Raw genomic sequence first — 113,851 nt, forward strand, 5'->3', positions numbered from 1 at the left:
GCAGCGCAAGCTCCCATGATGGCTTGTGTGTCAGATCGATGGTGACAAGAATGGTCTTGTACATGTCAGTTCTCCTGGTTCGGACTAGGCAGCCGCAGTGGAAACAAAGGCCGGAGCCCGGCGCCGCTGCATCATCACCACCAGAGCCAGAATCAGGAGTGCGGGGATGAACATCCAGTATTTGCTGGGCACTTCGACAGGCTTGAGCACGCGCAGAACCTCTTGATCCCAGTCAAGACCGGCGGACGACGCCGCGGACCCGAAAGCGACATCATCGATCAGCATCTTGTCGCCATCCTGGCGGAAGGTCAGCCCGGCACTGCTGAGCTTCTCCTCCCCGGTTGCGCCTTCGCCGATGGGAAGCAGGGCCACGAACTCGATCGGATCGCCGAGATCATTGACGCCGGCAACCCGCACCCGCAGCGACTCTCCGCTCGGCGTTTCCGCAGCGGCTTCGGTGATTTCAGCCGGGTCCTTTTCCAGATAGGGCGGAAAGATCATGTCCATGAAGAATCCGGGCCTGAACAAGGTGAAGGCAACCAGAAGCAGGATCACGGATTCATACATGCGGTTGCGCACCAGGAACCACCCTTGCGTGGCGGCGGCGAAGAGCAACATCGCCACCGTCGCCACAATGAACACGAATATGCCCTGCAGCCAGGTCACATCGATCAGCAGAAGTTCAGTGTTGAAGATGAACAGGAACGGCAGGGCGGCGGTGCGCAGGCTGTAAAAAAACGCGATCACCCCGGTCTTGATCGGATCGCCGCCCGACACCGCGGCTGCGGCGAAACTCGCCAGACCAACCGGCGGCGTCACGTCAGCCATGATGCCGAAATAGAACACGAACAGATGCACCGCGATCAGCGGAACCAGCAGGCCGTTCTGCTGCCCGAGCGTGACGATCACCGGCGCCAGCAGCGCCGACACGACGATGTAGTTGGCCGTTGTCGGCAGGCCCATGCCCAGGATCAGCGACAGGATCGCGGTCAGAAGCAGGATGGCCATGATGTTGCCGCCGGAGAGGACCTCGACCACATCGGCAAGCGAGGATCCGACGCCGGTCTGGCTGACGGTGCCGACAATGATGCCGGCGGTCGCGGTGGCGATGCCGATGCCGATCATGTTGCGGGCACCGATCACCAATCCGCTGATCAGCTCGTTCCAGCCCTGACGCATGGCGGTTCCGATTTCGCTGCTCTTGCGGAACATGGCCATCAGCGGCCGCTGTGTCAGCAGAATGAAGACCATGTAGGCGGTGGCCCAGAAGGCCGAGAGACCCGGCGAAAGCCGGTCGACCATCAGGGCCCAGACCAGAACCACCACCGGCAGGATGTAGTGCAGGCCAGAGCGGACCGTGGGGCCCGGCAGTGGCAGCCGGGTGACGGCTTCATTCGGATCGTCAAGCTTGAGCGGCTCTTCACGCGCCGCAATGCGCACCAGGCCGACATAGGCGGCCGTGATCAGTACGAAGACGATATAGGGTGCCGCCACCGGGAATGCCGGACGCAGCCAGCCCATGCCGTAATAGACGGCAAAGGAGACGGCACAGATTGCGGCGATGGTGAAGGCAATGCCGATGAGCCGCTGCACGATGGGCTTCGGGGTATAGGCGCGGGGCAGCCCCTCCATGCCGGCCTTCATGGCCTCGAGATGCACGATATAGACCAGAGCGATGTAGGAAATCACGGCCGGCAGAAAGGCGTGCTTGACCACGTCGAAATAGGGAATGCCGACATATTCGACCATCAGGAAGGCGGCAGCCCCCATGACCGGAGGCATGATCTGGCCATTGACGGAGGATGCGACTTCAACCGCACCGGCCTTTTCCGCCGAAAACCCGACCTTCTTCATCAATGGGATGGTGAAGGTGCCGGTGGTCACCACATTGGCGATGGACGAGCCGGAAATCAGGCCGGTCATGGCCGAGGAGACGACGGCGGCCTTGGCCGGTCCGCCACGCATGTGGCCCATCAGGCTGAAGGCCACCTGGATGAAATAATTGCCCGCGCCCGCGCGATCGAGCAGGGAGCCGAACAGCACGAACAGAAACACGAACGATGTCGACACACCCAGCGCGATGCCGAAGACGCCTTCCGTGGTGATCCACTGGTGATTGACGATTTCGGAAAGGTTGTTGCCCTTGTGGGCAATGATGTCAGGCATATAGGGCCCGAGCACCGTGTAGGCGAGGAACACCGAGGCGACGATCATCAGGGCGGCGCCCAGGGCGCGGCGCGTTGCCTCCAGCAACAGCAGGATGCCGATGACGGCGACCACGAAATCCTGGGTGATCGGCGCGCCGACACGGCTCGAGATGTCCCGGTAGAAGAAATACAGATAGAGCGCGGCCATCGCGCTGATGGCGGCCATGGCCCATTCCCAGGGCTGGATCCGGTCATTGGCCGATCCGAGAAAGACCGCGCCGGACACGGCAATCGCCACGATCGGAATCCACCAGACCGGCGAACCGTCCTTGGCCGACATCATGAACAGGGCCGCAAGGATGAGCGGCACCGCCATCCCGAGCACGAGCTGGAATTTTGTCCGGTCGGCAGGAAATGCCGCGAATGCGAGAAACAGGGCGAAAGCCAGATGGATTGAGCGTGCTTCGGTATCATTGAAGACGCCAAAGCCCAGGACGAAGGGGATCGGAGATGCAAACCAGAGCTGGAACAGTGACCAGGTCAGCGCGACGAGCATGATGAATTTGCCCACCGAGCCCTGGGTACCGCGCGCACCGGTGTCGGAGGACGCGACCAGGGCATCAAGTTCCGCCTGAGACAGGCCGTGCTGTGCGGAGTCCGCGGATGCCTGTGCCTTGTTGTTGTCTGTCATGAAGTCCCCCTCCGCCGCCCGATTCCGGGTCGATCATCTGTCCACTGTGGAACATCGTCTTGTCGGCAAGGGCGCGAGAACAGCGCCCTTGCCAATTCAGCCCGCTGACCCTTTCAGGTCGGCAGCGCCGGTCACATCCAGCCGCGTTCCTTGTAGTATTTCTCGGCACCGGGATGCAGCGGTGCGGACAGACCACCGGAGATCATGTCCTCTTCCTTGAGATTGGCAAACGCCGGATGCAGGCCCTTGAAGCGGTCGAAATTGTCGAACACTGCCTTGACCACCTGATAGACGACATCGTCGTCGACATCGGCGGATGTGACGAATGTCGCCTTCACACCGAAGGTTTCAACATCGTCGGGCGTACCGGGATACATCCCGCCGGGAATTGTCGCCTTGGCATAAAAGGCGTTGTCCGCAACGAGCTTGTCGATGGCTTCTCCGGTGACCGGCACCAGTTTCGCTTCGACGGTCGACGTGGCTTCCTGGATCGAGCCATTGGGATGGCCGACCGTGTAGATGATCGCATCCACCTTGTTGTCGCCAAGGGCTGCGGCCTGTTCTGCGGGCTTGAGTTCCGAAGCGAGCGAAAAGTCACTCATCGACCAGCCCTTGGCGCCGAGCACGACTTCCATGGTCGCAAGCTGTCCGGAACCGGGGTTGCCGACATTGACGCGCTTGCCCTTGAGGTCGTCGAAGCTGGAGATTCCTGCATCGGACCGGGCAATCACGGTGAAGGGCTCGCCGTGAACCGAGAACACGGCTCGGAGCTTGTCGACCTTGCTGCCTTCAAACTGGGAGGTGCCGTTATAGGCGTGATACTGCCAGTCGGACTGGGCCACGCCCATGTCCATGTCGCCGGCGGCAATGGCGTTGATATTGGCGATCGAGCCACCGGTCGACGGGGCGGTGCATTTGAGGCCGTGATCGGCAGCACCGCGGTTGACCAGACGGCAAATCGACTGACCGACCACGTAATACACGCCGGTCTGGCCGCCTGTGCCGATCGTTATGAACTTCTCCTGGGCCACGGCAGGCGAAATCGCCATCGCCATCGCTCCTGCCAAGATCAGGTTTTTCACATGTTTCATTCATCTTCTCCCTTGTGAACTATGTGCAGATGCTGCCTGCAGCTTCCGACGGTACAGACAGTATTCATGCTTTGGGCATTCAGAGCTACCTCTAATATGACCGGCCGCTCTCGAACCGGACCAGCAACAGCTTGCTTGAGGATGGATGCATTGTCGGACATTGCAAGCCTCACCTTCAGAACCGTTTCAAATCGGCTTGTTCTCCCCGCATTCAATGGCCAACTGGGACATCATTTCCCGCTTGCCTGTCGGCTGGAAGCCCCAATTTATTACTGGTAATCCTAGGCATGTTTAATATATTATGCAAGTGCGTTGAATAAACCGAACTTGTTTGAGATGATGGACAACGCACATGCGCAGCCACAGGAGACCATCCATGACAGTCACACCGGAGCCGGAGCTGAACATCGGGCAGCGTTTGAAAGCGGTCCGGCTCGCGCAGCACCTGTCACAGCGTGAACTGGCCCGCAAATCCGGTGTAACCAATGGAATGATTTCGCAAATCGAGGGCAACAGCACCAGTCCGAGCGTCTCCTCGCTGAAGCGGATCCTCGATGCAATTCCGATGAGCATGTCCGAGTTCTTCTCCAATGAGACACACAATGCCAGGCAGGTCTTCTTCCGCGCCGGTGAATTGCGCGAACTCAATCCCAATGCCATCATTGCCAGGAACAGCGGCGACGTGAACCGCCTGTCCCTGCGCCAGGTCGGCAACAACCGGAATGCGTCGATACAAATGCTGTACGAGCGCTACGCCCCGGGAAGCCATACCGGCGCCGAGCTTTACACTCACAATGGCGAAGAGGCGGGAATCGTCATTTCCGGCGCCATAGAGGTGACGGTCGGCGATCAGACTGCCACGCTCGGACCAGGCGATGCCTATCTGTTCGAAAGCCGGACACCGCATCGCTTTCACAACAGCGGCGAGGATGAATGCGTCATTGTCAGTGCCTGCACGCCACCGTCGTTCTGACACATCTTCTTCCGCTTGAATTGGCCCTATGACATGACATCAAACCCGAAACACACACTCCGGCCGCTGCCGTCGGTCATGGTCGCCCCCAACGGCGCCCGGCTGAACAAGGCGGACCATCCGGCCCTGCCCGAGACTGTCGCAGAGATCACCGCCACCGCCCTGGCCTGTGCCCGCGCCGGGGCCGACGGGATCCACGCCCATGTCCGCGATCAGGACGGCAACCACACCCTGGATGCGGGGCTGTACCGCGAACTGCTTGCCGAACTGGCCCTGACCGTTCCAGCCATGCAGCACCAGATCACGACCGAAGCTGTCGGCCGCTACAGCCCCGACCAGCAGATCGATCTTGTCAGAAGCGTCCAGCCCGCGCTGGTCTCGGTGTCGCTCGCGGAGATGACATCCGATGGCTGGACCAGCCAGGTCGAGGATTTCTATCGCTGGTGCGACGACAGCGGCATCGCGGTCCAGCATATCCTCTACTCTCCGGATGATCTCGGCGAGCTCGTCAGGCTGTGTTCGCAAGGACGCATCCCCGCCACCCGGTTGCAGATGCTCTTTGTGCTTGGCCGCTACGGACAGGGTGTTCCCAGCACGCCGGAAACCATCTGCGGCTTCCTGCAGCTGCTGCCGCAACTGGCATCAGAGCCGGATTGGGCGGTCTGCGCATTCGGGCACAGCGAGACCGCCTGCCTTCGCGCCGCCGAACGGCTCGGCGGAAAGATCCGCATCGGATTTGAGAACAACACCGTCAACGAGAACGGTAGCGTGGCCCGCGACAATGCCGAGCGCGTCGGACAATTCATCTCCGGCCGCAGCAGTTCATAACGGCGCAGGACAATCGGGATTGCCGCTCTTGTTGCCTCTAAGGACCATGGGCCGCAGCGTTTCAGCCCATGACAGCCGGACTTGCCGCAGCAGTCGCCTCCACTGCCGGGCGAAGCGCTGACCGGCTCCAGTCCAGAACGATTTCCGGACTGGGCGGCAGGGAAACGGCGCAATTGCCGGAAAAATCCTCCCAGGCATGCAAATAGGTCCGCTTGACCGAGGTGAGCACCGGAATGCCGAGCAGGAAGGCCTTTTCCAGAACGCTGCGGAACCCCTGCCCCTCGGATTCGCCCTTGCCGAACCGGTTGAGCACCAGCAGGTCAGGCCTGGTGTCGAGCGACGCCACGAACGGCCCGGCAATCTCGGCAATGGCCCGGGGATCGAGCCGGCATCCACGCGACTCCCTGCCCAGCGGTTGCGAGATGCAAAAGCGGCGGCCACCGACAATTTCCTCGAGCAGCATTTCTGCATGGCCGGAGAGATCCCGGCAGCCCTGCCGCTGAATGAATCCGGCGACACTGCGGCCCTCCTTCTGCAGGGTCCGCACCACGCTTTCAAGCAGGTCGTCGGTGGCCGTATCATCGGCAATCCGGATGGCGGCGAGCCGCGGGAGGATGGGCGGGCTCATGTCATTCATCCTTCTGCTCCACTGCCGCTGCCCGGATCTCGTCGCAGCCGAAACCGGCATCGCCGGTGCCGCAACCGCAATCAAGATCGCGGAGCAGCCCATCCTTCAGGCCGTAGACCCAGCCGTGGATCGCCAGCGCTTTGCCCCGCTTCCAGGCCGAACGCAGGATCGGCGTGCGCGACAGGCTCTCGACCTGTGCCTTGATGGAGAGTTCGCACAGCAGATTGTGCCGCATCTCCGGGTCTGCGATCGCAGCCAGTTCGCCGGCATGCAGGTCAGCCACGTCGCGCACCGGCTGAAGCCAGTGATCGATGATGCCGTGACGATCGCCATCCACAGCCGCCCTGATGCCGCCGCAGCCATAATGGCCGCAGACAATGATGTGCTTTATCTCCAGGGTCTCGACCGCAAATTCGAGAACCGACAAGAGGTTGAGATCGCCCCGATGCACCAGATTGGCGACATTGCGATGCACGAAGACCTCGCCCGGCTCAAGCCCGGTGATGACATTTGCCGGAACCCGGCTGTCCGAACAGCCGATCCAGAGATATTCGGGACTTTGCAGGGCGGAAAGCCGGTTGAAATAGTCCGGATCCTCCTGCCGTTTTGCCGTTGCCCAGCGGACATTGTGATCAAACAGGTCGGACAGCATTCACATCTCCCTGCGGCAGCCGTTCCCATGCGCGTCCGTGCCGGGCTCTGCCTGCCCGCTATTCACCTAACGGCAGATCCGGGCCGGCGCCTTTGATCTGGGTCAATCATGATGGCGCCAATCCGCGATACAAGGCTGGTGTCGTTAATCCGTGACTGGAACCTGTCCGATATCAAGGCGGTCTGCTGCGAGCTGATCGCCGGTTGCCGGTCCGGTCAAATCCACGCACGAAAGAGATCAAGGGACTCATGCGCCCCTCCGATTTACCCCAGGTCCGCGCCTTGCGCCTTTTTGAAAGCATGAGCGACCCGAGCTTTGCGGCGTTGATGCAGGCCTCCTATCTGCAGACATTTCCCGCCCAGCTGGATCTCATCCATGAAGGCGAATCCGCCGACTTCCTCTATGTCGTCATCGAAGGCTGCGTGGAGCTTTATGCGAGGTCCAACGGCCGCGAGGCGACGATGGCGATGGCGCATCCTGTCACCACCTTCATCCTTGCCGCTGTGCTCAGGGATGCCGTCTATCTGATGTCGGCGCGCACCTGCACCCGGTCCAAACTGTTGCTGATTCCGGCCCAGAATGTCCGCGAGGCGTTGGAAGGCGATGACGGATTTGCCCGCGCAATCATCCAGGAACTTGCCGGCTGCTATCGTGGCGTGGTCAAGGAATACAAGAGTCTGAAGCTCAGAACATCGGTCGAGCAACTGGCCAACCGCCTGTTGCGCTACCGCAAGGAGCGCGGCGATGCCGACGGCGCCTTCGAACTCCCCTATGACAAGAAGACGCTGGCCTCGCTGCTCGGCATGACGCCGGAAAACCTGTCGCGCTCCTTCAACACGCTCAAACCCTATGGTGTCGAGGTCAACGGCTCGCAGGTCAGGCTGACCGACGTCAAGGCGCTCGAAATCCTGGCAAAGCCGAACACGCTGATCGATGAACGGGCAAATTGATATCTGCTCGGCCTAGCGATGGCGCAAGGCGCCCCAGGCCAGCACGGAGATGATGAGCCAGACGCCCGTCCGCAACACCATGGCGCCGACGGTTCGCATTTCGTATGGACCTCCGCGCTGCACATGCAGGGCGAATGCCGCGAACACCAGCACCGTCGCAATCACGATGGCGAGCGACAGCCACAGTGCCCAGCGGTGCCGGAACAGAAGGCCTCCCCCCGCAGCGACATAGGCAAAGCCGGCAGCAAAATTGAACCACAGCACGAAAGGAACCGCATTACCAACAGCCGCGCGCGCCGCGGCATCTCCGAAAAGGGCGTTTCCACCCGACACGATGGTCAGCAGGCCAAATACCATGCCGACCACAGCAGCCGCCTTGAGGCTCCATCCGGAGTGATGTGTCATGCTCCTCGCCCACCCCTGCCCGTACGCGCAATTCAGGACATCACCACTCAGGCGGCGATCAGATTGATTCCGGTAACTTCGGCGTCGCGCGCCAGCCTGGCGACAAAATCACGGCCTGCCTTCGCCCAGGCTGCTTTTTCAAGCATCTCGGCAATGCGCGGCGCCACGGCCTCGAACGGCAGCACCGCGCCCTGCGCGCGGGCGTCGAGCCGGATGATATGCAGCCCATAGCGGGTCCCGACCGGTTCCGGGGTCAGGCTGCCTTCGTCAAGCGCATCCAGCGCGGCCTCGAATTCCGGCACGGTGTCGCCGCTGATCAACTGGCCGAGCCGTCCGCCATTGTCGCGGGAGGAGCAGGCGCTGTGCTCGCGCGCCAGATTGTCAAAACCGCGCGGATCCCGTTGCAGTTCGGTCAGCACGGCACTTGCACCGGCCTTTGCCTTGGCCAATGCAACGACATCGCCCGGCTTGACCGGAAACAGGATATGGGCGGCTTCATAAAGGGTCGGCGCCCGCCAGCGGTCCGGGGCTGCGTCATAGGCGGAGCGGATGCTGGCCGGATCCGGTTCGACCGGGTCGAGGGCGGCATCGAGCACCTGCCGGACCAGCGCCTCCTCGTCGGTCTCGACCTGGCCTTCGGCCACTTCTTGCGGATCGGGAACCAGTCCCAGGCGTTTGGCCTCCTGCAGCACAAGCGTACGGATGGCCAGCGCGCGGGCCGCTGCCATCCAGGCTGCTCCCGGCTTGGATCTGGGGGCCGGATGGTTCTGCGCCTCCGAAGCGATCAGCGCTGCCGAAATCGTCTCACCATTGACGGCAATATCAGACATAAGAGAAGGTTTCATGGCTTTCACTCCGCCGGTTGTTTCGCAATGCGCTTTCTAGTGCGCACGATCTGGTATCCGGGCCGCCAGAGATAGCGCACCGGGGCCGAGAACATGTGCACAAGCCGTGTGAACGGGAAGAGCAGGAAGATGGTCAGCCCCAGCGTGATGTGCAGCTTGAAGATCAGGCTGGTGTCGGCGATCAGCTCTGCCGCCCCGCCCCGGAAGGTCAGGATGCGCTGGGCCCAGCCCATGAACTTGGTCATCTCGTGGCCGTCGAGATGCTGCAGCGACACGAAGATCGTGCCGAGCCCCAGCACCAGTTGCAGCATCAAAAGCACCAATATGCCGGTATCGGCAAAGGTCGAACTGGCGGCAACCCGCGGATCGTTGAGCCGCCGCAGCAGAAGGATGGTACCACCAACCAGCGCCATCACACCGGCAACGCCACCGGCGGCAACAGCGAGAATCTGCTTGGCGCCATGGCTGATGCCAAGCGCATCGAAGATGGCAATCGGCGTCAGCAGGCCGACGATATGCCCGCCCAGGATGATCAGAACACCGACATGGAAAAGAACCGATCCGATGATGAAATGCTTTCGCCGCAACAGTTGCGACGAGCCGGATTTCCAGGTGAACGGATCACGCTCATAGCGGGCGATCGAGCCGATGATCAACACCGTGATCGCGATATAGGGATAAATGCCGAACAGGAAAGTGTTCATACCGGCCTCCGTCAGTTGGCCGCCCCGGCGCGAGCCGGTGACGTGATCGGTTTTTGGGGAGCTTCCATCTTGGCGAGGATGTCACGCGAGATCGGACAGCCCGCATTGGGATCGGGCGCGAATGTTACCTGCGCCTCCTCCCAGACCGCATCAAGGGCTGACAGATCCTCCGGATCGTCGTCGTTTTCCGCGAGCAGCGCCGCAGCCACCTCGGAATCATTGGCCGCCTGGCCAAGATCGGCAAGTGCCGCCAGAACCGCCGCATAGGGCGTCTCGCGCCGGGTCAGCCGCTCGGCCAGAACGGCGAGGATCGGTCCCGCATCGGCCAGAAGGCCAAGCGCATCCGCCAGTGATCGTGTCGAAAGAAACTCCAGCAGCACAGGCAGATGGTCGGGCAGTTCCGGCCCGACCAGATCGAAACCGCCGGCGCGATAGGTTTCCAGAAGATCCACCATCGCCCCTCCCCGGTCGCGGCTTTCGCCGTGAATGTGCTCGAACAGGTTCAGCGACAAGGTTCGCGAGCGGTCGAAAAGCAGGACATAGCCTTCCTGAAGGTCGAAAATGTCGGCAGTTTCCATGCGGTCGAGCAAGGGCTGCAGTGCACCGATCTGCGTCGCGGTCAGCACGGCCTCGTCAGCCAGAACCACCCGGATCTCGGGAATGGCGGCCTGCAGATCATCCGACGGATAACACAGTAGCGCCGACAGCGCGTTGAACGAGCGGCTCATGACCAGCCCTCCGCAGGTGTGATGTGCTTGCGGCTGCCAAACAGCTTGCCGCTCGATACGCCCGATGAACAGCCATTGCCGTCGGTAAAGCCGCAGCCCGATCTGAGATCATAGGCGTCCTCGACCATCTCGCGGTGGGTTGTCGGAATGACGAAACGATCCTCGTAATTGGCGATCGCCATGATCTGGTACATCTCGTCGATCTGCTGATGCGTCAGGCCGACGCGCTTGGCGACGCCGAGATTGATGACGCCATCGACGGTTTTCGAGCGCATGTAGGAGCGCATCGCCAGCATGCGTTCGAGCGCAGACACTACCGGTGCCTCGTCGCCGGCCGTCAGCATGTTGGCGAGGTATTTGACCGGAATCCTGAGCGATTTGACATCCGGCATGTCGCCATCGATGCCGAGATGACCGGCTTCAGCAGCGTTCTTGATCGGGCTCAAGGGCGGAATGTACCAGACCATCGGCAGGGTGCGGAATTCGGGGTGCAGCGGGAAGGCAACCTTCCACTCCATCGCCATCTTCCAGATCGGCGAGTTGCGGGCGGATTCGATCCAGTCTTCGGGCACGCCTTCGGCGCGGGCCGCGGCGATCACCTCCGGATCGCTGGGATCGAGAAACACCCCAAGCTGGGCGTCATAGAGATCCTGATCGCTCTCGACCGAAGCGGCCTCGGCAATCTTGTCGGCATCATAGAGCATGACGCCGATATAGCGGATGCGGCCGACGCAGGTTTCCGAGCAGACGGTGGGCAGGCCTGATTCCAGGCGCGGATAGCACAATGTGCATTTTTCCGATTTCCCGGTCGACCAGTTGTAATAGATCTTCTTGTAGGGGCACGCCGACACGCACATCCGCCAGCCGCGGCATTTCTCCTGATCGATCAGGACCACGCCGTCGTCCTCGCGCTTGTATATCGCGCCTGACGGACAGGCCGAGGCACAGGACGGGTTGAGGCAGTGCTCGCACAAGCGCGGCAGATACATCATGAAGGTGTTTTCGTACTGACCGTAGATTTCCTTCTGGATGCCTTCGAAATTGGAATCCTTCGACCGCTTGGAAAATTCACCGCCGAGAATTTCCTCCCAGTTCGGCCCCCACTCGATCTTTTCCATCCGCTCGCCTGTCAGCTTCGAGCGCGGCCGCGCGGTCGGAAACGCCTCCATCTCCGGCGCCGATTTCAAGTGGTCGTAATCGAAGTCGAACGGCTCGTAATAGTCGTCGATTTCCGGCAGATCCGGGTTGGCGAAGATGTTGGCAAGAATGCGCCACTTGGCGCCCTGCTTCGGCCGCAGCTTACCCGCCTTTGAGCGTTCCCAGCCGCCGTTCCAGCGTTTCTGGTTTTCCCAGTCCTTCGGATAGCCGATGCCTGGTTTGGTTTCGACATTGTTGAACCAGGCATATTCGACACCGTCGCGGCTGGTCCAGACGTTCTTGCAGGTGACCGAGCAGGTGTGACAGCCGATGCACTTGTCGAGATTGAGCACCATGCCTATTTGCGCACGAACTTTCATTCTGCTGCCTCCTTGGTTGTGGCCGGAGTGTCGAGCCAGTCGACCTTGTCCATCTTGCGCACGATCACGAACTCGTCCCGGTTCGAGCCGACGGTGCCGTAATAGTTGAAGCCGTAGCTCAACTGGGCATAGCCGCCGATCATGTGGGTTGGTTTGAGAACCGTGCGGGTGACCGAGTTGTGAATGCCGCCGCGCTTGCCGGTAATCTGGCTGCCCGGTGTGTTCACGATCTTTTCCTGGGCGTGATACATGAACAGCGTGCCCTCCTTGATCCGCTGGCTGACCACGACGCGCGCCGTCAGAACCCCGTTGGAGTTGAAGACCTCGACCCAGTCATTGTCCTCGAGCCCGGCCTTTCGTGCATCGACTTCCGACATCCACACCACCGGGCCGCCGCGATTGAGCGTCAGCATCAAGAGGTTGTCGGAATAGGTCGAGTGGATGCCCCATTTCTGGTGCGGGGTGATGAAGTTGAGCACCACGTGCTTGCCGCCATCCGTCCGGCCGATTGCCGGCGCTATGGTCTTCAGGTCGACCGGCGGCCGCCAGGTGACGAAGCCCTCGCCAAAGGCCCGCATCCATTCATGGTCCTGGTAGAGCTGCTGTCGGCCCGACAGGGTGCGCCAGGGGATCAGCTCATGCACATTGGTGTAACCGGCATTGTAGCAGACCTCCTCGCTTTCGATCCCCGACCAGGTCGGGGAGGAGATGATCTTGCGCGGCTGTGCGGCGATATCGCGGAAGCGGATCTTCTCGTCCTGCTTGGCCGCGGCCAGATGTGCATGCTCGCGACCGGTGATCTTTTCGAGCGCATTCCATGCCTTGACCGCGACCTCGCCATTGGTCTCGGGCGCCAGCATCAAAATGACCTCGCAGGCATCGATCGCGGTATCGATCTTTGCCATGCCCTTGGTCACGCCTTCATCGGTGACGCGGCCATTGAGATCCTGAAGGTGATGCACTTCCGCTTTGGTGTCCCAGGCAATTCCCTTGCCGCCATTGCCGATCTTTTCCATCAGCGGCCCGACCGCGGTGAAGCGCTTGTAGAGATTGGGATAGTCCCGCTCGACGCCGATATAGTTCGGTGCGGTCTGTCCCGGGATCAGCTCGCAGGCGCCGCTCTTCCAGTCTGCCACGAAGGGCTGCGCCAGTTCGCCGGGACTGTCATGCTGCATCGGCAGCGACACGACATCGTTTTCGACGCCGAGCACTTCAGGTGCGACCTCGGAGAACTTCTTGGCGATCGCCTTGAAGATCTCCCAGTCCGACTTGCTCTCATAGGCAGGATCCACCGCCGCCTGCAGCGGGTGAATGAACGGATGCATGTCGGATGTGTTGAGATCGTCCTTCTCGTACCAGCTCGCCGTCGGCAGCACGATGTCGGAATAGACGCAGGTGGTCGACATGCGGAAATCCAGCGTCACCAACAGGTCAAGCTTGCCCTCCGGCGCGGTCTCATGCCATTTGGCCTCGACCGGTTTGACGCGTCCTTCCTCGCCCAGATCCTTGCCCAGAACGCCGTGATCGGTGCCCAGCAAATGGCGCAGGAAATATTCGTGGCCCTTGCCGGAGGACCCAAGCAGGTTGGAGCGCCAGACGAAGAGGTTGCGCGGCCAGTTTTCCGGAGCATCTGGATCTTCGCAGGACATTTCCAGCGTTCCCGCCTTCAAGCCTTCCGCCACATATTCGGCCGGCGACTTGCCGGCGGCCTTGGCCGCACGCCCGACCTCCAGCGGATTGGTCTTGAGCTGCGGTGCCGAAGGCAGCCAGCCCATGCGTTCGGCCTGGATGTTGTAATCGATCAGGCTGCGCTCGGACCAGTTGCCGGCCGGCGCCGTTGGCGACACGATCTCGCCCGCGGTGACGGTTTCATAGCGCCACTGGTCGGTATGCGCATACCAGGCCGAGGTGGAGTTCATGTGCCGTGGCGGACGTGCCCAGTCGAGCGCGAAGGCCAGCGCCGTCCAGCCGGTCTGCGGGCGCAGCTTTTCCTGGCCGACATAATGCGACCAGCCACCCCCGATTGCCCGACGCAGCCGCACATCACCAGCATGTTGATGATGCCGCGATAGGCCATGTCCATGTGGTACCAGTGGTTGAGACCGGCGCCCAGAATGACCATCGACTTGCCGTTGGTCTTCTCCGCATTGCTGGCAAATTCCCGCGCCACGGCAATGATACGGTCGGCCTTGACCCCGGTGATCTTCTCGGCCCAGGCCGGCGTGAACGGCACATCGGCATCATACGACGTGGCCACATGGTCGCCGCCAAGACCGCGGTCGAGGCTGTAATTGGCGCAGAACAGATCAAACACCGTCGTCACCAGCGCCTCGCCATCCTTGAGCTTCAGCCGGCGGACGGGAATGTTGCGCGTCAGCACCTCCGGGTGATCGCATTTGGTGAACTGTTCGGTCGCGGCGCCTCCGAAATAGGGGAAATCGACGCCGACAACATCATCATGATCCTCGTCGAGGATCAGCGTCGAGATCAGGTCGATCGGCTGCTCGCCAGCCCGTTCCTCCAGGTTCCAGTGCCCGTTTTCGCCCCAGCGGAAACCGATGGAGCCATTTGGCGCCACGACATCCCCGGTCTTGCTGTCGATGCCGACCGTCTTCCAGTCCGGATTGTTGGATTCGCCGAGACTGTCGGTGAAGTCGGCGGCGCGCAGCATCCGGCCCGGAACATGGCGGCCGTTCTTTTCATCGAGCCGCACCAGCATCGGGAAATCGGAATATTTGCGGGTATAATCCTCGAAATAGGGCACCTGCCGGTCGAGATGATATTCGCGCAGAATGACGTGACCGAAGGCCAGCGCCAGCGCCGCATCGGTGCCGGCCTGCGGATTGAGCCAGATGTCGCCGAATTTGGCGGCTTCGGAATAATCCGGGCTGACAACGGCGGATTTGGCGCCGCGATAGCGGGCTTCGGTGTAAAAATGAGCGTCCGGCGTGCGGGTCTGCGGCACGTTTGAGCCCCACAGGATCATGAAGCTCGAATTGTACCAGTCGGCACTTTCGGGCACATCGGTCTGCTCGCCCCAGGTCTGCGGGCTGGCCGGCGGCAGGTCGCAATACCAGTCGTAAAATGACATGCAGGTGCCGCCCATCAGGCTCAGATAGCGCGAGCCGGCGGCATAGCTGACCATCGACATTGCCGGGATCGGCGAAAAGCCGAACACCCGGTCAGGGCCGTATGTCTTTGTCGTGTGGACGTTCGCCGCCGCGATGATCTCGGTCACCTCGTCCCAGTCGGCGCGGACGAAGCCGCCCTTGCCGCGGGTCTTGGTGTAGCTGTCACGCTTGACCGGATCGGCCTGGATAGCCTTCCACGCTTCCACCGGGGTCATGGTCTTGCGCATCTCGCGCCACAGCCGCATCAGCCGGCCACGCACCAGTGGTGTCTTCACCCGGTTTGCCGAGTAGAGATACCAGCTGTAGCTGGCGCCGCGGGCGCAGCCGCGCGGCTCGTGATTGGGCATGTCGGGCCGGGTGCGCGGATAGTCGGTCTGCTGGGTCTCCCAGGTGACGATGCCGGATTTGACATAGATCTTCCAGGAGCAGGAGCCGGTGCAGTTCACCCCGTGGGTCGAGCGCACGATCTTGTCATGGCGCCAGCGGTTTCGGTAGACCTCCTCCCAGTCGCGGCTTTCGATGGTGGTTTGCCCGTGCCCGCCGGCAAAGGTGTCCTGGCGGGTGGATTTGAGGAAGTTTAGGCGGTCGAGAAGATGGCTCATCTTGCTCTCCTTTCAGGTCAGGCTGCGGGGACGGCGGACGCGGAACGACCGGCCCGTTCGGTGGCGGCCAAAAGGCCCTCCGGTCGGGTGTAGTAGAACCAGGTCAGCGCGACGCAGATCACGTAGAAGCCGAGGAACCCCCAAAGGGCTGCCACCGGACCGCCGGTCATGGCGATCGAGGTGCCGTAGGCCTTGGGGATGAAGAAGGCGCCGTAGGCGGCAATGGCGGAGGTGAAGGCGATGATCGCCGCACTCTCGCGTTCCGCCTGCTTGCGCAACACGTCGCCCTTGAGTTCCGGCATCAGCCGCGGGATTTCCCGCGCCATGATCGCCGGGATCATCTGGAAGGTCGAGGCATTGCCGACACCGGTGAGGAAGAACAGCGCCATGAACGAGGCGAAGAAGCCCCAGAATGCGCCCGGCTGTTCCTTGATGCCGAGGAAGAAGATCACCCCGAACACCGCAATGATCATCCCGAGGAAGGTCCAGAAGGTGACCCGTCCGCCGCCGAACCTGTCGGAAACCCAGCCAGTGCCGGCGCGCGACAGGGCGCCGACGAGCGGACCAAGGAAAACGAACTGCAGCGCGTTGACTTCCGGGAACTGCAGCTTGGTCAGCAGCGGGAAGCCCGCGGAATAACCGATGAAGCTGCCGAATGTGCCGGTGTAGAGCACGCACATGATCCAGTTGTGCTTGCGGCTGAAGATGATCGCCTGCTCCTTGAAGCTGGATTTGGCGTCGGCGATGTCATTCATCCCGAGCCATGCAGCAACTGTCGCGGCGATGATGAAGGGAACCCAGATGAAGCCGGCATTCTGCATCCACAGCTGGCCGCCATCCGACATGGTCTGAGGCTGGCCGCCGAGCGCGCCGAACACGCCTGCGGTGATCACCAGCGGCACCAGGAACTGCATCACCGAGACGCCGAGATTGCCAAGTCCGGCATTCAGCGCCAGCGCATTTCCCTTTTCCGCCTTCGGATAGAAGAAGGCGATATTGGCCATCGAGGAGGCGAAGTTGCCGCCGCCGAAACCGCACAGCAGCGCCAGCACCAGGAAGATCAGATAGGGCGTATCCGGGTTCTGCACCGCATAGCCGATGCCCATGGCCGGCAGCAGCAGCGAAACCGTCGACAGCGTCGTCCACAGCCGGCCGCCGAAGATCGGCACCATGAAGGAGTAGAAGATCCGCAGCGTCGCGCCCGACAGGCCGGGAAGAGCCGCAAGCCAGAACAATTGTCCCGGGGTGAAGCTGAAGCCGATCGCCGGCAGGCGCGCGACAACGACCGACCAGACCATCCAGACCGAGAATGCCAGCAGCAGCGCCGGGATCGAGACCCAGAGATTGCGGGTGGCAATGCGCCGGCCCTTCTCGGCCCAGAACACCGGATCTTCCGGGGTCCAGGTCTCGAGCGTGTGGGTCTGCGCAACATGCTCGGGAAGGTGAATGCTCTGCATTTCCGGCAGGCTGGGCAACTGGTCCAGCGCCTCGCCATGGGCTTCGCGTTCCATGGCGCGCACCGAAAGGTGCATCCAGGCAAGCGAGATCGCAACGATGATGAACAGCAGCGCGAAGCAGCTTGTGTAGATGCCGGTCAGATCGAGCAAGGCGCCAAAGGTGATCGGCAGGACGAATCCGCCAAGGCCGCCGATCATGCCGACAAGACCGCCGACAGAACCGACATGGTTGGGATAGTAGACCGGGATGTGCTTGTAGACCGCGGCCTTGCCCAGGCTCATGAAAAAGCCGAGCATGAACAGCGTGATGACGAAAGGCCAGCGGCCCATCTCGGTGGAAAAGGCAATCGGCCCGCCCTTGCCCTGGATCACATAGTCGGTGGCCGGATAGGACAGCATGAACAGCAAGAGCATCGAGAAGCCGAAGCACCAGTACATCACCGTGCGGGCGCCGAAACGGTCCGACAGATGCCCGCCATAGGCGCGGAACAGCGAGGCAGACAGCGAAAAGGCAGCAGCCGACATGCCGGCGGTGCGGATGTCGAGCCCATAGACGTCGACCAGATAATGCGGCATCCACAGGGCCAGGGCCACAAAAGCCCCGAAGACGTAGAAATAGTAAAGCGAGAAGCGCCAGACCTGCAGGTTCTTCAGCGGCGCGAATTGCTGGGCCAGGCTGGGCGGCCTTTGACCGGATTCGCGACGGGCGACCAGCTCGGGGTCGTCCTTGGCAAAGACGTAGAAAAGGATGGCAACCAGTGCCAGCCCGGCCGCCCAGACATGGGCAACACCATGCCAGCCATAAGCCACCATGACGAAAGGCGCGATGAACTTGGTCACCGCGGCTCCCACATTGCCGGCGCCGAAAATGCCGAGCGCCGTGCCCTGCTTGCCCTGGCCGTACCAGCGCGAAACATAGGCGACACCGATGATGAACGAGCCGCCGGCAAGACCGATGCCGAGAGCGGCGACCAGATACATCGCGTAGGACGAGGCCCAGGTCAGCATCCAGGTGGCCGCTGCCGTCAGCAGCATCTGAATGGTGAAGACATTGCGTCCGCCATATTTCTCGGTCCAGACCCCGAGGATCAGCCGCGTCACCGATCCGGTGAGGATCGGGGTGGCTACCAGCAGTCCGAACTGGAATTCGCTGAGCCCCAGTTCGGTCTTTATCTCGACGCCGATGATGGCGAATATCGTCCAGACCGCGAAGCAGGCGGTGAACGCGATCGTGCTCAGTGAAAGCGCTCGCGTGCGCTCGGCATCTGTGACCTGTGCTCTGTCCAGCATGGTTTTTCTCCGTTTGCAGCACGAGGCGACCCCGCGCGTTCCACCGGAATTTGCCCAAGCTTCACACCGCCGACTTGATGCAGATCAAGATTGCGCCCCTCGACGCCCGCAAACCGCCCGATCGCGGAAGAAACAAATCAGCATCCGGAATTTGCCGGGTCATCGTGATCGCCGCGTCGCAAGCCGCTAGACGCGGATCAATACTCGGCTTGATTTTGGTCAAGTGTGCTTTCACTCCTGCCGGCGCGGCGCAGTCCACCCGCGCTCTGCCCTGGCAGCGCAACGCGCCATGGGCGGAAAGAACGCGGCATGTCTGTCGTCAATGGGGGTGATTGTTCCCGCCGCAGGGAAAATCCGGATCCCTGCGCAAACGCTAGGCTTTCGGCTTCTGCTCCGGCGAGGGACCTGGTATTTTCTTCTTCTTCAGCGCCTCGAAGCCGATGATGACATCGAGAAGCTCGGTGGTGATCTCGGACTGGCGCAGCGTGCGCGTATCGGATTTGAGCTCTTCCAGCCTGTCGTCGACCGATTGTTCGGCCTGTTGCATCAGTGCGAGCCGCGCGGCGTTCTCGGTGACCATGGCATCCGCCGCGGCTCGGAACAGGCTGGCAAACAGATGGCTGCGGACCAGCGCCCTGAACAGGTCGCCAGCCGGCATGGAATAGGACGGCAGGCTTCGCGAGTTCCAGGGCTTCGAGCGTAGATCACGCAGCAAAGCCTGATCCAGCGGCAGCAGGGCCACGATCTTGAGTACCGGCACATCCCCCTCTCCGCGGGCGGAATAGGCAAGGGACACGGCAATCTCGCGGGGGTGGCTTGACCGCCGGATCTCGTCAAGCCGTTCGGTCAGGAGGTTTGCCAGCCGTTCCAGCCCGTCCACAGATGCAGCCGGAAGGAAGGTTTTCTCCACTTCAAACCCTTGATCCTGCAAAGCATCGGCCATTTGCGCGCCGATGCACAACATGGTTGCCGCACCGTCAGCCTCGCCGTCGACATGGTGCCGCACATGCGCGGCAATCGCCTCATTGTAGTTTCCGCACAGACCATGATCGCTGCCAAACACCACCAGGACCCGCCGGGCGATACGCGACGTGTCCACGCCCAGCGGGCCCGCGCCGACCAGGAAGGCATGCAGCCCCTCGAGAACCGTTTGATGATAGGCTTCAATGGCCAGCGCGGCGTGCTCGTAAGGTGCCGCATTGATCACCGACAGGGTTTTCATCGTGTGCACGACGCTGCGAATGCCCTGTATGCTGGCGGTGCGGCGCACCAGGGTGTCAAGCGTTTGCGCCATCTGGCTCCTCCAGTGCCTGGCGCGCACGCTGACCCAGCATGGTCATCCGTTTGCGGTCCTCGTCATCCAGCGCTGCGTTCGCAGAGATCCGCCGTGCAAGATCATCCAGGTCACGGGCCGCGACCGTCCGGATCGCCGCCATCAGCCGGAAGCTGTCAGCCTCGCTCAGACCGTCAAACCCGCCGTCCATGGCCGTGACCAGAACAACAAGCTGTTCGACCGCCGAAATAGGATCGCGTTCGGCCTGCCGCAACGAGGCCCGCACCGCAGCACCGCGTGTCAGCCGCGCACGCGTCGCTTCGTCCAGACGCGTGCCGAAACGGGCAAAATCCTCCAGTTCCTCGAATTGCGACAGGGTCACGCGCAGATTGCCGGCCACGGAGCGGAAGGCCTTGCTTTGCGCCTTGCCGCCCACGCGCGAGACCGACACGCCCAGATCGACAGCCGGGAACTGGTTCTTGCGCACCAGACGCGGGGACAGATAGATCTGCCCGTCGGTAATCGAAATCAGGTTGGTCGGGATATAGGCGGACAGGTTCTCGGCCTGGGTCTCGACCACCGGAAGCACGGTGATCGAACCGCCGCCGGCTTTTTGCGTGAACTGGCCCGCGCGCTCCAGCAGCCGGGCATGGATATAGAAGATATCGCCGGGAAAGGCCTCCCGCCCCGGAGGCCGGCGCAACAGCAGCGACAGCTCCCGGTAGGAGCGGGCGTGGTGGGTCAGGTCGTCCAGCACCACCAGAACATCGCGCCCTTCATCGGAAAAATGCTCCGCCATCGTCAGCGCGGCATAGGGCGCGACATAGGCCAGGCCCGCGGCATCCTCGTCGCCCGCGGACATGACAATGGTCCGTCCGCTCATGCCGCCTTCGCGGATCGCACCCACCACCTTGGCGACCGCATCGCCACGTTGCCCGATCGCGCAATAGATGCAGATCAGGTCGCTGGACTTCTGGTTGAGGATTGCATCCACGGCCAGCGCCGTCTTGCCGGTCTGCCGGTCGCCGATCACCAGCTGACGCTGCCCGAGACCGACGGGAACGGCCGCATCGATCACCTTGATGCCCGTCGCCAGCGGCCGCGTGATGGCCTGCCGGTCGAGGATCTTCGGCGCGTCCATCTCCACCGGGCGCGTGGCCTGCGACTTGATCAGGCCCCTGCCGTCCTGCGGATTGCCGAGCGCATCCACAACCCGGCCCAGCAGCGCATGACCGACCTTTGCGCTGACCACCTTGTGCGTGCGCAGCACGCTCTCCCCCACCGTCACGCGGTCGGACGGCCCCAGCAGCACGACGCCCAGCCGTCCCGGTTCGAGATCGAGAACAATGCCCTGCACGCCGCTGGCAAATTGCAGCAGTTCGTCGGACAAGGCGCGCTCCAGCCCGGCAACAATCGCAATCCCGTCGCCGACCTCGGCAACCGAACCGATCTCGCTCAGCCGCGGGCCGGGCGACGGACTGTCCAGCAGCGCCTTGACGACCGCGTCGGGGCTGGTTCGGGTTCGGCGCTGTTCAGCGGTCATGGCGGCGCACTTCGGCTTCGGATGCCTTGCTCAACTGCTCCCCGATCACGGCATCCAGCCCATCGACATAGGACTCCACGGTCCAGGCAAGTTCCGCACCGCCAATGCGCAGGATCAGGCCCGGAGATTGCTGTTCATCGGTTTCGAAGCGCACTGTGATCCCGGGGAACACCTTGCGCAATTCCGCGCTCATATCCTCCTGTGCAGCTGGCGGCAACGTGTCGTGGCTGGTGACCACGGCGCTGACCGGGTGCCCGGCGGTGTGGTGCAGATCGGCAACCGTCGAGCTGAGCTGCTGCGCCAGACGGTGCGCCATCTGCCCTTCAAGCTCCTGATCCGCCAGGTCGGTCAGTGCCTTGCGCAGGACGGCCAGAAGCGCCCTTGCGCCGGCCTGATGCATGCCGGTGGTGAATTTGCGCGCCTCCTCGTCAAGATGCGCAGTCCACGACTGGTACTCCCGGTCCATCCGCTCGCGCGCCTCGGCGAGAAGGGCATCGCGCTGCTCCTCGGCTTTCTTCCGGATCGTTTCCGCCATTTCCGATTGGGCGACGTTCAGGGCCCGGATTTTCTCATGATACTCCGCCTCGCCGGCCTCGGCCTTCTGTTTGGCAACAACGGCGGCCTGCATCCGGTCCGCGATTTCGGCCTCGCGCGCATCGATGCCATCAAGAATCGGACGGTAGAAGAACCGTTTCAGAAGCCAGACCAGCACCAGGAAATTGCCGATCTGGGCCGCGACGGTGATCCAGTCGATGGACATGGGTCAGTTGCCTGCGGCTTGTGCCGCTTCCACTGCGGCGGTCCAGAAGGGATTGGCAAAGATCAGGATCATGGCAACCACGAAACAATAGATCGCCGTCGACTCGATCATCGCCAGGCTGACAAACAGGGTCCGCGAAATCGTCGAGGCCGCATCCGGCTGCTGCGCGATTGCGGTGAGCGCCGTAGCAGCGGCACGTCCTTCGCCCAGCGCCGGGCCGATGGCGCCGAAGGAGACGGTGAGCCCCGCGGTGAAGATCGAAACTGCGGCAATGATTCCAAGGTCTGTCATGGAGTATCCCTTTCAGGCTGCACGGATTTGCGAGGGGTGGTGGCGGCGGAGATGTAGACCGTCGCCAGAATGGCAAAGATGTAGGCCTGGATCATCCCGGTCAGCAGGCCGAGCAGATCCATCACCACGGGAAAGAAGAACGGCGCCACGCTGAGCAGGATGACCCCGATGACGGCGCCGCTCATGATGTTGCCGTAAAGGCGCATCGCCAGCGAGATCGCGCGCGTGAATTCCGAGATGATGTTGAACGGGAGCATTATGAAGGACGGCTCCAGATAGGTCTTCAGATAGCCGCGCAGCCCCCGGCTGATGATGCCGAAAAGCGGTACGGCGATCACCACGGAAAGCGCCAGCGCCGTGGTCGTCGACAGCGAGGATGTCGGCGGTTCGAACCCCGGAACTACCAGCATCAGGTTCGATGTTGCGACAAACAGGAACAGCGTTCCCGAGAAATAGAGCAGGTGCCGCGAAGGTCCCGGGGCGATCTCCTGGATCTGCCCCTGGATGCCCTGCAGGATGACTTCGAGCATGGTCCGCCAGCGATTGGGCGGCACGTCCGGCCGCAGGTTTCGCGTGATCAGCATCGACACGCCCGTCAGCACCGCCATCACCACCCAGGTGTAGAAGATGGTCGCATTGATCGGGATACCCCCGATCTCGAACATGATGGTCTGGTCGGGTGACAGGTTCATGGCGCGTCTCCCGTGGCGGCTTCACGGCGCGCGAGCGTGGTGGCGACAAACCGCACGACCAGGAACGCGATGCCGTAACCCAGACAGGCCCAAGGCCCGCTCTGACTGACAACGATCCAGCCGATGCCGAGAAAGCCCGCAAGCCGTATCGCGGCGCTCAGGGACAAGACAATGACCGGCGATCCCGTCCGCAAGGCACGCCGGATGCCGACCGCCAGACCCAGGAAGAAGATTGCCCCTGTCACCGTGCCGATGCCGAATCCCAGCATCGCGGCAGTCCAGTCGATCTCGATCATTTCCGGCCTCCTTCCTTGTTCATCCAGACCCCGGCGATGAACGCACCGAGGACCACGCCGCCCAGGATCAGGCTGATCGTCCATGAAAAGCCCTGCGGCGCCACACGATCGAGCCAGAGCCCCAAAAGTGCGCCGCCGACCGTGGGGACTGCGATCGACCATCCGATCATCCCGAAGGCACTGATGCCCGTGAGCGGGCTCGGCCCCGGATGTTCGCGCGTCGATTTCATCCGCCTGGCGTGACGGCCGATCTCCTCGGTGGGCTTGTCGGGCGTCTGCGTCATTTCAGCGGCCTCTGCAGTTCTGCAAAACGCCGGACCATATCCGCCTCGAGCCGCGACAGCGCCGAACGCGCCTGGCGCTCGTCCTCATCCATCTGGACGAAGCTCGCCTCGACCGTGGCCTGCAAACTGTCAAGGTCATCGCCATGCACACCGCGCAGCGCGGCAACCGAAACCGTATGCCCTTTCTTCACCAGCAGCCCCTCATCAAGGCCGAAGATTTCCTCGGCCCCGTCGACAAGACGCAATGTCAGCACCGACGGCACCAGCGCGGTGACAAAGTCGACATGGTTGGGCCAGATGCCGAAGGCACCGTTCGGGGCCACCGCGGTGACCGATGTCGCCCGGCCCTGAAACAGCATGCGGTCGGGCAGGCGCAGGATCACATGCATCTCGGATGCCATGCTCATGACTTGCCCTCCAGGTCTTCCAGGCCACCGATCATGTAATAGGCGCTTTCGGGAAGGTCGAACTGGGTTTGGCTGAGAATCGTCTCGCAGCCGCTCAGCGTATCGGCGATCGGCACCATCTTGCCTTCCATGCCGCTGAACGAGCCGGTGGTGAAAAAGGGTTGCGTCAGGAACCGCTCCAGCCGCCGGGCACGCGCCACGGTGGCCCGGTCGGCCGACGACAGTTCCTCAAGTCCGAGCATGGCGATGATATCGCGCAGCTCCTCATATTCGGCCAGGGTCCGGCGCACTGCGCGGGCAATGTCATAATGCCGCTGGCCGACCACCGAAGGCGTCAGCATCACCGAAGCCGAAGCCAGCGGATCGACCGCCGGGTAAAGCCCCTCGCTCGCCCGTTTGCGCGACAGCACCACAGAGGCCGAAAGATGCGAAAAGATGTGGGCTGCCGCCGGATCCGTGAAATCGTCGGCCGGCACATAGACAGCCTGGATCGAGGTGATCGCGCCGCGCCTGGTCGAGGTGATGCGCTCTTCCAGCCCGGCAAGTTCGGTGGCCAGCGTCGGCTGGTACCCCACCCGCGACGGCATCCGCCCCATCAGGCCCGACACCTCGGAGCCTGCCTGGACAAAGCGGAAGATATTGTCGATCAGCAGCAGGACGTCCTGTCCCTTGTCCTCCCGGAAATACTCGGCCATCGTCAGCGCGGTGTTGCCGACCAGAAACCGCACGCCGGGGGCTTCGTTCATCTGGCCAAACAGCATCACGGTCTTGTCACGCACGCCCGCCTCGCCCATCTCGCGATAGAGCTCTTCCGCCTCGCGCGACCGTTCCCCGATCCCGCAGAACAGGCTCACCCCCTTGTGGTGCTGCACGGTGTTGTTGATGAGCTCCGTGATCAGCACCGTCTTGCCGACGCCAGCGCCGCCGAACAGCCCGGTCTTGCCGCCGCGTTCGATCGGCGACAGCAGATCGATGGCCTTGATCCCGGTCTCGAGGATTTGCGAATGCAGCACGCGGTCGCTCAGCCTTGGCGGCGGCTGGTGGATGGAGCGGTGTTCGCTGACCACCGGCTCGGGACGGCCATCGATCGGCGCGCCGAAGACATTGAGCATGCGGCCCAGAACGGCATCGCCCACCGGCACCATGATCGGTCCGCCGGTCGCCCGGACGGCCATGCCGAGGCCGAGCCCGCGCACCGGCGCCAGGGCAATGGCGCGCACCAGGCCGCAACCGATCAGCCCGGCCACTTCCAGCGCAACCTCGCCGGCAAAAAGCAGATCGTGAATATGGGGAACCGCCCCCTCGAACGCCACATCGACCACGCCCCCGCGAATGGCGGCAATGCGGCCATCGGTCTGTGCGTCATGTTCGGGAAGAACCGTGGTGTTCATCTGGTTACCTCGGATCAGCTTTAGCACGCAGGCGCCAGCCGTGCCACGAGGCTTCGACATCGCATGGCGCAACACGACGCCCCCGATCCGCTTTCGCGCCCCGTGGCGTCGCATCACGTCCGAAATGAGACTGCGCAACAATGCCCGGATGGTCTCTCATCACCTGACGTCCTTCCCTGATCCTGGAAGGACACTACTCGTTGATGGGCGCCACCCATTTGATTTCCGTCAATTGGCGGATTTTTCGCGACCGTCGAAGCGATCTTTGTCTTCAGGTTTCTTCGGTGCCAATTGTATCAGTTCCCATCCACGCAGGTCCCGCGCGGACAGGCGCCCAACCAGATCGCCACGGCTCGCAAGCCGTTTCAATCCTTCCGCAAGCACAGGATCGGCCGGCCCCTGCCCGGCGCGCATCAGGACGGCCTAGGCGGCCAAAACCAGTTCGCAATCGGGTTTTCCGGAAAAGTTCGGCATTGAGAAGGCCGAGATCCCCGCCGGACTCATCCATTTCCAGCGCATCCCTACAGGTCCTGTATCGGAAGGACGGCTGGTAAGATTCGCGCCATGCGCTAGAACTGCGGAAACTGCACCAACTGCACCAACTGCACTCTATTTCTGGAGCCAAAATGTCGCCCAAATATTTTGCGCCGCGCGGGGGTCACCCGGGTCAGGACCAGCTTCTCACGGATCGGGCCGTGTTCACCGATGCCTATGCCGTTATCCCCAAAGGCACCATGCAGGATATCGTCACCAGCTTCCTGCCGTTCTGGGAGGAGACCCGGCTGTGGGTGCTCTCGCGTCCGCTCAGCGGCTTCGCCGAAACATTTTCACAATACATCATGGAAGTTGCCCCCGGCGGCGGGTCAAACCGGCCCGAGACGGATCCCGGCGCGGAAGCGGTGCTGTTCGTTGTGGAAGGCTCGGCATCGCTCGAGGTCAACGGCCAGAACCATGAGCTTCAGCCGGGCGGCTATGCCTATCTGCCGCCGCAGACCGACTGGACATTGCACAACCGGGGCTCGGACAAGCTGGTCTTTCACTGGATCCGGAAATTCTACGAGGCGGTCGACGGGCTTGAGACCCCGGATGTGGTGATCGCCAATGAGAACGACATAGCGCCGACCGTCATGCCCGGCACGGACGGCAAATGGGCGACCACACGCTTTGTCGATCCCAAGGATCTTCGGCACGACATGCATGTGACGATCGTCACGCTGGAGCCGGGTGCGGTGATCCCCTTTGCGGAAACCCACGTGATGGAGCATGGGCTCTATGTGCTGGAGGGCAAGGCGGTCTACCGGCTCAACCAGGACTGGGTCGAGGTCGAAGCCGGCGACTATATGTGGCTCAGGGCATTCTGCCCGCAGGCCTGCTATGCCGGCGGCCCGGGAAATTTCCGCTACCTTCTCTACAAGGATGTGAACCGGCATATGAGCCTGAATTCACCGGCAAGGGCCAGAAGAACTTTCTAGTCAGGATTTCTGAAGCATCAGCAGGCTGACTGCTTCAGTCGCGCGCATCCATGCCGAGCTGTGTTTGAAAATGATGACAGGCGACGCTGCGCAGCTCCGACACGGGTTGCGTGGCGGGCTGAGTCGCACCACAGATCTCGCTCGCAAGCGGACAACGCGGGTGATAGTAGCACCCGGACGGTGGCGACAGCGGCGAAGGAACCTCTCCTTCGATGGTTTCAAAACGCACCAGTTCCTCCGCATCCAGCACCAGTTTCGGCACGCTGCCGAACAGGGCCGCGGTATAGGGGTGCGCGGGTCTGCCGAACACCTCGGCCGTCGGCCCCAGTTCGACGATCCTGCCCAGATACATGATCGCGACCCGGTCGCTGACATGCTGCACGACGCTCAGATCATGGCTGATGAACACGGTGGTCAGCGCCAGGTCGCGGGTCAGTTGCAGAAACAGGTTGATGATCTGCGCCTGGATCGACACATCCAGCGAGGCCACCGGCTCATCGCAGATCAGCACATCGGGCTGCATCGCCAGTGCGCGGGCAATCGCGATCCGCTGGCGCTGGCCGCCGGAGAACTGGTGCGGATAACGCTCCACCCAGTCAGGATCGAGCCCCACCTGTTCGAACCATCCGGCGACATAGCTGCGGGCCTGTGCCTTGGCCGTCAGCCCATGGGCGATCGGTCCTTCGGCCACGGCATCGCCCACCTTCATGCGCGGATCGAGGCTGGCGAAGGGGTCCTGGAACACGGTCTGCACCCGGGTCGTCACCTTGGTGCCGTTTTTCATCACCGGCGCACCATCAATGCTGACCGTTCCGCTGGTCGGCGGCAGGATGCCGGCAATCACGCGGCCCAGCGTGGACTTGCCGCAGCCGGACTCGCCCACCAGTCCGAGCGTCTCGCCCTTGCGCACTCTCAGCGTCACGTCGGACACCGCGCGAACCGAACGGGTCTCCACCTTGCCACCCAGCCTGGCGGCGATCTTTTCGCCCGTGGTCAGATTGGGTCCGAACAGGCGGCTGACATTGTCGATGGTGAGAAATCCGCTCATGCCGAAACCTCGATATTCTGGCCCACCGGATGAAAGCAGCGCCAGCCGCGGTTCTCCTGCAGGGTCATCTGCGGCGTGGTCGCGCATTGTTCGGTGGCCCGGTCGCAGCGCGGCGCAAAGGGACAGCCCGGCGGCAGCGACAGAAGCGATGGCGTGGTGCCCGGGATTTGCGTCAGCGGCATGCCGGGCTTCGCCGTTGCCGGCAGCGAAGCAATCAGGCCGGCAGTATAGGGATGGCGCGGATCGCGCAGCAAGGTCGCCGTTGGCCCCTGCTCGACAATCCGGCCTGCATACATCACCGCCAGTTTGCTGGCGAGGCTCGAGACCACCGCCAGATCATGGCTGATCCAGATCATCGCCGTGCCTGTCTCGGCCGCAAGGTCGCGCATCTGAAACAATATCTGCGCCTGGATCGAGACATCCAGCGCCGTTGTCGGCTCATCCGCGACGATCACCGCTGGGCGGTGCAGCAATGCAATAGCAATGGCCACGCGTTGCCGCATGCCGCCGGAAAATTCATGCGGATAGGCCCTTAACCGCGCCTGAGCCGACGGAATACCGACCTGGGTCAGCAAGTCTGCCGCCCGCGCCTCGGCAGCACTGCGGCTAAGGCTTTCATGGGCATCGATCGCCAGCTTCATCTGCTGGCCGATGGTCAGCATCGGGTTCAACGTTGCAATCGGATCCTGAAAGATCATCGAGATGTCGCGGCCGCGGCGGCGGCGCAGCTCCTTTTGCGACAGCGTCGTCAGCTCGGTGCCGTTGAGCCTGATTGAGCCTTCGACGATGCTGCCGGGTGCATCGACCAGCCCCAGCAGCGAGAATCCGGTCACCGTCTTTCCCGATCCGCTTTCGCCCACCAGCCCCATGATCTCGCCCCTGGCCAGATCGAAGGACACACCATCCACCGCCTTGACCACGCCCGCGCGAGTAAAGAAATGGGTGCTCAGATTTTCAACACTCAGGACAGGATCGCTCATTTGCGCAGCCTTGGATTGAATTGGTCGCGCACCTGATCGCCGACAATGTTGATGGCCACAATCAGGATGATCAGGGCCACGCCGGGATAGACCGAAATCCAGTAGCGACCGCTCATCATGTAGGGAAAGCCGTTGGCGATCAGCATGCCGAGCGAGGGTTCGGTGACCGGCAGGCCAAGGCCGAGAAAGCTCAGCGTCGCCTCGAGCGAGATCGAATTGGCGATCTGCACCGTCGCCACCACGATCAGCGGTGGCGTGCAATTGGGCAGAAGATGGCGCATCACAACCAACCGGCCGCTGAGCGGGGTGGCCAGTGCGGCCTCGATATAATCCTTGCCGCGTTCGGCCTTGGCGGCGCCATAGGCCGTGCGGGCGAAATAGGCATATTGCGCCGCCACCAGGGCGCCGATCAGCTGCGCCTTGCCCTGGCCCAGCAGAGCCACGATCACCAGCGCCAGCAGGATCGCCGGGAAAGACAGCTGCAAATCGACCAGCCGCATGATCAGGGCCTCGATCCGTCCGCCGACATAGGCAGCCGTGATCCCCAGCGCCGTGCCGATGCTGAGCGAGACCAGGCCAGCAGCAAGACCGATCTGGATGGAAATCTGCAAGCCGTAAAAGATCGCCGACAACAGGTCGCGCCCCTGTGGATCGGTGCCCAGAATATGGGTGTAGCCGCCTGAGCCGACAAAGCCGGGCGGACGGCGGCTGTCCATCAACGACAGATTTGCCAGGTCATAGGGGTTCTGGGGTGATATCAGCGCGGCAAACAGCGCCAGGAGGATCATCAGCACAACCACCCCAAGGGCCAGCACAGCGATCCTGTTTTCCCGAAATTCCGCCCAGAACCGGCGGAGCGGTGTGCTCTGATTGCTCATGCCGACACCCCGTGGCGTACGCGCGGATCGATCAGCGCAAAGACCAGATCGATCACGAAATTGATGGTGACGAACAGGAAAGCCACCAGGATCAGGTAGGCGACCATGACGGGCCGGTCGAGCACGGTGATGCTGTCAATGATCAGCTTGCCCACGCCAGGCCATGAAAAAATCGTCTCGGTCACAACGGCGAACGCCAGGGTTGATCCCAGCTCGAGCCCGAAAACCGTGATGATCGGGATGGAGATGAGCTTGAGCAGATGGCGGCGCAGGATGGTGGATTCGGACAGGCCTGCGGCGCGGGCGAATTTGATGGTGTCGGTGAGCATGATCTCGCGGGTGCCCGCCCGGGCAAGACGGATCATCATCGCCAGCTTGAACAGCGCCAGATTGACCGCCGGCAGAACGATATGGGACAGCCCGTTGAGCGTCGGGAACGACCAGGCGACACCCCATATTTCGACGGTTTCACCGCGCCCGCCCGCAGGCAGCCAGCCGAGATTGACCGCGAAGAACAGGATCAGGATCAGCCCCACCCAGAATGACGGCACCGAAAAGCCCAGAACAGAGACGGCCATGATCATTTTCGACACCCAGCTGTCGGGCCGGTAACCGGCATAGATGCCGAGACTTACACCCAGAAAGGTTGCAGACAGGACCGATATCAGCACCAGCTCGAGCGTTGCGGGCAAGCGCGTGCCGATGAGATCGAGCACCGGAATGTTGTAGACGAAGGAGCGGCCGAGATCGCCCTGCAGCAGGTTGGAGATGAAAATGAAATACTGCTCGTAGAGGGGCCGGTCGAGGCCGAGCCGCCGGATCGCTTCGGCGCGGATTTCCTGGGTTGCTTCGGGCGGGATCACGATGTCGATCGGATTGCCGATCGCATAGACCCCGCAGAAGACGATGACCGACATCACCGCCATGACGCCGGTTGCCTGGATCAATCGCTGGATGATGAAGCCGAGCATCAGCTCTCCCTTGGCGTAAAGCAAAGGCCGGGCGGCGTGTCTGCCGCCCGGCCTTCTGTCTTATGTCGTGCGTCGGTTCATTCCGCAGGCTTGATGAAGAACGCCAGCGTGTCTTCGTCAAACCGTGGCGCGAATTCCAGCATGCCGGCCTTTGCACCCCAGACCGTCTGCAGCTGGACCAGGGAGATATAGGCCTTGTCTGCCATCACCTTCTCCATCGCTTCTTCGTAAGTGGCACGGCGCTGGTCCGCATCCATCATCTTGGCGCCGTCCTGCAACAGCGTGTCGACATCTTTGTTGAGATATTCGATGCGGTTGTAGGCACCGAGCTTGACGTCAGGATTGTTGGAATGCGCCAGGCCGCCCAGAGTGTAGGATGCCTCGCCCGTCAACGTGCCCCAGCCATTCATGAACATCGAATAGTCAAGCCGCGCCTGGGCGGGGAAATAGACGGTTTTCGAGATGGCGTTGACATTGGTCTTGATGCCGACCTGGGTCAGCATCTGGCCCAGACCCTGGCAGATCGCACCATCACCGGGCAGACGGTCTGCGGTGCAATAGAGATCCACCTCGAACCCGTCGGGATAGCCCGCATCCGCCAGAAGCGCCTTGGCTTTGGCCGGATCATATTCGGGCATCGGAATGGCTTCGCTCGAACCGAAAAAGCCTGCAGGCATCATCTGGTTTGCCGGCTTGCCGAGCCCTTCGAGCACCACTTCGACCATGGTTTCGCGGTCAATGGCATAGTCGATGGCCTGACGCACCTTCAGATCGCGGAATGGATTTTCAGCCAGCTCCGAGCCGTCAATGGCACGCACCATCGGTGTCTTTTCACGTTGGTCCAGCTGCAGGTTCATGATGTAGACACTGTCGCCCTTGATCGCATCCACATTTGCATCACGTTCCAGCGCCAGATAGTCGACCGAGGAGACATAGTTGATCACATCAACCTGCCCGGCCTTCAAGGCCGCCAGACGCGAGCTGTCATTGGGAATTTCCTTGCGGATCACGGTTTCCCAGGCGCCCGTCCCGCGCCAGTAGTCATCATTGCGCTCCAGCACCAGATCGCCTTTCGGCTCCCAGCTCACATATTTGTAAGGCCCGGTTCCGATGGTTGCCGCGCCGGAATTGAAACCCTCGGAAGCAGTCTCTGGCGTGGAATAGTCAGCCGCCGCCTCTGACGAGACGATGAACAGACGGATGAAGTCATTGGGCAGCGTCGCCGCCTGGCCGTCGGTATGGATATGCAGAGTGTAAGGGTCGATGATGTCGACGCCGGCCACGCGCCGGACATAGATCGCCGTGGTGGTGGGACCCGTGACGACCGGAATGCGTTCGATCGAGAACTTCACATCCTCTGCATCGAAATCGGAGCCGTCATGGAACTTGACGCCCTCGCGCAGCTTGAATTCCCAGGTGTCATCGTCAATCGGCGACCAGCTTGTGGCCAAGCCCGGCTCGATCTGCAGGTCGGTCCCCGACCAGACCAGCGTGTCGAAGATGTGCTTGGCCGCTTCCGCGTGAGATCCAAGAGCGGAGAAATGCGGATCCATCGATTCCGGTCCGCCGCGCACTCCGACCGTCAGGGTCTGCGCCGATGCGGCGCCCGCCGCAGCCAGGCCAAGAGCAAACGTCAGAGGTGTAAGGAAGTTCAGGTATTTCATGGTGTTCCTTTCCCGTCGCCGGTTGAGGCGCCAAACCCCGTCCCGTTGTCGTCAGTTGAATGGTGTCCCATTTGGAACTTGCTTTAGCAGAATGTGCTGAGATAATGTAGCAGTCAAGTTCATTTTGGAACTCAAAGTCGCACAAAAGAGGGTTGCCTAAATTATGTCAGGGCCGCAAACCGCCTATGCTCAAGAATTCGGCAAACAGGGCGCCGAACAGGGTCCCGGAATGCTCGATGCCAAATTATGGGGCAATCCCTGCCCTTTCACATTTCGGGTCAACTATCTCGCGCTGCTCTACAACACGCCGCTTTACAGCTGGATTCACGACACTTTCGGCCTCAAGCGGCCGGAATATGTGGTGCTGTATTCGCTGGCTCTGGCCGATGGCGGCAGCGCCCGGGATATCTCCCACACCTCCGGCTTCCCGAAGAACACGCTCAGCCGCGCCATCAACCGGCTGGAACTGACCGGCCTGATCGAGGCGCGCAGCAAGGCGCCCGGCGGTGGCCGCAAGCAGACCCTGCACCTGTCGGAAAAGGGCTGGGCGCTGTTTCACAAGACCCGCCCCGCTTTCGAGGCCCAGGAAAAACGGATGCTCAAGGTCCTGTCGGAAGGAGAGCGGCAGATGCTGTTTGAACTGATGTCCAAGGTGGTGCTGGGGGCACAGGACTGGGCCGGCGAACTGCCACCCGAAGCAATGCCGCAAGCAGGAACCGCACAGGAAGGAAAGCCGCAATGAAGGTTGCCGAAATGAACTGGCGTGATGTCGAGGCAGCCGCCGCCCGCAACCCGAGCTGCATCCTGCCCATCGGCTCGACCGAGCAACACGCGCAGCTGTCGCTGTGCGTGGACATGATCCTGGCCGAAAAAGTTGCCTGCGAGGCGGCCGAGCCGCTCAACGTGCCGGTGTTTCCGGTGATGCCCTACGGTCTGGCACCCTATTTCAACGCCTATCCCGGCACCATCTGCCTGCGGGTGGAGACATTGCTGGCCGTTGTCCGCGACATCGTCGCCTCGCTGCGGCGGGCCGGGTTCCGGCGGATCCTGATCGTCAACGGCCATGGCGGCAACAATCCGGTGGCTGCCCTGGCCCAGGAACTCATGGCCGAGCATGGCGATGTCTCGATCAAGTTCCACAACTGGTGGAACGCGCCCGCGACCTGGGCAAAGATACAATCCATCGACACCAGCGGATCGCACGCCAACTGGATGGAGAATTTTCCATGGACGCGGCTGGCCCATGCGGCGGCGCCCGACGGGTCAAAGCCGATGGTCGACATGGCGCTGATGCGCGCCTCGCCGCCGGCGATGGCCCGCGAGGTGCTGGGCGACGGCTCCTTTGGCGGGCTGTGGCAGCGTCCGGATGCGGAGATGCTGGAAATCTGGGAGACCGGTGTGGCCGAGACCCGCGCCGTGCTAGAGGGACCTTGGGCGGATCTTGACAATGGATGAGCCGGTTCTGATCTGGGGCGCGGGCGCCATCGGTGGCATTCTGGGCGCCTATTGGGCGCGGGCCGGCGTGCCGGTGTTGATGGTGGATATCGTCTCCGAGCATGTCACCGCCTGCGCCACCACCGGGCTCAGGATCGAAGGACCGGTGGAGGAATTCACCCAGGTGGTGCCATGCGTCACCCCGGATCAGGTGCAGGGCAGCTACAGCCGCATCGTGCTGGCGGTCAAGGCACAGGCAACGGACAGCGCGCTCGACGAGCTCATGCCGCATCTGGCAGAAGACGGCTTCGTGCTGTCGGCCCAGAACGGGCTCAATGAACACACCATCGCAGCACGTGTGGGCGAAAATCGCACCATGGGCGCCTTCGTCAATTACGGCGCGGACTGGATTGCACCGGGCCGGATCCTGTTTGGAAATCGCGGGGCAGTCGTGGTCGGCGAGATCGACGGCAGCGCGCGCCCACGCGCCGCCGAGATGCACGCGCTGTTGCAGATTTTCGAGCCCGATGCGGTGCTGACTCAGGATATCTGGGCCTATCTTTGGGGCAAACTCGGCTATGGCGCGATGCTGTTTGCCACAGCGCTGACGCCCGACAGCATGACCAAGAATTTCGCCGATCCCGCGCGTGGCCCGGCACTGATCGGCCTGGCGCGCGAAGTCATGCGCACCGCGGTTGCCGAAGGCGTCGACCCCAAACCCTTCAACGGCTTCGAGCCCGGCGCGTTCATGCCCGGCGCCGCAGACGCTGCCGCCCTGCAAAGCCTTGCCGATCTGGCGGAGTTCAATTCCGGGACAGCCAAGACCCACACCGGCATCTACCGCGATCTGGCCGTGCGCAAACGCAAGACCGAGGTCGACCCCCAGGTCGGGGCGGTGGCCCTCATCGCTGCCCGCCATGGCGTCGACACGCCCTTGCTGCGCCGCCTGGTCGAACTGATCCACGACATAGAGGACGGCCGCCGCGAGATGTCGTCGGAGACGTTTCACGAACTGACCCGGGTGCTGGCATGACCGCGCGCACGGCACTTGTCACCGGGGTGGTCGGCGGCATCGGCTCGGCGATTGCCGCGCGTCTGGCAGCCAACGGGGCAAGAGTGGTTGTCACCGATCTGCCCGGCGACGCGCTGCAGCAGGCAGCGGCGCAATTGGGCTTGCCCGCGCTGGGCGCCGATCTGGGCGAACCCGCCTCCGTTAAGGAAATGACAGCACGGATGGCCACCGACCATGGCGCAGCCGATATCTTGGTCAACGCCGCCGGTGGTGTGTGCAACCAGACCGGCACACCGCTGGAAGACGTCGAGCCCGATGCCTGGCACAAGATCTTCGCGGTCAATGTCGATTCCGCGCTCTATCTGTCGCAGGCGCTGGTCCCGGCGATGAAGGCTTCGGCTTGGGGACGGATCGTGACCATCAGCTCGGGCGCAGGATTGCGGCCCAGCCTGACCGGCATCCACGCCTATACGGCGGCCAAGCATGCCCTGGTGGGCCTGACCAAGCAGCTCAGCCTCGAACTTGGGCAACATGGCATCTGCGTCAATTCCATCGCCCCCGGCTTCATCCTGTCCAACCCTGCCTCGCGCCGCCAGTGGGATGCTTTCGGGCCGGATGGACAGGCCCAGGTGATGAACCGTATCCACACTCGCAGGCTGGGCACACCCGAAGACATTGCCGCAGCCGCAGCCTTCCTGGCATCCGACGATGCCGGCTGGATCACCGGCCAGATTCTCAGCGTCGATGGCGGCGTAACCTGAAGAGACCTTCATGACCGATACCGAAACAGATCCCGTCCTCTCCCATGCGCTTGCCCGCCAGCCTGAGCTGATCGAGACCCTCAAGGCCCTGGTAGCCTGCCCGTCGGTCGGGGCGGATCCCGCCATGGCGCAGGGCATGGAAAACGCCCGCCGGATCATCGAGACCCGGCTCGTTGGGATGGGATTCCAGCACCGCCGGCGTCTGTCGCCCGCAGACGGCAGCGGCCAGCCTGCGATCTATGCCGAACGGCTGGACGCGCCGGGCAAACCGACAATTCTGGTCTATGCGCATTACGACGTGCAGCCGTCCGATCCGCTGGACAAATGGCAGACGCCGCCATTCGAGGCGGTGGAGCGCGACGGCAGGCTTTATGGCCGCGGGATTTCCGACGACAAGGCACCGATGCTGATTGCGCTCGACACGCTGGCAGCCTTTGTCGCGGTTGAGGGACAACTGCCCGTCAACGTCAAGCTGCTCATCGAAGGCGAGGAAGAGACCGGCTCGCCCTCCCTGCCGGGAATACTCGAGACCCACCGGGATCTGCTGGCAGCCGACGCCGTGCTGTCGGCCGACGGCGCCCGCTGGCGGCCCGACCTGGTCACGCTGAATGTCGGCTCGCGCGGCAATGCCGGCTTTGAAATCCGGGTACAGACCGCGGGACAGGATCTGCATTCGGGCCGCTATGGCGGCATCGTCGCCAATCCGCTGCACGTGCTTTCAACGCTCATCGCCAGTCTGCACGACGCGCAGGGCCATGTGGCGGCAGCGGGATTCTATGATGGCGTTGCCGAACCCACCGAGGCCGAGCGCGACGAGATCGCGGCCATCCCCTATGACGAACAGGCGGCCTTTGCCGCCATTTCGGCGCAGCCATCTGGCGAGACCGGCTATTCCACGCTGGAACGGCTATGGATGCGGCCCACGGTCGACGTCAACGGCATGTGGGGCGGCTATACCGGCGCGGGCTCCAAGACGGTGATCCCCAGCGAAGCCTTTGCCAAGCTCACCATGCGGCTTGTTCCCGGCCAGGATCCGCAAGCGGCCAAACAGGCCGTCGTCGATCACCTCAGATCGCAGCTTCCGCCCTGTGCAACACTTGAGATCCACGGCGAGCGCGGACAGGCAGGCGCCTATGCCGTTCCGGCCGGCCATCCGCTGCTGGGCGCGGCGATGAATGCCCTTCAACAGACCACCGGCCAGCAGCCTCTCAAGGTCCGGATCGGTGCGTCGCTGCCCTTGACCGAGATCGTCTCCCGGGTGCTGGGGCTGGATACGGTGATGTTTTCCTTTGCGCTGTCGGACGAGAATTTCCACGCACCGAACGAGTTTTTCCGGCTGTCATCGATCCCCGACGGGCTGGCGGCCTGGGTCGAGATCATGCGGCAGATCGCGGATATCGCGCCTGCCGATTTCGGCCCCTACCGCCGAAGATGACCACGCAGGCGGTACCCGACAATCGCTATGGCGCAGCCCTGCTGGTGGCCGCAGCCGCCGTGTTCACCGCCGATGTGACGGTGCTGCGCTTCCTGTCGCCGGACGTGCCCTTCGCCCAGATCATCTTTTTCCGGTCCATGTGCCAGTTGGTGATCGTGGCCCTGTGGATCGGTATCCGCCGGCCCGCCTTGTTCGGCTCGCCGCGCTGGCCAAGGCTGGTGCTGCGCGGCCTCACCAGTCTTGTGTGCTGGTGGCTCTATTACGCCAGTTTCCAGAACCTTGATCTCGCTCTGGCCTCGACGCTCACCTTCACCACGTCGCTGTTTGTGGTGGCGATGGCGCCGCTGGTGCTGGGCGAAAGGATCGGCGCGCGGCGTGCGCTGACCACCGTCCTGGGATTTGGCGGTGTCATTCTGGCCAGCGAAGTCAACGGTCTGACAGTCGAGCCGGGCGTGCTTTTCGGGCTGGGTTCGGCCCTTGCCGCGGCCGTGCTGATCTTCCAGAACCGGGTTCTGGCCCGCACCGAGCACACCGCGACGATCATGTTCTGGATCGGCCTGGTGGCCTGTGCCGGAACCCTGCCGGGCGCGGTTTCGGGCTGGAGCAGCCTCGGCCTCTCCGATTTCATGCTGCTGCTTGCTGCGGGCAGCCTCGGCACCCTCGGCATGCTCTTCACCGTCGAAGCCTACCGCTATGGCGAAGTCTCGGCACTTGCCACCTTCCCCTATGTGCGGATCCTGTTTGCCCTGGCCATCGGATATTTCCTCTTTGCCGAGACCGCCTCCACGCGTGAACTGCTGGGAGCTGCGGTCATCGTGACCTGCAGCCTCATGGCCAACGGCTACCGCCGCCCGCCGGCGCCCTGAGCGCCGGAAAACAACGCCCCGGAAGACATCACCCTCACGGCTGAGCGGAGTAAGTCACCCGCCATCGGCGGTAAATCCCGCCGCTTCGATCGCGGCAATGGCGCAGGCTTCATCATTGTCGGACGTATCACCGGTAATGCCGACTGCGCCCACCAGGGTTCCATCGGCCTTGATCAGCACGCCGCCCGGCACCGGAACGAGAGAGCCTGCCGCGAGCGTGTTCATCGACTGGATGAAAAAGGGCTGCGCCTGGGCGCGCTCGAACAGGGCGCGTGAGCCGAGCCCCATGGCAACCGCGCCGCGGGCCTTTCCCTGCGCGATTTCAGGGCGCAGATTGCTCATGCCGTCTTCCCGGGCGAGCGCAATCAGGAATCCGCCACTGTCGAGAACCGCGACTGTCAGCGGCTGCATGTTCTGCTTCTTGCGCCAGTCCAGCGCAAACGAGACAATGGATTGTGCGGTCTGCAAATTGAGTTCCAAGACTTGATCTCCCGAAATTTCCGATAATCGAATTGCGTCTGTCTTCTCGCCGGCAACCCTGCCGGCGCCATTCGTCCTGTCAGGCCGCAATGACGGCGTGGCTGCCCACCAATGTCTCGATCTCTGCAGCGGCATAGCCCATCTCCGCCAGCACCTCTCGCGTGTGCTGCCCCAGAAGCGGCGCGGCCCGCGTGATTTCGGCCGGTGTTTCACTGAATTTCACCGGGTGCCCGAGGGTCTTGACCGGCCCCGCCTGCGGGTGGTCGAGTTCGACGATCATGTCGCGGGCCAGAGCCTGCGGATCCTCGTGCATCTGCAGGATGTCGAGAACCGGGCCGGCCGGCAACTGCGCCTGTTCCATCCGGGCAAGCCAGTTCGCGGTGGTGTCCTTTTTGAGATAGCCGTCGAGGATCCGGACCAGTGCTGGCAAGTTCCTCATGCGCTGCAGGTTCGAGGAAAACCGCGGATCGGCATCAAGCTCAGGCGCAGAGATGACCTCGAGAAATCTCAACCAGTTGCTCTGATTGGCAGCCCCGACATTGACCCAACCGTCGCTGGTCTCAAATGACTGGTAAGGCGCGTTGAGGGGATGCGCCGAGCCCAGCGGCTGCGGATTTTCGCCGGTGGCAAAGGCGATGGCCGATTGCCAGTAGGTCTGCACAATCGCCGCCTCGAACAGCGACGTGTCGACCCTCTGCCCCTTCCCGGTCCTGAGCACATTGGCATAGGCGGCGGACACCCCCATGGCAGCCAGAATGCCTGCATTGATGTCGGAGATCGGCGCGGCGACCTTCACCGGGGGCCGGCCCGGTCCCTCGCCGGTGATCGACATCAGCCCGGACATGCCCTGGGCAATGAGATCAAACCCGCCGCGCTGCGCATAAGGCCCGGTCCGGCCAAAGCCCGAGATCTCGCAATAGATCAGCCGCGGATTGAGCCTCGACAGCTCGTCATAGCCCAGCCCCAGACGGTCCATCGTGCCCAGCCGGTAATTTTCAATCACCACATCCGCATCCAGCAAGAGCTTGTGCAGGACATCGAGCCCTGCCGGATCCTTGAGATTGAGCGCAATGCCGCGCTTGTTGCGGTTCATCATCATGTAGGCTGCGGACTCACCTTCGATTTCAGGTGGCACAAACCTGCGGCTGTCATCACCCGCGGGCTTTTCCACCTTGATCACATCGGCCCCCATGTCGGCCAGCATGAGCCCGCAGACAGGGCCGGCCATGATGTGAGCCAGTTCGATGACCTTCATATCCGCAAGTGGGCCGAATGATGCCGTCATGTGCCCTTCCACTCCGGCTTGGTTTTGCCAAGGAAGGCTTCCATGCCCATGCGGAAATCATCACTCATATAGCACATGGTGATCAGGTCATCGTCATCCACCTGTGTGGCCATCCGGTTACGGCGCATGGCCTCCTTCGTGGCCCGCAAGGTCAGCGGCGCCATGCCTCCGATATGATCTGCGAGCTCCGCTGCGCGGGCCAGCAATGATGCTTCATCTGTCAAGATTTCGCTGATCAGGCCGGCCGAAAGGGCTTCCTCGCCTCCCATCAGCCTTGCGGTGAAGATCAGTTCGCGGACACGCCCGGATCCGACCAGATCCGAAAGCCGCGCAATGTTTGCCGCCGCCAGGCAATTGCCAAGCGTCTTGGCGATCGGAAAGCCGAATTTCAGGCCGGCCGAGGCAATCCGCAGATCACAGGCGGCGGCAATGGAGGCGCCTCCTCCGGTGCACGCACCGTTGATCGCGGCAATGGTCGGCAGCGCGCAGCGCTCGACCGCATCAAGAACGCGGTTGATCCGCGCCTCGTAGTCGAGCGCGTCCTGCGGCGTCTCGAAAGCCCTGAACTGGGTCATGTCTGTTCCGGCCGCAAAGGCCTTGCCGCCGGCGCCGGACAGCACAATCGCGGTCACCGAGCCGTCTGTCGGCACTTCCCGGCAGGTTTTGGCGAGCGCCTCGTACATCTCGAATGTCAAAGCATTGCGGCTTGCGGGGCGGTTGAACGTCATCCACAGAGTTTTGCCCCGCAATTCCTCTGAAAGGTCAGGTGTGATGTCGGTCATCGGTAGAAATACTCCACGAGGAACATCGGGACAGAAGGCACATAGGTGCACAGCATCAGCACCGCCAGAAGCACCCCGACAAACCAGACATTGACCTTCGAGACCTCCCAGATATTGGCCCGCGCCACCGAACAGGCGGTGATCAGGACCGATGCCACCGGCGGCGTCTGCTGGCCGATGGCCAGGTTGAGCGTGACGATCAGGCCGAAATGCACCGGATCAATGCCCGCGGCCGTGATCAGCGGGATCACGATCGGGATGACGAGAATGATGGCCGCGGCCGAGTGCAGGAAGAAGCCGATGATGAGGAAGAAGAAATTCAGAATGAGCAGGATCGCCCATTGCTGGGTGGTGATCGACAGTATGCTCTCGGCCAATTGCTGCGGAATCTGGGCGCGGGTCAGAAAGCCCCCCATCAGAACCGAAGCTGCAACCAGGAGCATGACGACCGCGGTCTGGATACCGCCGTCGAGCATGGCGCGCCGCAGGTGGCTCCAGTCGATGTTGCGGTACCAGGCCGACACCACGATGGCGGCCAGAACGGCCAAGCCCGCGGCCTCCGTCGCAGTCACAAAGCCGCCGAAGATGCCGCCAAGAATAATGATCGGCAATCCGAAGGCGGGAAGCGCATCGACGAATGTCTCGCGCACACGCGGCATGTTGAAGGCTTCTTCGGTGGGGAAATTGTAGCGCTTTGCAAAGAAGTAGGCGACGCCCATCAGGCCCGCCGCGCCGAGCAGACCAGGCACCACGCCGGCGACGAAGAGCTGTTCGACCGATGTATTGGCCGAAGCCGCGTAAAGGATCATCGGAATCGACGGCGGAATGATGATGGCGAGAGAGGCCGACGACGAGGTGACAGCGGCCGAGAATTCCTTGCTGTAGCCGCGCTTCTTCATTTGCGGGATCAGGATCGAGCCCATGGCCGCCACATCGGCCACCGCGGATCCGGAGATTTCGGCAAAGAACAGCGACACCCCGATATTGACCATCGCAAGCCCGCCGCGGACAAAGCCGATCAGGCTGGAGACAAAATTGATCAGCCGGTCGGTTATCCCGCCGGCATTCATGATGGCGCCGGCCAGAACGAACATCGGGATGGCGATCAGCGAGAATTTGGTCGAGCCGTCATACATGTCCAGCGCGATGGTCACCAGGCTGTCGACGCCTTCGGTCAGGACCAGGCCGATGACGCCGCACATGGCCAGAGCCACGGCGATGGGAACATTGATGCAGATCATCAGCATCAACCCGACAAAAATGGCGAATATCAGCATCAGACACGGTCCTTGTTTTTTTCAAGCTCGGCTTCGACTTCTTCCTCGATCTCGGCATGTTCGAGCGAAATCCCCGCAGCGGTGGTTTTCCAGTAGCCTGGCAGGCTCAGAAGCTGGCACAGGATGAACAGGAGCGCACCGATCGGGATCACCGACTGGGTCAGTTGAACAGGAACCCAGGTGATCGAGATCAGCGTGTCGCCTTCAAGCACTTCGAGCACCTGAAACCCGGCCCGCGCCATCAGGATGAAGAACACCAGCACGATCGCTTCACCCAGAAGCAGCGCAGCCATCCGCAATGCAGGCGGCAGAGCAAGCAGCACCGTGTCAAATCCGATATGACGGCGGTGCAGGGCGGCAAGCGCCGACCCGTAATAGGTGATCCAGGCCAGCAGGATCGCGGCCACTTCATCATACCAGGAAAAGCTTTGCCCCATCAGCCGCGCGATGACGGCAGCCGTCACGATGACGGTCAGCACGACCATCAGCACGATGGTGATCCATTCGAGTATCTTGCCCAGGACCGCCGTGATCTTGTGAACAAAGGGGGGCGAGGTTTGCTCCATTGCGGACCTGTCTGTTCTGATTTTTCAGGAGAATTCCGCAGTGGTCAGACAAGGCTGACCACCACGTGACGGCAGTGTCAGATGAGCGGGCAACAGGCCTCAGACCTGTTGCCCGATGAAATCTCAGCTGCCGCTGGCAAGGCTGAGAACCTGGTCGATCATCTCCTGACCGCTATCAACCTCTTTCGCGAAGGCCTCGTAAATCGGCTTGGAGGCCTCGATGAACGCCGCCTTGTCAGCCTCGTTGACCTCGACGCCTGCCGCCTTGATGACGTCGAGCAGCTCGGTTTCGAGCTGGGCCGCCTTCTCATAGGTGAAATCCTGGGTCTTGCTTGCGCAATCGGTCAGCATCGCCTGCACATCCTCAGGCAGTTTCGAGAAGCTCTTCTGCGATGCGAGAATATAGGCCGGGGTGTAGACGTGGCCCGTGATCGACAGATATTTCTGCACTTCCTGGAATTTTGCAGAAGCGATCTGCGCGTAAGGATTTTCCTGGCCATCCATCACGCCTGTCTGCAAGGCAGTGAAGACGTCGGAAAATGCCATCGGCGTCGGATTGGCGCCGTAGAGCTTGAACATCGAGACACGCCAGACACCGTTCGGGGTGCGCAGCTTGATCCCTTCAAGATCGGAAGGAACGTTGATGGGACGGGTGTTGTTGGTGATGTGACGGAAGCCGTTTTCGGCAAGACCGACGATGTGATAGCCCTTGGCCTCGGCGGCCGACTGGAACTTGTCCATCATCTCCCCCTGGACCCGGCGCATGTGGTCACGGTCCGAAATGATGTAGGGCATCTCGAAAATGCCGAACACATCATCAACCGACGACATCACCGAGGATGGCAGGGCAAAGTCGACCTGGCCGAGCTTGAGCTTCTGCAGCAGCTCCTTGTCCTTGCCGAGCTGCGAGGAACCGAAGGTCTGAACCTCGACCTTGCCGTCGCTTGTCGAGTTCACACATTCCGCAAAATTGTTGACGCTGGCTTCAAACAATGATCCCGGCGCACCGACATGCCCGAATTTCATGGTCATGTCAGCAGCGAAAGCGCTGCCTGCGATGCCGAGGGCTGCGGTTGTTGCAAGCATTCTTGCGATAAATTTCATTGGTCTTCCTCCCAGTAGACTGTTTCGATTCAGTGATTTTTACTCCGCCGCAACGCTTGTCCTATCCACGCCAAGCAATTCCATTGCAGCACTTACACCCCCGTCTCTATGGGGAACGCCGGCCTGTTTCAGGCCCATCTCCACACCGGCCAGAGTGGCCACCAGCATCAGGTCGTTGAAGTCGCCCAGATGGCCGATCCGGAACACCTGGTCAGCGACCTTGGACAGGCCATTGCCCAGCGACATGTTGAAATGTTTCAGGGTCGTTGCCCGGAACTGATCGGCGCTGTGCCCTTCGGGCATGAGAACGGCCGTCAGCACGCCGCTTTCCTGGCCCTGTTTTGAACACAGCACCTCGAGCCCCCAGCCCCGGACCGCCGCGCGCGCCGCCCGTCCGTGGCGCTGATGCCGTGAAAACACGTTCTCGAGCCCCTCCTCATGCAGCATCTCGATCGCTTCATTGAGGCCGTAGAGAAGGTTGGTGCTTGGCGTATAGGGAAAGTATCCGGTCTTGTTGGGGCCGACCATGTCGGCCCAGTCCCAGTAGGAGCGCTGCAGGCCCGCCGTCTTGTTGGCGGCCATTGCCTTTTCGCTGACCGCGTTGAACGACAGCCCGGGCGGCAGCATCAGCCCCTTCTGCGATCCCGACACGGTGACATCGACACCCCATTCGTCATGATTGTAGTCGAGCGAGGCAAGGCCGGAAATCGTATCCACCATCAGCAGCGCCGGGTGCCCCGCATTGTCGATCGCCTTGCGAATGGCGGCAATTGGCGAGACCGATCCGGTCGACGTCTCGTTGTGCACCACACAGACGGCCTTGATCTCATGGGCAGTGTCTTCCGCCAGATAGGCTTCGATCTGGTCGGGATCGGCGCCGCCGCGCCAGTCACTTTCGATGAATTCGGCTTTCAGCTTCAGCTGCTCGGCGATCTTTTTCCACAGGGTGGCGAAATGACCGGTCTCGAACATCAGCACCCGGTCACCCGGCGACAGCGTGTTGACCAGCGCCGCTTCCCAGGCGCCGGTGCCCGAGGACGGATAGATGAAGACATTCTGCTCCGTCTTGAAGATTGTCTTCAGACCGGTCAGCGCCTGCATCCCGACCTTGGCAAAATCCGGTCCGCGATGATCGATGGTCTGCGCCGAGATCGCCCGCAGGATGCGTCCAGGCACCGAGCTCGGTCCTGGTATCTGCAAGAAGTGATGTCCTGTCTGTCTCATGATCCCCCCGGGATTTCGTCCGCGTCTCACCCGGTCTTTTTGGTCCGACCGGCGTCATGCAGCATCTTTGTCGTTGTGTAGATTACATTTTGAATTCATAATTAAGTCAACAAAATTCTCGTTTCCGTATTTTCTGGCCAGGTGGATCACGTGTCGAATCTTGCTCAAACCCTTTCCAAGCGTGTCCAGGGCGACATCATGTTCGACCGGTTTTCCCGCGGCCGTTACGCAACCGATGCCTCGTTTTACCAGATGATGCCGCTCGGGATTCTCTCGCCCAGATCCGAAGACGACATCCACGCCGCCATCGACATTGCCCGCGAACAGGCCGTGCCGGTCCTCGCCGAGGGCGGCGGAACCTCGCAATGCGGCCAGACCGTCAACGAGGCGCTGGTTCTCGACAACACCCAGTATTTCAACGACATCCTGGAACTCGACGTCGACAACATGCGCTGTGTGGTTCGCCCCGGCATCGTTCTCGATGAGCTCAACCGCGCACTCAAGCAGCATGGCCTCTGGTTTCCTGTCGATGTGTCCACCGCCTCACGGGCCACCATCGGCGGCATGGCGGCCAACAATTCATGCGGCGGGAAATCCCTCCGCTACGGCATGATGCGCGACAATGTGCTGTCGATCGAAGCCGTCATGGCCGATGGCAGCAAGCACCATTTCGGGCCGGACAGCAGCGGCCAGTCCGCGGCCTACAAAGCGCTCTCGGCGGATCTTCTGGCGCTCGGCGCCCGGGAAGCCGCGGAAATCGATGCGCGTTTTCCAAATGTGATGCGCCGCGTCGGCGGCTACAATATCGATGCCCTGGTCCCCGGCGCGGCCCCCAACAACCTGGCCCATCTGCTGGTCGGCTCGGAGGGAACGCTCGCCTATTCGACCGCGATCGAGCTGAAGCTCTCGCCGCTGATTTCAGGCAAGGCGATCGGTGTCTGCCACTTCCCGACATTCTATCAGGCCATGGATGCGGCGCAGCATCTGGTCACCCTGATGCCGCAGGGCGTGGAGCTGGTGGATTCGACCATGATCGCGCTGGCGCGTGACATTCCGATGTTCCGCCGCACCATCGAGAATTTTGTCACCGGCGACCCGGCGGCACTCCTGCTGGTCGAATTCATCGAGGAGGATCAGGCCGACAACGCGGTCAAGCTGTGTCAGTTGGAGGAGATGATGGGGGATCTCGGATTCGCCTGGTCGGGAACGGGCAAACAATGGGGCGGCGTGACCTCGGTCACCGACCCTGTTCTGCAAAACCAGATCGCCGAGCTGCGCAAATCCGGGCTCAACATCATGATGTCGATGAAGACAGACGGAAAACCGGTCTCCTTCGTCGAGGATTGCGCCGTCGAGCTGCCCGACCTCGCGGAATACACGGCAGGACTGACGGACATCTTCGAAAAACACGGCACCAGGGGAACCTGGTACGCCCACGCCTCTGTCGGCTGCCTGCATGTCCGCCCGGTTCTCAATCTCAGGCTCGACCAGGACGTCAGGACCATGCGCGCCGTGGCCGAGGAATGTTTTGACCTGGTAGCACGCTACAAGGGCTCCCATTCGGGCGAACATGGCGACGGCATCGTCCGCTCCGAATTCCACGAGAAGATGTTCGGTGCGCGGATGGTGGCGAATTTCGGCGAGGTCAAGCAGCGCTTTGATCCCGGCGGCCTGTTCAATCCGGGCAAGATCGTGTCCCCGCCAAAGATGGATGACCGGCGGCTGTTCCGCTATCCGCCGGATTATTCGGTGCCGGAAATGCAGACCGAGCTCGACTGGTCCGAATGGACCGGCAGCGGCGGCGGTTTCCAGGGCGCCATCGAGATGTGCAACAACAATGGCGCCTGCCGCAAGCTCAAGGGCGGGGTCATGTGCCCGTCCTTCCGCGTCACCCGCAAGGAAAAGGACCTGACCCGCGGCCGCGCCAACACGCTGCGCCTGGCAATCTCGGGTCAGCTCGGCGCAAATGCCTTCGCCTCTGACGAGATGGCCGACACCATGAAGCTCTGCGTTTCCTGCAAGGGCTGCAAGAGCGAGTGCCCCACCGGCGTCGACATGGCCCGCATGAAGATCGAGGTGCTGTCTGCACGGGCAAAAAAGAACGGGCTCGGTCTTCACGACAGGCTGGTCGGTTTTCTGCCGCGCTATGCCGTCTGGGCTTCCAAGGCTCCCTTCCTGATGAACCTGCGGGACCGCATCCCCGGCCTGGCAAGACTGTCGGAAAAGCTCACCGGCTTCACCGCACAACGCGCACTGCCGCAATGGAGCGCAAACCCCTTCAGGGACAGCGAGCTCCAGGATAGTCCTGCACCGCAAGCGGTGCTGTTTGTCGACAGTTTCAACCGGTATTTCGAGCCTGAAAACCTGCGCGCGGCGATCCGTGTTCTGCAGGCGGCCGGCGTGTCGCTGGATGTGGTCAAGGCGGCCGACGGCGGACGGCCCTTGTGTTGCGGGCGCACATTCCTGTCCGTCGGGCTGGTCGACAAGGCGAAAGAAGAGGCACAGCGACTGGTCGAGGCACTCCTGCCCTATGCGGAAAAAGGCCTGCCGATCATCGGCCTTGAACCGAGTTGCCTTTTGACCCTGCGTGACGAGATCCCCGCCCTCCTGCCCGGCAAGCCGACAGCCCTGATTGCAAAACACGCCGTCATGTTCGAGGAATTCATCGCCAACCAGTCCGAAAATACCGCCTTCCATCTGCCATTGAAATCGCCGCAGGCGAAGATCGTCCTGCACGGCCATTGCCACCAGAAGGCAATGAATGTGATGTCCAGCATCGAGAAGGTGCTGGCAATGCTGCCCGATACGCCGGTCGAAAAGATCGAAACCAGTTGCTGCGGCATGGCCGGTGCGTTCGGCTATGGAACTGACACGCATGCGATATCCCTGCAAATGGGCGAGCTGGACCTGCTTCCGGCGGTGCGCGCCGCAGATTCTGATGCGATCATTGTTGCAGATGGCACTTCCTGCAGGCATCAGATAAGCGACAATACCGACCGCAAGCCGTTGCATGTCGCCCGCCTTCTGGACATGGTGCTGAAACAGGATGCCTGAGACCAAATGAGTGCAATGACCGATAGCAATGTGATTGAACGAAAGTCCCTTCACCTCGAACTGGTGGAGCGCATCCGGCCTCTGATCGTCGAAAGCCAATTGCTGCCCGGCGACAAGGTGCCCGAAAGAGAATTATGTGAGCGTTTCGGCGTGTCACGCACGCCAATGCGCGAGGCCCTCAAGGTGCTGGCATCCGAAGGCCTGGTGCGGCTGGAACCCAATCGCGGCGCATGGGTGACCGTGGTCACGGTTGAAGAAGTGGAAGAGGTGTTTCCGGTTCTCGGAGTTCTCGAAGCCTTGTCCGGGGAACTGGCCTGCGCCTACATCACCGACGCAGAGATCAGCCATGTCCGCCGGCTGCATGACCAGATGATGCAGAGCTATAGAGACCGGAATCTGGCCGATTATTTCAAGACCAATCAGGAGATCCACGGCGCCATCCTGGTGGCTGCCAGAAACCACACCCTGACCAATGCCTGCCGGGCCCTTTCCGCGCGCATGCAAAGGGCCCGCTATGTCGCCAACATGTCGGAAAAACGCTGGGCCGACGCTGTCAGCGAGCATGAGCAGATCATCCAGTCGCTCGAAGCCCGCGATGGCAAGCAGTTGAGCCAGGTCCTAATTGAGCACATGAAGAACAAGAAAGCGTCGGTGCTGGCCTGGCTGACAGGAGCGGCACCGAAAACGCCGTCCAGGGAAACCGCGGAATAGAACTGCTGCAGACGGCCGGGCCCCGGGCAACTTCTGTATGGCTACCCGCATCCCGAAAGACCCGCGTCACGCCTGATGCGCGCCCGTCCGGGCGAAAACATCACACCGCCAGATAGCGCGTCTTGAGGTCGGGATTGGCGTCGAACTCGGCCCAGTCACCCGAGAACACGATCCGCCCGCTGTCGAGCAGATAGAGCCGTTCGGTACAGGCGCGGGCGAACCAGACATTCTGTTCGGTCAGCAGCAGCGTTGTGCCGTTGTTCTTGCGCATCGCCGCAAGCTGGCGGGCAATGTCCTGCACGATCACAGGCGCCACGCCCTCCGTCGGCTCGTCCAGCAACAGGCAGTCCGGGCGTGAAAACACCGAACGCGCGATAGCAAGAACCTGCTGCTGGCCGCCGCTGAGTTCGAAGCCGAGCCGGTCCTGGAGATCGCGCAGCATCGGAAAGAAACCGAAGATCTCCTCCAGCGTATAGGGCTCTGTGCCCGGACGCGTTGCGTGACGGCCCATCTTGATATTCTCGGCGACCGTCAGATGGCGGTAAATCCGCCGGTCTTCGGGCACCAGGCCAAGGCCGCGGCGGGCGCGCGCAAAGGCGGGTAGTCCGGTGACATCCTCGCCGCGCAGCGTGATCGGCCCTTCTGCCTTGGGCCCGCCATTCATGATCCCCTTGAACAGCGTCGTCTTGCCGGCGCCGTTGCGTCCGAGAATGGCGACACCTTCGCCATCGGCCACCGAGATTTTGACGTCCTGGATGATGTGGCTGTCACCGTAGAAAAGATTGAGCGGTCCGGCTTCAAGCATAATGGGTCTCCGCTCCAAGATAGACTTCACGCACCATCGGGTTCTCGCGCACCTCGTCCGGAGTTCCCGCGGCAATGAGTTCGCCGTGGTGAAGAACGACAACACGCGAGGCCAGGCCGAAGACGACATCCATGTCATGTTCGGTGAGCACCACCGTCATGCCGTGACGCTGCTTGACCGCTGCAATGAGCTCGATCGATGCTTGACGGTCTGCCGGAGCCATGCCGGCAGTCGGCTCATCCAGCAAGAGTATGCGCGGCCGCAGCGCCAGGCTCATTGCCAGTTCAAGCCGCTTCTTGTCCCCGTGTGACAGGAACCGCGCCTCGTGCGACCCCTTGCCGGCCAGATCGACCTCGACCAGGATCTCTTCGACGAGGTCGCGGACATCTGCGGCCGGGCGGCAGCGGAATCCGGGTCCGGAACCCGCCGGCTTCTGGGCCAGATAGGCCTCGACGGCAACGAGCACATTCTCCGCCGCGGTCAGGTCCAGAAACACGCTTGCGACCTGGAAGGAGCGTCCGAACCCCATGCGGACGCGGCGCCAGGCCGGCATCCGGGTGATGTCCCGGCCATTGTAGATCACGGCGCCGCTGCCGGCGAAGACCTCGCCGCTGAGCACCTTGAACAAGGTGGTTTTCCCGGCGCCGTTCGGGCCGATCACGGCCAGCGTGTCGCCCTCCATGACCGACAGGTTGACCTGCTTGAGGACCTTGACCGAGGGGTAGTCCTTGACGATGTCCCCGGCCTCGAGGATCGGCCTTGCAGTTGCGGGTGCTGTGGTCATTCCGCCGGCTCCTCTGTTGGCTTGTCCGGCCGCTTTGCAGACAGCCTGGTCTTGAGCCGTGCCAGGCCACCGAGAATGCCGCCGGGAAGCAACAGCACCACCACCAGCAGGGTCGCGCCGATGACGATCTCCGACAGGCCATGCATGGTCCGTGTTCCATATTCGAGGATCGAGAACCCGATGGCGCCGACGACCGGCCCCCAGAAACTCTGCACACCACCAAGCAGGGCGTAGAGAATAGGACGGGCGGAGAACGACCAGTGCGCCACTTCAGGCGTCAGCAATTGCAGCCACGGACCATACAAGGCGCCCACGAGCGCAGTCACCGTCGATGCGATGACGAAGGAGGCCAGCCGGTTGGCAAAGACATTGATGCCGAGGAACTCGGCCCGGACCGGGTCCTGCTCGATGCTCTTGAAGCGCCGGCCTACCGGCCCGTGGATGACCCACCAGATGAGGCTGCCCAAAAGGGCGCAGACCAGCACCATGAAATAATAGTAATTGTCACCCTGGGCGAGGTCGATGGAGACAAAACCAAGGCCGAGCTCTGGACGCTGGATGCCGGTGAAACCGTCCTCGCGGCCCAGTTCGGGAATATAGGACAGGAACAGATAGACGATCTGGGCAAGCGCCAGGCTGAGGATGGCGAAATAGACACCCAGCGAGCGGCGCAAGGCAATGATGCCGACCAGCAACGCCACCAGCGCGCCGAACAATGCGGCTGAGGACAGCGTGACAAAGGGGTGCAGGTCGGGCCAGGTTCTGGCCAGCAGCGCATAGCAATAGCCGCCGATGGCGAAGAAGGAGGCGTGACCGAAACTGACCAGCCCGGTGCGGCCGAACATCAGGTTCCAGCTCAATCCGAAGATGATGTGCAGCGCCAGGGTGCCGGCAACAAAGACGATGCCCTTGTCCGCCACCGAAGGCAGCGCCAGCATCACCGCCAGAAAGGCGGCGCCGATACCGAGGTCCCGGACGAGTGTGGTTTCAAAGCGCTGTTTCATAGCCGTGCTCCCCTGACCAGACCCTCGGGCCGCAACAGCAACATGACCACCATCGCGATGTAGAAGAACATGCCGGGCACTTCCGAGAAATAGACCGATCCGAAGGAGTCGATGACGCAGAGCAGGATCGCGGCAAGAAAGGTCCCGCGGATATTGCCCATACCGCCGACGATGAGAACACCAAAGGCCTGCACCACGAAGGTGCTTGCGAGATTGGGCGAAATGGTCTGGTTGGGCAGCAGCAGGCCGCCGGCGATGCCGGCAAGAAAGAACCCGAAAACAACGATCCAGGTGTAGAACCGGGGAACATTGACGCCAAGCATCTGCGCCATCCACGGATCGCTGGCAATCGACTGGGTCAGCTTGCCGGTTTCGGTGTGCTGCAGCACCCATTCGAGAAAGACGTAGCAGGCGATGCCGAGCAGGATGATGAAGATCGCATAGGTCGGCATGAACAGGTCGCCGACAATGTAGATGCCGGCCAGCGCCGAGGGTGCGGCGGCACTGTGAAACGACACGCCCCATATCGCCTTCACGGCCCCTTCGGTGAGCAGCAGAAGGGCATAGGTGGCAATCAGCGAATAGGCTTCATCGACCTTTTGCAAGGGCCTGAACACAAAGCGCTCGACCAACAGGCCGATGCCGCCGAGCACCAGTCCGGACGCCACGCTGACCAGCAGGTAGGACAGCATCGACTCCGTCGAGCCAAACAGCGAAACCAGCGAAAAGGCGACATAGGCGCCGATCATGAAGAACCCGCCATGGGCGAAATTCAGGACCCGCAGGATGCCGAAGATCAGCGTCAGCCCGGTGGCGAAGAGAAATATCACCATGGCCGAGAACAGGCCGTTGAACACGGGACTGAGTACATAGGTCAGCAATTGAAATCACCCGATTATGGACCCGCGAAACCGAGGCTTCGCGGGTCGTCCGCCAGATCATGCAGGATGAAGGACGCTTGCCCTCAGCCCTTCTTGAAGTTGAACTCGATCGGCTGGCCGGGAGCTGCCGGTTCGCTCAGACCGTCGTCCTTGATGACCCGGTAATCGGTCACTTTCCAGCCCTGTTCGCTGTCGTCGGGACCGAACTGGACCAGGTTGAGATCGCAGATGGCCTGGTGATCTTCCTTGCGGATCTTGCGCATGCCCTTGCAGGTGTCGAATTCGAGATCCTCAAGCGCGGCTATCACCTTTTCGGTGTCGGTGCTGCCGGCTTTCTGGATGGCGCTGGCATAGGCCAGCACCGAGGCATGGGCCTCGCCCATATAGCCTGCGGGATGCTGGTCGCCGGTTTCCTTGACATAGGCCGCATAGAGATCATCATTGATCTTATGGCCTTCATAGGCGCCGTAATACCAGTGGAACCCGGACCAGAGCCCCTCGGGCGTGTTCTTGCCCATGGCCTGGGCAATGATGAACTCGCTGCCCGGATCAACCATCACGTCGAACTTCTTGGTCAGACCATAGGCCGCGGCCTGGCTGAACATGGTCACGGCATCGCCGCCATAGACGCCGCAATACAGACCCTTGGCGGAGCTGCGCATCAGCTGCACGATCTCGTTCTTGTAGTCGGTCGCGCCATATTTGGTCCAGATCGGGTCGCCGATCTCCAGTGGCTTGTTGGCGGCCTGATAGAATTCGCTCATTCCGTCGACAAAGGAATCCCAATTGGACTGGCTGATCGCCGTCTGCGGGCTAATCATCATCCAGTCTGCGACGTCGGAGGAATCCTCCGCCACCAGCTTGGCCAGCGCCCGCTGACGCGAATAGGCATGGTCGCAGGTCCGGAAGAAATTTGGCGAGAACTGCTCGTGGGTGAGCTCGTTGGCCGAAGCCGCCGACACCACCAGCACGGAATTGTCGGCCTGCAGCGTCGGCGAAATGGCAAGTGCCACGCCACTCGACAGGACACCGAGCATCAGGTTCACGCCATTGCCGGAGAGATCCTTGGCCGCAGCAACACCGGCGGCGGGTGCCACCTTGTCGTCGCGGGTTACAAGTTCAAGCGGCCGCCCCATGACGCCGCCGGCCTGGTTGATCTGGTTGACCGCGATTGTGGCGCCTGCCAACTGGTATCGTCCGATCACTTCCTGTGATCCGCTCAAAGGCGCAATCAGCCCCAGCCGGATGGGATTTCCGTCCGCGCGTGATGGTCGCGCCAGGCTACCCAGCGCACCGGCTGCTCCGAACGCTCCAAGCGATTTGATGACATTGCGACGTGTAAGATTGTTGATCATAGATACCTCCTCCACAAGATTTTCGAACGATAGTTAGATTTCAGACTTCTGTCAATCAGAGCTCGCAGTCAAATCCTGGGGCATCTCATTCGCTGTAGACGCCATCGCGCAGAAGCGCTGCGGAGGCCAGATCCGCACCCTGGCGATGGGTGTAAAAGCCCGAGCACAGTCCTCCATCCACCCGCAGCATGCTGCCGGTGACATAGGAGGCCGCATCGGAGAGCAGGAACAACACGGTTGAGGCTATTTCCCCGGGCAACGCCATCCGCCCCATCGGCGTCCGGTCATCCAGCACCTCGGTGACAAAGCTTGGCGGAATCCCCTGCCGTACCAGTGGTGTGTCGACTCCGTTCGGCGCGACCGCATTGACCCTTATGCCGCGCCGGCCCCATTCGATCGCCAGGACGTCGGTCAGCCCCGCCACGCCGAATTTCGAGGAACAGTAATTCGACCGTCCGGCAAAACCGCCCAGCGAATTGACGGAGCCAATATTGACGATGGCGCCTGCGCCGTGGGCCAGCATGCGGCGCCCGGCGGACTGGCAGGACAGGAACATGCCCTTGAGATTGGTATCCATCACCAGATCCCAGCTGGCTTCGCTCATGCTCTCGGCCGGGGCCGGCCGCGACAGCCCGGCAGCGGTGACAAGGCCGAAGATCGGACCCAGCTCGTCTTCCAGCATCTCCACGGCGCGCTCGGTGGCGGCAGCGTCGCGCACGTCCAGCGTCAGCCCGATCGCCGCACCGCCCTGCCCGCGAATGGTCTCGGCGAAAGCATCAGCCTCGTCGCCCTGGATATCGGCAATGCCTACTGCGGCACCCGCCTTCACCAGCGCCTCCACCGTAGCGCGGCCGATTCCCGACGCCGCCCCGGTGACCAGCACGGTCTTTCCACTGAAATCAAAACGCACATTCATCGCGGCACTCCCAAGCTCGATTATCACTGACCTGTCACTGGACCAGTCCGCCCCTCACGCCTGGGGTGACCCGGCTTTCGCAAGCGTTTTGCGGGCAATCTCGAGGTGCAGCCGCTCGACCATCTTGCCCTCGAGCGCAATAACGCCCCTGTTGGCATTTTCGGGCTCGGCAAAGGCACAGACGATGCGCTCGGCCTCGGCGATTTCCTCAGCCGACGGCGAAAACGCCTGGTTGGCAAAGGCGATCTGCGACGGGTGGATCAGGGTCTTGCCATCAAAGCCCAGCACCGCGCCCTCCCGGCATTCCGCCTCGAAACCGGCCTGGTCACGAAAATCATTATAGACGCCATCCACAACATCCAGCCCGAAAGCCCGGGCATGGATGACGACCTGCAGCAGCCAGTGCAGCAATGTCGACCGGCCGGCGGGAAGCGGCACGCCTGTTTCCTTGGCAAGATCGTTGGAACCGATCACGAAGCACGACAGCCGCGCGTCCGGCCGGCGGCCCAGCCGGGCGATCTCGGCGATATTGACGATGCCGAGCGGGGTTTCGACCATTGCCCAGATATGCACGCCTTCCAGTCCCTGACGATCCAGCGCTGCGGCTGCATCCAGAATGTCCTGCGCTTGCTCGACCTTGGGCAGCAGGATCGCATCCGGCCGGCACTCCATCGCAGCCTCAAAATCCTCGGCGCCCCATTCCGTAGCTGCGGCATTGACGCGGATGACGCGCTGTTGTGCAGCGCCCGGGTTTGCCGAAAAATGCGCCTTCAGCGCGTCGCGCGCGCCGGGCTTGGCACCGGGCGCGACCGCGTCCTCGAGATCATAGACGATGGCGTCGCAGGCAAGCGTCGCGGATTTCGCCATGGCCTTGGCATTTGCGGCAGGCACATAAAGGACGGAACGGCGGGGACGGACGGAAGGCTGCATGAAAAGTCCAGTCTTGTTTGACAAATCGGAAACGCAATCAGGCCAGGCTCTCATAGATCACGTGGCCGTGCTCGTCGCTGACGGCGCCGACAACGCCGTCGTGCACGAGATAGTTGATGTGGGCCAGAACCTCGCCCAGGGCGAAGCCGACATTCTCCGGCCCTTCCACATGTGGAAACATGGTTTTTGAAAGCGCGAGCGCATGTTGCGGTTTGCGCAGATGGGTGATGGTGGCATCCAGCCGTTCGGTATGGTGTTCCTGCAATTGCCGGATCCGCGTGTGAACACCATAATAGGGCCGGCCATGCGACGGCAACACCAGAACATCCTCGGGGATGTCGGCGAACTGGGCAAAGGAGTCGAGATAGTCGCCAAGCGGGTCGGCATGGGGCAGCATCTCGTAGACGGCGATCACCGGCGTGATCTTTGGCAGGAGATGGTCGCCGGCGATGAGGATATTGTCCCGTTCACAGTAAAACGACGCGTGTTCGAACGCATGGCCGCGGGTCACGATCACGCGCCAGTCGCGCCGCCCAAAGCGAATGATTTCGCCGTCGCGGATTTCCGTGATCGCACCCGGAATGGTCGATGACATGTCTATGAAACGGTGGCGGCTGGTCAGCATCAGCTCGGCTCCCGCATCATCAAATCCGTGTCCGCGCATGAACCGGTGATGCTCGGTGTTCGAACCGGGAACATCACGGGTGTGGCTCAGCCGCGCCCAGACCCACTCGCCGAAAGTGCCGACGAACTCGGACCCGAAGCGGTCGACCAGCCAGCCCGCAAGGCCGATATGATCGACATGGCCATGGGTTGCGATGAGCGTGCGGACCGGCTCGCCCCGCATCGGATCTGCAAGCAGCTTCTCCCAGCATTTCTTGATCTGTGGTGTCACGCATCCGGTGTCGATGACGGTCCAGCCGTCCTCATTCTCCAGCAGCCAGACATTGACGTGATTGAGCCGGAACGGCAGCGGCAGACAGGCCCACAGGAGTCCGTCGGCAACCTTTGTCACCTCGCCCGGGGCCGGTGCCTTTTCGTAGGGAAACCGCAATGCGTCCGGCAAGGCGTTCATTGTCCGTCACCCCGTCCGCTCTCGCCAAACCGCGGCATCAGCACCCAGTAGTCGAGATCCAGCAGCACCGAGGCTGCCTCCTCCATCTGAGGGTCCGGGAAGCCTGCGCATGAAACATCCTTCGTCGCCACCGTCCTCACCCTGAGAGCGCCGACATCGGTGCGCCCGGCCACCACATGCTTGTCCAGCACTTCCGACCAGCAATAGACCGTGTCGCCGGAAGCGGCCGGGTTGACGTGGCGGCCGCCATTGATGGCAGCCACAAAGGCGGCATTGGCCAACCCGTTGAAGGACAGCGACCGCGCCAGATTCATCACGTGACCACCATAGACAATCCGGCGACCAAAGCGGCTCGACTGTTGCAACACCGCGTCGAAGTGACCCTTCGCCGTGTTCTGGTAGAGACGCGTGGCGATCTGGTGCTCGGCTTCCTCAATGGTCATGCCGTCGATGTGGTCGATTTTCTCGCCGATTTTGTAATCATCGAAGCCGTCCGTGCTGCCCGCCAGACGCCGGTCATAGCCTGAGAAATCGAGCGACGCGGGCACCACAAGCTCATCACCCGGCACAATGTCCGCCAGTTGCGGAACAACGCCCTGAGGGGCAGGAGACGCTTTGTCCCGCTTGTTGACCATCACCCAGCGGACAAAGCTGAGCACCGCATCGTCGTGCTGATTGTAGCCGGTCGACCGGACATAGACGATGCCGGTGCTGCCATTGGAATTTTCGCGAACACCGATGACTTCGCTGCGTGCGTGAAAACTGTCCCCCGGCCAGGCCGGGGCCAGAAACCTGCACTCCGCATAGCCCAGATTGGCCACCGCATTGAGCGAGACATCCGGCACCGTCTTGCCGAAAATCACATGAAACAGCAAAAGATTGTCGATTGGCGCCTGGCGCAACCCGCAGCTTTGGGCAAATGCGTCTGAGGACTGGACCGGAAAGCGCATGCCGTGCAAGGCGCTGTAGAGCGACACATCTCCCGTCGTCACAGTCCGTGGGACGGCATGGGAGATTTCCATTCCGGGACGGAAGTCCTCGAAGAAATTGCCTCTGGATGCTTTTGTCATCGCTGTAACACCTGTCTGGATCCCGCCGTACCCGGGCTGGTAGACAACCGGGCAAGCGGCCGTCCCGATTGATCTGGAAACCTCGACGTCCTACGTGGCAGCAGAGGGCTTCATGCCGATGGCTTCAGCCTGATCGATGACGCCTTGCACCAGGCGAACCGTCGCAACATCCACCATCTGGCCGTCGACCTGGATCGCACCCAGGCCCTGCGCCTGTGCGTCCCGATAGGCGGAGACCGCCTGGTAGGCCTTGTCGACCTCGTCCTGGGTGGGGCTGAAGACCTCCTGCGCAATGCTGACCTGGCTCGGGTGGATCGCCCATTTGCCGACTGCGCCGAGTTGCTTGGCGCGCCTGCATTCGGTCCGGAAATAGTCGCCGTCGCGGAAATTGACGAACGGCCCGTCGACGGCGTCGATGCCGAAGCTGCGCGCGGCGACGATCACCTTGTAGCGGGCATAATGCCAGATGTCGCCGGGATAGCCCGTGTCTCCGGACACCGCGCGCGGATCGATCCCCTGCGAGGCTGAATAGTCGCCCATGCCGAAGACCAGCGCCTCGAGCCGTTCGGACGCGCCGGCGATCTCCTCGACCCGCATGATCGCCTCGGCTTCCTCGATCAGCACCTCGATGCCGATCTTGCGGGTCAGCCCGAGCTTGCCTTCGATCTGCGTCAGCAACCGCTCGACGAAACGCACGTCACAGGCCGATTTCACCTTCGGAACCAGGATCGTGTCAAGATTGGCGCCTGCGCCTTCGACCACCTCGATGATGTCCTCATAGGCATAGTGGGTATCAAGATCATTGATGCGCACGCAGCGCACGCTTGCGCCCCAGTCCAGCGTGTTGAGCGCCTTGACGATCTGGGCCCGCGCGGGAACCTTGGCAGCGGGTGCTACCGCGTCCTCGAGATCAAGAAAGATGTGATCCACATCCAGCGATGCAGCCTTGGTCATCATCTTGTCGCTGCTGCCGGGAACAGCCAGTTGGCAGCGTCTCAGTCTTTTCGGGTTCAGTGACATCAAGCAAACTCCTGCAGCATGGGTGATCTGTCCGGCATACATGACCGGTCAAGCAAGGGCCACACGATCGGCAATTGCCGTTTGACGTGGAGCGATCCCTCTATATAATCTAACTATCGTTAGAATTTAATTTCGTAAAGCCCTATTTGCCGGGCCCCGAGGATCCGATGAAACCTGTTATCGTGGAATACCCTGCCGAGCATGTGGCACTGCTCAGACTCAATCGGCCGGAAGCGCGCAATGCGCTGAGCACGGAACTGCGCGTCGAACTCCGCGATCAGTTCAATCGGCTCTCTGAAGATTCCTCCATCCGCGCAATAGTTATCACCGGTGACATGCGTGCCTTTGCCGCCGGCGCCGACATCAAGGGCATGGTCGACATCGGCGCAGCCGAGATGATGGCGCGCAATGACGAGAAGAACTGGGCGGCCATCCGCAACTGCCCCAAGCCGGTGATTGCCGCCGTTGACGGCTATGCGCTGGGGGGCGGTTGCGAGCTCGCCATGCATGCCGACATCATCATTGCCGGCGAGGCGGCAATTTTTGGTCAGCCGGAAGTGCGCCTGGGCATCATGCCCGGTGCCGGCGGCACCCAGAGACTGGCGCGCGCGATCGGCAAATACAGGGCCATGCTGATGCTCCTGACCGCCGGCACGCTCACTGCGCAGGAGGCCTTTGCGGCCGGCCTTGTCAGCAAGGTCGTGGACGGCGACGGCGCCGTGGCCGAAGCGCTGTCGGTGGCCGGCACCATTGCCGCAATGCCTCCGCTCGCTGTGGCTGAAATCAAACAGGTGCTGCTCGCAGGGATGGAAACCAACCTAGAGACAGCGCTCATGCTGGAGCGCCGCGCGGCCTATCTGCTGTTCGAAACAGATGACAAACGCGCTGCCATGACCGCCTTCGTCAACAAGAATAAGCCAAGCTTTACAGGTAGTTGAACAAAGTTAGAGCTATCGCGACAAAGGGTGATGACATTTTTTCGAACAACTGTTAGAGTTTTCAAATGCCCCGATCTGGGAGACGGGGATGCTGGAGGAACGAATGAGATTATTTTCTGAACAGGACCGGTCCGGATTCCGTCAAACAGCGGCGGGCGTCTGACCATGTTGCATGTTGACGACATCCAGCTTTCCTTCGGCGGCGTGAATGCGCTTAGTGGTGTGAGTGTCCACGCCGAGGCCCAGGAAATCACCGCGGTCATCGGCCCCAATGGCGCCGGCAAGACCAGCCTCTTCAATGTCATTTCCGGTTTCTACAAGCCGCAGAAGGGCAAGGTGGTGCTTGACGGCCAGGACATCTCCGGCCTCAAGCCGGCGGCCCGCGCCTATTGCGGCATGTCCAGGACCTTCCAGAACATTGCCCTTTTCCACGGCATGAACGTGCTCGACAACGTCAAGCTTGGCGCCCACACCAAGCTCAAGAGCGGCGTCCTGTCGGCCGGGTTCCGGTTACCGATGACCCGGCGCGAGGAACGCGATCTCGGCCACGAGATCGAAAAGGACATCATCGGCCTGCTCGAGCTCGACCATGTCGCCCACACGCCGGTGGAAGACCTTTCCTACGGCCTGCAGAAACGGGTCGAGCTGGCCCGTGCGCTGGTGATGAAGCCCAAGATCCTGCTTCTCGACGAACCCGTGGCCGGCATGAACCGGGAAGAGAAGCGCGAAATGAGCCGCTTCGTTCTCGATGTCCGCCGCAACTGGCAGACCACGGTGCTGCTGATCGAGCATGACATGAGCATGGTCATGGAGATTTCCGACAAGGTGGTCGTGCTCTCCTTCGGCAAGCCGATCGCATCGGGCACGCCCGAGGAAATCAGAACCAATCCGGAAGTCATCAACGCCTATCTCGGCGTCGGGGATGAGGACACAGCCTCATCGGAAGCGGCGGAATAGGGACGCGAACATGGCATATTTTCTCGAATACTCAGCAGTCGGAATAGCAGCAGGCGGCGTCTACGCGCTCATTGCGCTCGGCATCGTGGTGATCTTCAAATCGTCACAGACCTTCAATTTCGCCGCCGGTGAAATGATGACGATGTCGGCCTACATGTTCTATACGGCCGCCGTCACCTTCTCCTTCGGCATCTATCTGGGCCTGATCGCGGCGCTGGTCGGCTCCGTGCTGGTGGCACTGGTCATCGAGCGCTTTGCGCTGCGTCCAATGGCCGGACGTCCCTACATCGCCATCGTCATGGTTACCTTCGGCATCGGCTCGATCATGCGCGGCATCATGGCCATGATCTGGGGCGCCAACGAATTGCAGATCCCGGCAATCCTGGCCCGTGATCCGGTGTGGATCGGCGAGCTGTTCATCCCGGGCAAGACCGCGCGGGCCTTCGCCATCGCCGTCATCATCGTTCTCAGCCTGATCACCTTCCTGCGCTATTCCCGCGCCGGCGTGGCATTGCGGGCTGCTGCCGCTGACCAGATCACGGCCTATTCCATGGGCATCGACGTGCGCAAGATCGTGGCCTTTGCCTGGGGCATCGCCGCCATCACCGGCGGCATCAGCGGCATCCTGATGGCCAATGTGAATTCGCTGACCCCGCATCTGGGCGTTGTCGCGCTCAATGTCTTGTCGGTGGTCATTCTGGGCGGCATGAACTCGATCGGCGGCGTTCTGGTCGCAGGCCTGATCATCGGCTGGCTCGAGGCGGTCACAGGCCTGTTCCTGGGCACCGAATTCCGCGAAATCACCCCTTACATTCTCGTCCTGCTGGTGTTGCTGTTCCGTCCCACCGGTCTGTTTGGCGGCAAAGAAGTCGAGCGCATCTGATGGCACATTCAACCGCAACCACCGCACCCGCGTCCCGCCCGTCCGCCAGCCGCGGCCTGTACTGGAACGCGACGTTCTTGGCACTGCTTCTGGTGCTGCCATTCATCGCGCCGCGCTACTGGATCTATTTCGCCTGCATCTTCGGCATCAATGTGATTGCCACCCATGGCCTCAACATCATGATGGGCTATACCGGCCTTCTGTCGCTCGGCCATGCGGCGTTTCTCGGTGTCGGCGCCTATACGACCGCGCTGTTGCAGATCCATCTCGGACTGCCGGTCTATATAACCCTGCCGCTGGCCGGCCTTGCGGCGGCCGTCATCGGCATCGGCTTCGGCCTGCCCTCCCTGCGTATCCGCGGCCTCTATCTGGTCATCGCCACCCTTGCCGCGCAGTTCATATTGCAATTCGTGTTCATCCACTGGGAAAGCGTCACCAATGGGGATGTCGGCCTTACCGTGACGCCGCCCGAAGTCTTCGGCATTGCGCTCAACACCGAAGAGCGGATGTTTTACCTGATCCTGTTCGTGGCGGTGCTGTCGACCCTGTTTGCGGTCAATGTCATCAAGTCGCGCGTCGGCCGCGCCTTCATCGCCATCCGCGAGCGCGACCTCACCGCCGAAGTGCTCGGTGTCGAGATCGTCTGGTACAAGCTGGTTTCCTTTGCGCTCGGCTCCTTCTATGCCGGCGTCGCGGGCGGCCTGCTGGTCTATTTCAACCACACCGTCAATCCCGAGCAGTTCGGCCTGATGCAATCGGTCTTCTTCCTGTCGGCGGTGATCATCGGTGGCATGGGATCGACGCTGGGCGCCATTCTCGGGGCCCTGTTCATGACCCTGATGCCCGAAGCGCTCAGCCAGAGCGTCCTCGGCGTCGGCGATCTGCTTGCCATCGACACCGCCAGCTTCCTCGTGCCGCTGCGCGAGACGATCTTCGGCTTCCTGATGGTTGCCTTTCTTATTTTCGAACCACGCGGCATCGCCCACATCTGGGCACGGATCCGCCAGAAATACCTGCAACGCAACGCGGCGCAGTAACGGCCTTCGGCTGTCAGAAAACAGCCGGAACGGGAGTGAAACAGCGATCATCAGGTCGCGAAAGTGGAGGAAACCATGCAGAAAAGACGCAATTTTCTAGTCGCCGCGGCTGCCGCCGTGATGATGACAGGTGCAGCGGGCGGCATCGGCCAAGCAGCTGCTGCTGAAGACACGATCAACTGGAGCGTTCATGTCGACCTGACCGGACCGGCCTCCTATGGCGGCATCCCGCAGGGCGACGGCTTCAAGTCCTATGTCGAATGGAAGAACAGCAATGGCGGCATCCGCGGCCGTCAGATCGATCTGCAGATCCACGACACCACCTTCAAGCCGGATGTGGCCGTTGCGACCTACAAGAAGGCACTGGCCGGTGGACGGGTCGATTATGTCTTCGGCGATTCCACCACGATGATCCAGGCGATTTCGCCCGAGAACAACGCCACGCAGAAGATCCTCACCGGCGGCGGTTCATTCGCCTCCGAACTGGCTGACAAGGAAAACTATCCGTTCTACTTCGTCGCCGGCGCCACCTATGGCAACCAGCTCGAACTGCTGGTCGACTATGTTGCCCAATCAGCCGGCAAGGACGCCAAGCTGGCGATCATGCATTCGAGCATCTCGCTTGGCCGCGACGGCATCGAGCAGGCCAAGGCGCGCGCTGAAAAGCACGGCATTGAAGTGGTCCTGGTTCAGCAGACCAAGTTTGTTGAAACCGATGTCAGCGCCTTCGCGCTTGCCATCCGCCAGGCACAACCCACCCACGTTCTTGTCCATGGCTATTCCTTCGCGGTCTGGCCGGAAGTCATTCGCCTGGTTCGCGATTACGGCATGGACGACACCGAGTTCATGGGATCGATGTGGCAGAACGAATACGAGAAGGTGCTCGAGCTGACTGACATCGCCGAAGGACTTGTCGGCATCAACGTGTTCAACGTGAACTCGAAGACCAGCGATGGCGAGATGATGAAGGTCATCACCGACATCCATGAGGCACGTGACCCCAACTTCAGCGGCTTCGTCCGCCTGGGCTTCCTCGATGCATGGATGAACGCCATGATGGCCACCAAGGCCTTTGAAATGGTCATTGACGAGGGCAAGGAAACCACCGGCGTGAACCTTGCCGCGGCCATGGCCAGCATCAAGGACTGGGACACCGGCGGAATGGTCGGCGCACCGGTGACCATGACCGGTCAGCAGGTTGGCCTGGGCCAGGTCATTCGCTGGGGTAAGGTCGACGGAAACTGGGCTCCTGTTCCGGTCACCGACTGGATGAAGGTCAACTGAACCATGGCGGCTGCTCTCGAAATCCAGAATCTTGAAGTTGTCTATCAGGGCGTCATCCAGGCGCTTGCGGGCATCAGCCTGCAGGTGCCGGAAGGCAGCATCGTCGCATTGCTTGGTGCCAATGGCGCCGGCAAGACGACCACTCTCAAGGCAATCTCCGGATTCCTTCCGCTTGAGAACGGCCGCGTCACCAGCGGCTCCATCCGCATCGGAGGCGACAACATCGCCAAGCTCGCGCCGCACACCATCGTGCGGCGCGGCACCTTCCATGTCCGCGAGGGCCGCCATGTCTTCACCGACATGACGGTGGAGGAAAACCTCGTCGCATCCACCTTCGCGCAGCGCAGCCCGCGATCGCGGAAGGAGGCCTTTGACGAGGTTTATACCTTCTTCCCGATCCTGTCGCAGCGGCGACATCAGCCGGCAGGCTTCCTGTCCGGCGGCGAACAGCAGATGCTCGCCATCGGCAGGGCGCTGGTCGCCGATCCGAAGATCATTCTGCTCGATGAGCCTTCGCTCGGTCTCGCGCCGCTGATCGTTAAGGACATTTTCGAGATCATTGCCCGCATCAACCGGGAAAAGAAGGTGTCCATGCTGCTGGTCGAGCAGAATGCGAGCATTGCGCTCAAATATGCAAGCTACGGCTATGTACTCGAAACCGGCCGTGTGGCGCTCGAGGGCACCACCAGCGACCTCGGCAAGAATGACGATATCCAGAAACTCTATCTCGGTGTCGATACCGACGAAATCGCCTGAACCGCTCACGCAGCCATCAGGACGCGCCTCCCAAGCGCAACAAAGGCGACGCTGTCAAAGCGACGCCTTTGTTTTGTCTGCGTCTCAAGGGATGCTGGTCAGTAGAGCGAGATGCCCATCGAGCGTCCGCCATCCAGCGTCATGATCTGGCCGGTGACGTTCTGCGTGCGGGGATTGGCGAAGAAGGCGATGCCATTGGCAATGTCCTCGGGCTGGCCGAGCGCCTTGGTCGGCTGCTTGGCGATGAGCTCCTGCTGGCGCTCGGGCGTCAATGAGCGGAACATCTCGGTCTCGATGAGACCCGGCGCAACCGCATTGACCAGAATGCCGCGCTCGGCCAGGTCAATCGCCGAACTCCGCGTCAGGCCGATAACACCGGCCTTCGATGTTCCGTAGGCGGCATGCGCATATCCGGCCAGATAGGCCCGTGACGCCACATTGATGATCCGTCCGCCACGGCTCATCCGCTTGATTGCCTCCTGCATGACAATGAAGGTGCCGATGACATTGACGTCGTACATCTTGCGGAAGTCGTCTTCACTGGTCGTGTCGAATTTGCCGTCCCAGAACACCGCAGCATTGTTGACCACAACGTCGAGACGGGGCAATCCGGCCACCAGGGCGGCCACTGCGGCGCGATCCGTGATCGACAGGGCATGATGCTCGACCGAGCCCCCTGCCGCCTTCAGGCCGGCGGCCGCGGTCGCAAGCGGCTCCGCCTGGCGATCGACCATGACCACATGAAACCCGTCTTCGAGCAGGCGGTTGACGGTTGCCAGGCCGATGCCCTGACCGGCGCCGGTGACGATTGCGACTTCGATCTTGGAATTCATGTTTGTTCCTTACGCGTCAACTGGCATGACAAAGGTTTCGGTCAGGCCGCCATCGACCATGAGCACGTGACCGTTCATGTAGCTTGAAGCCTTCGACACCATGAAGGCGACCACGCCACCCGCTTCTTCCGGGTCACCCCAGCGGCCCAGCGGAATCCGGCTGGAGACGCCCTTCTCATAGCCCGGACGGGCGAGAATGGTGTCGTTGATCTCGGTCAGGAAATAGCCCGGCGCCATCATGTTGCAAGTCACACCCTTGCCGCCCAGCTCAGCCGCCAGCGCGCGGGTCAGGCCCGCAACGCCATGCTTGCTGGCCACATAAGAGGTCACATTTTCCCGTCCGACCACGGCGAGCGCCGAGCCGACATTGACGATGCGTCCGTAGCCGCGGTCAGCCATCAGGCGGGCCGCCTCCCGGCACAGCACATAGGTTGCCCGCACATTGGTGCCCATCACCCGGTCCCAGGTGGCCGTGGTCGCCTCGGCCAGGGGTTCCCAGGCATTGATGCCGGCATTGTTGACGAGAATATCAAGCCGTCCCTCGGCCTTGCCGATGTCGCGAACGGCCGCAACGCAGGCATCGGTATCGGCGAGATCGAATGCACGGGTTTCGACATCATGCCCTTCCGAGCGCAGGATCGCCGCCGACCTTTCAAGCTGCTCGACGCCACGCGCGGTCATGTAGACCTTCGCGCCCGATTCGGCGATGGCCCGGGCCATTTCGAAGCCGAGGCCGCGGGATGAACCAGTCACCACCGCGACCTGGCCTTCAAGAGAAAATCTGTTGCTCATGATCGGGCTCCTCAGGCAGCAAGCTGGAATTTGAAGGACGAGGAAATGCCGCCATCGACATGGATGACCTGGCCGGTGACGAAGCTCGATGCGCTCGATGCCAGATAGATCAATGTTCCGACCAATTCGTCCGGGTTGCCCCAGCGCTCCATCGGCGTCACGCCGGAGACCGCTTCCGTGTAGCCTTCGCGGCCGGTGACGGCGGCATTGATGTCGGTGACAAAATATCCCGGAGCAATCACATTGGCGGTGATGTTCTCGCGGCCAAGTTCAGCGGCCAACGACCGGGTCAGGCCGACAATTGCCGACTTGCTGGCGCAATAGGCATGAAGCTTGGCCCGGCCGACGGTGGACAGAACCGAGCCGATATTGATGATCCGGCCGCCTTCGCCCCCCTTGCGCATCAGGGCGGCGCATTCCTGCGCCATCACGAAGCTCGCCTTCACATTGGTGTCCATCGTGCGATCGAAATCCTCCAGATCGCTGTCGAGAACCGGCTGCCAGTTGATGATTCCGGCGTTGTTGACGCAGATGTCGACGCGGCCCAGCGTATCGGCGAGCGACCGGATATTCGTGCGGATGGAATCCTCGTCGGCCAGATCTATCGGCAGAACGGTTGACGTCCCGCCATCGGCTGCAATCTCGACACTGAGCGACTCCAGCTTCGCCGTGTCGCGGGCAATCAGCACCACATGCGCGCCTGCAGCAGCCAGTCCCCTGGCCATGGTGCGCCCCAATCCGCGGCTGGCGCCGGTGATCACGGCCACCTTGCCCTTTAGCGAGAACATTTCCAGCATTGTAATCCTCCTCCGCCCGCCGAAGCGGTCGTGCCCGTTGAACTTAAATCTGACCGTAGAGTTGCCGCAGCCGAACCTTGTCGACCTTGCCGCTTGGGAGCTTGACGATCTCATCGACAAATGTGACGTGACGCGGCTTCTTGTAGCTGGCGATCCTGGTCTTGCAGTAGTCGATCAGGTCCTCGGCAGTGATCTGTGCACCCGGTTTGAGCACCACGATCGCCATCACCGCCTCGCCCCACTTGTCGTCGCGAACGCCGATCACCGCAGCTTCGGAAACCAGATCGTTGTGGACCACCGCTTCCTCGACTTCGCGCGAATAGATGTTCTCGCCGCCAGAAATGATCATGTCCTTCTTGCGGTCCACCAGGTAGAGAAAGCCCTCGTGGTCGACCTTGCCGACATCGCCGGTATGCACCCAGCCGTCACGCAGCGTATCGATGGTGGCGGCTGTATTGTTCCAGTAGCCCTTCATGACTGCCGGGCTGGTCAACAGGATCTCGCCCACCTCACCCGGCGGCAGATCGATGCCGGCATCGTCGACAATGCGCAATCCAACGCGCGGTGACGCCTGGCCGACCGATGTCAGGATTTCCAGATCGCGCGCATTGCCATCGGGCTTGTGCTGATGCGCCAGCAATGTGGTCCCGAGCCCTTCGGTCTGGCCGAACTGTTGCTGGAACACCGGGCCGAACACTTTCAACCCGTGCTTGAGCACCGGCAACGGCATCGGCGCCGCCGCATAGACGATCATGCGCAGGCTCGATGTATCGGTGGCGCCTGCGCGCGGAGATTCGAGCAACATCTGAATCATGGTCGGCGCCATGTGCGTGACCGTGATCTTCTCGTCTTCAATGGCGTCGAGAATGGCGTCACGATCAAAACCGGGCAACAGCACGACAGTGCCGGCGCGCCAGTGCTGTGACAGCTGGATGACCTTGGCGCCGATATGAAACAGCGGCATCATGATCAAAATACGGTCATCGGCGGACATGCGCTGATCGGAGCCGAGGATCTCGGCAGCCGCGCATTGGCCGGCATGGGTCAGCATCACGCCCTTCGGACGTCCGGTCGTGCCACTTGTGTAGATCAGATAGGCGACATCATCGGGTCTGGGACGAAGAGTCAATTCCGCGGGATCGCCGCTTGCGAGCACCTCCTCGAAATCCGCCGCGCCTTCGGTTTTACCACCGATGCAGACATAATGCTCCACGCTGGTCAGCTGATCCTTCATCGCCGCGACGGTTTCCGCATAGGCCGCTTCGAACACCAGGACCTTCGCTCCGCCATCATTGATGATGTAGACCATCTCCGGAATCGCCAGGCGCCAGTTGACCGTCGCGGTGATGAAACCGGCCATTTCGCAGGAACCGTAGACTTCCTGGAACTCCAGGCGGTTCTGGCTGAGAATGCCGACACGATCCTGCCGCTTCAGCCCCAGCCGCTGCCAGGCGCTGGCGAGCCGGGCCGCACGTGTGCGGAATTCGGCATGGGTGACGCGCTGCTCACCGAACACGAAGGCCGTGTGATCGGGAAATTTCAGCGCATTGTTGTCAAGCATGTCTGCAAGGGTCTGCGGAATGTTCATCTGTCTGGTATCCAGCGGCTATTCGGTTTCGGGATCGAAAAGCGGTTTGCGCTTGTCCCGGAAGGCGGCAAGGCCTTCCTGGAAATCGTCGGTGCTGAAGCACAGGGGTTGCGCCATCGCCTCGAATTCCAGCACGGCCATCGGATCGTCTGAATGTTCAAGCATCCGCTTGGTCAGCGCCATGGCGTGCGCGGGAAACGCAGCCAGTTGCTTTGCCCGTTCCATCGCCTTGGCCTCAACCTCATCATCGGCGACGACCTCGTCGGCAATGCCTTCGCGCAAGGCATCCGCGCTGGCAAAGCTGCGTGCATACAGCAGCGCCTGCCTGGCCCGGGCAAAGCCCATACGCTTGGGCAAGGTGTAGGCAATGGCAAAATCCGGCACCAGGCCGACCCGGAAGAACGGAAAGCCGATGCTGCCTGATTCGCCCATGACGATGGTGTCGCAGATCAAAGCCAGCCCTGCTCCGGCGCCAACGGCATGACCCTTGACTTCGGCAATGATCGGCTTGTCATTGGCCAGCAGCAGCCGCGCCAGACGATGGGCGGAGACAATGCGCTGGCGGCCAACCTTGGGGTCGGACAGCGTGTCCATCTTTGAAAGGTCACCGCCGACTGAAAAATCCTTCAGTGCTGATGCAATCATCAGCACCCGGGTCTTCGGGTCGGGCAACAGTTCTTCAAGAACGCTCAGAAGTTCGCCACGCAAGGCCTCACCCATTGCATTGCGGGCCTCGGCGTGATTCATCACGAGCCGGACAATGCCCCGCGCATGGCGCTCCACCTGAATATACTGCATACCGTCCTCCCCAGACGCTCGACTGATCGCCGCAAGGCTACACCAAAGAAAAACCTAACACCAGTTAGAAAATGTGAATAATCGACCAGCTGTTAGAAAATGGCCTGGCGCTGATTGTCATATTTCGATGCGAAAGATATAAGCGTTTTAAAGGACGCCTTTCATGACAAAAAAGCCAACCAAGTCAGAAGTGTCACAAAAACGGGTGCTCGATGCTGCGGCAAAGATCTTCCGGGACAATGGTTATGCTGGAACCACCATGCGCGCCATTGCAGACGAGGCTGACTTGAAGGCCGGCAGCATCTATTACCACTATAAGTCCAAGGATGAACTGATCAGCGCCGTGCTCGATCTGGGTATTCATGCGGTCTCGGACTCGGTGAAAAGTGCGCTCGACGCCCTTCCCGAAACAGCCACCGGACGCCAGAGGATTGAAACCGCCGTTTATGCCCACCTGTCGGCCATCATCGAATATGGCGACTACACGCTGGCCACACGGCGGGTGTTCGGCCAGGTGCCCGAGAGTATCCGGCTCAAGAACATGCGTCTGCGCGATCTCTATGGCACCATGTGGCAGGAGATCCTGATGGGGGCCAAGGAGCGGGGCGAATTTCGCCCGAATGCCAACATCACCCTTGCCCGGCTGTTCATTCTCGGCGCGCTCAACTGGACGGTGGAATGGTTCAAACCGGGCGGCCGCAGCATCGACGAGGTGGCGCGGGAATTCAGTTCTGTCGTGGTCGAGGGTCTGATGCGGCATGAGCCGGGCCCCAGCGACACCTGACCCGCCGGCAGGAGGCCTGCGCCCCCTTTGCCGGCCAAGTCTCAGTCGCGGCCCAGAATATGATCCGAAATGATCCGCATCTGGATTTCCGAGGTTCCCTCGAAAATCTTGGTCAGCCTTGCGTCGCGCCAGTGCCGCTCCACAGCATTGAGCGTGGTGTAGCCGCCGCCGCCCAGGATCTGCAGCGCTTCGCTGGTCACCCGCTCCGACATCTCGCTGGCAAACAGCTTGACCATCGAGGCTTCCTTGTCACAGCGCACGCCCTGGTCGATCTTTTCGCACACCGAATACATCAGCGACCGCGCGGCCTCGATCTCGGTGGCCATGGTGGCAATCTTGAAGCGGATCGCCTGAAACGACGAGATCGACGCGCCGAACTGCCGCCGCTGCTTGGAATATTCGATGGCGTCATCGAGACCTGCCTGCGCCAGACCGATGGAGCGGGCCGCGGTATGCGCCCGCGCCGTCTCCAGTCCTGCCGTCGCCAGGTAGAACGCCTTGCCTTCTTCACCGACCATTTTGTCCGCAGACACCCGGCATTTGTCGAAGGCCAGCTCCCAGGTGGTCCAGCCGTGATAGCCGATCTTGGGAATGGTATTGCCCGACACGCCCTCCGGCAGTTCCCCGCGGGGTTTTTCGACCATGAAGGCCGAAATGCCGCGGTGGCGCGCCTTGGGGTCGATTGTTTCTCCGGTGCGGGCAAAGACCAGAATGAAATCGGCGCCATCGGCAAAGGTGCACCAGTATTTGTTGCCGGTGATCTCCCACTCGTCGCCGACCCGCTTGGCCCGGCAGGAAATATTGGCCACGTCGGACCCCGCATCCGGTTCCGACAGCGAGAAGGCGCCGAGGAACTCGCCGCGGGCCATCTTCGGCAGATAATGCGCCTGCTGGTCCGGCGTCATGTATTTGAGCGACCCGATCAGCGCATTGCCGCGGGCGATCAGGCTGGCGACACTCATCCAGCCGCGCGCCAGTTCCTCGGCAACCAGGCAATATTCGAAGGCGCCGAGACCAAGCCCGCCATATTCTTCCGGGATCAGGATCCCGAAATAGCCGAGCTCGGCCATCTGGTCGATTATTTCGCGGGGAATGTCGCCCTTGACCGGGTCCAGCCTGTTGGCGGCCGGCAGCACCACGTTTCGGGTGAAATCGCGCGCCGATTCCTGGATCATGCGGTGTTCGTCGGTCAGTTCAGGCATAGGCAGACTCCTCCGGGGGCAACTGGCCCTGGCCGAGCGAACGACCGCCGTCGACAATCATGACCTGCCCCGTAATGTAGATGTTATCCGGTGAGGCCAGGAAGGACACCGCCCGGGCGATATCCTCCGGCTGACCGATCCGGCCCAGCAATTGAAGCCCGAGCATGGCCTGCTGGCGTTCCTCGCTCATGTAATGCAGCATGTCGGTATCGACCACGCCTGGCGCAATTGCGTTGACACGGATGTCGCGTGGCGAAAGATCGATCGCCATGGACCGTGTCAGACCGACCACCGCGGTCTTGGAGGCGGCGTAATGCGCCATCTGCGGTGCGCCGGCAAAGGACCGGGACGCGATGTTGATGATGCGACCGCCATTGCGCATGCGCCGCGCACCTTCCTGGGCCACGACAAAGGTTCCCACGACATTGACGTCGAAAGCTTCGCGGAAATGATCCTCGGTCAGGTCTTCAAACCGGTGCGTGCTGGTGATGGCGGCATTGTTGACGATCACATCCAGTGGCGCGGCGCGGTCCATCAGCGCGCCAAGCGCGGCACGGTCGCGGATATCGGCAACGTCGGTGACGATGTCGGCTCCCTCCGCCCGAAGTTTCTCGCCGAGCTCGTGAATGCTGTCCAGCCGGTCGATCGCCACCACTTTGTAACCATCAGCCACCAGCCGCTCGACAATTCCGCGGCCGATGCCTTTGGCGGCACCGGTGACAAAGGCGGTTCCGGGGTGCTTGTCTGTCATTTGCTTCTCCGCGTCATGGCCAGGATTTCATCAAGCGATGCCGCTTCGTCGATACTGGTGAGGCGTTGCAGCAGCTGCCGTGTCTCTCCACCGAGAATGGGCTCGACCAGCGCGATGAACTTGTCTTCCAGCTTGCCCTGCTGACGCGCCAGATCGCTGTCGGGAACTCCGGCATCATGATTGGCCGAATAGATGACCCCATCGATGGTTTCGACCGTGATCTCCGCCTTTGCCTCGGGAAAGGTCTCGTCGAAGACGATCATTGCCATGTCTCTCAACCGGACCAGTTCGGGATCCTGCGTCGCGGCATCGGTGTAGCTGGCAATGGCAGACGTGTTGCGTCCGGCCAGTGCCATCGCAACGGTCAGGCGCAGGCTGAACTTTGCCTCGAGCCCGGTCGCCGGTGCGGCCAGATTACAGACCCTGTCGGTCACCGGCGCCACACGGATGGTGATCCTCGCGATCGCATTGGTCGACACGTCGTGCTGGGTGCGCAGCTTGATCCCGGCCTCGATTGCTCCATGGGTCAGGTAGCAGGAGGCGTGGTATTTGAAGAGATTGCGGCGGATGTGGAAGTCGAGCGGTTCGGCCCGCATCGCCTCCTCCGGATTGAAATCCACGCTCTGTGTCGCCGCCAGTCCCTGGGCGCATTCGAGCGCGTCCTGTCGACTGGTGAAGCCGCGCGCAGCAAGCCGCGCCGCCGAAAGCCCGTTCTGGGCGGCACGGCCGGCATGCAACGGCTTGCACATGGTGCCGAACATGGATTTCAGCCCTGACGCCAGGGTCGCAGCAACGCCGTAGGAGGTCGCCGTGGCATCCGGATCAAGCTCCAGAAGCCGCGCGCAGGCGGCAGCCGACCCGACACTTCCGACAGTCGCGGTGGCATGAAATCCGTGATTGTAATGGCTCGGGCTCATCAATTCGCCAGTGCGGCAGGCGACTTCGTAACCGGCCACAAAAGCCTCGATCAAGGCACGCGGCGATGCGCCTCTTGCTTCCGCCAATGCCAGCAGACCAGGCAGGACTGCCACGGTCGGGTGACCGAGAATGGACATGTTGACATCATCGAAATCGAGAGCGTGGGACGCCGTCCCGTTGATCAGCGCCGCATTGACCGCAGATGTCCGTTCGCCGGAACCGACCAGCGTGGCGACTGGTGTCGCGCCATCTTCCAGAACCTCTTCCCGCAGGATCGCGACAGCGGGTTCCGAGGCCCCGGCAATGGTGACGGCGAACCAGTCCAGAATGCACTGCCGTGCGACCATGACCGCCTCTTCGGGCAGATCGTCAAATCCGATGGCCGAAGCCCGTTCGGCGAGCCAGCGGGTGACTTCGGGTGGCGCGGCCTGTTCAAGCATTGTCGCTGGCCTTTGGTGCGGGCGCGCCATGGACCTCGCGCAGGATGGTCTTGTTGATCTTGCCGCTCGGCAGGCGCGGCAATTCGTCGACAAAAATTATGCTCTTGGGCTTCTTGTAGCTGGCGATCTGGGTCTTGCAGTGGGCAATCAGTTCGGCTTCTTCCACCGCCTCCGATGCGACCACGACCGCCCGCACCGTCTCGCCCCAGTATTCGTCCTTGACGCCGATGACAGCGGCATCAAGCACCGCAGGATGGGAGGCGAGAGCCTCCTCGACTTCACGCGAATAGATGTTCTCGCCGCCGGAAATGATCATGTCCTTCTTGCGGTCGACCAGGTAGAGAAAGCCCTCTTCGTCGAGATAGCCGAGATCACCGGTGCGGTACCAGCCATCGCGAAGGGCTGCGATCGTTGCCGGGCTGTTGTTCCAGTAGCCCGCCATATGCGTGGTGGTCCTGGTCAGGATCTCTCCGGGCTGGTTGACCGGCAATTCGTTGCCCTCGTCATCGGCGATGCGGATATCCACATTGGGCGCCGCCTGTCCGATGGATGTCAGGCGCTTGAGATCCTGCGCCGTGCCGTCCGGCTTGTGCTGGCGCTTGTGCAGGGTCGTGCCGCCGCCCTCGGTCATGCCGTAAAGCTGCAGGAAAACAGGCCCGAGCAGTTCAAGTCCCCTGCGCAGCACCGGCCCCGGCATCGGCGCGGCCGAATAGCAAAGCGTGTGCAGCGATGACAGGTCGGTTGTCTCGATGCCCGGAACCGAAAGCACCGCCTGCACCATGGTCGGCGCCAGATGGGTCATCGTGATCCGTTCCCGCTCGATGGTCGCAACCACCTCCTCGGGCTTGAAATCATAGTGAAACACGACGGTGGCGCCGCGCAGATGCGCACCGAGCTGCAGAAACCGCGAGCCGACGTGAAACACCGGCATCATCAATTGCATCCGGTCGCTGACGATCACGCCGAGCTCTGTCGCCATCAGCTGCGCCACATTGATCTCGGCCCGGTGGGTCCGCATCACGCCCTTGGGGCGGCCGGTGGTGCCGCTGGTGTAGATCAGGTGCATGATGTCATCGGGCATCGGCCGCGACGGCGCCCCGGACGGATCTCCCGATGCGAGGAAATCCTCGTAGGACAGGGCCCAGTCGGGGGCCTCGGCACCGAAACAGACATAGGTTTCGATATGCGGCTGGTCGTGGCGCAATTGCTCGACCGTTTCCGTATAGCGTCCCTCGAAAAACAGCACGCGCGGTGTGGAATCCTTGAGGATATAGGCCATCTCCGGCGGGGCCAGCCGGAAGTTCACCGTGGTAACGATGTAGCCAGCCAGCTCGCCGGCACTGTAGATCTCCATGAACTCGCGCGTGTTCTGCGAAAGCACCGAAATCCGGTCCTGCCTGCGAACACCGAGATTGTAGACCGCCGAAGCCAGTTGCTGGGCACGGTCGTGATGCTGGCGGAAACTGATGCGGTCTTCGCCGATCACCCAGGCCAGTTCATCGGGGAATTTATATGCATTGTTGCGCAGGATATCGCCAAGTGTGTCGATCATGCAGTTTCCTCCCCTTATAACCGCCGGCCTCAGGACTTCGGCAGCCCCATCCGGTTGGCGATGTTGTTTTTCTGGATGGCCGTCGAGCCGCCGATGATCGGCATCAGCAGCATGTCGCGGACATAGCGTTCCATGTCGAAGCCCTTGGCATAGCCATAGGCGCCCATGATCTTCTGGCAGGTCAGCACGATTTCGAGACCGAGCTCACAGACATACATCTTGGCCATCGAGGTCTCGGCGCTGCAGGGCAGATTGTTGTCGGCCAGCCAGCAGCCGCGATAGAGCATCAGCCGCGCCGCCGCGAGCTTGGTCTGGACATCCGCCAGCATGTGACGGATCGACTGCACGGAACAGATCCGGCTGCCGAACTGCTTGCGCTGCTGCGAATATTCCCAGGCATCGTCGACCGCCTGGGCCGCGATTCCCAGCGCCATGGCTGCAACCTCGAGCTTCTCGACTTCGAGCGCCGGACCGGCAAGCCGGGTCCAGCCATTGTTCCAGCCGTCCTCGCCGCCGACCACGTCGTCGATGGAAATCTCGACATCGACCAGCGAGACATCATTGGTGTTGAGGCCACGCGCACCCATGGCCGGAATGTGTGTGAGTTCGATGCCCTTGGCATTTGTCGGAAGGAGCACCAGCGACAGGTTCTTGTAACGCGCATCCGGCTCACCGCTGCGCACCAGCGCATAGATGTAGTCGGCGATCTCTGCGCCCGAACACCAGCGCTTCGTGCCGTTGATGATCACCTTGTCGCCGTGACGTTCGGCGCGCGTGCGCACGCTGGCAAGGTCCGAACCGACATCGGGTTCGGACAACCCATAGGCAAACAGCAACTGGCCGTCGGCCAGTTGCGGCAACAGCCTTTGCTTCTGCTCTTCGCTGCCGGAGGCAAGAATGTTCATGCTGCCATAGCAGGAATTCATCAGATAGAGCGTGGCGATCACCATCGAACGGCGCGACAGCTCCTCGACCGCAACCATGGTGCCGAGCACGTCGCGACCGGTGCCACCAAATGATTCCGGCACGGTCATGCCGCAGATGCCGAGTTCGCGGATATGCTCCATCAGGGCGCGAGGAACCTTGTCCTCCTCGTCCCATTTCGCCATCTGCTCGCGCGTGGCATGGCGGTCGAGCATTCGCCGAATGCTCTCTCGCAACATGCCGATATGTTCGGGTTCGCCGAAATCCATTCTCTTCTCCAAAACGACCGGGGCAGGCTGTGCAGACGTGGCGGATCAGAGTCCGGTGAATTTCGGCTTGCGCTTCTCGCTGAAGGCGTTGATCGCTTCCAGGTGATCCTGGCTGCGATTGGTCAGCGCTTCATAGGCCATGCAGGTGTCCATCATGGTATGGGCCAGCTGCTTGAGGCCGATATTGATGGCGGTCTTGGTGTATTTGATCGACTTCATTGCGCCATTGCCGAGTTTCTTGGCCATGGCATCAACCTTGGCGTCAAGCTCGTCTGCCGGCACCGAATAGTTGATCATGCCCATGGCCTGAGCGTCAGGCGCAGTGATCAGGTCACCGGTCATCAGATATTCCTTGGCCTTGGCATAACCGATCGCCTGCGGCCAGATCACGGCGCCGCCGTCTCCGGCTGCCAGCCCGACGCGCACATGCGGATCGCCGATGCGGGCATGGTCTGCAGCGATGATGATATCGCAGAACAGGGCCATCGTCGCACCCAGCCCGACCGCGTCGCCATTCATCTTGCAGATGATCACCTTGTCGCAATCGAGAATGCCGAACACGACGCGCTTGGCCTCGTTGATCGAGCGATCGAACATCTCGGTGTCTTCATACATTTCGCGCATGCCGACAATGTCGCCGCCGGCCGAGAACGCCTTGCCGGCGCCGGTGAAGATGACCACGTCGATGGAATGATCGAGCGACAGATCGTAGAAGACCCGCGATGATTCCTCGTGCATCTCGGCGGTCATCGCATTGAGCTGATCCGGCCGGTTCATGGTCACGGTCATCGTGCGGCCATCCTGCTCGAACAGGAAATATTTGTAGCTCGAATAGTCTACGATCATGGGAAATCCTCCGGGATGGAATGACGGGCGATGAAGAGCGCCCTTATTTTTCTAACGATAGTTCGAAAATAGACCCAGTTCAAGCGCCAATTCGGCTCAGCGGCACAAGAAGTGCGTCAAGCGCCACCACGCCCTGGCCGGCAGGTAAGGCAATGACCGGGTTGAGATCTATGGTTTCGATATTGTCGCGATGAGCCGCGGCGAAGGCGGAGATCCTGACCAGGACGTCAGCCAGCGCATCGACATCGGATGGCGGTGCGCCGCGAACGCCGGACAACAGGGCACGGCCACGTATCTGGTCGATCATCGACAGGGCCTCCGCCTTGTCGAACGGCACATGCCTGAATGCAACGTCCTTGAGCACCTCCACATGAACACCGCCCAGGCCGAACATGACCACCGGACCGAACACCGGATCGCGGCTGACTCCGATGATGGTCTCGACACCCTTTTTGGCCATCGGCGCCACGAGAACACCCTCGATCAGCGCATCCGGGCAATGCTCCGCTGCCCGCGCGATCAGCGTGTCATAGCTTGCCATCACCTCGGCCCGGTCACCCGGCCCGACCAGCACACCACCGATCTCGGTCTTGTGTTCAATGTCCGGGGACACGATTTTCATGACCACAGGATAGCCGATGGCATCGGCGGCATCTCCGGCCGCACCGGCGGCGTTCACGAGCTTTTCGTCGAGAAACGGAATGCCCGCCTGCCCCAGGATGCGCTTGGCTTCATATTCGGAAACCTGCCCGGTCGCCAGCGGTGCTGCGGCAGCGATATCGTCCTCAGCCTCGCTGCCGGCATTCTCGAAGGCGGTGCCGAAACGCGTCAGCGCCGAAAGCGCCAGCACGGCGCGGTCGGCATCCTCGAAAACCAGGAACCCGTTCTTCTCGTAGGAACGCACCGTTTCCTCGTCCGTCACCATTTCCATGGCCACCAACCGGTCCGGAAAGGCGGCGCAGCCATCGGTGATGGCCTGGCGCAGGGGAGCCGACAGCGTCCGTGTGCTGGGCACGGTGGAAAAGAAGCCGATCAAGGCGTCATAACCACCCTGCTCAAGCATGATGTGGATGTTCTTCGACAGCAGGCTCATGTCATTGAGCGCCTGCGCCGTCGTGTCGACCGGATTTTCCACCGAGGCGAAGGGCAGCAGCTCCTTCAGTTGCTTCTGGGCCGCTTCCGGCATCGGCGCAACATCGAGGCCATACCGCTCCGCCGAATCCGAAATCAGCACCCCGGCGCCACCCGACAACGTCACCACGCCAAGCTTGTTGCCCTGGGGAAAAATGCCGCGGGTGCAGGCATAGGCGACATCGAGCTGTTCTTCGGTGGTGGCGGCACGATGCACGCCATATTGCCTAAACAGCGCATCATAGACCTCGTCGGATCCGGCAAGCGAGGCGGTGTGCGAACTCGCAGCCTTGGCGCCGACTTCCGAGCGCCCGACTTTCATCATCACCACCGGCTTGCGGTTCCTGCGCGCCAGTGCCAGCGCGGCGCGGAACCGCGGCCCGTTGCGAACACCTTCGACATAGGCCATGATGACCTTGATGTCTGACTGTCCGGCCATCCAGTACAGGCATTCCGCCACGTCGACATCGGCCTCGTTGCCCGTGGTGATCCAGTAGCTCACGCCAATGCCGCGCTTGCGGGCGAGATAGGCGATGTGGGAGCCGTAGGCCCCGCTCTGGCTGACAATGCCGACAGGACCGGGCGAGGGAATCTCGCGATCCAGCGACTGGGTGAAGGTGCCGAAATAGCCGATATTCGAATTGAACATGCCGAGACAATTGGGGCCCAGCAGGCGCAGCCCGCCGGCCTTGGCCGTTGCGGCGATCCGGTCCTGCACCAGCAGACCGTCATCGCCACTTTCGGCATAGCCTGCCGAAAAAATCACTGCGGCACGAACACCCTTTTCGATGCATTCGACCACCGCCTGTTCGGTCAGCGCCGCAGGAACGGCCAGAAGAGCCACGTCGGGAACCTCCGGCACATCAGCGAGCGAGGCATAGGCCTTGACCCCCTGCACGGTCTCGCGATTGGGATTGACCGGATAGAGCCCGCCCTTGAAGCCGCCCTCCAGCAGATAGCGCAGCGGCCGGCCGGAAATGCGATTGGGATCGTTCGAGGCACCCAGGATGGCAATCGAGCGTGGCCGGAACAGATGATCGAGATCGGTGGCGGGCGAGACGTGATTCATGTCGTGTTCCTGTTCTGCCAAGTCAGAAATTGACTCCGGAAGCCAGCAGCTCCCGTGCAATCGTGCGGCGTTGTATTTCACTGGTTCCGTCGGGAATCCGCATCGAGCGGGTGAACCGGTAGCCTTCCTCGAGCCGCAGCTCGTTGGTCAGACCCATGCCGCCATGCACCTGGATGCAGCGGTCGAACACCCGGTTTGCCGCCTCGGTGCAATGCAGCTTGACCATCGAGGTCTCGGCGATCGAACGAACCCCGCTTTCGAGTTTTGTCGCGCAGTCGAGCAGCATGGTTTCGGCCGAATAGATATCGAGAGCGCTTTCAGCCAGCAGGATCTGCACCGCCTGGTGCTCGGCGATCGGCTTGCCGAAGGTCTTGCGCACCTTGGCGTAATCCAGCGCCTGGTTGAGCGCCCACCGCGCCAGCCCGATGCAGGTTGCCGACAGTCCAAGCCGGCCGGTGTTGACGCCGTTCATCGCCACTTTCAGCCCCTGCCCCGGCTCGCCGAGCCGCTGGACATCGGGCACCCGTACGCCGTCAAAACTGAGAATGCCGATTTCCGCGCCCAGATGCCCCATCACCGGAATGGTCGAAACCACCGAGAATCCGGCAGAGGCGGTCTCTACGAAGAAACCAGTGATCCCGCCCTTGCGCTGGGTTGCGAGGTCCGGATCGGTCACCGCGAACACCATCACATAGTCCGCATAAGGACCATTGGTGATCCATTGCTTGGTCCCGGTAAGGACCCAGTCATCTCCATCACGTACCGCGCGCGACTTCATCGCGAACACATCCGAGCCGGCATCGGGCTCACTCAATGCGAAGCACAGGGTCTTGTCACCGCTGGCAAGGCCCGGCAGGAACTGCTGCCGCTGATCCTCGCCGAGCGAGGTCAGCACCGGCGACAGACCGTTGGTAAAGGGCGAAGGCACGATCACGGGGTGAACCAGAACCCGTCCCGGTCCCGCAACTTCCGCCAGCAGCGCATTCAGATAGACGGCCGCGACCGGACCGAGTCCGCCGCCGCCTATTTCTTCAGGCCCGAACATGGTGTAAAAACCCTGCTCGGCCGAGCGCATCCGCACCGTGCGCCTGAGCGCCGCAACCTCCTCGACGAAGTATCCGTTCTCATCATAGATCGTCCGTTCGCTGGCCAGGAGCTGCCGATTGGCGTCTTCCAGCGGTGCGACTTCGCGTTCGAGGAAACGGATCAGGCTGTCACCGATGGCGATGACGTCATCTCCGACATGGGTTCTGTTCATATCACGCCCCGACCACCGTGAATTTCGGCAAGGTGACCTCCTCGGTGACATCATCGAAGCTGACCGCCACCCGGTCGCCGATCCGGACCGCTTCGACATCGGGCACAACGAGATTGGTCAGCATGCGCGGACCTTCGTCAAGCTGGATCATGGCGATGATATACGGAACATCGGCGGCAAACACCGGCCCCGCCGGCTTGCGGGCGATGGTGTAGGAATAGACCTCGCCCTGGCCGCTCACATCGGTCCATTGCAGATCATCGGAATGGCAATGCGGGCACAGCTCGCGCGGATAGAAGTGATGCTTGCCGCAGGCATTGCACTGCGGGATCGAGAGCCGGTGCTCCCTCGCCGCATCCCAGAACGGCCGGGTGCCGGGATCGATGATCGGAAGCGGCTTGTCATAGGTGGTGCTGGTCATCGGCTGGTCCTCAATGATTGGCAAGAATGACGGTGCCGCCACTCGAAAGGGTTCCGCCGGTGCCGTGCACCAGCGCGGTGCGGACATTGTCGACCTGGCGCTCGCCGGCTTCGCCGCGCAACTGCCGGACCGCTTCGACGAGAAGGAAAATGCCGTACATGCCGGGGTGGCAATAGGACAGCCCGCCGCCATTGGTGTTGAGCGGAAATGCCCCGCCAGGTGCTGTCCGCTGGCCGGAGACAAAGGCGCCGCCCTCTCCCGGCTTGCAGAAACCGAGCGCCTCAAGCGTCATCAGAACGGTGATGGTGAAGCTGTCATAGCATTCGACGAGATCGATCGAATCGGGGCTGACTCCGGCCATTTCGAAGGCTGTCTTGCTCGACATTTCCGCCGCTGTCAGCCTGGCCAGATCCGGCATCGCGCCGATACTCCAATGGGTATGGGCCTCTCCGAAGCCGCGCACGTGAACGGCCTTGGCGCCATGCGCCTTGGCATTGTCGGCGCTGGTCATGACAATCGCGCCTGCGCCGTCGGTGACCAGGCAGCAGTCAAGCAGCTTCAGCGGATCCGAAATCGGCATCGATTCCATCACATCGTCGATGCTGATCAGGTCCCGCTTGGTGGCCGCCGGGTTGAGGCTCGCCCATTTGCGCGTTGCCACGGCGATTTCGGCCAGCTGTTCCTCGGTGGTGCCGAACTCGTACATGTGACGCTTTGCGGCAAGCGCGTAGCCGCCGACAGGCTGCGGTATGCCCCAGACATTCTCGAACTGCATGGTCAGCACGCTCGGACGTCCGCCAAGCGTGCGGCTGCGCTCGCTGCGCTGGGTGCTGCCATAGACGATCAGCGCCACGTCGCAATAGCCCCGCTCGATCGCCATGGCTGCATGCGCCACATGCGCCTCGAAGGCGGATCCGCCGATATTGGTGGTGTCGGCAAAGCGTGGAAAGATGCCGAGATATTCGCCCAGCGTGACACTTGGCAAAAGCCCCGGTCCGGGAACGCCCCACAGGCCCGCGACCAGCAGACCGTCGACATCGGACATGCTGATGCCGGCATCCTTGAGCGCCGCATTGGCCGCGCGCGCCTGGACCTGCAACACTGATCCGCCGCCAACGACCTTGCCGTCCGACAGGGGCACGTCGCCCACGCCCACGATTACTGCTTCTCTAGCCATTGCTCAGCTTACCTTTTCATTTTCGACAGGCTGGTAGACGGTCCCAGCCAGAATTTTGCGCTCGCCGCAGCGGCACACGAGGGTGCATCGCGCAGCAAGCCTGCCGTTACGCGTGACCAGATCCTCGACGGTGCCGCTCATTTCGATGTGATCGTCGGCGAAAACCGGCCCGACAAAGGCGACCTCGATCTCGCCTGTTTCATCGAACCCGCCAACGCTCCAGTCGTTGAGCATCTGGGCCGCATAGGCCAGCGTCATCAGGCCATGGGCGATGGTGCGGCCGAAGGGTCCCTTGCCGGCATAGTCGGGATCGACATGGATCGGATTGAAATCACCCGATGCCCTGGCATAGGCATCGATCACGGACTGGGTGACGTGCCGTTCGAACACCGGCAGGACAAAGCCGGGCCGGAAACAGGGCATCACCCCGGTTTGGTTCATCTTGCCCGACATCACAGATCCTGCCCCCAGATCGAGGTAATCACGCCGCTGGCAACGAGGTCGCCGTCGCGTCCGCGCGCCTCGAACTCGGAAACGGCGTAGTTTCGTTCCTTGCGAACATATTTCTCGACAATGCTGGCCTGCAGCTGAAGCGCTTCGCCGACATTGACTGCCCGGTGAAAGCGGATCGATTGCTTGGCGTGAATGCCGCCCGGAGGGCTTGCGCGGGCCTTGAGAAGATCGATCAGATAGACCGACGCGATCATCGAAGGCGCCCGCTGCGTACCGTCTTCACTGGTGACGGCATACCGATCACCGGGATTGCCCGTGGCCTCGAGAAACGCTTCGACTGTCTCGCCCGTCACGGTGAAGGACAAGGGCTCGCGGGGGAACCGATCCCCCACCTCGATCTCGGAATAGCGCCGATAGGCAGTCATGATCAGACCGGGGTCCAGGAGAATACGTCGCGCGACATCTCGAGCGGAATGAACGACGTCTTCAGGGTCGGCAGCATGTGGTCGCGCAGGGTTTCCGGTGTCCAGCCTTCCGAGCGGTGAACCGACCGCAGCGGACGCGGCTGGCTCATCAGGAACACTTCATTGCCGCGCACGGCGAAGATCTGGCCATTGACGTCCCGTGAATCATCGCTGGCCAGGAACACGGCAACCGGCGCGATCTTGTCCGGGGTCAGCATCTTCAGACCCTTGAGCCGTTCTTCCTGGTCGGGCGTGTTCGGGATCGATCCCACCATGCGGCTCCAGGCAAAGGGCGAGATGCAATTGGAGCGCACATTGAAGCGCGCCATGTCGAGCGCGATCGACTTTGACAGCCCGATAATGCCCATTTTCGCCGCGGAATAATTGGCCTGCCCCGGATTGCCGACCAGACCCGAGGTCGAGGTCATGTGCACGAAGGTGCCGCTTTCCTGCTTGCGGAAATGTTCGGCGGCGGCGCGGCTGACATTGTAGCTGCCATACAGATGCACCTGCAGCACCGAGTTCCAGTCGTCATCCGACATCTTGTGAAAGATGACGTCACGCAGAATGCCGGCATTGTTGACGACGATGTCGATCTTGCCGAAGGTATCAACCGCGCGTCCGACCATGGCGCGCGCATCTTCGGCATCCGAAACGCTGCCCAGATCGGCAACAGCCTCGCCGCCCGCAGCCTTGATCTCGCTGACCACCTCGATCGCCGGGTCTTCTGCCTCGTCTTCACCCTTCAAGGAAACGCCGGGATCATTGACGACGATCTTGGCGCCGTGCGCTGCCATCATCAAAGCCATCTCACGGCCGATACCGCGTCCGGCGCCGGTGATCAGAGCTACCTTGTCTTCCAACATGCGTGTCATGGGTTTTCGCACCTTTTTACTGTCTGTCGCAATATTCTAACAATTGTTTGGTTTCTTGATAGCGAGCAGTCGCCCGACCGTCAATCTCGACGGCCAGGCGCCCTGTCCGGCGTCAGACCATCCAGCGTCCGCCGTCGACGACCACCGATTGGCCGGTCATGTAACGGGAATCGTCACTGGCCAGGAACGCCGCGGCAGCCGCAATGTCTTCGGGCTCGGCAAAGAAGCCCAGAGGGATGGAACTGCGGATCTTGTCGAGGAATTCGTCCGAGATCTGCTCCAGCACGCGGGTCTTGGTCACCCCTGGGCAGACGGCATTGACATTGACCTTGAACGGAGCCAGCTCACGTGCCAGCGAACGGGTGAAACCGATCACGCCCATTTTCGCCGCCGCATATTCGCTGATGCCGACTTCGCCCGCGAGCCCCGCATTGGACGCCACATTGACGATCTTGCCCTTGCCGGCCTCGCGCATCGCCGGCACCACCTGACGCGACGAAAGCAGCGTCGAGACCAGCGACACGTCGAGCACAAAGCGCCAGACTTCGGAACTGGACTGATAGAATTCGGACGCCCGTTCGCGAGCGCTCTGGCCGACATTGTTCATCAGCACATCGACAAATCCGGCCTCGGCGTAGATCCGCTTGAACGCAGCGACAACCACATCCTCATCGGTACAATCGGCAGTGATTGTCAGCACCTCTGCGCCCATGGCACGCGCCTTTTCGGCGGTCACTGCCAAGCCCTCATCCTCGCGATCCAGAATCGCCAGATTGGCGCCCTCGCTCGCAAAACGCAGGGCGCTCGCACGCCCGATGCCATTGGCAGCACCCGTTACCACCGCAAGCTTGCCTTCCATACGACGCATGGCCGCCTCCTCCCGTTTTCCCTGATGGCACTGCCGAATATATCCGGCGTGACCATCCTTGACCGGCTGCATTATCCGGCCTTCATGAAAAAACTAACACTTGTTCGAAAACAGCACAAGCACAGATTTTTCACCAGATGCATTTTCATGCCGGCGGCGGCGTCCGCTGCTGCGCAATCGCCGGCCCCCGCCGGAATGTCGACACCGCGATGCCGACCAGAACCACGGCGACACCGCAGATCTTCTGCAGTGTCAGCGCTTCGCCCAGGAAGATCGCACCGCAGACCAGCGCGATCACCGGCACCAGGTAATTGTTGATCGAGGTGAATGACGCCCCTGCCCTCGGCACCAGGGCGAAGAGCAGCAGGCTGGCGCAAGCGGTGTTCAGCACAGCCAGCACCACCACCGCCCCCATCACCGTATGGCTGGGCAGCGCCGAGGGCACACCTTCGAAGACCAGGGCCATCAGCACAGACCAGAATGCGGCGGCGACGAGCGAGAACGCCGCCACGCGCATCGATCCGTGATGGCGCACCAGCCCCATGGCAATCAGCGAGCAAGAAAACACCACCGATGCCCCGAGCGCGCATAGCGCGCCCTTGGCGCTGTCGCCAAAGCTCAGGAAGGCCGAAGGACCAAACAGGATCCCGATTCCCGCCAGGCCTATGACAATGCCCAGAACCGCGCGGCGGGTCGGATACTCGCCATTGAGCATGGTCAGGCACATGGTGATCAACGGCACCAGCGCCATGCTGGTGGCAACCACCGAACTGTCGACATAGGAGGCCGACAGTGAGATCAGCGACAGCGGCAAGGCATTGCTCACCAGTCCGACCAGCGCAAAGGCGGCAAGGTCACGCAAAGAGAGTTTCAGGGAGCGGTGCTGCAATCCCACCAACGCCATCAGCAAGCCGGCGGCCATCACGGTCCTGACCGCGACAAGCGTGAACGGCGCGACCTCGCCCACCGCCACCTTGGTGAACAGATAGGAGGTTCCCCAGGTCAGTCCGAGGGCAAGCAGCAGGGCATATTCCGTCAGCCCGGGGGCTGTACGGGTAACTGATATTTCATTCATGGACATCGCTCGCCGGTTCGGTCTATATTTTGAACATCCGTTAGATTTTAGTGCAATGTCAAGCCGGCGGTTGCCCGGCGGCGTGAGGAGAGCAGATCATGGGACGTCGCATTCTTGTCACCGGCGCCACCGGAACCGTCGGAGGTGCGCTGATGCGCGAGCTGTCGCAGGACGCGCCCGAGGGCCGGATCGAACTGCTCGGCGCAGCCCGCAGCGACCGGGCAGCCCTGAAACTGCTGGAACGGGACCAGAGCCCGGTCGAATTCGACTTCGACCGTCCCGAAACCCTCCTGCCCGCCCTTGAGGGCGTCGACGCGGTGTTCCTGTCAACGGGCTACAGCGTCGACATGATCGTCCATTCCAAGCGCCTGCTTGATGCTGCCAAAACAGCCGGCGTCCGGCACATCGTCCATCTCGGCGCGCTGGCACCGGACGACACCACGCATGCGCATTTCGCCTGGCACCAGGTGATCGAGCGGACGATCGAGGCGATGGGGTTCGACTGGACGCATCTGCGGCCGAATTTCTTCATGGACACGGTCTGGAACGGATTCATGCATCGGCCCGACCGGCTGGTGCACTTTATCGGCGACAGAAAGGTCTCGTGGATTTCGTCCGACGACATGGCGGCCGTTGCTGCCCAGGCACTCAGATCCCCTTCAGATCATTCAGGCCAGACCTATTGTCTGGCCACGGAGGCCTTGAGCTTTCCCGACCTCGCAAACTTGCTGTCGGAAGTGACCGGAGCGCCGGCACAATACCGTCCGCGGCCCGCAGCCGATCTTCTGCCGCTGCTTCTGAAACAGGGCATGGAGCCCGCCTATGCGGCAGGACTGGCCGAGGGTGTTGCAGCGTTAGAAGCCGCACCGCAGCCGCTGGCCGATGCGGTGTTTGACGATGTTGCCCGCATCACCGGACGTGCGCCGGTGACCTGGCGCGATTTCGCCGCCAGGCGGCTGGGTTCACTTCCCGCGCGCAGCTGATACGGCGGAACCCAGGCTACAGGGTCCGCCCGATCAGTTCCTTCATGATCTCGTTGGTGCCGGCATAGATCCGCTGGACCCGTGCATCGGCATAGGCGCGGGTGATCGGGTATTCCCACATGAAACCGTAGCCGCCATGCAGCTGCAGCAACTCGTCGAGCACCTTGCCCTGCATCTCGCTGGTCCAGAGCTTGACCATCGCCGCCGTGGTGGCGTCGAGCTTGTTCTCGAGCACCAGCTCGAGGCAACGGTCGAGAAAGATGCGGCCGACCTGGATCTCGGTCTTCATTTCGGCCAGCTTGAAGCGCGAATTCTGGAAATCGATGATCGACTTGCCGAAGGCCTTGCGGTCGCGGGTGTATTCGATGGTCCATTCCAGCGCCGCCTCGCAGCACGACACCGCCTGGATGCCGACATGCATCCGCTCCCATGCCAGCTCCTGCATCATATAGGCAAAACCCTTGCCCTCCTCGCCGATCAGATTGGTTGCCGGCACGCGCACTTCGTTGAAAAACAGCTCCGAGGTATCCTGCGCCTTGGTGCCGAGCTTCTCGAGCCGCCTGCCACGTTCAAACCCCGGACGGTCCGCTTCCACCGCAATCAGGCTGATGCCGCGTGCGCCTTCCGACCGGTCGGTCTTGCAGGCCACCAGAAACATGTCGGCGGTCTGGCCATTGGTGATGAAGGTCTTCTGGCCCGAGATTACATAGTCGTCGCCGTCGCGCACGGCCGTGGTCTTGATCGCCTGCAGATCCGAGCCGCCGCCCGGTTCGGTCATGGCAATGCCGGCGATGCATTCGCCGCTGGTCATCTTCGGCAACCAGGCGAGCTTCTGCTCGGAGGTACCGTAATGGTGAATATAGGGCGCGACGATATCGGAATGGAGCGCAAAGCCGAGGCCGGACAGGTTGAGCCGGTACTGTTCCTCCATGAGGATGATCGAATAGCGCCGGTCGGCGCCGACGCCGCCCCATTCCTCCGGAATCGCAGCGCAGAGAAATCCGAGTTCGCCGGCCTTGGTCCAGGCCCAGCGCGGCACCTGGCCGTCCTTTTCCCATTGCGGGTGATGGGGGGCCAGCTCGCGCTCGAAAAACCGCCGGACCGACTCCCGGAACATGTCGTGCTCTTCAGAAAATAGGGTCCGCTCCACCATGCTGCTCTCCATCGGCTCTGTCTGTGCAATCCATATTGCTCGGCCGCATCCTACAGCAACCGCACGGCAGGTGTAAGTTTTTTCTAACGCTCGTTTGATTTTATTCGACGCGAGGTGGTTTCGCCACTAGACTGCCGGCTATAACCACCTGCGTTCGCACTATTTGGGAGACAAGCCAGTGATCATCGAAAAGCGTACCTATACCCTGCATCCGGGCAAGACCCAGGAATTCCTGGCGCTCTATGAGGCGGAAGGCCTGGCCCTGCATACCAAGCATCTCAACATGCTCGGCTATTTCATATCCGATATCGGCCCGCTCAATCAGGTCATCACCATGTGGGGCTACAAGGACATGGCCGAGCGCGAGGAACTGCGCGCCAGGCTATACGCCGAACCGGAATGGATCGCATTCGGCCCCAAGACCACCGGCTTCATCCAGAAAATGGAATCCATGATCATGAAGCCGACCGGTTTCTCCCCGATCCGGTAACACCGCCAACGGAACCAGACCCGTCGCCTGACGGATCTGGTCGTATCCCTGTCAGGCGATGATGCTGCGCTGTCGCAGATCTGCGATCTCGTCCTTTGACAAGCCCGCGGCTTCCAGCACGCCGGAGGTGTTTTCGCCGGTCAGCGGCGCCCGATGCTGCACGCCGCCGGGGGTCAGTGTCATGCGCACCGGGGTCGAGGCGATGGTCACCGGTTTTGACGATCCCGGATGCTCGACATCGACCAGCATCTGCCGTGCAGCCATATGCGGATCGGCGAAAATATCTTCCGCCGTGTTGACCGGTCCGAACGGCACCTTGCCGTCAAGCGCCAGTGCAATCTCGGCCTTGGTTCTGGCGCTGGTCCAGCCCTCCACCAGCGCAATCGTCTCGGCCGAATGGACAAGGCGCGCATTGTTGGTGGCGAATTTCGGATCGTCGCCCAGCTCGGGCCGCCCCATGATGGCGGTGAGCTCCTTCCAGAAGGAATCGCGCGGACAGCCCACCGTGACCTGGCCATCCGCTGCCGTAAACGTGCCGAACGGACACAGGATCGGGTGCTGATTGCCCTCCGGAACCGGCGACCGGCCGGTGTAGGATTGCTGGTAGATGATGCGTTCGCACATGGCGACAATGCCGTCATACATGGCGACATCGACGAACTGGCCCTGCCCGGTCTTCTCGGCATGGCGCAGCGCCGCCATGATGCCGAAGGCGGTGAGAGCCGCTGGGAAAATATCGCCCACCCCGGGACCGATCTTCATCGGTGTCTGCGCGTCGGGGCCGGTCACGCCCATGGCGCCGCCCATGGCCTGGGCCACCACGTCAAAGGCGGGCCGGTCGACATAGGGGCTCGCGCCGGTGCGCGGATCGCCAAAGCCGCGGATCGCCGCATAGACCAGCTTCGGGTTATCCGCCGCCAGCGTTTCATAGCCGATGCCGAGACGGTCCATCACGCCGGCGCGAAAATTCTCCGCCACCACGTCGGCATCACGCGCCAGCCGCCGGAACAATTTCTTGCCTTCCTCGCTCTTGAGATCGATGGCGATGCTTTTCTTGTTGCGGTTGGTGCTCTGGAAATAGCCGCCATAATGATGCTCCGCATCATCGGCGCGAAACGGCCCGAAGGCGCGGGTCGGATCTCCGTTGATCGGCTCGATCTTGATGACATCCGCCCCCTGGTCCGCCAGCAGCATGGTGCAATAGGGACCGGCCAGCATCTGAGTCAGGTCGATGACCTTCAATCCGGCAAGCGCGCCATGGCTCTCGCTCATCTCAAAGCGCCTTTTCGAATTCGGGCAATGCCTCGAACAGGTCGGCGACCAGTCCGTAGTCGGCGACCTGGAAGATCGGGGCTTCCTCGTCCTTGTTGATGGCGACGATGACCTTGGAATCCTTCATGCCGGCCAGGTGCTGGATGGCGCCGGAAATCCCGCAGGCAATGTAGAGATCGGGGGCCACCACCTTGCCGGTCTGCCCGACCTGCCAGTCATTGGGTGCATAGCCTGCATCGACAGCCGCACGCGAGGCGCCGACCGCAGCACCGAGCTTGTCGGCCACCGGCAGGATGACGCTCTGGAACTTTTCCGACGAACCAAGTGCACGGCCACCGGAGATGATGATCTTGGCCGAGGTCAGTTCCGGACGATCGCTTTCGGCAATCGCATCCTTGACGAAGGACGACAGACCCGGATCGCCGGCCGAGGCTGTGGTCTCGACCGTAGCCGAGCCGCCTTCGCCGGCTGCCGAGAAGGACGCCGTGCGAACCGTGATGACCCGCTTGGCATCGGTCGATTTCACCGTCTGCAGCGCATTGCCGGCATAGATCGGACGCTTGAAGGTGTCAGGCGCGATCACTTCGATGATGTCGGAGATCTGCATGACATCGAGAAGCGCCGCAATGCGCGGCATGACGTTCTTGCCGGATGTGGTGGCAGGCGCCATCAGCGTGTCGTAGCCATCTGCAAGCGAGACGGCGAGCGCTGCCAGCGGTTCGGCCAGCCGGTTGGCATATTCGTCGCCTTCGGCGTGCAGCACCTTGGTGACACCGTCGAGCACGGCGGCCGCATCGGCGGCTGGTTTGGCGTCCTTGCCGGCAACCAGGACATGGATGTCGCCGCCGATCTGGGTGGCGGCGCTGACGGCCTTGGCGGTCTGGTCGGACAGCGAGACGTGGTCGTGTTCGGCAATAATGAGAATGGTCATGGTAGGATCTTCCTTTCCCGCGCTTACAGCACGCCTGCTTCGTTCTTGAGCTTGTCGACGAGTTCGGCCACCGAGCCGACCTTGACGCCGGCCTTGCGGCCGCCCGGCTCCTCGGTCTTGATGACTTCGAGCCGCGGCGCGATGTCGACGCCGTAATCGGCAACACTCTTCTTGTCGAGCGGCTTCTTCTTGGCCTTCATGATGTTGGGCAGTGAAGCGTAGCGCGGCTCGTTGAGGCGCAGATCGGTGGTGACGATGGCCGGCAGCTTGACCGAAATGGTCTGCAACCCGCCATCGACCTCGCGGGTGACGTCGGCAGAGCCGTCGCCGATCTCGACCTTGGAAGCGAATGTGGCCTGGCTCCAGCCGAGCAGTGCCGAGAGCATCTGGCCGGTCTGGTTGGCGTCGTCATCGATCGCCTGCTTGCCCAGGATCACCAGGTCCGGATTTTCCTCGCCGACGATGCCCTTGAGGATCTTGGCAACAGCGAGCGGCTCGACGATGCCGTCGGCCTCGACCAGGATCGCCCGGTCGGCGCCCATGGCGAGAGCCGTGCGCAAGGTTTCCTCGGCCTTGGCCGGCCCGATCGACACGGCGATGACTTCGGTGGCCTTGCCGGCTTCGCGCAGACGCAGGGCTTCCTCGATGGCGATTTCATCAAAGGGGTTCATCGACATCTTCACATTGGCAAGATCGACGCCGCTGCCATCGGATTTGACCCGGATCTTGACGTTGTAGTCGACGACGCGCTTGACCGGCACGAGAATTTTCATCGGATTGCCTTTCCGTAAAATGGATGACCAACGCCACGCAGGACGCTACCGGCGGCGTTGGCAAGGATGCGTGAACAGCTCAGGACGCCGGCCGCTCGACCCGCTCGGTGATCGGCTTGTAGATCCAGACCATTCTCTGGTCTGACAGCGCCGGTGACAGCTTCATCGCGTCGGTACCGCTTGCCGCGGCAAGCGCGCCGAGCGTCTCGGAAATATCGTCGATCTCGATTTCGTAGACCGCCATGTATTTCCATTCCAGCGGACCCTTGCGATGCTGGACATCGTTGAGACAGAACCGCTGCGCTGCCACCATTCCCGGAAGCTTGAGCACATCATCAAGATGCTCATTCGTGTACCAGTCGTTGAACTCGTCATCCCGCCCGTCAATCGGGTTGGTGAGCGCAATCAGATTGTATTTTCCCATGTCATCCTCCGTTGGAGCGGTGCAGGCACCGGCCATTGCCTTAATTTTCTAACAATTGTTCGATTTGAGAGCAAGCGGAATTTGAACCGCGGCATTCTCGCCCGCGCCGGGCGGCGGTCTTCGAGGGGATTATCGCCGTCAGCACGGGACACAGGAAGCTGGCATTGACCGCGCAGACCGCGATCACGAACCCTCAGGGACCGACAGGCGCCGAAACAGCCGGATCGGCTTCGGCGGGCCTGGCGCGGGCGATCGGGCTGAATTCTTCGGGCGTGATGGTTTCGTTTTCCAGCAACATCCGCGCGCCTGCTGTCAGGTCGGACATGTGGGCGGTCAGGATTGCCTTGGCCTGCTGATAGGCATCGTCGATCAACTGGCGCACGGCGAGATCGACCTCGCGGGCGGTCGCTTCAGAATAATCCTTCGCCGTCACTCCGAAGGCGTTCTGATCCAGAAACTTGCCCTGCTTGTCTTCCAGAACGGCCTGGCCGACCGCAGATGTCATTCCGAAGCGTGTCACGCATTCCCGCGCAATATCGGTGGCCTTGGCCAGGTCGTCGGATGCGCCGGTGGAGATCTCCTCAAACACCAGATCCTCGGCGGCGCGGCCCGCCATCAACACCACCATGCGGTCCTTCAATTCGGAGAAGGTGATCAGGAACCGGTCTTCGGTGGGACGCTGCATCGTGTAGCCCAGCGCGCCGATCGAACGCGGAATGATCGACACCTTGTGCACCGGATCGGCATGGGCAACATTTGCAGCGGCCAGCGCATGACCCATTTCGTGATGGGCGACACGCGTGCGCTCCGCCGTGCCCAGCACCCGCGACTTGCGTTCGACACCGGCCACGATGCGCTCCACCGCGGCGGTAAAATCGGCCATGGTCACTTTGTCGCCGTCACGCCGGGTGGCGACAATGGCCGCTTCATTGACCAGATTGGCGAGATCCGCGCCGGTAAACCCGGTCGTGATCGCCGCGACCTGGTCCAGATCGACATCGTCCGACAGATTGACGCTTTTCACATGAACCTTGAGGATGGCGGCGCGGCCCTTGCGTTCCGGCCGGTCGACGACGATCTGGCGATCAAACCTGCCGGCCCGCAGCAGTGCTGCGTCGAGCACCTCCGGGCGGTTGGTGGCCGCCAGCAGAACGATGCCGACCCTCGGATCGAAACCGTCGAGTTCCGACAGCAACTGGTTCAGGGTCTGCTCTTTTTCGTCTCCGCCGCCGTAGCCCGACATGCCCGAGCGGGCGCGGCCAAGCGCATCCAGCTCGTCGATGAAGATGATGCAGGGCGAAGCCTTGCGGGCCTGCTCGAACAGATCGCGCACCCGCGCAGCACCGACGCCGACAAACATCTCGACGAATTCCGAGCCCGAGATCGAGAAGAACGGCACGCCCGCCTCGCCCGCAACGGCACGCGCGAGCAGCGTCTTGCCGGTACCGGGCGGACCAACCAGCAGGATCCCTTTCGGAATATGCGCGCCGAGACGGCCATATTTGTCCTTGTCCTTGAGGAAGGACACAATTTCCTGCAACTCGCCCTTGGCTTCATCAACGCCGGCGACATCATCGAAGGTGACACCGGTCTTGGTTTCAAGATAGACCTTCGCCTTGGATTTGCCGATGTTGACCAGGCCGCCCATTCCGTTTCCGCCGCCGGTCATGCGGCGCATGAACAGCATCCAGATCCCGAAGAACAGCAGGACCGGAGCGACCCAGGAAATCAGGTTCGTGAGCCAGTTCTGATCGGTGCCGCCGGTAAAGACGACGTCCTTCTGCTCCAGCGTGTCGGCAAGCTCCGGATCGACCCGGTAGGCGACAAAATATTCCTTGCCGTCGGTCGCCTGCTTGAACCGGCCTTGCACCATCGTCTCGGTCACGGTCAGTTCAGCAATATCGCCATTGTCGAGATAGGTCAGGAACTCGCTATATTGCAGGGTCTCGACACTGCGCGATCCAATCCAGACCTGCAGGCTCATCCACAGCAGCGCTGCGATGATCCAGAATGTCCAGTTGAACTGCCTTTGTTTCTGCTTTTCCATGATCACAACTTTATGGAGTTCCCGGCTGGACAGGATTCACCATGCCCGGGCGCTTGGGTAAAATCGGCAGAATTTTGGCAAGACGATATGGGAGCGTGTCCCCCAGACCTGAAGCACCTTTCTGCCGCAGCGTGACCCTACCCGCTGATCTCCCGCCCGAAATTGACCTCCATCAATTCGCCTGTCATCTCCCTGAAATTTCTGCCCGGCCTGCCACCGGATATCCCGCAGAAACGGAACACCACCGGTCTGCGTCCTCGCAACAGCACGGCCACCCTGTCCCTTGCTTCAAAGGCAATGAGCGCCCTGTTGTGACGCCCATGATGGTCAGGATAAAATTTCCGCGGATCGGCACCGTTCTGCAACGCGGTTTCCGGAACACGCTGCGGGACTATCCGGGCAAGCTGCACAACATCACTGGCCGTTTCCGCCGATCAGCCGCCGCAGCGAAGACAGCGTCGCCGACGAAGTCTGTTCGATCATCGTGCATCGGGTGAGCAGCGCGGCGTGACTTTCGGTTTGGCTTGCCGTCTCGATGTCGCGAAGCAGCCGCTCAAGCGCAAGCGCGCCGAGAAAGGAAGCCGTGCCGAGCAGGCGATGGGCAATCTCGGCGGCAGCGCGTCTTTCGCCGGCGGCAACGCTGGCCGCGAAGCCCTTCATGCCGGTTTCCAGTTCGCGCGCGAACACATCGATCCGTTCGCTCAGGCTTTCCGGCGGCAGGATCTCCATCAGTTCTCCGAGGATTTCCGTGTCGACAAGGTCGTCTTCTACTGCATCGAGCGGTCCGCTCTGGCCAACCGGCGCCATCGCTCCCGCATCTCGGCCGGACAGGAACAGCTGCAGCACCTGGACAAGGTTCGAACGGCGTAGCGGTTTGACCATGCAATCATCAAACCCGGCAGCCGCATGAACCGCCTTGTCAGTGAACGCCGTGTGCGCGGTAAGCCCGACAATCGGCGTGGTGCAGGACTGTCCCGAGGAATTGCGGATCGCCGCACAGGCCTCGGTTCCGTCCATGCCGGGCATGCTCACATCCATCAGGATCAGATCGAACCTGTGCTCGGCGGCCAGCCTGACGCCGTCCTCGCCATTGGCAACTTCGCTGACCCTGCAGCCTTCTGTTGCCAACATGCGGCTGACAATCAGCCTGTTGGTTTCGTTGTCCTCGATGACCAGAACATCAAACTCCCGTCCAGCCATGACAGGGGCAAGCCCCTTCTCGTTCGCGACCACTGGACGCTCGGCCTCTGCCTTGATGCCGAGCGGCAGATCCACGGTAAAGCGGCTTCCTTTTCCGGGCGAACTGCTGAGCTTTATGCTTCCCCCCATCGCTTCGGCTACACGGCGGGTAATGCCGAGCCCCAGGCCGGTCCCCATCACGGACCGCTTGAAGGAAGGGTCCAGTGTTACAAAGTCGTCAAAGATATTGGCCTGGTCCTCATGGGCGATGCCGATGCCGCTATCGGTGACACAAAGCTGGATATGCGCCTGCGTTTGCGATCGCTGCACCTCGACAGCGCTGACCACGATGGCGCCCGCATCGCAAAACTTGACGGCATTGCCGACAAGATTGAGCACGATCTGGCGAATGCGCACAGGATCGCCAGCGAGGCGAAGATCGCTGCGCAGGTCGAAATCGGTCTGGATCGAGGTGCCTTTGCCCGCGGCTTCCGGGAGATTGAGATCGACCACCTCCTGAACCAGCGCCCGCAGATCAAGCTCCTCCTCGGTAAAGTGCAGCGTGCCGGCCTCGATCCGGGCAATGTCCAGCACGTCATTGACATGGCGCAACAATGTTTCACCCGATTTTTCCGCCAGATTGATCAATTGCCTCTGATCGGGCGAGAGTTCGCTGTCCTGGAGGATCTGCATGATCCCCATCACCCCGTTGAGAGGCGTACGCATCTCGTGGCTCATGACCGTGAGGAAGTCCGATTTGGCCTTGTCGGCGGCAAGTGCCTTGTCCCGGGCGGCAATGATGGCGTTACCGGCTTCAATACGGTGTGAGATGTCCCGGATATAGGCAATATGTATGGTTCCCGCACCGCCAGCGGCGGTTCCCACGGAAATCTCGATCGGAAAATTTGTGTCATCGGCCTTGGTTCCGCGCGCCTCCAGACGTGCGGTCTCGTCCTCGGCGCGCAACAGGCCGATGACGGCTGAGCGTTCCTCGTCCGTGAGGTCATCGGCCATCAGGAGCTCCATGAACCGGCTCCCGATCGCCTGCTCCCGGGTAACGCCGAACACGCGCACAGCAGCCGGATTGTACTCGACGATCTGCAGGTTTTCGTCGGTGACAATGATCGGATCCAGCGAAGCATCAATGGTATGTTTGAGCCTGTCATTGGCCAGGACAATTTCATCAGACTTGCGGACCGATATTCGGTACTGCCGGAACAAGAGGTAAAATGACGCGGCCAGAGCGGCGATGAGGATCACCCCCGCGACCGCAGTCTGGACAATCAGCAGGGAAAACGCCTTCCTGCTGACGTCCGATTGTTCGGCAAAGCGATTGACCCCCTCCAGGGAGATCTCGCGCACCAGAGGCTGCAGACCTCGGAAATCTTCCAGCATGGCAGGCAGGCTGGCGAGCAGTTCCGTGTCATTCCCGTCGATGGCGGGAATGGTGTCGTCGAGCTTTGTCATGATCGCCGTGACGCGCCCGCGAATTCCGCTGTCGACGGGCAAGGACCGGAAGAATTTGCCGTTGGCCAGGGTATCAACCCGGCTGTAGAGAGTGTCGAATCTCCGCCGAAGGCCTGGCAAGGCGTCCTTGCCGGTCCTGCCGGCCTTGTCGCCTTCGACGACAAAGACCAGCAAATCGACTTCAAGCTGCGAGAGGGTCCAGTGAAGATTGTCGCGCGGAGAACTTTCGAGCAGCTTGAGTTCGCTGCGTACCTGCAAGGCAAAATAGGACAAAAGCAGCAGGATCACTGCCGCTCCGGCAGTCAGCGACCGGAATCCGAGATTTCTGATCCAGGCCGGCGTTCGAATTTCAGTTGCGGTCTCTGCCCCACGCGCAAACGACATTTATGGCTGCACCTCGACCGCGTTCAATTGCCAGATGCTGCGGGAATAGACAGTCTCGGACCGGTATTTGCCATTCGCATCGTAGGGATAGACAATCCACAACGGCCCTTTTTCCCGTACCGACATTTCCTTGCCATCGATCTCATAGGCAATGATCGGCCCGCCATCCACGGCATCGGTGAAGGGTATCTCGACGGCGTAATCATTGATGGCAGTTGCCTTGAGCGTGGATCCGTCCGCGTCTACGGCCTCGATCAGGTCACTCAGTTGCACACCGGTGAACTGCCGGACGCCTTCCGTCCAGATCGTGCTGGTGGAGAAAGTTGTGGCCGGGAGAGCCTTCAGCATCTCCATGTCGAACGCGGCCGTCCCGTCTGCATTGCCAGTCCCGATGTCGCCGCTTACGGTCAAGACAGGCTCGCCGCCGGGCGACTTCATTTCCGTCGAGCCGGCATTTGTTATGGCTGTGAATGCCGCCAGCGCCGCACCAATCGAAAGGGCCGTCAATCTGTTCATGGCATGAGACTCCATCTTGCTTGCGCGCAGTACGCGTGCTGCACCATATCGCGTAGTCTTCAGCATAGCTGTTCCGCCGGTCTGTGCACGGGCGCATTGGAGCAAGAACTACCCTTTCGTATAGGCATTGCTGGTAAATTAACAAAGTCACCCTATAACTCCGACATTGAGCGGAGCAGATCGCATGCGGATTTTGATTGCCGATGACCATGACCTTGTACGGGAAATGGTGGGGGAAGTTCTCGAACGTGAGGCCCAATACAGCGTCGCGCATGCCTCCAGCATTGATGACGTGATTGCCATCCTGGCCAAGTCGGATCCATTCGACCTGATCCTGCTCGATTACCAGATGCCGGGAATGAATGAACTCGCCGGACTTTCAAGGGTTCTGCGCACCGTGCCCGCAACACCCGTGGCGCTTCTGTCAGGTGTGGCCAACCGGACGATCGCCCAAAAGGCGCTTGATGCCGGCGCCAGGGGGTTTGTACCCAAAACCATGAAAGCCCGGTCGCTTGTCAACGCTGTCCGCTTCATGCTGGCCGGCGAAACGTTCCTTCCCGCCGATTTCATGACCGCGACCGATGAGCTGCCGGAGACCGCCAGGGCGCTGGGACTGACCCGGCGTGAGCTCGAGGTGCTGGGCGGGCTTTGTGACGGACTGTCCAACAAGGAAATCGGCATCCGGCTCGACCTTCAGGAGGTCACCGTCAAGCTGCATGTCAAGACGCTGACCCGGAAGCTCAATGCCAGGAACCGCACCCACGCCGCCATGCTGGCGCGCGACATGTCGCTACTCGACGGCTGAATCCGGCCCCCTGCCCTGCGAAGGCGGGCCGCAGGCGTGCTGTAAAAGATGTAGCGCCTATACAAAAGGTTAGCCCAACCGGCTCCCTTGTCCTGAACATCTCTCCGAAAGAAATTGCACTAGGCTTGCTGGCTACAAACTAGACCTTTGCGCGCTGCCATTTCATCTGTGAACCAGCTTTAACACCTTCATCGAGATCGCGGAACGGCCCCCGGCCTGCTTCCGGCAACGATGAGGGAAATGAAATGTTGCAGTCTTATTCGACAGCCTGTCCGGCTGGCGGCACCGGCAAGTTTAACGGGCCAGACAGCCCGGCGAAGCTTGGCCGCCTTGCCAGGCCTCTGATGATGATCGCCGCCTTGGCGCCGGCCCTGGCCGGGTGTCAGACCGCCTACTCCGCTTCGTCGCATGTGACGCCGCTGCACGGCTCTCCGGTCCACACCAACAACACGCCCTATACGGCATGTCTGACCCGCATGGCGGCGACCAAAACAAAAAAGAGGCCATCGCTGACAGTCGGGCACATCAGCGACAAGACCGGCCAGAAGGACTACGCCAAGTACCAGGACAGCTCGGAACTGACGCAAGGCGTGTCGGAGATGGTCATCAGCGCCTTCTTCAAGACGCGACAGGTCACCCTGACCGAACGTCTCGACATTCGCGTGCCGCTCGCCGAGCAGCAGCTGGTTCAGTCAAAGGCCATTTCGTCCCGCGTCAGCCGGATGAATGTTGTACCGGCCAATTTCGTCGTGCTCGGAGCGCTGACGGAACTCAATTACAACATCTCGAGCGGTGGTGCCCGCTTGTTCGTCGCCGGCTCGGGTGCCGGCGTCAGAAAGGCCGTCATCAATGTCGGCTTGGATCTTCGGCTCGTTGATGTCCGAAGCTTCCGCACACTCTACGTCACCAGCCTTCAGAAGCAGGTCATCGGCTACGAAGTCGAAGCCGGAATCTATCGCTTCTTTGGCGACCAACTCATCGAATTCGACGCCGGCGCAGTCAAGAACGAGCCTCTGCAGCTTGGCGTTCGATCGGTCGTGGAACTGGCAACCTACCAGATCCTCACCGAAGGCCTCGGTTTTCCAGCAGTCAAGGACAAGCACTGCGAACCGGGAATGGACACTCATGAAACGGCTCAATCCAAGGAGAAGAAGAATGACGCGTGAACTTTGCAAGACACTGGCCGCCGGCTGCGGCGCAATCGCCATCATGGCAACCATGGGTACTGCTGCGCAGGCCTTCGATGAAGTCAACTGGATCTGGAATGCAGATGTCGTCACCACTGTCGAGACATCGACGACGGTGACCACAGAACTGGAACCGACCGGCCTTAACCAAGCCGAAAATGAACAGGAGATGCGTGGCACCATTTCCTCGGGCAGCACCATCGATGAATTCGGTTCCCTGCCGGATCTCGCAGTGCTCGATCCGGTGGTCCCGTCCGACACGACGATGATCGAGAGCGACGCACAGTCGATGGGCAACAGCGCCAGCATCAATTCGGCGGTCCAGATCAACTATGATTCCAGCCAGATCTTCGCGGGCCTGGATCCCGACACCGCCGGTTCCGTCAACGCCGATTCCTCTGTGACCAACGTCACCAATGCCATGGTCGACACCTCTGCCATGGCGGTTGCCAACAGCCTGACCGTCAATCTGGATTATGTCACCACCGATGACGCGATCGCCATCGGCAACAATGTCCAGTCGACCCTGGCCGATGTCTCGGCAATGTCCTCGGCGGAAACCGTCAGCATCACCGGCCTGTCACTGCTCAGCGGCAGCGAAAGCCAGTCGGTCAAATCAGCAGCCACCGCGGTCGGAAACAATTTCAGTGTCGATGTCCAGCAGGCTGAAGGCCCGGTCGTTGACCCGGTCGTGCCGCTTCTGCCCTGAGCCCATTCCGGTCCGGGCGCCCCCGGACCGGCCGAGAGGCGGGGCCGCCTCCACCCCCTCGCAGCCCCGCCTCTCCCCTTTTCCAACGACACAGCCGATGCGGCTGCACCAATCAAGGACGAACCGATGCAAAACCCCAGCCATGTATGTGCCAAAAAGCTCCTCTGGCTTTCCGCAACCGCGGTGCTGGTCATCGTCCCCCTGACCACTGGTGCTGTCGCGGGAGGCCGGGAATCCCTGCGCGGGCCGCATCCGTGGGATTTTCCCGACCGCAACCGCGAAACGGCCTTCGCCTATCAATATGCCCGCGACAACCGCGCGGCGGCGAACAATGGCAACGGCGCAGCGGCCATTGCCGGCGCCCTCGGCGGCACCGTCATCATCAACAACAACACCACCGCGGTTGGCAACTGGCAGCAGATAGAGTTGACCCTGGGAGACGGCGCTGAAGGTCTGGTCATGACCGAAAACCACCAGGACAATTCAGGTGAGGCGACCGCGGAGACCAGCATTTTTGACGAAGCGTTCGAATCCGCCAGCCCCACGGAGACCGCCTGGGAGTAGCCCCAGCGATCGCGCTACTTGCCTTCTTCAAGGCTGCCGGTGGCGGAAGAAAACCGGGCCGGCAGTCAGTTCAGCGTCAACTGCTCATGTGCTCTTGAGGGTGTCTCGGTCAATGGCAGCATGACGTCATCCCGGAAAGGCCGGTAGATGACAGCATCATTGCACCAGAGTCCGTCACGTGTCTCGCTGGCCAGGGCCATGGTTTCAGGCATGTCGATGTCTCCCACGCCACCGGACCGTCACCGCCCGTGGACATCCTCATCTCCGGCTGGCTCCGCCACGCGCGTCGTATCCAGGCTGATCCAGCTTCTCATCCAAGCCGTTTTTCGGTGCTGCGGTCGAAGACATGCACCTGGCCGGCCTTGGGGGTGAGATGCATCATGTCGCCAGGACGGACGCTCAGCCGATGCGGGAAGGTGACCGTCAGCTCCTCGGCCTGCTTGCGCAGCAGGACCTCGGTCTGGGCACCGGTCGGCTCCACCACTGCCACCTGGGCCTTGAAACTGCCAGGCCCCGGCGCCTGGGCCACGTCGAAATCCTCGGGCCGTATCCCGATGCGGACGTCGCCGCTCTGCAGGTCGGAGGGAATCACGATCCGGTCACCATCACCCAGGATGGCGAAGCCCGGATCTCCGGCGCGGATTTCGGCTCCGAGGAAATTCATCGCGGGCGAACCAAGGAAGGATCCGACGAAGACGTTGCGCGGCCGGTCATAGAGTTCGAGCGGTGTGCCCATCTGCTCGATGCGCCCGTCCTTGAGCACGACAATGCGGTCGGCCAGCGTCATCGCCTCGATCTGGTCATGGGTGACATAGATGGTGGTCGTCTTCAGCCTCTGATGCAGCTCCTTCAGTTCGCTGCGCATCTTGACCCGCAATTTGGCGTCGAGATTGGACAGCGGCTCGTCGAACAGAAACACCGATGGCTCGCGCACCAGCGCCCGGCCCATGGCGACCCGCTGGCGCTGACCGCCGGAGAGTTCGCGCGGATAGCGGCCCAGCAGGTCCGACAGGCCAAGCACATCGGACGCACGTGCGACCTTCTCGGCCTGCACCTCCTTGCTTTCTCCCGCCAGGCGCAGTGAGAAGGCCATGTTCTCGGCGCTCGTCATGTGCGGGTAGAGCGCATAGGACTGGAACACCATGGCGATGCCGCGATCACGGGCGGCAACATCGTTGACTGCCCTGCCGTCGATCAGCAATTCGCCGCGCGAGATCGGTTCCAGGCCGGCAATCATCCTGAGCAATGTGGACTTGCCGCAGCCTGATGGCCCGACAAGCACGACGAACTCGCCTTCCTCGACCTTGAGGTCGACGCCCTGGATGACGTTGACCGTACCGAAGGATTTTCCCAGTCCCTTGAGTTCCACTGTTGCCATGATCAGGCCTCCATCCGGGGGGTTGCCTGCCCGACGCGGCAGGGTGACTGAAGTTGAAATCGAGCCGCGCCTGCCATGAGGCATTGGGTTCGAGCATCGGGCCGGCAAGGCTGGTGCCATCGCTGGCCCTGCCGGAACTGGCGGGCTCGAGAGCCAGAATATTGCGCTTTGGCCGCGGGTCACTCCACAGCTGCACGAAGGGCAGCGCGGCGCTGGGTCCGGTCATCGACACATGCAGGCCGCGCCACGGACCGCTGGCGCCGCGCTCGAGTTCGAGACGGAAGGTGGGATCGTCGCCGGACGGGTGGCACTGGACCTGCGGTTTGCAGCAACCGGCGCCGGGCACGGGCAATTGTGCCGTCAGGCGATCGACGCCGTTGTGGCGCACGGTGGTGCCATGGCCAACGGCGGGAAAACCGAAATTGGTGTGATAGAGGATCTGCATTTCCTGCTCGGTCATGCCGATATTTTCCACCCGGTCGATGATCGCCAGGCTGCGTCGCCCGATCGGCGCCTCGATGCGCCGGGTCAGCCGAAAGCTTTCGCCGCTGAGATGCGCGCAGACCATTTCGCCCTCGGCATACAGCACCGGGACTGCGGCATCCCAGTTTTCGCCGCACGCGATCAATCTTGCGGGCGTGAGCGGCAGCCGCCCGTGCAGCGGTTGCCCGTTGCGGGGCTGACGGGTGTGGCTGAGCCCGCAGGTGACCAGAAAACCCGACAACGCCCGCTCGATGCCGGTTCCACCATCGCTTTCAGGGTCATGGCGGCCAGGCGCAATGTAGCCGTTGGGATGCTGCCAGGCGATGGGCATGCCCCCAAACCAAAGAGGGCCAATGTCCATCGAGCGGTCGCTCAGCACCCAGAAATCAAGCCCTCCACCGGTGGAAAAGGCCAGGGCCCGCTGTCCCTGCTCGGGGCCGTCATCGAGCCTGATACGCCGCACCGATGCCAGCTGGCGCCGGTCGCCGGTATAATCGGCGAGCAGCCGGCGTTCGGGAATGGCCGCATGCGATGTCATTTCGCGGCCGCCAGATAAGGATCAAGCGACAGCCGTTCGAAGGCTTCGGCGGGGGCATCGAGATTGTGCATCATCTCCGCCATCAGCCGGCACATCCGCTCTTCGACCTCGGCATTCTGGATCGGGTTTTCCTGTCCGGGATCGGTCGACAGATCATAAAGCCTGGTTTCGTTCTCGATGAAGGCGCCGGGGCCATAGGTGTCATACATCGCCGAACGGTGATCGACCGGCACCTTGAGAAGCGGCGCGCCCTTGGTGAAAGGCATTGCTGGTTCGAGCTCGGCCTTTGCCAGTTCGGCGGGATGGAAGAAATCGAAGATGTGGGTCGGCATCAGCGTGTACTGGTAGATTTCCTGGCTCTTCAGATCCGGCGGGTAGCGGTGATAGGTATGGTGACCGTCGGTGATGTTCACCGCGCCGCCGAAGTATCCGTAGAGCACGGCACTGTGGCTGGAAGCCTCGCCGTCAATCAGCGGCAGCAGCGATTGCGACTGCATCTCGGCAGGGCGTGATGCGCCATGCAGATCGAGGAAGGTGGCGGCAAGATCAGCGGTCTGGGTGAGCGCCGTACAGCGGCTGCCTGCGGCGTCCGCACGCCGAGGATCATGCACGAACAGCGGAATATGGGCGATCTCCTCATAGATGTTCATCCGGTTCTTCGCCCAGAAATCATGTTCGCCGAGCAGGAAACCGTGATCGGTGGTCACCACCAGCGCCGTGTCCTTCCACAGATCGTGACGGTCAAAGGCATCGAGCAGCTTGCCAAGCAGCGCATCGCAAAGCGCGACGGTGGCATAGTAATTGGCGCGCAGCTCCTCGCATTCCTCCGGCAATTCGTCGACCCGGCCATAGCGCGGCCAGTCGCGGATCGGACCGTCCCAGCCGGTGTCGAAAGCTTCCTTGAAGCTCGCCGGCGCGTGGAACGGCTCGTGCGGATCGAAGGTCTCAATCTGCAGCAGCCAGTCCTCGGCGGTGGCATTCTCGTCAAGAAACGCCAGGCCCGCGTCAAACACCTGAACCGAGGGAAAGTCCTTGTCTTCCTTGATGAACTCCCGGTTGATGACGTTTTGGGACTTGTAGTCCCTGCGCTTGGTCGAGAACTGCGCCTCGTGGTACTTTTCCTTCAGCCGTTCCCAGTGCGGCTGCACCATGGCCTTCCACGGATCTCCCTCCTGGCCACGGATGAAATCATAGCTGTCATAGCGGTTGTGATAGGTGGCGCCGCCGTCCTCCCAGTAATGGAAGTGGTCGGTGACCAGATGCGAATAGGTGCCGCCGCGCGCCAGGATTTCCGGAAACGCATTGTCGAAAGGTTCCATCGGCCCCCAGCTGCGGTGCAGGAAATTGAGCCGTCCCGTCAGCATGTCCCGACGCGCCGGCATGCAGGGCATGGAACCGACATAGTGCCGGTCGAACGTAACCGAGCGGCGGGCCAGCCGGTCGAAATTGGGCGTCGGGACCCGCGTCCCGCCATAGGGCGACAGCAGGTGGCGGTTGAGCGAGATCGAACAGGACGAATACGGTTTTCATGGCAGCCCCGGTTATTTTACGGCGCCCGAGGTCAGACCGCGAACGATGAACCTCTGGGCAATCAGGAGGAGAAGGAAGGCGGGCAGCATCGACAGGGTCGAGGCGGCTGCCATCTCGGTGAAGGCAACTGTATTTTCCTGCGCGTATTTTCCGATTCCGATCGGCACGGTGGCGGTCTGCCGCTGCGCCAGCGTCAGCACCACCGGGAATTCGTTCCAGCTGAAGATGAAGCTGAGAATACCCGTCGCGGCCAGGCCCGGCCGGACGATCGGCAGCACCACATGGCGCAGGATCTGCGGTGTGCGCGCCCCGTCCATGGAGGCTGCATCGACCAGCTCGTTGGGCACGTCACGGATGAACACGCCCATCATCCACAGCGCCATCGGCAGGTTCAGCGTGGTATGCGCCAGGATGATGCCGCTCAGGGTGTTGTCGAGCCCGAGCGAACGGAACATGGTGAACCAGGCGCCTGCAAGCGTGATCGGCGGCACCATGTGAAACACCACGGACCAGGCCAGGAGCGAGTGCAGAACCCAGGACGGCCAGCGCATGCGATACAGCGAATAGGACGCCAGCGTGGCCACGATGAGCACCAGGACCATGCTGGTGCTGGCGACGATGATGGAATTGAGGAAGTTGCGGGCAAAATCCGACGTGCTGTTGAAGATGGCCTCGAAATTGCGCCAGGTCGGCACGAACAGGAACTTGCCCAGCAACAGGTCGATCTGGTTCTTGAAGCCGGCGGCGACGATCCAGAGGAACGGGAAGATCACGATGAGCGCAGACAGCGACAACACGGCGTGACGGGCAAAGGTGGAAGTGGCGCTGTCGGAATGCATCACGCGACCTTTCTGCGGCGGGAGATGCGACCGGCCACGAAAATCAGGATGGCAACGGTGGCAAAGGTGATGATCGAGATCGCGGCGCCGTATCCCGGCCGGTCTTCGGTAAAGAACCGCCGGTAGATGGTGAAGCTCACCACTTCGGTCGAGGTTCCCGGACCGCCGCCGGTCAGCAGATAGACTTCGTCGAAAACCTTCAACGCCAGGATCATCCGGAATATGAAGGTGACGGCAATCGCCGGCAGCATCAGCGGCAGGGTGATGAAACGCAGTGCCTGCCAGGGCGACGAGCCGTCGATTCGTGCCGCCTCGTAAATGTCCTGCGGCAGGCTTTCCAGCGCCGCCAAGAGCAGCAGGAAACAGAACGGGGTCCAGTGCCAGACATCGACCAGGATGACCGAGGCCAGCGCCAGATGCGGATTGCCGAGCCAGTCCTGCGGGCTCATGCCCAGAAAAATGGCGGTCTTGTTGATGACGCCGAAATCATAGGAATACATCAGCTTCCAGATCGCGCCGATGATGATTCCGGGCACCAGAATAGGCAGCAGGAAGACGGTCCGGTAGAACAACCGGCCGCGGGTGACACCGGTGGTCAGCAGTGCCAGCATGAACCCGAGCACCATCTGGATCGACACGGCGACTACGGCGAAGATCACGGTGTTGACAGCACCGGCGCGGAACAGGTTGTCCTCAAAGGCTGCGGCATAATTGGACCATCCGACGGATTTCCAGACCGCTGCACGCTCGATCCATTCGATGTGATGGAAACTCAGTGCGAACAGGTTGATCATCGGCACAATTGTCAGCGCCAGAAACAGCACGACTGCAGGCATAAGCGTCATGTAGCGCCAGAAGACATCGTTCTTCATGGAGAAATCCCCGCGGTGGGTGGGTGTGGCCGCCCGGTTTCCCGGACGACCGCGCCTGGGAGGCGAGCTATTCGAGCGGCGGCAGCGTCGGCGCCGTGTAGCCGGAATCGGTCATCACCTTGGCGATTTCGGTCGCGGCCGTGTTGAGCGCTTCCTTGAGCGGCAGTTCGCCGGAAATCGCCTGGTTGAACCGGAGTTCGGTGATTGCCAGCACCTGGCTGGCTTCCGGAATGACGAAGGTCAGCCGTGCATTCGGGATCGAATCCGCTAGCGCCTTCATGTAGCGAAACTCCGGCTTGTCGGCGAGTTCCGAGGTCAGGACCGCACGGGACACCGGCGGTGAACCGGCCTCCGCATAGGCCCGCTGGGCCTGGTCTGTCTGGAACCAGGTCAGGAACGCAAGCGCTGCCGTCTTGCGGTCATCGGGAATGTTCTTCGGAATGCCTCCCAGCCAGTGGCCGAGCGGCGGCGAGGACGGATGCTCGGCGGTGCCCGGTGTCGGGGCGTAGTTGACCTTGCCGACAACGATCGAGTTCGCCGGGTCGTCAAACAGCGCAGGAGCCGGAACCCCCTGGATATGCGCAGCCTGTCCGGTTGCCATGTTCTGGATCACGTTGGTCTGGGTCTGGCCTGCCGTTGACGGATGGCCAACCTCTTTCGCCAGCTTCAGGTAGGTTTCCATGCCGGCCAGCGTTTCGGGGCTGTTGACGGTGACGGTGTAGTCGCCGCCTTTCTGGTCGGCATACAATGCGCCGCCATGGGACCAGATATAGGGCAACACATCGAAAGTGACGTCGAAGGCGCCGCGCTGGCCGCGCTGGGAGATGCCGTACATCGCCGGCGGATTGTGAAGCGCCTTGGCATTGGCATAAAGCTCGTCCCAGGTGGTCGGCACGCTCAGGCCGTTCTCCTCGTAGAGATCCGAGCGGTAATGCAGGAGCGGCAGGAACGGATTGATCGGCACGCTCAGAATGTCGCCATTTGCGGCGTCGATCTGCTTGGTCTCCGAATTCCAGTAGACGGAATCATCGAAGGTGTAGATGTCGGGGTTGAGCTTGAAGCCGGCGTCGATATTGGTCAGCGGCTCCAGAAAGCCACCGGTGTAGAATTCGATGAAGAAGCCGGCGTTCATGATCAGCACATCATAGGGGCTTTCGCCGGTGCGGACTGCGGCACGCTGTTTTTCCAAGCTGCCCGCGAAGGGGTTGACGTCGAGATTGACGGTGTTGCCGGTTTCGGACTGGTAGAGTTCGACGGCCTTCTGGAAGCCGGCAAACCACGGCGACTGGTTGATGACGATGGTCATCGGCACCTGATCGGCGGCCATGGCTGCGGTTGATGTCGAAACAAGCAGCAAGGCGGCAAGCGTGTGCCGTAACCTGCCGCGCAGCGAATGCGTCGAATTGATTGAAAAATGCCCCATGGTTTCCTCCTCCAAATTGGCAGATCCACCGTCGATCCGAAATGCCGATGTGCCGGTGGATGTCTAAGCATGGTCACTATGAAGCCCGCCATCGCATGCCTCAAATGATTATATTTTGCATGTCCATAGCCAAAAGCTATGCCTGGCCTAATTGTGCGGGTGATCGCGCGCGATAATGCGCAGTTTCTCGACCAGGAATTCGGCCGCCGGAGAAATCAGCACGGGCCTGCGGAAGATCAGGCCCGCCTCGCGTGAGGTCATCAGTTCCGGCACGTCAAGCCGCACCAGCCCGCTGCCTTCATTGGTCTCCAGTGTCGAGGCGGTGGTATAGGTCAGCGCATCCGACCCCCTGACCAGGGCCAGCAAGAAGGTGACAGAACTCGAGGTGGCCGCCGACAGCGGCGGCGGCTTGCCGAGCGAGATCAGCTTGCCGTCGAGCTTCCGCCGGGCCAGCGTGTGCGGCGGCGGCAAGGCCCAGGGCTCGACCAGCACCCGTTCTATTCCCGGGTTCTTCACCCCGTGAAGCGGGTGTCCGGACCGCGCGCAGACAACCAGATCGTCGCGCGAGAGAACCTCGACCTCATAGGCATTGTTCTTCTCGTTCAGCGGCACCTCGGCAATGACTAAGTCAAGATCGCCTTCCGACAGTCCATGCAGCAGGCGCTCGTCAAATCCCCCCGTGACGGTGACCTGCAGGGCCGGCCGCTCGCTTAGGGCGGCGGCGACGGCTTCGGGCAGCAATCGCCGCAACCACGATGGCCCCGCGCCGACCCGGATATGACCGGTGCCGCCGGTGCGCAGATTGTCGATCTCTTCCACCGCATCGCTGACCTGCGCGACGACAAGACGGGCATGACGAAGCAGCCGCTCGCCGATAACGGTGAGTTCAACCCCGTGCGGGCGCCGCTCGAACACGGCCGCGCCGAGCTGGTACTCGAGCAACTGGATTGCCTTGGAAAGCGTCGGCTGCGCCAGATTGAGCGCCTTGGCTGCCTTCGACACCCCGCCGAGTTCGGCAGTCTGCAGGAAATAGCTCAGAAGGCGGAGATCTATGGATTTGCGGCTGTTCACTGTCCCTCCCGAGGTCGCACAATTACGCTTGAACTTGCCCCAAGCTGCGTCATGAGAGGACGATAGGCAATAGGAAACGATGCCGAGCGCCTATTGGCCGAGCCCAGTTTCAACTTTGCCGAGACTGGGGGCGACAGGGCTCAGGCAGGGCTGCCGCGTTCGGCGTCGGGCTCCAGCCGGGCCGAGGACTTCATGAACACGAAGGGCATCGCCGCCAGCACCAGCAGGCATTGCAGCAGGAAGATCGTCGAGTAGATTCGCTCGGAAGTCACGTCGACCAGTTCCATGACCGTCGTCATGATCTCGAAACCCTCGAGCCCCACTTCCGTGCCGATGACGATGACAAAGGCTATGAAGAACGCCAGCGAGGCGCTTTTCGAGCCGCTGTTGGAGCAGGCAAAAATCGCCGCCGTGATCAGCAGTCCCGAGCCGAAGCTGACGACCATTTTCGAACCGATGAACAGTTCGGAATAGGGATAGGACTGGTAGAGCAGGAAAGACCCCAGGCCGATCACTGTGATGAAGGCGCCCGCCAGCATCAGCGCCTGCTGCAGGTCGAAACGGGCGAGAATGGCGGTTGCCCCCATGGCGGCGACCACCTGCGCCAGCGCGCCAAGCGTGGCCCGGTCGGCAATCAGCGTGTTGGAACACAGATGCGCAAACAGATAGGCGGTGTCATAGAACCCCGTGGTGGCCGCATTGACCAGAAACATGAAGGCAAAGATGCCAAGCACCCCGGCATCCTGAACCTTGTTTGACCCAGCATTGACCGAGCTCTGTCGGCGCATGGTCACAAGGAAATACCCGAGCGCCAGAATGAAAACCACGCCGGCGATCAACGTATAGAGCGATGTGATGCCCGCCAGTGTCATGAGCATGGTTGCCGCCTCGAAGCTGACAAGTGCGGCCAGCACCGGCACCAGGCTTCCGCCGGCAGCCGGGCGCCGCTTCAGATCAGCCTCGACCCCGGCAGCGGGCGGCTTGACCAGCATAAGGCCGGCAATCAACAGAAAGACCACCCCGGCAAAGCCGGTGAAGAACACTTCCAGCCCGTAGCGCGGAGCGACAACACGGACCAGTTGCGGGGTCACAAGAAAGGCCATCGGCATGGCGACGGCCCAGGTCCCGGTCAACAGCTTGGTGTGTTTCTCGCCGCCCCAGCCCGTCATCAGCTGCGCCAGGGGGGCCAGCGTCGCCAGTGAAAACCCCAGAAGGGGAAACAGCAGGAACACACTGGCCGCGCGGGCCGCCAGCGGCGGCGACAGCCAGAATACCAGCGCCAATCCCAGACTGGCCATACCCGCAACAAGACACATCACGCCGGCAAGCTGGCGGGGCGGAAACCGGGCAATCAACCGTGGCGCGACCAGCAGCGCCACCAGAACGGCACCGAGAAGCAACTCGATGACGGCCGAGGTCTGGGTGACCGAAATCCGCAGAAAGCTGGCAAACACCCCTTCCGAGACAAACACGGTCGAGCTGACAACGGATCGCAGCCCGTTGCCGAACAGGACCAGGATCAGCAACAGCGGGAGAGAGGCCTTGGTCATCTTGCTCAATTCTTTGTCAGATGCTCGGCAAGACGGATCGCCATGGCAGCGATGGTCAGCGACGGCGCATTGACCGGCGCGCTGACATGGGTGGAGGCGCCCAGCACATAGAGATTGGGGTGCTGGTGCGTGCACAGATCGGTATCGACCACCGACGCCGCCGGATCCGTGCCCATGCGCGTGGTGCCGGCGATGATGGCGTTGGACAGATAGGGTTCGTCATCCTTGATATCCGGCGCGCCCATCAGCGTGAGCACCTTGGTGTTGACCTCGCGGGCGACATCGATGCCCGCCCGTGTATAGTCATCGATGGCGAAAGCCACGCGCGGACGCGGTATGCCGGCGCTGTCGGGCTTGTCCGACAGCGTGATGCGGTTTTCAGGCACGCCAAGCGTCTCGGCGGATGAATTGATCCTCACATGACGGGCGATCGTGTCATTGAGCGCGCTCACCAGCGCGCCGCCTCGCATGCCCTTGCCAATCAGCTCCCGTGACAGCTTTTCGGCATCGGAATTGCCGCTCCAGCCATTGTTCATGAAGGAGGTTCCGAAGGCGGCATATTCCTTGCGGAAGTCGCCGTCCCGATATTCGATGATGCCCGATGTCTGCTGCGGACCACGATAGGGGAACACGGGATTGGTGACTTCGCCCATCACATCGACATTGTATTGCGAAAGCAAATAGCGCCCCACCTGGTCGTGCCCGTTGCCAACCCCGTCTGGCGCGGTTTCCTGTCTGGAATTGAGCATCAGACGCGGATTCTCGATGGCATGCGCGCCGAGCACGAAGCTGTTGCCCGTCACCTTGGCGGTGCTGCCGTCGGGGCGGCGGATGGTCAGGGAAACGACGTTCCGGTCAGCCCCGATCTCGATAAAGGTCACCAGCGCTTCGAGCTCGATCCGGGCTCCCGCGGCCAGCGCCTTGTCCATGTCCATCGAGGCATCGTATTTTGCCCCGATCGGACAGATCGGAACGCAGGTATTGTTGCCGCAACAGGCCGGGCGGTTGTCGAATATCTCGGAATTACGGGCATGCGAAAAGCGCCTCGACTGCAGGCCCATCTTGCCAAGCGCCTTGTCGATCTCGAGATCCATGAAGGACGCGGGGATGGGCGGCATGGCATAGCCCTCGCCGTCGCGGCGGGGGGCGCCCCAGGAATAGTCCGGGTCGCCCGACACGCCCCAGCGCGCCTCGGCCTGCTCGTAATAGGGAACCAGATCCTCATAGGCGATCGGCCAGTCGGTGCCGCGGCCATACAGCGTGGCGCTGCGGAAGTCATTGGGCCGCAGCCGGTCGGCAAAACCCGTCCAGTGCCAGCTCGTGCCGCCATAGATGCGCAGATAGGCGCCGATGAACCGTTCGGGGCCAGCCTGGTCATAGAAATCGTCATAGCCCGTATCAGTGGGATGGGGAGCCCAGTCCTGGCTGGGATAGGGCCCCTGCGGTCCCTTGACCGGGTTGGCGTAAAACTCCGCCAGATATTCCGAGCGCGACTTGCGCCCGCCCGCCTCCAGGACCAGGACATCGCGGCCGGCCTCGGCAAGGCTGCGCGAAAGATGCGCACCCGCCATGCCGGAGCCCACGATCACGATATCGGCGTGCAGATCGGTCATGCGGCCTCCCAGGGCTTGAGCCAGTAACCGAATTCAGGTCCCGCACACAGGCCCGGCGCCTTGGCGAAGCGCAGGGATTTCCAGCCCAGGGCGTGGGGATAGTTGACCATCGGGGCGGTGGCGACCGAGGGATTGGCCGAACCGGTAAACAGATAGAGCGCAATCCAGCGCACCTGGCCCTCGATCTCGTCGGGCTGGGGCTCAAGCACGCTGGCAATGCCATTATGGCCGAAATGCTCAACCAGCCGCCACAGCGCCGGTGCGCCGTATTCCTGCGCAAAATCACGCCGCAGTGCAGCCCGCAGCACCGGGGACACCGGAACCGGTCCGGCAATGGCACTCACCAGGCCGTCCAGCACCGCATCGTCATGGGCCGTGCCGAGCCGGGCCGCATTCGCCGCCGGAGCGAGCGCAAGCACGCTGCAGCTTCCCGCAAGGAAAGCTCTTCTGGAAAGGCCGCAGCCGCTCACTTGACCGACACTTGCACGAAACCGCGCGAGCGGTTGGAACCGGCATCGACAAGCATCATCGCCTCGTGCAGTTTCTCGACGCTGATCCAGACCGGCGGATATTTGTATTTGGCCACATCCAGGATCAGCACCGTGTCGGTGTCCTCGTCATAGGCTGCGACCGGGGAGATGTGACCGTCGCCATTCTGGGGCAGCGCCTTGCGGGAATAATTGACGATCAGCCGTGCATTGCTGTCGCCAAGGGTCTGCTTGATGGCGGCTCTGAGCTCATCCACCGAGGTTTCATCGGCGAAGCGATGTTCGGCGGCCAGCCCGACATTTTCGATGAAGCTGTCCAGCTCATCGAGCGTCAGCCCTTCATGCTCGACCATGGCATAGGGCTTGAGCGCCTGGTTTGCCGGGTTGAACAGCGTGTCCTGGGTAAACAGGGCCCAGGGGAAAAGCCGGGTCGGCGATGGGCGCGGGATATCCAGGGAATTGGCGACACCGGCAACGGTGGCCGGGCCGCAAAAGGTGAGGATCTGTTCGCTTTCCAGATAGCTGGCCAGACTGAAATAATCCCGGTTGAGTTCGGCATCGAGCAGCCTTTGCCCGCCGGCATCGCTGGTCAGGTAGAGCAACTGCTCATCAGCCTGGACCGGAGCCGCGATGCAAAACGCGCCAATGACGAATGCGACTAGTGTTCTGCGAACCATTGCACGATCTCCTCGATATCCTGGTCAGACATATCCTTGACGTAAAACGCCATCACCCCGGCCGGACCGCCGGTCCGGCGGCCTTCGCGATAGGCGCGCAGCGCCATCGCCATGTAGTCGGCACGCTGACCTGCCAGAATCGGCACGCCGGCGACCAACGGATTGCCATCGGCCGAATGGCAGGAGACGCAGGCCGCAGCCTTGGCCGGCACGGCGCTGTCCTCTGCATGGGCGGCAAACGGCGCCAGCAGCGCCACGAGTGCCAGGCTAAGCCTTGATATTGACATTGAGCATCATCCCCAGGTCCTCGTGTGGCAGTATGTGGCAGTGCATGACAAAGCGCCCGTCAAAATCGGTAAAGCGCATGCGCACGGTGGCGGTGCCTGCCGCGGGCACGGCAATGGTGTCCTGCCACTGGATCTCGGCAAGCCGCTCGCCATTGATATGGGTGATCTGCATCGGATTGACGTGCACATGGAGCGGATGGGGGAAGGGTGTCGTGTTGACGAATTCCCACTCCTCGGCCGAGCCCAGATCCGCCACGATGTCATCGCGCGCCGGATCGAACGGCTTGCCGTTGAGCGTGAACACCGTGTCCTTGTACATGCCCGGTGCGTCGATGACGCCCAAGACAATCTGCCGCCGGTTGGTGATCTCGGCGTCCGTGATCGCGGTCAGAACCACATTGTCCGGCAATTCGTCCTGAGGAATCCGTGTGCCCTTCTTCACGTCAGCGGCAATACGGTCGGTATTGGCCGGCAGCACGATCACCTGCGCCATTCGCGCATCCGGGATCGGTGTCGTGCCTTGCGAAAAGGCCGGGCGGAACAGCTCATAAACGCCCACCTTGGGCGCCCGCACCAGGATATTGGCGCGATTGCCCGGCGCGATCTCGATGCTGTCGGTCTTGCGGGCGAAATCATGCGGATTGCCGTCAAAGCCGAT

The 113,851-nt window shown here is 61.8% G+C and carries 110 protein-coding genes and 2 pseudogenes (2 of these 112 running past the window's edge); 25 read left to right on the forward strand and 87 right to left on the reverse strand.

The window, feature by feature from the left end; genetic code table 11:
- The 3 genes from OEG82_RS22475 to OEG82_RS22485 form a co-directional block, all read right to left on the reverse strand.
- Window positions 1–64: the beginning of a universal stress protein gene (locus OEG82_RS22475; protein WP_267614582.1), read on the reverse strand. It extends 368 nt beyond the left edge of the window; only the first 64 of its 432 coding nucleotides appear in the window; it begins with the start codon at window positions 62–64; its stop codon lies beyond the left edge, outside the window.
- 20 nt (window positions 65–84) lie between these two features.
- On the reverse strand, window positions 85–2,838 hold the full coding sequence (locus OEG82_RS22480; RefSeq protein WP_267614584.1) for a TRAP transporter permease: 2,754 nt from the start codon (window positions 2,836–2,838) through the stop codon (window positions 85–87).
- Window positions 2,839–2,969: 131 nt separating this feature from the next.
- Entirely contained in the window at window positions 2,970–3,929 is a 960-nt protein-coding gene (locus OEG82_RS22485; RefSeq protein ID WP_267614585.1) for a TAXI family TRAP transporter solute-binding subunit, read from the reverse strand.
- 376 nt (window positions 3,930–4,305) lie between these two features.
- On the opposite strand from OEG82_RS22485, the gene OEG82_RS22490 reads away from it, so the two are divergent.
- Both OEG82_RS22490 and OEG82_RS22495 read left to right on the forward strand, forming a co-directional pair.
- On the forward strand, window positions 4,306–4,902 hold the full coding sequence (locus OEG82_RS22490) for a cupin domain-containing protein (RefSeq protein WP_267614586.1): 597 nt from the start codon (window positions 4,306–4,308) through the stop codon (window positions 4,900–4,902).
- 33 nt (window positions 4,903–4,935) lie between these two features.
- Entirely contained in the window at window positions 4,936–5,730 is a 795-nt protein-coding gene (locus OEG82_RS22495) for a beta-keto acid cleavage family enzyme (protein ID WP_267614587.1), read from the forward strand.
- Between the two features lie 61 nt (window positions 5,731–5,791).
- Here the strand turns inward: OEG82_RS22495 and OEG82_RS22500 are convergent, their stop codons facing one another.
- The gene (locus OEG82_RS22500; RefSeq protein WP_267614588.1) at window positions 5,792–6,358 is read right to left on the reverse strand and encodes a DUF2478 domain-containing protein; all 567 of its coding nucleotides are present in this window, start codon (window positions 6,356–6,358) and stop codon (window positions 5,792–5,794) included.
- Window position 6,359: 1 nt separating this feature from the next.
- Window positions 6,360–7,010 (reverse strand): carbonic anhydrase, encoded by a 651-nt coding sequence (locus tag OEG82_RS22505; protein WP_267614589.1) that lies wholly within the window; start codon window positions 7,008–7,010, stop codon window positions 6,360–6,362.
- Between the two features lie 248 nt (window positions 7,011–7,258).
- Here OEG82_RS22505 and OEG82_RS22510 point away from each other — a divergent pair, with 248 nt between their 5' ends.
- The gene (locus OEG82_RS22510) at window positions 7,259–7,960 is read left to right on the forward strand and encodes a cyclic nucleotide-binding domain-containing protein (RefSeq protein WP_267614590.1); all 702 of its coding nucleotides are present in this window, start codon (window positions 7,259–7,261) and stop codon (window positions 7,958–7,960) included.
- Between the two features lie 12 nt (window positions 7,961–7,972).
- Here the strand turns inward: OEG82_RS22510 and OEG82_RS22515 are convergent, their stop codons facing one another.
- The 18 genes and pseudogenes from OEG82_RS22515 to OEG82_RS22600 form a co-directional block, all read right to left on the reverse strand.
- Window positions 7,973–8,365, reverse strand: coding sequence for a hypothetical protein (locus tag OEG82_RS22515; RefSeq protein WP_267614591.1), 393 nt, complete (start codon window positions 8,363–8,365; stop codon window positions 7,973–7,975).
- 47 nt (window positions 8,366–8,412) lie between these two features.
- The gene (locus OEG82_RS22520) at window positions 8,413–9,210 is read right to left on the reverse strand and encodes a peptidylprolyl isomerase (RefSeq protein ID WP_267614592.1); all 798 of its coding nucleotides are present in this window, start codon (window positions 9,208–9,210) and stop codon (window positions 8,413–8,415) included.
- Window positions 9,211–9,215: 5 nt separating this feature from the next.
- Entirely contained in the window at window positions 9,216–9,914 is a 699-nt protein-coding gene (gene narI / locus OEG82_RS22525) for a respiratory nitrate reductase subunit gamma (protein ID WP_267614593.1), read from the reverse strand.
- An 11-nt stretch (window positions 9,915–9,925) separates the two neighbouring features.
- The gene (gene narJ / locus OEG82_RS22530) at window positions 9,926–10,642 is read right to left on the reverse strand and encodes a nitrate reductase molybdenum cofactor assembly chaperone (RefSeq protein ID WP_267614594.1); all 717 of its coding nucleotides are present in this window, start codon (window positions 10,640–10,642) and stop codon (window positions 9,926–9,928) included.
- On the reverse strand, window positions 10,639–12,159 hold the full coding sequence (gene narH, locus OEG82_RS22535; protein WP_267614595.1) for a nitrate reductase subunit beta: 1,521 nt from the start codon (window positions 12,157–12,159) through the stop codon (window positions 10,639–10,641). The genes narJ and narH overlap by 4 nt, the downstream gene beginning before the upstream one ends.
- A pseudogene (locus OEG82_RS22540) lies at window positions 12,156–15,892 on the reverse strand (nitrate reductase subunit alpha). The gene narH and the pseudogene OEG82_RS22540 overlap by 4 nt, the downstream one beginning before the upstream one ends.
- 17 nt (window positions 15,893–15,909) lie before the next feature.
- The gene (locus OEG82_RS22545) at window positions 15,910–18,639 is read right to left on the reverse strand and encodes a nitrate/nitrite transporter (protein WP_267614596.1); all 2,730 of its coding nucleotides are present in this window, start codon (window positions 18,637–18,639) and stop codon (window positions 15,910–15,912) included.
- 61 nt (window positions 18,640–18,700) lie between these two features.
- The gene (locus OEG82_RS22550; protein WP_267614597.1) at window positions 18,701–18,862 is read right to left on the reverse strand and encodes a hypothetical protein; all 162 of its coding nucleotides are present in this window, start codon (window positions 18,860–18,862) and stop codon (window positions 18,701–18,703) included.
- A 150-nt stretch (window positions 18,863–19,012) separates the two neighbouring features.
- Complete coding sequence (locus OEG82_RS22555) at window positions 19,013–19,933, reverse strand: F0F1 ATP synthase subunit gamma (protein ID WP_267614598.1); 921 nt, start codon at window positions 19,931–19,933, stop codon at window positions 19,013–19,015.
- Window positions 19,917–21,455, reverse strand: coding sequence for a F0F1 ATP synthase subunit alpha (locus tag OEG82_RS22560; protein ID WP_267614599.1), 1,539 nt, complete (start codon window positions 21,453–21,455; stop codon window positions 19,917–19,919). The genes OEG82_RS22555 and OEG82_RS22560 overlap by 17 nt, the downstream gene beginning before the upstream one ends.
- Window positions 21,445–22,215 (reverse strand): F0F1 ATP synthase subunit B family protein, encoded by a 771-nt coding sequence (locus OEG82_RS22565; RefSeq protein WP_267614600.1) that lies wholly within the window; start codon window positions 22,213–22,215, stop codon window positions 21,445–21,447. The genes OEG82_RS22560 and OEG82_RS22565 overlap by 11 nt, the downstream gene beginning before the upstream one ends.
- 3 nt (window positions 22,216–22,218) lie before the next feature.
- A complete protein-coding gene (locus OEG82_RS22570; protein WP_267614601.1) occupies window positions 22,219–22,506 on the reverse strand; it encodes a F0F1 ATP synthase subunit C in 288 nt (95 codons plus the stop codon).
- Window positions 22,503–23,198, reverse strand: coding sequence for a F0F1 ATP synthase subunit A (locus OEG82_RS22575; protein ID WP_267614602.1), 696 nt, complete (start codon window positions 23,196–23,198; stop codon window positions 22,503–22,505). The genes OEG82_RS22570 and OEG82_RS22575 overlap by 4 nt, the downstream gene beginning before the upstream one ends.
- A complete protein-coding gene (locus OEG82_RS22580) occupies window positions 23,195–23,494 on the reverse strand; it encodes an N-ATPase subunit AtpR (RefSeq protein WP_267614603.1) in 300 nt (99 codons plus the stop codon). The genes OEG82_RS22575 and OEG82_RS22580 overlap by 4 nt, the downstream gene beginning before the upstream one ends.
- The gene (locus OEG82_RS22585; protein ID WP_267614604.1) at window positions 23,491–23,778 is read right to left on the reverse strand and encodes an AtpZ/AtpI family protein; all 288 of its coding nucleotides are present in this window, start codon (window positions 23,776–23,778) and stop codon (window positions 23,491–23,493) included. The genes OEG82_RS22580 and OEG82_RS22585 overlap by 4 nt, the downstream gene beginning before the upstream one ends.
- Window positions 23,775–24,185 (reverse strand): ATPase, encoded by a 411-nt coding sequence (locus OEG82_RS22590; protein ID WP_267614605.1) that lies wholly within the window; start codon window positions 24,183–24,185, stop codon window positions 23,775–23,777. The genes OEG82_RS22585 and OEG82_RS22590 overlap by 4 nt, the downstream gene beginning before the upstream one ends.
- Complete coding sequence (atpD, locus tag OEG82_RS22595; protein ID WP_267614606.1) at window positions 24,182–25,576, reverse strand: F0F1 ATP synthase subunit beta; 1,395 nt, start codon at window positions 25,574–25,576, stop codon at window positions 24,182–24,184. The genes OEG82_RS22590 and atpD overlap by 4 nt, the downstream gene beginning before the upstream one ends.
- A 228-nt stretch (window positions 25,577–25,804) precedes the next feature.
- Window positions 25,805–25,990, reverse strand: a complete 186-nt coding sequence (locus OEG82_RS22600; protein ID WP_267614607.1) for a hypothetical protein — start codon at window positions 25,988–25,990, stop codon at window positions 25,805–25,807.
- A 212-nt stretch (window positions 25,991–26,202) separates the two neighbouring features.
- Between OEG82_RS22600 and OEG82_RS22605 the strand changes: the two genes are divergently transcribed.
- On the forward strand, window positions 26,203–27,048 hold the full coding sequence (locus OEG82_RS22605; RefSeq protein ID WP_267614608.1) for a bifunctional allantoicase/(S)-ureidoglycine aminohydrolase: 846 nt from the start codon (window positions 26,203–26,205) through the stop codon (window positions 27,046–27,048).
- A gap of 34 nt (window positions 27,049–27,082) precedes the next feature.
- Here the strand turns inward: OEG82_RS22605 and OEG82_RS22610 are convergent, their stop codons facing one another.
- From OEG82_RS22610 to OEG82_RS22630, 5 genes are all read right to left on the reverse strand, one after another.
- Window positions 27,083–28,096, reverse strand: a complete 1,014-nt coding sequence (locus OEG82_RS22610; RefSeq protein ID WP_267614609.1) for an ABC transporter ATP-binding protein — start codon at window positions 28,094–28,096, stop codon at window positions 27,083–27,085.
- Window positions 28,093–29,076 (reverse strand): ABC transporter ATP-binding protein, encoded by a 984-nt coding sequence (locus tag OEG82_RS22615; RefSeq protein ID WP_267614610.1) that lies wholly within the window; start codon window positions 29,074–29,076, stop codon window positions 28,093–28,095. Before OEG82_RS22615 ends, OEG82_RS22610 begins: the two co-directional genes overlap by 4 nt.
- Complete coding sequence (locus OEG82_RS22620) at window positions 29,073–29,954, reverse strand: ABC transporter permease (RefSeq protein ID WP_267614611.1); 882 nt, start codon at window positions 29,952–29,954, stop codon at window positions 29,073–29,075. Before OEG82_RS22620 ends, OEG82_RS22615 begins: the two co-directional genes overlap by 4 nt.
- Window positions 29,951–30,925, reverse strand: a complete 975-nt coding sequence (locus OEG82_RS22625; protein ID WP_267614612.1) for an ABC transporter permease — start codon at window positions 30,923–30,925, stop codon at window positions 29,951–29,953. The genes OEG82_RS22620 and OEG82_RS22625 overlap by 4 nt, the downstream gene beginning before the upstream one ends.
- Before the next feature lie 77 nt (window positions 30,926–31,002).
- The gene (locus OEG82_RS22630) at window positions 31,003–32,589 is read right to left on the reverse strand and encodes an ABC transporter substrate-binding protein (protein ID WP_267614613.1); all 1,587 of its coding nucleotides are present in this window, start codon (window positions 32,587–32,589) and stop codon (window positions 31,003–31,005) included.
- A gap of 229 nt (window positions 32,590–32,818) precedes the next feature.
- On the opposite strand from OEG82_RS22630, the gene OEG82_RS22635 reads away from it, so the two are divergent.
- Genes OEG82_RS22635 through OEG82_RS22660 form a run of 6 tightly spaced genes read left to right on the forward strand, consistent with a single transcriptional unit; the run spans window position 32,819 to window position 38,097 of the window.
- Window positions 32,819–33,331 carry a MarR family winged helix-turn-helix transcriptional regulator gene (locus OEG82_RS22635; RefSeq protein WP_267614614.1) on the forward strand — a complete coding sequence of 171 codons (513 nt, stop codon included), beginning with the start codon at window positions 32,819–32,821 and terminating at the stop codon, window positions 33,329–33,331.
- On the forward strand, window positions 33,328–34,044 hold the full coding sequence (locus OEG82_RS22640; protein WP_267614615.1) for a creatininase family protein: 717 nt from the start codon (window positions 33,328–33,330) through the stop codon (window positions 34,042–34,044). The genes OEG82_RS22635 and OEG82_RS22640 overlap by 4 nt, the downstream gene beginning before the upstream one ends.
- Window positions 34,037–35,056 (forward strand): ketopantoate reductase family protein, encoded by a 1,020-nt coding sequence (locus OEG82_RS22645; protein WP_267614616.1) that lies wholly within the window; start codon window positions 34,037–34,039, stop codon window positions 35,054–35,056. The genes OEG82_RS22640 and OEG82_RS22645 overlap by 8 nt, the downstream gene beginning before the upstream one ends.
- On the forward strand, window positions 35,053–35,796 hold the full coding sequence (locus OEG82_RS22650; protein ID WP_267614617.1) for an SDR family NAD(P)-dependent oxidoreductase: 744 nt from the start codon (window positions 35,053–35,055) through the stop codon (window positions 35,794–35,796). The genes OEG82_RS22645 and OEG82_RS22650 overlap by 4 nt, the downstream gene beginning before the upstream one ends.
- 10 nt (window positions 35,797–35,806) lie before the next feature.
- Window positions 35,807–37,231, forward strand: a complete 1,425-nt coding sequence (locus OEG82_RS22655; protein WP_267614618.1) for a M20/M25/M40 family metallo-hydrolase — start codon at window positions 35,807–35,809, stop codon at window positions 37,229–37,231.
- Window positions 37,228–38,097, forward strand: a complete 870-nt coding sequence (locus tag OEG82_RS22660) for a DMT family transporter (protein ID WP_267614619.1) — start codon at window positions 37,228–37,230, stop codon at window positions 38,095–38,097. The genes OEG82_RS22655 and OEG82_RS22660 overlap by 4 nt, the downstream gene beginning before the upstream one ends.
- Window positions 38,098–38,151: 54 nt before the next feature.
- Here OEG82_RS22660 and OEG82_RS22665 read toward each other — a convergent pair whose 3' ends face one another.
- The 7 genes from OEG82_RS22665 to OEG82_RS22695 all read right to left on the reverse strand — a co-directional run bounded on the left by OEG82_RS22665 (window position 38,152) and on the right by OEG82_RS22695 (window position 44,818).
- Entirely contained in the window at window positions 38,152–38,577 is a 426-nt protein-coding gene (locus OEG82_RS22665; RefSeq protein ID WP_425497615.1) for a GlcG/HbpS family heme-binding protein, read from the reverse strand.
- A gap of 79 nt (window positions 38,578–38,656) precedes the next feature.
- Complete coding sequence (locus OEG82_RS22670) at window positions 38,657–39,862, reverse strand: CaiB/BaiF CoA transferase family protein (protein ID WP_267614621.1); 1,206 nt, start codon at window positions 39,860–39,862, stop codon at window positions 38,657–38,659.
- On the reverse strand, window positions 39,859–40,644 hold the full coding sequence (locus OEG82_RS22675) for an enoyl-CoA hydratase/isomerase family protein (protein WP_267614622.1): 786 nt from the start codon (window positions 40,642–40,644) through the stop codon (window positions 39,859–39,861). The genes OEG82_RS22670 and OEG82_RS22675 overlap by 4 nt, the downstream gene beginning before the upstream one ends.
- Complete coding sequence (locus OEG82_RS22680; protein ID WP_267614623.1) at window positions 40,641–41,921, reverse strand: TRAP transporter large permease; 1,281 nt, start codon at window positions 41,919–41,921, stop codon at window positions 40,641–40,643. The genes OEG82_RS22675 and OEG82_RS22680 overlap by 4 nt, the downstream gene beginning before the upstream one ends.
- Window positions 41,921–42,487 carry a TRAP transporter small permease gene (locus tag OEG82_RS22685; RefSeq protein WP_267614624.1) on the reverse strand — a complete coding sequence of 189 codons (567 nt, stop codon included), beginning with the start codon at window positions 42,485–42,487 and terminating at the stop codon, window positions 41,921–41,923. Before OEG82_RS22685 ends, OEG82_RS22680 begins: the two co-directional genes overlap by 1 nt.
- Window positions 42,488–42,610: 123 nt before the next feature.
- Window positions 42,611–43,591: a TRAP transporter substrate-binding protein gene (locus tag OEG82_RS22690; protein WP_267614625.1), complete on the reverse strand. Its 981-nt coding sequence runs from the start codon at window positions 43,589–43,591 to the stop codon at window positions 42,611–42,613.
- 39 nt (window positions 43,592–43,630) lie between these two features.
- Window positions 43,631–44,818: a pyridoxal-phosphate-dependent aminotransferase family protein gene (locus tag OEG82_RS22695; RefSeq protein ID WP_267615050.1), complete on the reverse strand. Its 1,188-nt coding sequence runs from the start codon at window positions 44,816–44,818 to the stop codon at window positions 43,631–43,633.
- A gap of 195 nt (window positions 44,819–45,013) precedes the next feature.
- On the opposite strand from OEG82_RS22695, the gene OEG82_RS22700 reads away from it, so the two are divergent.
- Together OEG82_RS22700 and OEG82_RS22705 are read left to right on the forward strand one after the other, a co-directional pair.
- On the forward strand, window positions 45,014–47,869 hold the full coding sequence (locus tag OEG82_RS22700) for an FAD-binding and (Fe-S)-binding domain-containing protein (protein WP_267615051.1): 2,856 nt from the start codon (window positions 45,014–45,016) through the stop codon (window positions 47,867–47,869).
- Window positions 47,870–47,884: 15 nt separating this feature from the next.
- Complete coding sequence (locus OEG82_RS22705; protein WP_267614626.1) at window positions 47,885–48,580, forward strand: GntR family transcriptional regulator; 696 nt, start codon at window positions 47,885–47,887, stop codon at window positions 48,578–48,580.
- Window positions 48,581–48,680: 100 nt separating this feature from the next.
- On the opposite strand, the gene OEG82_RS22710 is transcribed toward OEG82_RS22705, so the two are convergent.
- The 10 genes from OEG82_RS22710 to OEG82_RS22755 form a co-directional block, all read right to left on the reverse strand.
- Window positions 48,681–49,385: an ABC transporter ATP-binding protein gene (locus tag OEG82_RS22710; RefSeq protein ID WP_267614627.1), complete on the reverse strand. Its 705-nt coding sequence runs from the start codon at window positions 49,383–49,385 to the stop codon at window positions 48,681–48,683.
- Window positions 49,378–50,169: an ABC transporter ATP-binding protein gene (locus OEG82_RS22715; protein ID WP_267614628.1), complete on the reverse strand. Its 792-nt coding sequence runs from the start codon at window positions 50,167–50,169 to the stop codon at window positions 49,378–49,380. Before OEG82_RS22715 ends, OEG82_RS22710 begins: the two co-directional genes overlap by 8 nt.
- A complete protein-coding gene (locus OEG82_RS22720) occupies window positions 50,166–51,173 on the reverse strand; it encodes a branched-chain amino acid ABC transporter permease (protein WP_267614629.1) in 1,008 nt (335 codons plus the stop codon). The genes OEG82_RS22715 and OEG82_RS22720 overlap by 4 nt, the downstream gene beginning before the upstream one ends.
- A complete protein-coding gene (locus OEG82_RS22725) occupies window positions 51,170–52,054 on the reverse strand; it encodes a branched-chain amino acid ABC transporter permease (protein WP_267614630.1) in 885 nt (294 codons plus the stop codon). Before OEG82_RS22725 ends, OEG82_RS22720 begins: the two co-directional genes overlap by 4 nt.
- An 83-nt stretch (window positions 52,055–52,137) precedes the next feature.
- The gene (locus tag OEG82_RS22730; protein WP_267614631.1) at window positions 52,138–53,409 is read right to left on the reverse strand and encodes an ABC transporter substrate-binding protein; all 1,272 of its coding nucleotides are present in this window, start codon (window positions 53,407–53,409) and stop codon (window positions 52,138–52,140) included.
- A gap of 85 nt (window positions 53,410–53,494) precedes the next feature.
- Window positions 53,495–54,325, reverse strand: coding sequence for an SDR family NAD(P)-dependent oxidoreductase (locus OEG82_RS22735; protein WP_267614632.1), 831 nt, complete (start codon window positions 54,323–54,325; stop codon window positions 53,495–53,497).
- A gap of 54 nt (window positions 54,326–54,379) precedes the next feature.
- Complete coding sequence (locus OEG82_RS22740) at window positions 54,380–55,255, reverse strand: HpcH/HpaI aldolase/citrate lyase family protein (RefSeq protein WP_267614633.1); 876 nt, start codon at window positions 55,253–55,255, stop codon at window positions 54,380–54,382.
- 37 nt (window positions 55,256–55,292) lie between these two features.
- On the reverse strand, window positions 55,293–56,330 hold the full coding sequence (locus OEG82_RS22745) for an MBL fold metallo-hydrolase (protein ID WP_267614634.1): 1,038 nt from the start codon (window positions 56,328–56,330) through the stop codon (window positions 55,293–55,295).
- The gene (locus tag OEG82_RS22750; protein WP_267614635.1) at window positions 56,327–57,400 is read right to left on the reverse strand and encodes a MaoC family dehydratase; all 1,074 of its coding nucleotides are present in this window, start codon (window positions 57,398–57,400) and stop codon (window positions 56,327–56,329) included. The genes OEG82_RS22745 and OEG82_RS22750 overlap by 4 nt, the downstream gene beginning before the upstream one ends.
- A gap of 90 nt (window positions 57,401–57,490) precedes the next feature.
- Window positions 57,491–58,420, reverse strand: coding sequence for an HpcH/HpaI aldolase/citrate lyase family protein (locus OEG82_RS22755; RefSeq protein ID WP_267614636.1), 930 nt, complete (start codon window positions 58,418–58,420; stop codon window positions 57,491–57,493).
- A 167-nt stretch (window positions 58,421–58,587) separates the two neighbouring features.
- Between OEG82_RS22755 and OEG82_RS22760 the strand changes: the two genes are divergently transcribed.
- From OEG82_RS22760 to OEG82_RS22785, 6 genes are all read left to right on the forward strand, one after another.
- A complete protein-coding gene (locus OEG82_RS22760) occupies window positions 58,588–59,358 on the forward strand; it encodes an enoyl-CoA hydratase-related protein (protein WP_267614637.1) in 771 nt (256 codons plus the stop codon).
- Window positions 59,359–59,523: 165 nt separating this feature from the next.
- The gene (locus tag OEG82_RS22765) at window positions 59,524–60,315 is read left to right on the forward strand and encodes an ABC transporter ATP-binding protein (RefSeq protein WP_267614638.1); all 792 of its coding nucleotides are present in this window, start codon (window positions 59,524–59,526) and stop codon (window positions 60,313–60,315) included.
- A 10-nt stretch (window positions 60,316–60,325) separates the two neighbouring features.
- Window positions 60,326–61,198, forward strand: a complete 873-nt coding sequence (locus OEG82_RS22770) for a branched-chain amino acid ABC transporter permease (protein ID WP_267614639.1) — start codon at window positions 60,326–60,328, stop codon at window positions 61,196–61,198.
- Entirely contained in the window at window positions 61,198–62,235 is a 1,038-nt protein-coding gene (locus OEG82_RS22775; protein ID WP_267614640.1) for a branched-chain amino acid ABC transporter permease, read from the forward strand. Before OEG82_RS22770 ends, OEG82_RS22775 begins: the two co-directional genes overlap by 1 nt.
- Before the next feature lie 75 nt (window positions 62,236–62,310).
- Window positions 62,311–63,519, forward strand: a complete 1,209-nt coding sequence (locus tag OEG82_RS22780) for an ABC transporter substrate-binding protein (protein WP_267614641.1) — start codon at window positions 62,311–62,313, stop codon at window positions 63,517–63,519.
- 3 nt (window positions 63,520–63,522) lie between these two features.
- Window positions 63,523–64,275: an ABC transporter ATP-binding protein gene (locus OEG82_RS22785; RefSeq protein ID WP_267614642.1), complete on the forward strand. Its 753-nt coding sequence runs from the start codon at window positions 63,523–63,525 to the stop codon at window positions 64,273–64,275.
- A 98-nt stretch (window positions 64,276–64,373) separates the two neighbouring features.
- On the opposite strand, the gene OEG82_RS22790 is transcribed toward OEG82_RS22785, so the two are convergent.
- The 5 genes from OEG82_RS22790 to OEG82_RS22810 are packed head-to-tail and all read right to left on the reverse strand — an operon-like array spanning window position 64,374 to window position 69,083.
- The gene (locus OEG82_RS22790; RefSeq protein WP_267614643.1) at window positions 64,374–65,108 is read right to left on the reverse strand and encodes an SDR family NAD(P)-dependent oxidoreductase; all 735 of its coding nucleotides are present in this window, start codon (window positions 65,106–65,108) and stop codon (window positions 64,374–64,376) included.
- Window positions 65,109–65,117: 9 nt separating this feature from the next.
- On the reverse strand, window positions 65,118–65,900 hold the full coding sequence (locus tag OEG82_RS22795; protein WP_267614644.1) for an SDR family NAD(P)-dependent oxidoreductase: 783 nt from the start codon (window positions 65,898–65,900) through the stop codon (window positions 65,118–65,120).
- An 11-nt stretch (window positions 65,901–65,911) separates the two neighbouring features.
- Window positions 65,912–66,697, reverse strand: coding sequence for an SDR family NAD(P)-dependent oxidoreductase (locus tag OEG82_RS22800; RefSeq protein WP_267614645.1), 786 nt, complete (start codon window positions 66,695–66,697; stop codon window positions 65,912–65,914).
- Between the two features lie 43 nt (window positions 66,698–66,740).
- Window positions 66,741–68,285, reverse strand: a complete 1,545-nt coding sequence (locus tag OEG82_RS22805; protein ID WP_267614647.1) for a long-chain-fatty-acid--CoA ligase — start codon at window positions 68,283–68,285, stop codon at window positions 66,741–66,743.
- 18 nt (window positions 68,286–68,303) lie between these two features.
- The gene (locus OEG82_RS22810) at window positions 68,304–69,083 is read right to left on the reverse strand and encodes an enoyl-CoA hydratase/isomerase family protein (protein WP_267614648.1); all 780 of its coding nucleotides are present in this window, start codon (window positions 69,081–69,083) and stop codon (window positions 68,304–68,306) included.
- A gap of 163 nt (window positions 69,084–69,246) precedes the next feature.
- Here OEG82_RS22810 and OEG82_RS22815 point away from each other — a divergent pair, with 163 nt between their 5' ends.
- Window positions 69,247–69,867: a TetR/AcrR family transcriptional regulator gene (locus tag OEG82_RS22815; RefSeq protein WP_267614649.1), complete on the forward strand. Its 621-nt coding sequence runs from the start codon at window positions 69,247–69,249 to the stop codon at window positions 69,865–69,867.
- Between the two features lie 41 nt (window positions 69,868–69,908).
- Here the strand turns inward: OEG82_RS22815 and OEG82_RS22820 are convergent, their stop codons facing one another.
- The 15 genes from OEG82_RS22820 to OEG82_RS22890 all read right to left on the reverse strand — a co-directional run bounded on the left by OEG82_RS22820 (window position 69,909) and on the right by OEG82_RS22890 (window position 85,560).
- On the reverse strand, window positions 69,909–71,069 hold the full coding sequence (locus OEG82_RS22820) for an acyl-CoA dehydrogenase family protein (protein WP_267614650.1): 1,161 nt from the start codon (window positions 71,067–71,069) through the stop codon (window positions 69,909–69,911).
- Window positions 71,062–71,820, reverse strand: a complete 759-nt coding sequence (locus tag OEG82_RS22825) for an SDR family NAD(P)-dependent oxidoreductase (RefSeq protein WP_267614651.1) — start codon at window positions 71,818–71,820, stop codon at window positions 71,062–71,064. The genes OEG82_RS22820 and OEG82_RS22825 overlap by 8 nt, the downstream gene beginning before the upstream one ends.
- Window positions 71,817–73,178, reverse strand: a complete 1,362-nt coding sequence (locus OEG82_RS22830) for an MmgE/PrpD family protein (RefSeq protein ID WP_267614653.1) — start codon at window positions 73,176–73,178, stop codon at window positions 71,817–71,819. Before OEG82_RS22830 ends, OEG82_RS22825 begins: the two co-directional genes overlap by 4 nt.
- Window positions 73,171–74,730 (reverse strand): class I adenylate-forming enzyme family protein, encoded by a 1,560-nt coding sequence (locus tag OEG82_RS22835; RefSeq protein ID WP_267614654.1) that lies wholly within the window; start codon window positions 74,728–74,730, stop codon window positions 73,171–73,173. Before OEG82_RS22835 ends, OEG82_RS22830 begins: the two co-directional genes overlap by 8 nt.
- 29 nt (window positions 74,731–74,759) lie before the next feature.
- Window positions 74,760–75,923 carry an acyl-CoA dehydrogenase family protein gene (locus tag OEG82_RS22840; RefSeq protein ID WP_267614655.1) on the reverse strand — a complete coding sequence of 388 codons (1,164 nt, stop codon included), beginning with the start codon at window positions 75,921–75,923 and terminating at the stop codon, window positions 74,760–74,762.
- Window positions 75,924–75,968: 45 nt separating this feature from the next.
- Window positions 75,969–76,769 (reverse strand): enoyl-CoA hydratase/isomerase family protein, encoded by an 801-nt coding sequence (locus tag OEG82_RS22845; protein ID WP_267614657.1) that lies wholly within the window; start codon window positions 76,767–76,769, stop codon window positions 75,969–75,971.
- A gap of 79 nt (window positions 76,770–76,848) precedes the next feature.
- Window positions 76,849–78,969, reverse strand: a complete 2,121-nt coding sequence (locus OEG82_RS22850) for an acetate--CoA ligase family protein (protein ID WP_267614658.1) — start codon at window positions 78,967–78,969, stop codon at window positions 76,849–76,851.
- Window positions 78,970–78,991: 22 nt separating this feature from the next.
- Complete coding sequence (locus OEG82_RS22855; protein ID WP_267614659.1) at window positions 78,992–80,227, reverse strand: acyl-CoA dehydrogenase family protein; 1,236 nt, start codon at window positions 80,225–80,227, stop codon at window positions 78,992–78,994.
- Between the two features lies 1 nt (window position 80,228).
- Complete coding sequence (locus OEG82_RS22860) at window positions 80,229–80,648, reverse strand: Zn-ribbon domain-containing OB-fold protein (protein WP_267614660.1); 420 nt, start codon at window positions 80,646–80,648, stop codon at window positions 80,229–80,231.
- 10 nt (window positions 80,649–80,658) lie between these two features.
- A complete protein-coding gene (locus OEG82_RS22865; protein WP_267614661.1) occupies window positions 80,659–81,825 on the reverse strand; it encodes an acetyl-CoA acetyltransferase in 1,167 nt (388 codons plus the stop codon).
- Between the two features lie 3 nt (window positions 81,826–81,828).
- On the reverse strand, window positions 81,829–82,278 hold the full coding sequence (locus tag OEG82_RS22870) for a MaoC family dehydratase (protein WP_267614662.1): 450 nt from the start codon (window positions 82,276–82,278) through the stop codon (window positions 81,829–81,831).
- Window positions 82,278–82,703, reverse strand: a complete 426-nt coding sequence (locus tag OEG82_RS22875; RefSeq protein WP_267614663.1) for a MaoC family dehydratase — start codon at window positions 82,701–82,703, stop codon at window positions 82,278–82,280. Before OEG82_RS22875 ends, OEG82_RS22870 begins: the two co-directional genes overlap by 1 nt.
- A gap of 2 nt (window positions 82,704–82,705) precedes the next feature.
- Entirely contained in the window at window positions 82,706–83,617 is a 912-nt protein-coding gene (locus OEG82_RS22880; protein WP_267614664.1) for an SDR family NAD(P)-dependent oxidoreductase, read from the reverse strand.
- Window positions 83,618–83,729: 112 nt separating this feature from the next.
- Window positions 83,730–84,485 (reverse strand): SDR family NAD(P)-dependent oxidoreductase, encoded by a 756-nt coding sequence (locus OEG82_RS22885; RefSeq protein ID WP_267614665.1) that lies wholly within the window; start codon window positions 84,483–84,485, stop codon window positions 83,730–83,732.
- Between the two features lie 145 nt (window positions 84,486–84,630).
- Window positions 84,631–85,560 (reverse strand): DMT family transporter, encoded by a 930-nt coding sequence (locus OEG82_RS22890; protein WP_267614666.1) that lies wholly within the window; start codon window positions 85,558–85,560, stop codon window positions 84,631–84,633.
- 98 nt (window positions 85,561–85,658) lie between these two features.
- On the opposite strand from OEG82_RS22890, the gene OEG82_RS22895 reads away from it, so the two are divergent.
- A complete protein-coding gene (locus OEG82_RS22895; RefSeq protein WP_267614667.1) occupies window positions 85,659–86,543 on the forward strand; it encodes an NmrA family NAD(P)-binding protein in 885 nt (294 codons plus the stop codon).
- Window positions 86,544–86,559: 16 nt separating this feature from the next.
- Here the strand turns inward: OEG82_RS22895 and OEG82_RS22900 are convergent, their stop codons facing one another.
- Window positions 86,560–87,696, reverse strand: coding sequence for an acyl-CoA dehydrogenase family protein (locus OEG82_RS22900; protein ID WP_267614669.1), 1,137 nt, complete (start codon window positions 87,694–87,696; stop codon window positions 86,560–86,562).
- 178 nt (window positions 87,697–87,874) lie between these two features.
- On the opposite strand from OEG82_RS22900, the gene OEG82_RS22905 reads away from it, so the two are divergent.
- Window positions 87,875–88,186 carry an NIPSNAP family protein gene (locus tag OEG82_RS22905; protein WP_267614670.1) on the forward strand — a complete coding sequence of 104 codons (312 nt, stop codon included), beginning with the start codon at window positions 87,875–87,877 and terminating at the stop codon, window positions 88,184–88,186.
- Between the two features lie 51 nt (window positions 88,187–88,237).
- Here the strand turns inward: OEG82_RS22905 and OEG82_RS22910 are convergent, their stop codons facing one another.
- The 7 genes from OEG82_RS22910 to OEG82_RS22940 form a co-directional block, all read right to left on the reverse strand.
- Window positions 88,238–89,458, reverse strand: a complete 1,221-nt coding sequence (locus tag OEG82_RS22910; RefSeq protein WP_267614672.1) for a CaiB/BaiF CoA transferase family protein — start codon at window positions 89,456–89,458, stop codon at window positions 88,238–88,240.
- Between the two features lies 1 nt (window position 89,459).
- The gene (locus OEG82_RS22915) at window positions 89,460–90,389 is read right to left on the reverse strand and encodes an electron transfer flavoprotein subunit alpha/FixB family protein (RefSeq protein ID WP_267614673.1); all 930 of its coding nucleotides are present in this window, start codon (window positions 90,387–90,389) and stop codon (window positions 89,460–89,462) included.
- 23 nt (window positions 90,390–90,412) lie between these two features.
- On the reverse strand, window positions 90,413–91,162 hold the full coding sequence (locus tag OEG82_RS22920) for an electron transfer flavoprotein subunit beta/FixA family protein (RefSeq protein ID WP_267614674.1): 750 nt from the start codon (window positions 91,160–91,162) through the stop codon (window positions 90,413–90,415).
- A gap of 79 nt (window positions 91,163–91,241) precedes the next feature.
- On the reverse strand, window positions 91,242–91,586 hold the full coding sequence (locus OEG82_RS22925) for a DUF4286 family protein (protein ID WP_267614675.1): 345 nt from the start codon (window positions 91,584–91,586) through the stop codon (window positions 91,242–91,244).
- 193 nt (window positions 91,587–91,779) lie between these two features.
- A complete protein-coding gene (ftsH, locus tag OEG82_RS22930) occupies window positions 91,780–93,633 on the reverse strand; it encodes an ATP-dependent zinc metalloprotease FtsH (RefSeq protein WP_267614676.1) in 1,854 nt (617 codons plus the stop codon).
- Between the two features lie 414 nt (window positions 93,634–94,047).
- Window positions 94,048–96,567, reverse strand: a complete 2,520-nt coding sequence (locus tag OEG82_RS22935; RefSeq protein ID WP_267614677.1) for a hybrid sensor histidine kinase/response regulator — start codon at window positions 96,565–96,567, stop codon at window positions 94,048–94,050.
- Window positions 96,568–96,663: 96 nt separating this feature from the next.
- Complete coding sequence (locus OEG82_RS22940; protein WP_267614678.1) at window positions 96,664–97,245, reverse strand: putative pterin-binding protein; 582 nt, start codon at window positions 97,243–97,245, stop codon at window positions 96,664–96,666.
- Window positions 97,246–97,363: 118 nt separating this feature from the next.
- On the opposite strand from OEG82_RS22940, the gene OEG82_RS22945 reads away from it, so the two are divergent.
- The 4 genes from OEG82_RS22945 (at window position 97,364) to OEG82_RS22960 (ending at window position 100,444) form a co-directional block, all read left to right on the forward strand.
- Entirely contained in the window at window positions 97,364–97,984 is a 621-nt protein-coding gene (locus tag OEG82_RS22945) for a response regulator (RefSeq protein ID WP_267614679.1), read from the forward strand.
- A 245-nt stretch (window positions 97,985–98,229) separates the two neighbouring features.
- On the forward strand, window positions 98,230–99,150 hold the full coding sequence (locus OEG82_RS22950) for a CsgG/HfaB family protein (protein WP_267614680.1): 921 nt from the start codon (window positions 98,230–98,232) through the stop codon (window positions 99,148–99,150).
- Window positions 99,140–99,880: a hypothetical protein gene (locus OEG82_RS22955; protein WP_267614681.1), complete on the forward strand. Its 741-nt coding sequence runs from the start codon at window positions 99,140–99,142 to the stop codon at window positions 99,878–99,880. The genes OEG82_RS22950 and OEG82_RS22955 overlap by 11 nt, the downstream gene beginning before the upstream one ends.
- 126 nt (window positions 99,881–100,006) lie before the next feature.
- Window positions 100,007–100,444: a hypothetical protein gene (locus tag OEG82_RS22960; protein ID WP_267614682.1), complete on the forward strand. Its 438-nt coding sequence runs from the start codon at window positions 100,007–100,009 to the stop codon at window positions 100,442–100,444.
- A 65-nt stretch (window positions 100,445–100,509) separates the two neighbouring features.
- Here the strand turns inward: OEG82_RS22960 and OEG82_RS22965 are convergent, their stop codons facing one another.
- The 14 genes and pseudogenes from OEG82_RS22965 to OEG82_RS23030 form a co-directional block, all read right to left on the reverse strand.
- Window positions 100,510–100,656 carry a hypothetical protein gene (locus tag OEG82_RS22965; RefSeq protein ID WP_267614683.1) on the reverse strand — a complete coding sequence of 49 codons (147 nt, stop codon included), beginning with the start codon at window positions 100,654–100,656 and terminating at the stop codon, window positions 100,510–100,512.
- A 98-nt stretch (window positions 100,657–100,754) separates the two neighbouring features.
- Window positions 100,755–101,822, reverse strand: coding sequence for an ABC transporter ATP-binding protein (locus tag OEG82_RS22970; RefSeq protein ID WP_267614684.1), 1,068 nt, complete (start codon window positions 101,820–101,822; stop codon window positions 100,755–100,757).
- A 67-nt stretch (window positions 101,823–101,889) separates the two neighbouring features.
- Window positions 101,890–102,843: pseudogene (locus tag OEG82_RS22975) on the reverse strand (DUF4432 family protein); the annotation flags it as partial.
- Entirely contained in the window at window positions 102,840–104,348 is a 1,509-nt protein-coding gene (locus tag OEG82_RS22980) for a sulfatase (protein WP_324288990.1), read from the reverse strand. The gene OEG82_RS22980 and the pseudogene OEG82_RS22975, both read right to left, overlap by 4 nt.
- Before the next feature lie 36 nt (window positions 104,349–104,384).
- Window positions 104,385–105,212, reverse strand: coding sequence for a carbohydrate ABC transporter permease (locus OEG82_RS22985; RefSeq protein ID WP_267615053.1), 828 nt, complete (start codon window positions 105,210–105,212; stop codon window positions 104,385–104,387).
- Window positions 105,212–106,084, reverse strand: coding sequence for a carbohydrate ABC transporter permease (locus OEG82_RS22990; RefSeq protein WP_267614685.1), 873 nt, complete (start codon window positions 106,082–106,084; stop codon window positions 105,212–105,214). Before OEG82_RS22990 ends, OEG82_RS22985 begins: the two co-directional genes overlap by 1 nt.
- Window positions 106,085–106,151: 67 nt before the next feature.
- Window positions 106,152–107,507, reverse strand: coding sequence for an ABC transporter substrate-binding protein (locus tag OEG82_RS22995; protein ID WP_267614686.1), 1,356 nt, complete (start codon window positions 107,505–107,507; stop codon window positions 106,152–106,154).
- 147 nt (window positions 107,508–107,654) lie between these two features.
- The gene (locus OEG82_RS23000; RefSeq protein WP_267614688.1) at window positions 107,655–108,578 is read right to left on the reverse strand and encodes a LysR family transcriptional regulator; all 924 of its coding nucleotides are present in this window, start codon (window positions 108,576–108,578) and stop codon (window positions 107,655–107,657) included.
- A gap of 140 nt (window positions 108,579–108,718) precedes the next feature.
- Window positions 108,719–110,128, reverse strand: coding sequence for a hypothetical protein (locus tag OEG82_RS23005; RefSeq protein WP_267614690.1), 1,410 nt, complete (start codon window positions 110,126–110,128; stop codon window positions 108,719–108,721).
- Between the two features lie 5 nt (window positions 110,129–110,133).
- On the reverse strand, window positions 110,134–111,741 hold the full coding sequence (locus OEG82_RS23010) for a GMC oxidoreductase (RefSeq protein WP_267614691.1): 1,608 nt from the start codon (window positions 111,739–111,741) through the stop codon (window positions 110,134–110,136).
- On the reverse strand, window positions 111,738–112,160 hold the full coding sequence (locus tag OEG82_RS23015; RefSeq protein ID WP_267614693.1) for a hypothetical protein: 423 nt from the start codon (window positions 112,158–112,160) through the stop codon (window positions 111,738–111,740). The genes OEG82_RS23010 and OEG82_RS23015 overlap by 4 nt, the downstream gene beginning before the upstream one ends.
- A 47-nt stretch (window positions 112,161–112,207) precedes the next feature.
- On the reverse strand, window positions 112,208–112,906 hold the full coding sequence (locus tag OEG82_RS23020) for a phytochelatin synthase family protein (protein WP_267614694.1): 699 nt from the start codon (window positions 112,904–112,906) through the stop codon (window positions 112,208–112,210).
- Window positions 112,888–113,193, reverse strand: coding sequence for a c-type cytochrome (locus OEG82_RS23025; protein WP_267614695.1), 306 nt, complete (start codon window positions 113,191–113,193; stop codon window positions 112,888–112,890). The genes OEG82_RS23020 and OEG82_RS23025 overlap by 19 nt, the downstream gene beginning before the upstream one ends.
- Window positions 113,174–113,851 carry the end of a multicopper oxidase family protein gene (locus OEG82_RS23030; RefSeq protein WP_267614696.1) on the reverse strand. It continues 879 nt past the right edge of the window, so 678 of the gene's 1,557 nt are visible here — the last part of the coding sequence; the start codon falls outside the window, past its right edge — the gene reads right to left on this strand; it ends in the stop codon at window positions 113,174–113,176. Before OEG82_RS23030 ends, OEG82_RS23025 begins: the two co-directional genes overlap by 20 nt.

Origin of the sequence: Hoeflea ulvae, assembly GCF_026619435.1 — a bacterium.
Classification (GTDB): Bacteria; Pseudomonadota; Alphaproteobacteria; order Rhizobiales; family Rhizobiaceae; genus Hoeflea; species Hoeflea ulvae.

Bases quoted from the DNA above. Each gene is read 5' to 3' on its own strand.
- OEG82_RS22830 (WP_267614653.1), bottom strand. From the start codon at position 73,178: ATGCTTGAACAGGCCGCGCCACCCGAAGTCACCCGCTGGCTCGCCGAA.
- OEG82_RS22570 (WP_267614601.1), bottom strand. From the start codon at position 22,506: ATGACAGACCTTGGAATCATTGCCGCAGTTTCGATCTTCACCGCGGGG.
- OEG82_RS22915 (WP_267614673.1), bottom strand. From the start codon at position 90,389: ATGACCATTCTCATTATTGCCGAACACGACCACGTCTCGCTGTCCGAC.
- OEG82_RS22680 (WP_267614623.1), bottom strand. From the start codon at position 41,921: ATGCTGATATTCGCCATTTTTGTCGGGTTGATGCTGATGATCTGCATC.
- OEG82_RS22660 (WP_267614619.1), top strand. From the start codon at position 37,228: ATGACCACGCAGGCGGTACCCGACAATCGCTATGGCGCAGCCCTGCTG.
- OEG82_RS22615 (WP_267614610.1), bottom strand. From the start codon at position 29,076: ATGAGCGATCCTGTCCTGAGTGTTGAAAATCTGAGCACCCATTTCTTT.
- OEG82_RS22790 (WP_267614643.1), bottom strand. From the start codon at position 65,108: ATGAATTCCAAGATCGAAGTCGCAATCGTCACCGGCGCCGGTCAGGGC.
- OEG82_RS22845 (WP_267614657.1), bottom strand. From the start codon at position 76,769: ATGATCGTAGACTATTCGAGCTACAAATATTTCCTGTTCGAGCAGGAT.
- OEG82_RS22745 (WP_267614634.1), bottom strand. From the start codon at position 56,330: ATGAACGCCTTGCCGGACGCATTGCGGTTTCCCTACGAAAAGGCACCG.
- OEG82_RS22640 (WP_267614615.1), top strand. From the start codon at position 33,328: ATGAAGGTTGCCGAAATGAACTGGCGTGATGTCGAGGCAGCCGCCGCC.
- OEG82_RS22775 (WP_267614640.1), top strand. From the start codon at position 61,198: ATGGCACATTCAACCGCAACCACCGCACCCGCGTCCCGCCCGTCCGCC.
- OEG82_RS22545 (WP_267614596.1), bottom strand. From the start codon at position 18,639: ATGCTGGACAGAGCACAGGTCACAGATGCCGAGCGCACGCGAGCGCTT.
- OEG82_RS22985 (WP_267615053.1), bottom strand. From the start codon at position 105,212: ATGCATTCCGACAGCGCCACTTCCACCTTTGCCCGTCACGCCGTGTTG.
- ftsH (WP_267614676.1), bottom strand. From the start codon at position 93,633: ATGGAAAAGCAGAAACAAAGGCAGTTCAACTGGACATTCTGGATCATC.
- OEG82_RS22600 (WP_267614607.1), bottom strand. From the start codon at position 25,990: ATGCGCGCCGGGCAGGGGCCGGCCGATCCTGTGCTTGCGGAAGGATTG.
- OEG82_RS22735 (WP_267614632.1), bottom strand. From the start codon at position 54,325: ATGAATGTGCGTTTTGATTTCAGTGGAAAGACCGTGCTGGTCACCGGG.
- OEG82_RS22490 (WP_267614586.1), top strand. From the start codon at position 4,306: ATGACAGTCACACCGGAGCCGGAGCTGAACATCGGGCAGCGTTTGAAA.
- OEG82_RS22635 (WP_267614614.1), top strand. From the start codon at position 32,819: ATGCTCGATGCCAAATTATGGGGCAATCCCTGCCCTTTCACATTTCGG.
- OEG82_RS22995 (WP_267614686.1), bottom strand. From the start codon at position 107,507: ATGGGGCATTTTTCAATCAATTCGACGCATTCGCTGCGCGGCAGGTTA.
- OEG82_RS22765 (WP_267614638.1), top strand. From the start codon at position 59,524: ATGTTGCATGTTGACGACATCCAGCTTTCCTTCGGCGGCGTGAATGCG.
- OEG82_RS22715 (WP_267614628.1), bottom strand. From the start codon at position 50,169: ATGACCACAGCACCCGCAACTGCAAGGCCGATCCTCGAGGCCGGGGAC.
- OEG82_RS22730 (WP_267614631.1), bottom strand. From the start codon at position 53,409: ATGATCAACAATCTTACACGTCGCAATGTCATCAAATCGCTTGGAGCG.
- OEG82_RS23005 (WP_267614690.1), bottom strand. From the start codon at position 110,128: ATGACCAAGGCCTCTCTCCCGCTGTTGCTGATCCTGGTCCTGTTCGGC.
- OEG82_RS22815 (WP_267614649.1), top strand. From the start codon at position 69,247: ATGACAAAAAAGCCAACCAAGTCAGAAGTGTCACAAAAACGGGTGCTC.
- OEG82_RS22855 (WP_267614659.1), bottom strand. From the start codon at position 80,227: ATGAACAGAACCCATGTCGGAGATGACGTCATCGCCATCGGTGACAGC.
- OEG82_RS22575 (WP_267614602.1), bottom strand. From the start codon at position 23,198: ATGAACCTGTCACCCGACCAGACCATCATGTTCGAGATCGGGGGTATC.
- OEG82_RS22710 (WP_267614627.1), bottom strand. From the start codon at position 49,385: ATGCTTGAAGCCGGACCGCTCAATCTTTTCTACGGTGACAGCCACATC.
- OEG82_RS22940 (WP_267614678.1), bottom strand. From the start codon at position 97,245: ATGCTGAAGACTACGCGATATGGTGCAGCACGCGTACTGCGCGCAAGC.
- OEG82_RS22560 (WP_267614599.1), bottom strand. From the start codon at position 21,455: ATGACCGCTGAACAGCGCCGAACCCGAACCAGCCCCGACGCGGTCGTC.
- OEG82_RS22780 (WP_267614641.1), top strand. From the start codon at position 62,311: ATGCAGAAAAGACGCAATTTTCTAGTCGCCGCGGCTGCCGCCGTGATG.
- OEG82_RS22500 (WP_267614588.1), bottom strand. From the start codon at position 6,358: ATGAGCCCGCCCATCCTCCCGCGGCTCGCCGCCATCCGGATTGCCGAT.
- narJ (WP_267614594.1), bottom strand. From the start codon at position 10,642: ATGAGCCGCTCGTTCAACGCGCTGTCGGCGCTACTGTGTTATCCGTCG.
- OEG82_RS22760 (WP_267614637.1), top strand. From the start codon at position 58,588: ATGAAACCTGTTATCGTGGAATACCCTGCCGAGCATGTGGCACTGCTC.
- OEG82_RS22860 (WP_267614660.1), bottom strand. From the start codon at position 80,648: ATGACCAGCACCACCTATGACAAGCCGCTTCCGATCATCGATCCCGGC.
- OEG82_RS22645 (WP_267614616.1), top strand. From the start codon at position 34,037: ATGGATGAGCCGGTTCTGATCTGGGGCGCGGGCGCCATCGGTGGCATT.
- OEG82_RS22820 (WP_267614650.1), bottom strand. From the start codon at position 71,069: ATGCCTGAACTGACCGACGAACACCGCATGATCCAGGAATCGGCGCGC.
- OEG82_RS22970 (WP_267614684.1), bottom strand. From the start codon at position 101,822: ATGGCAACAGTGGAACTCAAGGGACTGGGAAAATCCTTCGGTACGGTC.
- OEG82_RS22865 (WP_267614661.1), bottom strand. From the start codon at position 81,825: ATGGCTAGAGAAGCAGTAATCGTGGGCGTGGGCGACGTGCCCCTGTCG.
- OEG82_RS22965 (WP_267614683.1), bottom strand. From the start codon at position 100,656: ATGCCTGAAACCATGGCCCTGGCCAGCGAGACACGTGACGGACTCTGG.
- OEG82_RS22655 (WP_267614618.1), top strand. From the start codon at position 35,807: ATGACCGATACCGAAACAGATCCCGTCCTCTCCCATGCGCTTGCCCGC.
- OEG82_RS22690 (WP_267614625.1), bottom strand. From the start codon at position 43,591: ATGAAATTTATCGCAAGAATGCTTGCAACAACCGCAGCCCTCGGCATC.
- OEG82_RS22650 (WP_267614617.1), top strand. From the start codon at position 35,053: ATGACCGCGCGCACGGCACTTGTCACCGGGGTGGTCGGCGGCATCGGC.
- OEG82_RS22480 (WP_267614584.1), bottom strand. From the start codon at position 2,838: ATGACAGACAACAACAAGGCACAGGCATCCGCGGACTCCGCACAGCAC.
- OEG82_RS22625 (WP_267614612.1), bottom strand. From the start codon at position 30,925: ATGCTCGGCTTCATCATCCAGCGATTGATCCAGGCAACCGGCGTCATG.
- OEG82_RS22835 (WP_267614654.1), bottom strand. From the start codon at position 74,730: ATGATCGACACACTTGGCGATATCCTGCGCAACAATGCATATAAATTC.
- OEG82_RS22910 (WP_267614672.1), bottom strand. From the start codon at position 89,458: ATGAGCGAGAGCCATGGCGCGCTTGCCGGATTGAAGGTCATCGACCTG.
- OEG82_RS22960 (WP_267614682.1), top strand. From the start codon at position 100,007: ATGCAAAACCCCAGCCATGTATGTGCCAAAAAGCTCCTCTGGCTTTCC.
- OEG82_RS22720 (WP_267614629.1), bottom strand. From the start codon at position 51,173: ATGAAACAGCGCTTTGAAACCACACTCGTCCGGGACCTCGGTATCGGC.
- OEG82_RS22885 (WP_267614665.1), bottom strand. From the start codon at position 84,485: ATGCGTCGTATGGAAGGCAAGCTTGCGGTGGTAACGGGTGCTGCCAAT.
- OEG82_RS22850 (WP_267614658.1), bottom strand. From the start codon at position 78,969: ATGAATCACGTCTCGCCCGCCACCGATCTCGATCATCTGTTCCGGCCA.
- OEG82_RS22505 (WP_267614589.1), bottom strand. From the start codon at position 7,010: ATGCTGTCCGACCTGTTTGATCACAATGTCCGCTGGGCAACGGCAAAA.
- OEG82_RS22750 (WP_267614635.1), bottom strand. From the start codon at position 57,400: ATGACAAAAGCATCCAGAGGCAATTTCTTCGAGGACTTCCGTCCCGGA.
- OEG82_RS22880 (WP_267614664.1), bottom strand. From the start codon at position 83,617: ATGACACGCATGTTGGAAGACAAGGTAGCTCTGATCACCGGCGCCGGA.
- OEG82_RS22675 (WP_267614622.1), bottom strand. From the start codon at position 40,644: ATGACCGACATCACACCTGACCTTTCAGAGGAATTGCGGGGCAAAACT.
- OEG82_RS22890 (WP_267614666.1), bottom strand. From the start codon at position 85,560: ATGAATGAAATATCAGTTACCCGTACAGCCCCCGGGCTGACGGAATAT.
- OEG82_RS22805 (WP_267614647.1), bottom strand. From the start codon at position 68,285: ATGAACATTCCGCAGACCCTTGCAGACATGCTTGACAACAATGCGCTG.
- OEG82_RS22485 (WP_267614585.1), bottom strand. From the start codon at position 3,929: ATGAAACATGTGAAAAACCTGATCTTGGCAGGAGCGATGGCGATGGCG.
- OEG82_RS22580 (WP_267614603.1), bottom strand. From the start codon at position 23,494: ATGATCGAGATCGACTGGACTGCCGCGATGCTGGGATTCGGCATCGGC.
- atpD (WP_267614606.1), bottom strand. From the start codon at position 25,576: ATGAACACCACGGTTCTTCCCGAACATGACGCACAGACCGATGGCCGC.
- OEG82_RS22785 (WP_267614642.1), top strand. From the start codon at position 63,523: ATGGCGGCTGCTCTCGAAATCCAGAATCTTGAAGTTGTCTATCAGGGC.
- OEG82_RS22510 (WP_267614590.1), top strand. From the start codon at position 7,259: ATGCGCCCCTCCGATTTACCCCAGGTCCGCGCCTTGCGCCTTTTTGAA.
- OEG82_RS22670 (WP_267614621.1), bottom strand. From the start codon at position 39,862: ATGACGGCATCATTCGGCCCACTTGCGGATATGAAGGTCATCGAACTG.
- OEG82_RS22590 (WP_267614605.1), bottom strand. From the start codon at position 24,185: ATGAGCATGGCATCCGAGATGCATGTGATCCTGCGCCTGCCCGACCGC.
- OEG82_RS22610 (WP_267614609.1), bottom strand. From the start codon at position 28,096: ATGAGCGGATTTCTCACCATCGACAATGTCAGCCGCCTGTTCGGACCC.
- OEG82_RS22495 (WP_267614587.1), top strand. From the start codon at position 4,936: ATGACATCAAACCCGAAACACACACTCCGGCCGCTGCCGTCGGTCATG.
- OEG82_RS22740 (WP_267614633.1), bottom strand. From the start codon at position 55,255: ATGCAGCCTTCCGTCCGTCCCCGCCGTTCCGTCCTTTATGTGCCTGCC.
- OEG82_RS22925 (WP_267614675.1), bottom strand. From the start codon at position 91,586: ATGGGAAAATACAATCTGATTGCGCTCACCAACCCGATTGACGGGCGG.
- OEG82_RS22770 (WP_267614639.1), top strand. From the start codon at position 60,326: ATGGCATATTTTCTCGAATACTCAGCAGTCGGAATAGCAGCAGGCGGC.
- OEG82_RS22920 (WP_267614674.1), bottom strand. From the start codon at position 91,162: ATGAAAATTCTCGTGCCGGTCAAGCGCGTCGTCGACTACAACGTCAAG.
- OEG82_RS22895 (WP_267614667.1), top strand. From the start codon at position 85,659: ATGGGACGTCGCATTCTTGTCACCGGCGCCACCGGAACCGTCGGAGGT.
- OEG82_RS22870 (WP_267614662.1), bottom strand. From the start codon at position 82,278: ATGTCGGGCAAGATGAACCAAACCGGGGTGATGCCCTGTTTCCGGCCC.
- OEG82_RS22810 (WP_267614648.1), bottom strand. From the start codon at position 69,083: ATGCAGTATATTCAGGTGGAGCGCCATGCGCGGGGCATTGTCCGGCTC.
- OEG82_RS22515 (WP_267614591.1), bottom strand. From the start codon at position 8,365: ATGACACATCACTCCGGATGGAGCCTCAAGGCGGCTGCTGTGGTCGGC.
- OEG82_RS22840 (WP_267614655.1), bottom strand. From the start codon at position 75,923: ATGGATTTCGGCGAACCCGAACATATCGGCATGTTGCGAGAGAGCATT.
- OEG82_RS22800 (WP_267614645.1), bottom strand. From the start codon at position 66,697: ATGCTGGAAATGTTCTCGCTAAAGGGCAAGGTGGCCGTGATCACCGGC.
- OEG82_RS22565 (WP_267614600.1), bottom strand. From the start codon at position 22,215: ATGTCCATCGACTGGATCACCGTCGCGGCCCAGATCGGCAATTTCCTG.
- OEG82_RS23025 (WP_267614695.1), bottom strand. From the start codon at position 113,193: ATGTCAATATCAAGGCTTAGCCTGGCACTCGTGGCGCTGCTGGCGCCG.
- OEG82_RS22990 (WP_267614685.1), bottom strand. From the start codon at position 106,084: ATGAAGAACGATGTCTTCTGGCGCTACATGACGCTTATGCCTGCAGTC.
- OEG82_RS23010 (WP_267614691.1), bottom strand. From the start codon at position 111,741: ATGACCGATCTGCACGCCGATATCGTGATCGTGGGCTCCGGCATGGCG.
- OEG82_RS22700 (WP_267615051.1), top strand. From the start codon at position 45,014: ATGTTCGACCGGTTTTCCCGCGGCCGTTACGCAACCGATGCCTCGTTT.
- OEG82_RS22555 (WP_267614598.1), bottom strand. From the start codon at position 19,933: ATGGCGCAAACGCTTGACACCCTGGTGCGCCGCACCGCCAGCATACAG.
- OEG82_RS22520 (WP_267614592.1), bottom strand. From the start codon at position 9,210: ATGAAACCTTCTCTTATGTCTGATATTGCCGTCAATGGTGAGACGATT.
- OEG82_RS22755 (WP_267614636.1), bottom strand. From the start codon at position 58,420: ATGTCACTGAACCCGAAAAGACTGAGACGCTGCCAACTGGCTGTTCCC.
- OEG82_RS22950 (WP_267614680.1), top strand. From the start codon at position 98,230: ATGTTGCAGTCTTATTCGACAGCCTGTCCGGCTGGCGGCACCGGCAAG.
- narH (WP_267614595.1), bottom strand. From the start codon at position 12,159: ATGAAAGTTCGTGCGCAAATAGGCATGGTGCTCAATCTCGACAAGTGC.
- OEG82_RS22945 (WP_267614679.1), top strand. From the start codon at position 97,364: ATGCGGATTTTGATTGCCGATGACCATGACCTTGTACGGGAAATGGTG.
- OEG82_RS22825 (WP_267614651.1), bottom strand. From the start codon at position 71,820: ATGACAGACAAGCACCCCGGAACCGCCTTTGTCACCGGTGCCGCCAAA.
- OEG82_RS22795 (WP_267614644.1), bottom strand. From the start codon at position 65,900: ATGAGCAACAGATTTTCTCTTGAAGGCCAGGTCGCGGTGGTGACTGGT.
- OEG82_RS22705 (WP_267614626.1), top strand. From the start codon at position 47,885: ATGACCGATAGCAATGTGATTGAACGAAAGTCCCTTCACCTCGAACTG.
- narI (WP_267614593.1), bottom strand. From the start codon at position 9,914: ATGAACACTTTCCTGTTCGGCATTTATCCCTATATCGCGATCACGGTG.
- OEG82_RS22630 (WP_267614613.1), bottom strand. From the start codon at position 32,589: ATGAAATACCTGAACTTCCTTACACCTCTGACGTTTGCTCTTGGCCTG.
- OEG82_RS22685 (WP_267614624.1), bottom strand. From the start codon at position 42,487: ATGGAGCAAACCTCGCCCCCCTTTGTTCACAAGATCACGGCGGTCCTG.
- OEG82_RS22620 (WP_267614611.1), bottom strand. From the start codon at position 29,954: ATGAGCAATCAGAGCACACCGCTCCGCCGGTTCTGGGCGGAATTTCGG.
- OEG82_RS22955 (WP_267614681.1), top strand. From the start codon at position 99,140: ATGACGCGTGAACTTTGCAAGACACTGGCCGCCGGCTGCGGCGCAATC.
- OEG82_RS22585 (WP_267614604.1), bottom strand. From the start codon at position 23,778: ATGACGCAGACGCCCGACAAGCCCACCGAGGAGATCGGCCGTCACGCC.
- OEG82_RS22875 (WP_267614663.1), bottom strand. From the start codon at position 82,703: ATGACTGCCTATCGGCGCTATTCCGAGATCGAGGTGGGGGATCGGTTC.
- OEG82_RS22900 (WP_267614669.1), bottom strand. From the start codon at position 87,696: ATGGTGGAGCGGACCCTATTTTCTGAAGAGCACGACATGTTCCGGGAG.
- OEG82_RS23020 (WP_267614694.1), bottom strand. From the start codon at position 112,906: ATGGTTCGCAGAACACTAGTCGCATTCGTCATTGGCGCGTTTTGCATC.
- OEG82_RS22605 (WP_267614608.1), top strand. From the start codon at position 26,203: ATGTCGCCCAAATATTTTGCGCCGCGCGGGGGTCACCCGGGTCAGGAC.